The sequence below is a fragment of the Micromonospora sp. NPDC049679 genome (genome assembly GCF_040659735.1).
In the GTDB taxonomy this organism is placed as follows: Bacteria; Actinomycetota; Actinomycetes; order Mycobacteriales; family Micromonosporaceae; genus Micromonospora_I.
On the sequence record NZ_JBFANZ010000008.1, the window covers coordinates 56,473 to 158,963 of the forward strand.

The 102,491-nt window shown below is 71.0% G+C and carries 90 protein-coding genes and 3 pseudogenes (1 of these 93 running past the window's edge); 56 read left to right on the plus strand and 37 right to left on the minus strand.

Annotated features, from left to right (window positions below; translation table 11 throughout):
• The 3 genes from recA to rny form a co-directional block, all read left to right on the plus strand.
• A protein-coding gene (recA, locus tag AB0J06_RS07715; protein ID WP_357425805.1) for a recombinase RecA crosses the window boundary here: on the plus strand, window positions 1-469 show its 3' portion. Its footprint begins 578 nt before the window's first position; 469 of the gene's 1,047 nt are visible here — the last part of the coding sequence; its start codon lies beyond the left edge, outside the window; the stop codon is at window positions 467-469.
• A gap of 27 nt (window positions 470-496) precedes the next feature.
• Window positions 497-1,186, plus strand: a complete 690-nt coding sequence (locus AB0J06_RS07720; RefSeq protein WP_357425807.1) for a regulatory protein RecX — start codon at window positions 497-499, stop codon at window positions 1,184-1,186.
• 620 nt (window positions 1,187-1,806) lie between these two features.
• Window positions 1,807-3,585, plus strand: a complete 1,779-nt coding sequence (gene rny / locus AB0J06_RS07725) for a ribonuclease Y (protein WP_357425809.1) — start codon at window positions 1,807-1,809, stop codon at window positions 3,583-3,585.
• 112 nt (window positions 3,586-3,697) lie between these two features.
• Here rny and AB0J06_RS07730 read toward each other — a convergent pair whose 3' ends face one another.
• The 4 genes from AB0J06_RS07730 to AB0J06_RS07745 all read right to left on the minus strand — a co-directional run bounded on the left by AB0J06_RS07730 (window position 3,698) and on the right by AB0J06_RS07745 (window position 7,269).
• Window positions 3,698-4,570 (minus strand): amino acid ABC transporter permease, encoded by an 873-nt coding sequence (locus AB0J06_RS07730; protein ID WP_357425811.1) that lies wholly within the window; start codon window positions 4,568-4,570, stop codon window positions 3,698-3,700.
• 214 nt (window positions 4,571-4,784) lie between these two features.
• Complete coding sequence (locus AB0J06_RS07735; protein WP_357425813.1) at window positions 4,785-5,441, minus strand: amino acid ABC transporter permease; 657 nt, start codon at window positions 5,439-5,441, stop codon at window positions 4,785-4,787.
• A 77-nt stretch (window positions 5,442-5,518) separates the two neighbouring features.
• On the minus strand, window positions 5,519-6,454 hold the full coding sequence (locus tag AB0J06_RS07740) for a glutamate ABC transporter substrate-binding protein (RefSeq protein WP_357425815.1): 936 nt from the start codon (window positions 6,452-6,454) through the stop codon (window positions 5,519-5,521).
• A gap of 62 nt (window positions 6,455-6,516) precedes the next feature.
• On the minus strand, window positions 6,517-7,269 hold the full coding sequence (locus AB0J06_RS07745) for an amino acid ABC transporter ATP-binding protein (protein WP_357425817.1): 753 nt from the start codon (window positions 7,267-7,269) through the stop codon (window positions 6,517-6,519).
• A 148-nt stretch (window positions 7,270-7,417) separates the two neighbouring features.
• On the opposite strand from AB0J06_RS07745, the gene AB0J06_RS07750 reads away from it, so the two are divergent.
• The gene (locus tag AB0J06_RS07750) at window positions 7,418-7,918 is read left to right on the plus strand and encodes a hypothetical protein (RefSeq protein ID WP_357425819.1); all 501 of its coding nucleotides are present in this window, start codon (window positions 7,418-7,420) and stop codon (window positions 7,916-7,918) included.
• On the opposite strand, the gene AB0J06_RS07755 is transcribed toward AB0J06_RS07750, so the two are convergent.
• Complete coding sequence (locus tag AB0J06_RS07755; RefSeq protein WP_357425821.1) at window positions 7,867-8,127, minus strand: DUF2277 domain-containing protein; 261 nt, start codon at window positions 8,125-8,127, stop codon at window positions 7,867-7,869. The two genes, AB0J06_RS07750 and AB0J06_RS07755, sit on opposite strands and share 52 nt — an antisense overlap.
• 46 nt (window positions 8,128-8,173) lie before the next feature.
• Between AB0J06_RS07755 and miaB the strand changes: the two genes are divergently transcribed.
• A complete protein-coding gene (miaB, locus tag AB0J06_RS07760) occupies window positions 8,174-9,667 on the plus strand; it encodes a tRNA (N6-isopentenyl adenosine(37)-C2)-methylthiotransferase MiaB (protein WP_357425823.1) in 1,494 nt (497 codons plus the stop codon).
• 62 nt (window positions 9,668-9,729) lie between these two features.
• Here miaB and AB0J06_RS07765 read toward each other — a convergent pair whose 3' ends face one another.
• On the minus strand, window positions 9,730-10,938 hold the full coding sequence (locus AB0J06_RS07765) for a DUF349 domain-containing protein (RefSeq protein WP_357425825.1): 1,209 nt from the start codon (window positions 10,936-10,938) through the stop codon (window positions 9,730-9,732).
• 244 nt (window positions 10,939-11,182) lie between these two features.
• On the opposite strand from AB0J06_RS07765, the gene AB0J06_RS07770 reads away from it, so the two are divergent.
• The 3 genes from AB0J06_RS07770 to dapF are packed head-to-tail and all read left to right on the plus strand — an operon-like array spanning window position 11,183 to window position 13,685.
• Window positions 11,183-11,929, plus strand: coding sequence for a hypothetical protein (locus AB0J06_RS07770; protein ID WP_357425980.1), 747 nt, complete (start codon window positions 11,183-11,185; stop codon window positions 11,927-11,929).
• Complete coding sequence (miaA, locus tag AB0J06_RS07775; RefSeq protein ID WP_357425827.1) at window positions 11,926-12,831, plus strand: tRNA (adenosine(37)-N6)-dimethylallyltransferase MiaA; 906 nt, start codon at window positions 11,926-11,928, stop codon at window positions 12,829-12,831. The genes AB0J06_RS07770 and miaA overlap by 4 nt, the downstream gene beginning before the upstream one ends.
• Before the next feature lie 8 nt (window positions 12,832-12,839).
• Window positions 12,840-13,685, plus strand: coding sequence for a diaminopimelate epimerase (gene dapF / locus AB0J06_RS07780; RefSeq protein ID WP_357425829.1), 846 nt, complete (start codon window positions 12,840-12,842; stop codon window positions 13,683-13,685).
• Between the two features lie 254 nt (window positions 13,686-13,939).
• Here dapF and AB0J06_RS07785 read toward each other — a convergent pair.
• A pseudogene (locus AB0J06_RS07785) lies at window positions 13,940-15,325 on the minus strand (NAD-dependent malic enzyme); the annotation flags it as partial.
• Between the two features lie 256 nt (window positions 15,326-15,581).
• Here AB0J06_RS07785 and hflX point away from each other — a divergent pair.
• Window positions 15,582-16,958: a GTPase HflX gene (hflX, locus tag AB0J06_RS07790; protein ID WP_357425982.1), complete on the plus strand. Its 1,377-nt coding sequence runs from the start codon at window positions 15,582-15,584 to the stop codon at window positions 16,956-16,958.
• Window positions 16,959-17,026: 68 nt separating this feature from the next.
• A complete protein-coding gene (locus tag AB0J06_RS07795) occupies window positions 17,027-18,760 on the plus strand; it encodes a hypothetical protein (RefSeq protein ID WP_357425831.1) in 1,734 nt (577 codons plus the stop codon).
• A 73-nt stretch (window positions 18,761-18,833) separates the two neighbouring features.
• Here the strand turns inward: AB0J06_RS07795 and lexA are convergent, their stop codons facing one another.
• Window positions 18,834-19,634, minus strand: coding sequence for a transcriptional repressor LexA (lexA, locus tag AB0J06_RS07800; RefSeq protein ID WP_357425833.1), 801 nt, complete (start codon window positions 19,632-19,634; stop codon window positions 18,834-18,836).
• Between the two features lie 648 nt (window positions 19,635-20,282).
• Between lexA and nrdR the strand changes: the two genes are divergently transcribed.
• The 4 genes from nrdR to AB0J06_RS07820 all read left to right on the plus strand — a co-directional run bounded on the left by nrdR (window position 20,283) and on the right by AB0J06_RS07820 (window position 26,160).
• A complete protein-coding gene (gene nrdR / locus AB0J06_RS07805) occupies window positions 20,283-20,795 on the plus strand; it encodes a transcriptional regulator NrdR (RefSeq protein ID WP_357425835.1) in 513 nt (170 codons plus the stop codon).
• Between the two features lie 71 nt (window positions 20,796-20,866).
• On the plus strand, window positions 20,867-23,710 hold the full coding sequence (locus AB0J06_RS07810) for a vitamin B12-dependent ribonucleotide reductase (protein ID WP_357425837.1): 2,844 nt from the start codon (window positions 20,867-20,869) through the stop codon (window positions 23,708-23,710).
• Between the two features lie 785 nt (window positions 23,711-24,495).
• On the plus strand, window positions 24,496-25,350 hold the full coding sequence (locus AB0J06_RS07815) for a sulfotransferase (protein ID WP_357425839.1): 855 nt from the start codon (window positions 24,496-24,498) through the stop codon (window positions 25,348-25,350).
• Between the two features lie 246 nt (window positions 25,351-25,596).
• Window positions 25,597-26,160, plus strand: a complete 564-nt coding sequence (locus AB0J06_RS07820; RefSeq protein WP_357425841.1) for a dihydrofolate reductase family protein — start codon at window positions 25,597-25,599, stop codon at window positions 26,158-26,160.
• Between the two features lie 429 nt (window positions 26,161-26,589).
• Here AB0J06_RS07820 and AB0J06_RS07825 read toward each other — a convergent pair whose 3' ends face one another.
• Entirely contained in the window at window positions 26,590-27,384 is a 795-nt protein-coding gene (locus AB0J06_RS07825; protein ID WP_357425844.1) for a protein phosphatase 2C domain-containing protein, read from the minus strand.
• A gap of 116 nt (window positions 27,385-27,500) precedes the next feature.
• On the opposite strand from AB0J06_RS07825, the gene AB0J06_RS07830 reads away from it, so the two are divergent.
• Both AB0J06_RS07830 and AB0J06_RS07835 read left to right on the plus strand, forming a co-directional pair.
• A complete protein-coding gene (locus AB0J06_RS07830) occupies window positions 27,501-28,217 on the plus strand; it encodes a TMEM175 family protein (RefSeq protein ID WP_357425846.1) in 717 nt (238 codons plus the stop codon).
• A gap of 90 nt (window positions 28,218-28,307) precedes the next feature.
• A pseudogene (locus AB0J06_RS07835) lies at window positions 28,308-28,391 on the plus strand (CBS domain-containing protein); the annotation flags it as partial.
• A 58-nt stretch (window positions 28,392-28,449) separates the two neighbouring features.
• Here the strand turns inward: AB0J06_RS07835 and AB0J06_RS07840 are convergent.
• From AB0J06_RS07840 to AB0J06_RS07865, 6 genes are all read right to left on the minus strand, one after another.
• The gene (locus AB0J06_RS07840; RefSeq protein ID WP_357425848.1) at window positions 28,450-29,067 is read right to left on the minus strand and encodes a GNAT family N-acetyltransferase; all 618 of its coding nucleotides are present in this window, start codon (window positions 29,065-29,067) and stop codon (window positions 28,450-28,452) included.
• 573 nt (window positions 29,068-29,640) lie between these two features.
• Window positions 29,641-30,243, minus strand: coding sequence for a class I SAM-dependent methyltransferase (locus AB0J06_RS07845; protein WP_357425850.1), 603 nt, complete (start codon window positions 30,241-30,243; stop codon window positions 29,641-29,643).
• A gap of 377 nt (window positions 30,244-30,620) precedes the next feature.
• Window positions 30,621-31,199, minus strand: a complete 579-nt coding sequence (locus tag AB0J06_RS07850) for an alpha/beta fold hydrolase (protein WP_357425852.1) — start codon at window positions 31,197-31,199, stop codon at window positions 30,621-30,623.
• 828 nt (window positions 31,200-32,027) lie between these two features.
• The gene (locus AB0J06_RS07855) at window positions 32,028-33,170 is read right to left on the minus strand and encodes a DUF6596 domain-containing protein (RefSeq protein WP_357425854.1); all 1,143 of its coding nucleotides are present in this window, start codon (window positions 33,168-33,170) and stop codon (window positions 32,028-32,030) included.
• A gap of 4 nt (window positions 33,171-33,174) precedes the next feature.
• On the minus strand, window positions 33,175-33,582 hold the full coding sequence (locus AB0J06_RS07860; RefSeq protein ID WP_357425856.1) for a YciI family protein: 408 nt from the start codon (window positions 33,580-33,582) through the stop codon (window positions 33,175-33,177).
• Window positions 33,583-33,849: 267 nt separating this feature from the next.
• The gene (locus AB0J06_RS07865) at window positions 33,850-35,046 is read right to left on the minus strand and encodes an erythromycin esterase family protein (protein ID WP_357425858.1); all 1,197 of its coding nucleotides are present in this window, start codon (window positions 35,044-35,046) and stop codon (window positions 33,850-33,852) included.
• A 58-nt stretch (window positions 35,047-35,104) separates the two neighbouring features.
• On the opposite strand from AB0J06_RS07865, the gene AB0J06_RS07870 reads away from it, so the two are divergent.
• The gene (locus tag AB0J06_RS07870; protein ID WP_357425860.1) at window positions 35,105-35,872 is read left to right on the plus strand and encodes a TioE family transcriptional regulator; all 768 of its coding nucleotides are present in this window, start codon (window positions 35,105-35,107) and stop codon (window positions 35,870-35,872) included.
• Window positions 35,873-35,980: 108 nt separating this feature from the next.
• Here AB0J06_RS07870 and AB0J06_RS07875 read toward each other — a convergent pair whose 3' ends face one another.
• The 3 genes from AB0J06_RS07875 to AB0J06_RS07885 all read right to left on the minus strand — a co-directional run bounded on the left by AB0J06_RS07875 (window position 35,981) and on the right by AB0J06_RS07885 (window position 38,590).
• Window positions 35,981-36,274 carry a hypothetical protein gene (locus tag AB0J06_RS07875; RefSeq protein ID WP_357425862.1) on the minus strand — a complete coding sequence of 98 codons (294 nt, stop codon included), beginning with the start codon at window positions 36,272-36,274 and terminating at the stop codon, window positions 35,981-35,983.
• A gap of 146 nt (window positions 36,275-36,420) precedes the next feature.
• A complete protein-coding gene (locus tag AB0J06_RS07880) occupies window positions 36,421-37,011 on the minus strand; it encodes a DinB family protein (protein ID WP_357425864.1) in 591 nt (196 codons plus the stop codon).
• A gap of 295 nt (window positions 37,012-37,306) precedes the next feature.
• On the minus strand, window positions 37,307-38,590 hold the full coding sequence (locus tag AB0J06_RS07885) for an MFS transporter (protein ID WP_357425866.1): 1,284 nt from the start codon (window positions 38,588-38,590) through the stop codon (window positions 37,307-37,309).
• Between the two features lie 183 nt (window positions 38,591-38,773).
• Between AB0J06_RS07885 and AB0J06_RS07890 the strand changes: the two genes are divergently transcribed.
• The 3 genes from AB0J06_RS07890 to AB0J06_RS07900 all read left to right on the plus strand — a co-directional run bounded on the left by AB0J06_RS07890 (window position 38,774) and on the right by AB0J06_RS07900 (window position 42,298).
• Complete coding sequence (locus AB0J06_RS07890) at window positions 38,774-39,673, plus strand: DUF3626 domain-containing protein (RefSeq protein ID WP_357425868.1); 900 nt, start codon at window positions 38,774-38,776, stop codon at window positions 39,671-39,673.
• A 92-nt stretch (window positions 39,674-39,765) separates the two neighbouring features.
• Window positions 39,766-40,665 carry a pentapeptide repeat-containing protein gene (locus AB0J06_RS07895; protein WP_357425870.1) on the plus strand — a complete coding sequence of 300 codons (900 nt, stop codon included), beginning with the start codon at window positions 39,766-39,768 and terminating at the stop codon, window positions 40,663-40,665.
• A 151-nt stretch (window positions 40,666-40,816) separates the two neighbouring features.
• A complete protein-coding gene (locus AB0J06_RS07900; RefSeq protein ID WP_357425872.1) occupies window positions 40,817-42,298 on the plus strand; it encodes a hypothetical protein in 1,482 nt (493 codons plus the stop codon).
• A gap of 100 nt (window positions 42,299-42,398) precedes the next feature.
• Here the strand turns inward: AB0J06_RS07900 and AB0J06_RS07905 are convergent, their stop codons facing one another.
• Window positions 42,399-43,433 (minus strand): SAM-dependent methyltransferase, encoded by a 1,035-nt coding sequence (locus AB0J06_RS07905; RefSeq protein ID WP_357425874.1) that lies wholly within the window; start codon window positions 43,431-43,433, stop codon window positions 42,399-42,401.
• A 71-nt stretch (window positions 43,434-43,504) separates the two neighbouring features.
• Here AB0J06_RS07905 and AB0J06_RS07910 point away from each other — a divergent pair, with 71 nt between their 5' ends.
• From AB0J06_RS07910 to AB0J06_RS07920, 3 genes are all read left to right on the plus strand, one after another.
• Entirely contained in the window at window positions 43,505-43,768 is a 264-nt protein-coding gene (locus AB0J06_RS07910) for a DUF5522 domain-containing protein (RefSeq protein ID WP_357425876.1), read from the plus strand.
• Entirely contained in the window at window positions 43,756-44,949 is a 1,194-nt protein-coding gene (gene lhgO, locus AB0J06_RS07915; RefSeq protein WP_357425878.1) for an L-2-hydroxyglutarate oxidase, read from the plus strand. The genes AB0J06_RS07910 and lhgO overlap by 13 nt, the downstream gene beginning before the upstream one ends.
• Before the next feature lie 108 nt (window positions 44,950-45,057).
• Window positions 45,058-45,603, plus strand: a complete 546-nt coding sequence (locus tag AB0J06_RS07920; RefSeq protein ID WP_357425880.1) for a hypothetical protein — start codon at window positions 45,058-45,060, stop codon at window positions 45,601-45,603.
• Between the two features lie 74 nt (window positions 45,604-45,677).
• On the opposite strand, the gene AB0J06_RS07925 is transcribed toward AB0J06_RS07920, so the two are convergent.
• A complete protein-coding gene (locus tag AB0J06_RS07925) occupies window positions 45,678-46,376 on the minus strand; it encodes a metal-dependent transcriptional regulator (RefSeq protein WP_357425883.1) in 699 nt (232 codons plus the stop codon).
• Between the two features lie 116 nt (window positions 46,377-46,492).
• Here AB0J06_RS07925 and AB0J06_RS07930 point away from each other — a divergent pair, with 116 nt between their 5' ends.
• The 3 genes from AB0J06_RS07930 (at window position 46,493) to AB0J06_RS07940 (ending at window position 51,162) form a co-directional block, all read left to right on the plus strand.
• Window positions 46,493-47,344, plus strand: coding sequence for a sulfurtransferase (locus tag AB0J06_RS07930; protein ID WP_357425985.1), 852 nt, complete (start codon window positions 46,493-46,495; stop codon window positions 47,342-47,344).
• 65 nt (window positions 47,345-47,409) lie between these two features.
• A complete protein-coding gene (locus tag AB0J06_RS07935) occupies window positions 47,410-48,591 on the plus strand; it encodes an acetoin utilization protein AcuC (RefSeq protein ID WP_357425885.1) in 1,182 nt (393 codons plus the stop codon).
• Window positions 48,592-48,597: 6 nt separating this feature from the next.
• The gene (locus tag AB0J06_RS07940; protein ID WP_357425887.1) at window positions 48,598-51,162 is read left to right on the plus strand and encodes a GNAT family N-acetyltransferase; all 2,565 of its coding nucleotides are present in this window, start codon (window positions 48,598-48,600) and stop codon (window positions 51,160-51,162) included.
• 43 nt (window positions 51,163-51,205) lie between these two features.
• On the opposite strand, the gene sigB is transcribed toward AB0J06_RS07940, so the two are convergent.
• Entirely contained in the window at window positions 51,206-52,201 is a 996-nt protein-coding gene (gene sigB, locus AB0J06_RS07945; protein ID WP_357425889.1) for an RNA polymerase sigma factor SigB, read from the minus strand.
• A 278-nt stretch (window positions 52,202-52,479) separates the two neighbouring features.
• On the opposite strand from sigB, the gene AB0J06_RS07950 reads away from it, so the two are divergent.
• Window positions 52,480-53,268 carry a sporulation protein gene (locus AB0J06_RS07950; RefSeq protein WP_357425891.1) on the plus strand — a complete coding sequence of 263 codons (789 nt, stop codon included), beginning with the start codon at window positions 52,480-52,482 and terminating at the stop codon, window positions 53,266-53,268.
• A 53-nt stretch (window positions 53,269-53,321) separates the two neighbouring features.
• On the opposite strand, the gene dtd is transcribed toward AB0J06_RS07950, so the two are convergent.
• Complete coding sequence (gene dtd, locus AB0J06_RS07955) at window positions 53,322-53,762, minus strand: D-aminoacyl-tRNA deacylase (protein WP_357425893.1); 441 nt, start codon at window positions 53,760-53,762, stop codon at window positions 53,322-53,324.
• 31 nt (window positions 53,763-53,793) lie between these two features.
• Complete coding sequence (locus AB0J06_RS07960; protein WP_357425895.1) at window positions 53,794-55,317, minus strand: methyltransferase; 1,524 nt, start codon at window positions 55,315-55,317, stop codon at window positions 53,794-53,796.
• A gap of 246 nt (window positions 55,318-55,563) precedes the next feature.
• Here AB0J06_RS07960 and AB0J06_RS07965 point away from each other — a divergent pair, with 246 nt between their 5' ends.
• The 4 genes from AB0J06_RS07965 (at window position 55,564) to AB0J06_RS07980 (ending at window position 59,963) form a co-directional block, all read left to right on the plus strand.
• The gene (locus AB0J06_RS07965; protein WP_357425897.1) at window positions 55,564-56,421 is read left to right on the plus strand and encodes a DUF1684 domain-containing protein; all 858 of its coding nucleotides are present in this window, start codon (window positions 55,564-55,566) and stop codon (window positions 56,419-56,421) included.
• Window positions 56,422-56,640: 219 nt separating this feature from the next.
• Window positions 56,641-58,710 carry a hypothetical protein gene (locus AB0J06_RS07970; RefSeq protein WP_357425899.1) on the plus strand — a complete coding sequence of 690 codons (2,070 nt, stop codon included), beginning with the start codon at window positions 56,641-56,643 and terminating at the stop codon, window positions 58,708-58,710.
• A 130-nt stretch (window positions 58,711-58,840) separates the two neighbouring features.
• Complete coding sequence (locus AB0J06_RS07975) at window positions 58,841-59,416, plus strand: HhH-GPD-type base excision DNA repair protein (RefSeq protein WP_357425901.1); 576 nt, start codon at window positions 58,841-58,843, stop codon at window positions 59,414-59,416.
• A 193-nt stretch (window positions 59,417-59,609) separates the two neighbouring features.
• Entirely contained in the window at window positions 59,610-59,963 is a 354-nt protein-coding gene (locus AB0J06_RS07980; RefSeq protein ID WP_357425903.1) for a DUF3099 domain-containing protein, read from the plus strand.
• A gap of 25 nt (window positions 59,964-59,988) precedes the next feature.
• On the opposite strand, the gene AB0J06_RS07985 is transcribed toward AB0J06_RS07980, so the two are convergent.
• A complete protein-coding gene (locus tag AB0J06_RS07985; RefSeq protein ID WP_357425905.1) occupies window positions 59,989-60,924 on the minus strand; it encodes a PfkB family carbohydrate kinase in 936 nt (311 codons plus the stop codon).
• 7 nt (window positions 60,925-60,931) lie between these two features.
• Window positions 60,932-61,831, minus strand: a complete 900-nt coding sequence (locus tag AB0J06_RS07990) for a pseudouridine-5'-phosphate glycosidase (RefSeq protein ID WP_357425987.1) — start codon at window positions 61,829-61,831, stop codon at window positions 60,932-60,934.
• 130 nt (window positions 61,832-61,961) lie between these two features.
• Here AB0J06_RS07990 and AB0J06_RS07995 point away from each other — a divergent pair, with 130 nt between their 5' ends.
• The 3 genes from AB0J06_RS07995 to AB0J06_RS08005 all read left to right on the plus strand — a co-directional run bounded on the left by AB0J06_RS07995 (window position 61,962) and on the right by AB0J06_RS08005 (window position 64,831).
• On the plus strand, window positions 61,962-62,180 hold the full coding sequence (locus tag AB0J06_RS07995; RefSeq protein ID WP_357425907.1) for a DUF3039 domain-containing protein: 219 nt from the start codon (window positions 61,962-61,964) through the stop codon (window positions 62,178-62,180).
• Between the two features lie 36 nt (window positions 62,181-62,216).
• Entirely contained in the window at window positions 62,217-62,939 is a 723-nt protein-coding gene (locus AB0J06_RS08000) for a trimeric intracellular cation channel family protein (protein WP_357425909.1), read from the plus strand.
• 170 nt (window positions 62,940-63,109) lie between these two features.
• Entirely contained in the window at window positions 63,110-64,831 is a 1,722-nt protein-coding gene (locus tag AB0J06_RS08005; RefSeq protein WP_357425911.1) for a DEAD/DEAH box helicase, read from the plus strand.
• Window positions 64,832-64,964: 133 nt separating this feature from the next.
• Here AB0J06_RS08005 and AB0J06_RS08010 read toward each other — a convergent pair whose 3' ends face one another.
• Both AB0J06_RS08010 and AB0J06_RS08015 read right to left on the minus strand, forming a co-directional pair.
• Window positions 64,965-65,195: a hypothetical protein gene (locus AB0J06_RS08010; protein ID WP_357425913.1), complete on the minus strand. Its 231-nt coding sequence runs from the start codon at window positions 65,193-65,195 to the stop codon at window positions 64,965-64,967.
• Window positions 65,196-65,439: 244 nt separating this feature from the next.
• Entirely contained in the window at window positions 65,440-67,023 is a 1,584-nt protein-coding gene (locus AB0J06_RS08015; RefSeq protein WP_357425915.1) for an RNA polymerase sigma factor, read from the minus strand.
• A gap of 344 nt (window positions 67,024-67,367) precedes the next feature.
• Here AB0J06_RS08015 and AB0J06_RS08020 point away from each other — a divergent pair, with 344 nt between their 5' ends.
• Complete coding sequence (locus AB0J06_RS08020; RefSeq protein ID WP_357425917.1) at window positions 67,368-68,192, plus strand: inositol monophosphatase family protein; 825 nt, start codon at window positions 67,368-67,370, stop codon at window positions 68,190-68,192.
• A 67-nt stretch (window positions 68,193-68,259) separates the two neighbouring features.
• Here AB0J06_RS08020 and AB0J06_RS08025 read toward each other — a convergent pair whose 3' ends face one another.
• Window positions 68,260-68,784, minus strand: coding sequence for a LytR C-terminal domain-containing protein (locus tag AB0J06_RS08025; protein WP_357425989.1), 525 nt, complete (start codon window positions 68,782-68,784; stop codon window positions 68,260-68,262).
• A 439-nt stretch (window positions 68,785-69,223) separates the two neighbouring features.
• Between AB0J06_RS08025 and AB0J06_RS08030 the strand changes: the two genes are divergently transcribed.
• Window positions 69,224-69,520 carry a DUF4193 domain-containing protein gene (locus AB0J06_RS08030; RefSeq protein WP_073835372.1) on the plus strand — a complete coding sequence of 99 codons (297 nt, stop codon included), beginning with the start codon at window positions 69,224-69,226 and terminating at the stop codon, window positions 69,518-69,520.
• Window positions 69,521-69,672: 152 nt separating this feature from the next.
• Entirely contained in the window at window positions 69,673-70,548 is an 876-nt protein-coding gene (locus tag AB0J06_RS08035; protein ID WP_357425919.1) for a hypothetical protein, read from the plus strand.
• A gap of 10 nt (window positions 70,549-70,558) precedes the next feature.
• Here AB0J06_RS08035 and AB0J06_RS08040 read toward each other — a convergent pair whose 3' ends face one another.
• Window positions 70,559-71,071 (minus strand): DUF3093 domain-containing protein, encoded by a 513-nt coding sequence (locus tag AB0J06_RS08040; protein WP_357425921.1) that lies wholly within the window; start codon window positions 71,069-71,071, stop codon window positions 70,559-70,561.
• A gap of 104 nt (window positions 71,072-71,175) precedes the next feature.
• Between AB0J06_RS08040 and dut the strand changes: the two genes are divergently transcribed.
• The 4 genes and pseudogenes from dut to AB0J06_RS08060 all read left to right on the plus strand — a co-directional run bounded on the left by dut (window position 71,176) and on the right by AB0J06_RS08060 (window position 73,836).
• A complete protein-coding gene (gene dut, locus AB0J06_RS08045; RefSeq protein ID WP_357425923.1) occupies window positions 71,176-71,673 on the plus strand; it encodes a dUTP diphosphatase in 498 nt (165 codons plus the stop codon).
• Window positions 71,670-72,338, plus strand: a pseudogene (locus tag AB0J06_RS08050) (DUF3710 domain-containing protein); the annotation flags it as partial. The gene dut and the pseudogene AB0J06_RS08050, both read left to right, overlap by 4 nt.
• A gap of 330 nt (window positions 72,339-72,668) precedes the next feature.
• Window positions 72,669-73,049, plus strand: coding sequence for an OB-fold nucleic acid binding domain-containing protein (locus AB0J06_RS08055; RefSeq protein ID WP_357425991.1), 381 nt, complete (start codon window positions 72,669-72,671; stop codon window positions 73,047-73,049).
• Window positions 73,050-73,125: 76 nt separating this feature from the next.
• A complete protein-coding gene (locus tag AB0J06_RS08060; protein WP_357425925.1) occupies window positions 73,126-73,836 on the plus strand; it encodes a DUF3159 domain-containing protein in 711 nt (236 codons plus the stop codon).
• A gap of 13 nt (window positions 73,837-73,849) precedes the next feature.
• Here AB0J06_RS08060 and AB0J06_RS08065 read toward each other — a convergent pair whose 3' ends face one another.
• Both AB0J06_RS08065 and AB0J06_RS08070 read right to left on the minus strand, forming a co-directional pair.
• Entirely contained in the window at window positions 73,850-74,551 is a 702-nt protein-coding gene (locus tag AB0J06_RS08065; RefSeq protein ID WP_357425993.1) for a TrkA family potassium uptake protein, read from the minus strand.
• A complete protein-coding gene (locus AB0J06_RS08070; RefSeq protein ID WP_357425927.1) occupies window positions 74,548-75,213 on the minus strand; it encodes a TrkA family potassium uptake protein in 666 nt (221 codons plus the stop codon). The genes AB0J06_RS08065 and AB0J06_RS08070 overlap by 4 nt, the downstream gene beginning before the upstream one ends.
• A 161-nt stretch (window positions 75,214-75,374) precedes the next feature.
• On the opposite strand from AB0J06_RS08070, the gene AB0J06_RS08075 reads away from it, so the two are divergent.
• The 9 genes from AB0J06_RS08075 to AB0J06_RS08115 all read left to right on the plus strand — a co-directional run bounded on the left by AB0J06_RS08075 (window position 75,375) and on the right by AB0J06_RS08115 (window position 87,913).
• A complete protein-coding gene (locus tag AB0J06_RS08075) occupies window positions 75,375-77,423 on the plus strand; it encodes an APC family permease (RefSeq protein ID WP_357425929.1) in 2,049 nt (682 codons plus the stop codon).
• Entirely contained in the window at window positions 77,420-78,649 is a 1,230-nt protein-coding gene (locus AB0J06_RS08080) for a TRAM domain-containing protein (RefSeq protein WP_357425931.1), read from the plus strand. Before AB0J06_RS08075 ends, AB0J06_RS08080 begins: the two co-directional genes overlap by 4 nt.
• Window positions 78,650-78,836: 187 nt before the next feature.
• On the plus strand, window positions 78,837-80,000 hold the full coding sequence (locus AB0J06_RS08085; RefSeq protein ID WP_357425933.1) for an anhydro-N-acetylmuramic acid kinase: 1,164 nt from the start codon (window positions 78,837-78,839) through the stop codon (window positions 79,998-80,000).
• A gap of 96 nt (window positions 80,001-80,096) precedes the next feature.
• Complete coding sequence (locus AB0J06_RS08090; protein WP_357425935.1) at window positions 80,097-81,380, plus strand: ABC transporter substrate-binding protein; 1,284 nt, start codon at window positions 80,097-80,099, stop codon at window positions 81,378-81,380.
• A 37-nt stretch (window positions 81,381-81,417) separates the two neighbouring features.
• Window positions 81,418-82,311 (plus strand): sugar ABC transporter permease, encoded by an 894-nt coding sequence (locus AB0J06_RS08095; RefSeq protein ID WP_357425937.1) that lies wholly within the window; start codon window positions 81,418-81,420, stop codon window positions 82,309-82,311.
• Window positions 82,308-83,195, plus strand: coding sequence for a carbohydrate ABC transporter permease (locus AB0J06_RS08100; protein ID WP_357425940.1), 888 nt, complete (start codon window positions 82,308-82,310; stop codon window positions 83,193-83,195). The genes AB0J06_RS08095 and AB0J06_RS08100 overlap by 4 nt, the downstream gene beginning before the upstream one ends.
• Before the next feature lie 9 nt (window positions 83,196-83,204).
• Window positions 83,205-84,371 (plus strand): ABC transporter ATP-binding protein, encoded by a 1,167-nt coding sequence (locus tag AB0J06_RS08105; RefSeq protein WP_357425942.1) that lies wholly within the window; start codon window positions 83,205-83,207, stop codon window positions 84,369-84,371.
• A 130-nt stretch (window positions 84,372-84,501) separates the two neighbouring features.
• Window positions 84,502-86,472, plus strand: a complete 1,971-nt coding sequence (gene dxs / locus AB0J06_RS08110) for a 1-deoxy-D-xylulose-5-phosphate synthase (protein WP_357425944.1) — start codon at window positions 84,502-84,504, stop codon at window positions 86,470-86,472.
• A gap of 112 nt (window positions 86,473-86,584) precedes the next feature.
• Window positions 86,585-87,913, plus strand: coding sequence for a PQQ-binding-like beta-propeller repeat protein (locus tag AB0J06_RS08115; RefSeq protein WP_357425946.1), 1,329 nt, complete (start codon window positions 86,585-86,587; stop codon window positions 87,911-87,913).
• On the opposite strand, the gene AB0J06_RS08120 is transcribed toward AB0J06_RS08115, so the two are convergent.
• Window positions 87,914-89,107, minus strand: a complete 1,194-nt coding sequence (locus AB0J06_RS08120) for a C39 family peptidase (RefSeq protein ID WP_357425948.1) — start codon at window positions 89,105-89,107, stop codon at window positions 87,914-87,916.
• A 168-nt stretch (window positions 89,108-89,275) separates the two neighbouring features.
• Here AB0J06_RS08120 and AB0J06_RS08125 point away from each other — a divergent pair, with 168 nt between their 5' ends.
• On the plus strand, window positions 89,276-89,962 hold the full coding sequence (locus AB0J06_RS08125; RefSeq protein WP_357425950.1) for a response regulator transcription factor: 687 nt from the start codon (window positions 89,276-89,278) through the stop codon (window positions 89,960-89,962).
• Entirely contained in the window at window positions 89,959-91,164 is a 1,206-nt protein-coding gene (locus AB0J06_RS08130) for a HAMP domain-containing sensor histidine kinase (protein ID WP_357425953.1), read from the plus strand. Before AB0J06_RS08125 ends, AB0J06_RS08130 begins: the two co-directional genes overlap by 4 nt.
• Before the next feature lie 172 nt (window positions 91,165-91,336).
• Here the strand turns inward: AB0J06_RS08130 and AB0J06_RS08135 are convergent, their stop codons facing one another.
• Window positions 91,337-92,284, minus strand: a complete 948-nt coding sequence (locus AB0J06_RS08135; protein WP_357425955.1) for a DUF2637 domain-containing protein — start codon at window positions 92,282-92,284, stop codon at window positions 91,337-91,339.
• 282 nt (window positions 92,285-92,566) lie between these two features.
• Here AB0J06_RS08135 and AB0J06_RS08140 point away from each other — a divergent pair, with 282 nt between their 5' ends.
• Window positions 92,567-92,950, plus strand: coding sequence for a VOC family protein (locus AB0J06_RS08140; protein WP_357425957.1), 384 nt, complete (start codon window positions 92,567-92,569; stop codon window positions 92,948-92,950).
• A gap of 127 nt (window positions 92,951-93,077) precedes the next feature.
• Here the strand turns inward: AB0J06_RS08140 and AB0J06_RS08145 are convergent, their stop codons facing one another.
• From AB0J06_RS08145 to AB0J06_RS08155, 3 genes are all read right to left on the minus strand, one after another.
• Window positions 93,078-93,818 (minus strand): hypothetical protein, encoded by a 741-nt coding sequence (locus AB0J06_RS08145; protein ID WP_357425959.1) that lies wholly within the window; start codon window positions 93,816-93,818, stop codon window positions 93,078-93,080.
• 115 nt (window positions 93,819-93,933) lie between these two features.
• Window positions 93,934-96,003 (minus strand): 3-hydroxyacyl-CoA dehydrogenase NAD-binding domain-containing protein, encoded by a 2,070-nt coding sequence (locus AB0J06_RS08150; protein WP_357425961.1) that lies wholly within the window; start codon window positions 96,001-96,003, stop codon window positions 93,934-93,936.
• Window positions 96,000-97,196 (minus strand): thiolase family protein, encoded by a 1,197-nt coding sequence (locus AB0J06_RS08155; protein ID WP_357425963.1) that lies wholly within the window; start codon window positions 97,194-97,196, stop codon window positions 96,000-96,002. The genes AB0J06_RS08150 and AB0J06_RS08155 overlap by 4 nt, the downstream gene beginning before the upstream one ends.
• 218 nt (window positions 97,197-97,414) lie before the next feature.
• Here AB0J06_RS08155 and galE point away from each other — a divergent pair, with 218 nt between their 5' ends.
• Window positions 97,415-98,437 (plus strand): UDP-glucose 4-epimerase GalE, encoded by a 1,023-nt coding sequence (gene galE / locus AB0J06_RS08160; RefSeq protein ID WP_357425965.1) that lies wholly within the window; start codon window positions 97,415-97,417, stop codon window positions 98,435-98,437.
• An 8-nt stretch (window positions 98,438-98,445) separates the two neighbouring features.
• Here the strand turns inward: galE and AB0J06_RS08165 are convergent, their stop codons facing one another.
• On the minus strand, window positions 98,446-99,765 hold the full coding sequence (locus tag AB0J06_RS08165) for a ribonuclease D (protein WP_357425967.1): 1,320 nt from the start codon (window positions 99,763-99,765) through the stop codon (window positions 98,446-98,448).
• A 263-nt stretch (window positions 99,766-100,028) separates the two neighbouring features.
• Here AB0J06_RS08165 and AB0J06_RS08170 point away from each other — a divergent pair, with 263 nt between their 5' ends.
• Together AB0J06_RS08170 and AB0J06_RS08175 are read left to right on the plus strand one after the other, a co-directional pair.
• On the plus strand, window positions 100,029-101,333 hold the full coding sequence (locus AB0J06_RS08170; RefSeq protein ID WP_357425970.1) for a trypsin-like peptidase domain-containing protein: 1,305 nt from the start codon (window positions 100,029-100,031) through the stop codon (window positions 101,331-101,333).
• 103 nt (window positions 101,334-101,436) lie between these two features.
• Window positions 101,437-102,354, plus strand: a complete 918-nt coding sequence (locus AB0J06_RS08175) for a hypothetical protein (RefSeq protein ID WP_357425972.1) — start codon at window positions 101,437-101,439, stop codon at window positions 102,352-102,354.
• Window positions 102,355-102,491: the final 137 nt, after the last annotated feature.

The window sequence follows — 102,491 nt, forward strand, 5'->3', positions numbered from 1 at the left end:
CAACCAGCTGCGCGAGAAGATCGGCGTCATGTTCGGCAGCCCGGAGACGACGACCGGTGGTCGGGCGCTGAAGTTCTACGCCTCGGTCCGGCTCGACGTGCGCCGCATCGAGAGCCTCAAGGACGGCACCGACGTCGTCGGTAACCGAACCCGCGTGAAGGTCGTGAAGAACAAGGTCGCGGCCCCGTTCAAGCAGGCCGAGTTCGACATCATGTACGGCAAGGGCATCTCCCGCGAGGGCTCCCTGATCGATGTCGGTGTCGAGCAGAGCATCATCCGCAAGTCCGGCGCCTGGTACACGTACGACGGTGACCAGTTGGGCCAGGGCAAGGAGAAGGCGCGCGAGTTCCTGAAGGAAAACCCCGACGTGGCCGCCGAGATCGAGAAGAAGATCCTCGAGAAGCTCGGTGTCGGGTCGGGTGCGACCGACGCGGCCGGCGGGCCGGAGCTGCCGCCGGTGGACTTCTGACGGTCGCGGAGTCGCGGAGTGTGATCGATGGCGGGACGACGGGGAGCGCGGTCGGGGCGGGGCTGGGATGCCGCCCCGGCTCGCGCCGGTACGTCCCGACGCGGACGGGCATCGCGCCCGTCGGAGTCGGACGACGAGGCGGCCGATTCCGGCGCCCGTGAGCCGCGGCCGGAGCAGCCCCGCGACGAGTCGGAGCTGGCGCGGGAGATCTGTCTGCGTCAGCTCGCGGTCCGACCGCGCACCCGCGCCGAGCTGGCGACCGCGCTGGCCCGGCGCGGGATCTCCGAGGAGGTCGCCGCAGGGGTGCTCGACCGTTACGACGAGGTCGGCATGATCGACGACGCGGCGTTCGCGCGGGCCTGGGTGGCGACCCGGCATCACGGTCGCGGCCTCGCCCGCCGGGCGCTCGCCAACGAGCTGCGGCAGCGGGGCGTCGACGCCGACACGGCCGTCGAGGCGCTCGACGAGATCGACGAGACCACCGAGGCGGCGACGGCGCGCGCCCTGGTCGACCGCAAGCTCAGAACGGCCACCGGCGCTCCCGACGCGGTGTTTCGCCGGCTGGTCGGCATGCTCGCACGCAAGGGCTACCCGCCGGGACTGGCGATCCGGGCGGTGAAGGACGCCCTGGCGGCGCAGAGCGCCGAGGCGGCCGAGTTCGCCGAGCACATCGACCCCGACGCGCTGGCCGACGCCGCCGACGAGACCAGGAGCTAGCCGGAAGACGCGCGAACGTTGCCGGACGGCGGGGCCGCGCCGGGTAACGTCGCGTTGGTGGAGGCGGCGGCGCGGCTCCTGGCCGATGAGCCCCCACAACGGCGCCACAAGGGCGGGCGGCGCCGCCGGTGCGCGGGTCCATGGAAGCGTTCCAGAACACGTCAGGATTGCGCTAAGGCGGGTGAGCTGGGGATGCGTGTTCTGATGCCGATCGTCCCGACTACCGCCGGATCATGGGTCCTTGACCGAACGGCCCCGCGCGACCTAGCCTCGCGTTACAACGAGAGTGTCCGACCACTGCAGGCCAAACGCACAACATAGATCGCGTAACAGTACGGCAACGGTTTGGTGCAGCTCAGCGGCCAGATAGGTCGTTACCGGACAGGCCGGTCCCGGAAACGACATCACATATCCGCCGGCACCGTCGGTCTGCTCGTACGCCGACAATGGAGTGCGTCGACAACGGTGACAGACCGTCAGCCGCCTCGGTCGGGCGTCTCAACAGCCGCAAGGTGTGCAGCAGGAGGGCAGAACTCTCCGGCGTCAGACGGTGGAGAGGAGGCGGCCATGACCGAGAGTCGAGAGTTCATCACCGGGCTCAGCCGCTGCGGAGCAGCGGCATGACCGGGCTCGAGTGGACTCTGATCGGCGCGATCGCCGGTCTCGCGGCTCTCGTACTGGTCGCTCTGGTGCTCGGTGGTCGGGCGCTGCGCCGGATCGGAACGGCCCGACCGGCGGCCGCCCCCGAGGAGGACCCGGCCTTCGTCGCGGCCAAGAACCGACAGGAGCAGTCACTCGCCGCGCTACGCACGGCGGCCGACGACGCCTCGTCCGCGATCGAGCAGGCGAAGGCGGCCGCCGCGGCGGCCCGCACCGACGCGGCAGCGGCCAAGGCGGAGGCGAGCGCCGCCCGCGCCGAGGCCCGCCGCGTGCTCGACGCGTCCCGCGCCGAGGCCGACACGGTCCTCGAACGGGCCCACCGGCAGGCCGAGTCCGAAGCCGAGCAGGTGCGCGCGGCGGCCCGCCGCAGCGGCGAGCGGGAGATCGCGCTGCTCTCCGCCACCGCGAAGGAGCAGGTCGCCGAGGTCGAGCGACGCGCCCAGCGGATGGACGAGCGGGAGCGGCAGCACACCGAAGAAGTGGAGCGGTTCGCGGCGCGCGAGCGGCGGCTGACCGCGGCGGCGGCCGCGCTGACGGAGCGGGAAAACGCGCTCGTCACGCGTGAGGCCGCGATCGCCGAGGCGGAGGAGCGGCGCAAGCGTGAGCTGGAGCGGATCGCCGGGTTGACCGCGGAGGCGGCGCGCGCGGAGCTCATCGATGCGATCGAGACGCAGGCGAAGCGCGAGGCGGCGCTTCTCGTCCGTGACATTGAGGCCGACGCGCGCAACACCGCCGACCAGCGGGCCCGGCACATCGTGGTCGACGCCATCCAGCGGGTGGCGAGCGAGCAGACCGCGGAGAGCGTGGTCAGCGTGCTGCACCTGCCCGGAGACGAGATGAAGGGCCGGATCATCGGCCGCGAGGGACGCAATATCCGCGCCTTCGAGTCGGTCACCGGGGTCAACCTGATCATCGACGACACTCCGGAGGCCGTGCTCCTCTCCTGCTTCGACCCGGTACGGCGGGAAATCGGCCGCCTCACCCTCGAAAAGCTGGTACTGGACGGGCGGATCCACCCGCACCGCATCGAAGAGGTCTTCGAGACGGCCAAACACGAGGTCGAGCGGCTCTGCTACCGCGCCGCGGAGGACGCGCTGGTGGACGTCGGGATCACCGATGTCCACCCCGAGCTGGTCACCCTGCTCGGGCGGCTGCGCTACCGCACCTCGTACGGGCAGAACGTGCTCAAACACCTCGTAGAGACCGCCCACATCGCCGGAATGATGGCGGCCGAGCTGCGGCTGGATGTCCCGACGATCAAGCGCTGTGCGTTCCTGCACGACATCGGCAAGGCGCTCACCCACGAGGTGGAGGGGAGCCACGCGCTGATCGGCGCGGACCTGGCCCGCAAATACGGCGAGTCCGAGGATGTCGTGCACGCGATCGAAGCGCATCACAACGAGGTCGCACCGCAGACGATCGAAGCCGTGCTCACCCAGGCGTCGGACGCCTGTTCGGGCGGCCGGCCGGGCGCCCGCCGGGAGAGCCTCGAGGCGTACGTGAAGCGGCTGGAGCGCATCGAGGAGATCGCCGGCGGCAAGTCCGGCGTGGAGAAGGTCTTCGCCATGCAGGCCGGGCGCGAGATCCGGGTGATGGTCAAGCCCGACGACGTCGACGACATCGGTGCGGCGGTGCTGGCGCGTGACGTGGCCAAGCAGATCGAGGAGGAGCTGACCTACCCCGGCCAGATCCGGGTGACGGTGGTCCGCGAATCCCGGGTCACCGAGATCGCCCGCTGAGCCCGCGCCCGCGACACCCGTCAAACGGTCAAGGGATCCGCGGCACGGACACGGGTGTGTCGTGCTGCGGATCCCTTGATCAGGCTGGTGCCGCTGGTTGGGCGGCGCGGGGTCAGATCGCGCTGCGGCCGGCGTCGCCGAAATCGTTCGTCGGCAGCACCGCGGCCGAGGTCTTGCGGGCCCGACCCATCCGCTTCTGCAGCCACCAGGCGACCACCGAGAGCAGGCCGCAGGTGGCGATGTAGATGACGGCGACGATCAGGTACGTCGGCACGTACGGCAGCCCGAACGCCAGGCGGCCGCCGATCTGTTTGCCGACGAAGAGCAGTTCCGGATAGGTGATGATGAAGCCGAGCGCGGTGTCCTTGAGCAGTACCACCAGCTGGCTCACGATCGCCGGCAGCATCGCGCGCACCGCCTGGGGCAGCAGGATGAGCCGGATCACCTGGTTCTTCCGCATGCCGATCGCGTACGCGCCCTCGGACTGGCCGCGCGGCACCGCGTCGATGCCGGCGCGGATGATCTCGGCCAGCACCGAGCCGTTGTAGAGGGTGAGACCGATGACCAGCGCCCACAGCTTGTCGATCGACCAGCCGTACTGCAGCGGCACGTAGTAGCCGAAGAAGATCAGGATCAGCAGCGGGATGGCCCGGAAGAGCTCGACCACGAAGGTGGCCGGGGCCCGCACGATCCACCGGTCGCTGAGCCGCGCCGCGGCGAAGAGCGCGCCGAAGAGCAGCGCGAGCACCGTCGCGATGCCGGCCGCCTTCAGCGTGGCCAGGTAGCCGGCGAGCAGCTCACGCTGGATCGCCGCGTACTGGAACTGCTCCCACTTGCGGGCCTCGAACTGGCCGGTCTGCCAGAGTCGGTAGATTGCCCACGCGATGAGCCCGACGATCGCGGCGATCGAGACGACCCCGATGATCGCGTTGCGCCGGCGCGCCCGGGGGCCGGGCAGGTCGTAGAGGACTGACGCCTGAGTCACTGGGCTGCCTTCCGTTCGCGACCGCGGGACTCCCTGCGCTCACTCCTCGCGCTCACCGCGTTGCCCTTCGTTCGCGCTGCGGGGCTCGCAAGCTCACTCCTCGCGCTCACCGCGTTGCCCTTCGCTCGCGCTGCGGGGCTCGCAAGCTCACTCCTCGCGCTCACCGCGTTGCCCTTCGTTCGCGCTGCGGGGCTCGCAAGCTCACTCCTCGCGCTCACCGTGCCACCGCCAACTTGCGCTCCAGGAACCGCTGCAGACCGACCAGCGGAAGAATCAGGATGAGGAAGCCGATCGTGATCCAGAGCAGCACCGCGAACTGCGGCTCGCCCCGTTCGGACATGTACGCCGGGATGGCACCCGCCTCCAGCACGGAGAAGCCGGCAGCGATCGTGGTGTTCTTCAGCATCGCGATGAACACGCTCATCATCGGCGGCACCATCGCGCGCAGCGCCTGGGGCAGCACGATCGAGCCGAGAACCTGCAGGAACGTCATGCCCAGCGCGCGGGCCGCCTCGGCCTGGCCGGTCGCGACGGTGTTGATGCCGGACCGGACCACCTCGCAGACGAACGCCGAGGTGTAGATGGTCAACGCGAGGAACGCGGCCGGAAGGTAGTCGATATTGACATCGAGCTTCGGGACCGCGAAGACGAGGAAGGCGAACACCAGCGTGAGCGGGGTGTTGCGCACCACGTTGACGTAGGTCGCGCCGAAGGCGCGCATCGTCGGCACCGGTGAGACCCGCATCGCCCCGAGCAGCGTGCCGAGGACGAGGCTGCCGACGGCGGCGACCAGGAAGAGCTTGACGGTGTTGGTGAACCCCTCGACATAGAGGCTCCAGTTGTCCGTCAGTACTCGAAAGAACTCGGCCATTCCTCGCTCTCACTTCTCGCCGCGTGCGCCGGGCGGGGGTGTTCCTGCCCGGCGCACGCGATCAGGTCACCGCTCGATCAGTACCGCTCGAGCGCCGGCGGCGAGGCCGGCGACCCCGACTTGCCCAGCGTGCCGTCGTAGATCTTCTGCCAGGTGCCGTCGGCGAACGACGCGGCGAGCTGCGCGTTGACGTAGTCACGCAGCGCCTTGTCGTCCTTGGGCAGGCCGATGCCGTACTTCTCGGTGCTGAACGGCTTGCCGACGACCTTCAGGTCGGTGCTGTTCTGCGCGGCGTAGCCCTTGAGGATCGCGTCGTCGGTGGTGACGGCGTCGACCTTCTTGTCGAGCAGCTGCGACACGCACTCCGAGTAGGTGGCGAACTCGACGATGTTGTTCGCCTCGGTCAGGCCCTCGTCGCGCACCCGCTGGATCGGGGTGGAGCCCTTCGCGGAGCAGACCTTCTTGCCCTTGAGGGTCTCCTTGCCGGTGATCGCCGACTCGTCCTTGCGGACCAGCAGGTCCTGACCGGCGACGAAGTACGGGCCGGCGAAGGAGATGTCGTTCTTACGCTTGTCGGTGATCGAGTAGGTGCCGACGTAGTAGTTGATCTCGCCGCCCTTGATCGCCGTCTCGCGGTTGGCGGACGGGATCTCCTTGTACTCGATCTTCGCCGGGTCGACGCCGAGCTTGCTGGCGATGAGCTGCGCGATCTCGATGTCGAAGCCGCACCGCTTGCCCTGGGCGTCCTTGTAGCCCAGGTTCGGCTGGTCGAACTTCACGCCGATGACGACCTTGCCGGCGCTCTTGATCTTGTCGTAGGTCGGGCTGCCGGTCAGGTCGACGCTGCTCGCCGGCGTGAACGTGGCACCCGAACTCTGGCAGGTGTCGCCGTTCGCCGCGCCGGAACCGTTGCCGGCGTCGCTGGGGGCCGGCGTGCCCTCCTTGCCGCAGGCGGCGGCGGTCAGGGCGAGCGTCGCCATCAGGGTGGCGGCGGCCACGCGTGTGATCCGCATGTGTATCTCCTTCATCGATGGAGGCGCCGCGACGGCGGCGTGCTCCTGGGGGACGCCCGGTGCTAGTGCGTCAGGATCTTCGACAGGAAGTCCTTGGCCCGGTCGCTGCGCGGGTTTTCGAAGAACTCCGTCGGGGGAGCATCTTCGATCAGTTGGCCGTCGGCCATGAAGATGACGCGATTGGCGGCGTGTCGGGCGAAGCCCATCTCGTGCGTCACCACGACCATCGTCATGCCCTCGCGGGCCAGCGACGTCATCACGTCGAGCACCTCGCCGACCATCTCCGGGTCGAGCGCGCTGGTCGGCTCGTCGAAGAGCATCGCCTTCGGCTGCATGGCCAGGGCCCGCGCGATCGCGGCGCGCTGCTGCTGGCCGCCGGAGAGCTGCGCGGGGTACTTCTCCGCCTGGCTGGCGATTCCGACCCGGTCGAGCAGCTGCATCGCCCGCTCCCGGACCACCGCCGGCTTCTCTTTGCGGACCTTGACGGGCCCGATCGTCACGTTCTCGAGGATCGACTTGTGCGCGAAGAGGTTGAAGGACTGGAACACCATCCCGACCTCGCTGCGCAGGCGCGCCAGCGCCCGCCCCTCGGCCGGCAGCGGCTGGCCGTCGAACACGATCGTGCCGGAGTTGATCGGCTCCAAGCGGTTGATCGCCCGGCAGAGGGTGGACTTGCCGGACCCGGAGGGACCGATCACGACCACGACCTCGCCCCGCTCGATGGAAAGATCAACGTCTTTCAGCACGTGCAACGGGCCGAACCACTTGTTGACCCCGTCGAGCACGATGAGCGGCCCACCCGTCGTCACCGTCATCCACCGTCCCTGTCGTGCGAATTGGTCGAGGTCGTCTCGCATCTGCTCCGCCACTTTAGGCGGGCGGTGATACGAGATTGCAACTCTGATGGTCACGGAGAGGTAACACACGCCTCGTGCGGCCCGCGAGCCGGTCACCATGGGTTGTATGCCGACATTCACCGCCCCCGCGGCCCTGTGGAACTGGACGATCGAGGTGCCCGTCACCGAGACGGAGGTCCACCGGGCCTTGGTGGCGGTGCTCGGCCGTCCCGTGCTGCCCCTCTCGGGCGCCGACCCGGACCTCCTCCCGTCCGAGGCCGTGTTCTGCGACGTGTGGCAGCGGCCGGGTGACTTCCCGACCTCGGTCGACTGCTACCGGGCCCCCGTTCAACCCGCCGAGACGATGGTGGTCGCCGCCTTCGCCGGCCAGATCGGCGAGCGCTGCCTCGTACCGGACGACACCGTCAATCCGGGACGATTCCTCCTGGTCAACCCGGACGGCACCGTCCGGCCGGTGCATCTCGACGTCGAGGACACCGACGACGGCGAGGTGTTGAGCAACCTGCGCCTCTGCACCGCTTCCGACCCGTGGTGCCGGGAATGGGAGCAGTGCGCTCAGTCGCGCTGGGCGCCCGACTCGGTCGTCCCGGCGCCGGCCGCCGCCTGACGTCCACCCCGCACGACAAGCTGGTCGAGCAGGGTCCGGGTCGCGTCGGCGACGGCGGCCACGGCCGTCTGGAACGCCTCGGCGTTATGGGCGGCCGGGGCGCGGAAGCCGGAGATCTTCCGCACATACTGCAACGCGGCGGCCTCGATCTGCTCCGGCGTGACACTGTCGACGTACGGCTCGCGCAACGTCATGATGCTGCGGCACATGGCTCCTCCAGCTCCTCGGGATGGCCCGGATACTCTGGTGACAATCATGACTACCGCAGCCGAGAGCAGCCTGTCCCGCACCTACCAGGTGCGCACCTACGGCTGCCAGATGAACGTGCACGACTCCGAGCGGATCTCCGGCCTGCTGGAGCAGGCGGGCTACGTACGCGCGGCCACCTCCGATGATCCGGACGTGGTGGTCTTCAACACCTGCGCCGTACGCGAGAACGCCGACAACCGCCTCTACGGCAACCTCGGGCACCTGCGGCCGGTGAAGGACAAGCACCCGGGCATGCAGATCGCGGTCGGCGGCTGCCTGGCCCAGAAGGACCGCGGCGAGATCGTCCGCAAGGCGCCCTGGGTGGACGTGGTCTTCGGCACCCACAACATCGGGTCGCTGCCGGCACTGCTGGAACGCGCCCGGCACAACGCCGCCGCCGAGGTGGAGATCCTCGAATCGCTGGAGGTCTTCCCGTCGACGCTGCCGACCCGCCGCGAGTCGACGTACGCCGGCTGGGTGTCGATCTCGGTCGGCTGCAACAACACCTGCACCTTCTGCATCGTGCCGTCGCTGCGCGGCACGGAGAAGGACCGCCGTCCGGGCGACATTCTCGCCGAGGTGCGCGCGCTGGTCGCCGAGGGCGTCCTGGAGGTGACGCTGCTCGGGCAGAACGTCAACTCGTACGGCGTCGAGTTCGGCGACCGGCTGGCGTTCGGCAAGCTGCTGCGCGCGTGCGGTGACGTGGAGGGGCTGGAACGGGTCCGCTTCACCAGCCCGCACCCCAGGGACTTCACCGAGGACGTGATCGCCGCGATGGCCGAGACCCCCAACGTCTGCCACTCGCTGCACATGCCGCTGCAGTCCGGCTCCGACGACGTGCTGCGGGCGATGCGCCGCTCCTACCGCGCCGACCGCTACCTCGGGATCATCGAGAAGGTCCGGGCCGCCATGCCGGACGCCGCGATCACCACCGACATCATCGTCGGCTTCCCCGGCGAGACGGAGGCGGACTTCGTCCGCACCCTCGACGTCGTGCGGGAGGCGCGCTTCTCCTCCGCGTTCACCTTCCAGTACTCCAAGCGCCCCGGCACGCCGGCCGCCACGATGGACGGCCAGCTTCCCAAGCAGGTCGTGCAGGAGCGGTACGAGCGGCTGATCGCCACGGTCGAGGAGATCAGCTGGGCGGAGAACAAGAAGCTCGTCGGGGAGACCGTGGAGGTGCTGGTCGCCCTCGGGGAGGGGCGCAAGGACCAGCGCACCGGCCGGATGTCGGGGCGTGCCCGCGACGGACGGCTGGTCCACTTCGACGCCGGATCCTACGACGGAGAGGTCCGGCCGGGCGACATCGTGCACGCCACCGTCACCTACGCCGCCCCGCACCACCTCAACGCCGACGACGAGCCGGTCTCGCACCGCCGGACGCGCGCCGGCGACGCCTACGAGGCGGGAGTCGCTCCGCGTACGCCCGGGGTGCTGCTCGGGCTGCCCACGCTCGGCGCGCCGCCGGCCGCGCCCGCGTCGGCCTGCGGCTGCGACTGACGCGACCACGACGACAAGGGCCCCTGCTCCACGCGGAGCAGGGGCCCAATCTGTCGTGCCAGCTAGCTGGCCTGCTCGGCGAGCTGCAGGAACTGCCGCTTGGAAGCGAGTGCCTGCTCGGCCTCGCGGATCCGCTTGGCGTCGCCGGCCGCCTGCGCCCGTGCCAGCCGCTGTTCGGCCTCGGCGACCTGCTCGCGCATCTGCACGAGGAGCGGGTTGGCGGAGGGCTCGGTGCGCCGCCAGGCGGAGTCCATCGCCTGACGCAGCTTCTCTTCCACCGCGCGGAACCGCCGGTCGAGGGTGGTCGCCGCCTCCCGGGGCACCCGACCCGCGTCGTGCCACTGCCCCTGGATCTCGCGGAACTTCGCCTGCGCGCCCCGCGGGTCGGTGTCGACGTCGAGCGCCTCCGCCTCGGCGAGCAGCGCCTGCTTGCGGTCCAGGTTGCCCTTCTGTTCGGCGTCCCGCGCCGAGAAGACCTCGCTGCGCCGGGAGAAGAACGCGTCCTGGGCGGCGCGGAACCGTTCCCAGAGCTTCTGCTCGGCCTCCTTGGAGGCGCGCGGCGCGACCTTCCACTCGCCCATCAGGTCCTTGAGCCGGTTGGCCGTGGCCGCCCAGTCGGTCGAGTCGGCCAGCGCCTCGGCCTCCTTGACCAGGTCCTCCTTGGCGCCCTGGGCCTGCTTGCGCTGCGCGTCGAGAGTCGCGAAGTGGGCACCGCGCCGGCGGGTGAAGCCGTCGCGGGCGGCGGCGAACCGCTTCCACAGCTCACCGTCGGCCTTCTTCTCGACTCCGCGGATGGTCTTCCACTCGTCGAGGATCTCTTTCAGCCGGTCGCCCGCGGTCTTCCAGCCGGTCGACTCGGCCGCCAGCTTCTCGGCCTCCTCGACCAGCGCCGTCTTGCGCGCCAGGGCCTCGGTGCGGGCGGCCTCCTTGGCCGCCTTGGCCTCGCCGGCCTTCTCCTCGGCCACGGCGGTGAGCTTGTCGAGCCGCGCGGCGAGCATGTCGATGTCGCCGACCACGTGCGCCTCGGCCAGTGACGACCGCAGCCGGCGGATGGTCGACAGCGAGTGCGCCGCGTCCGCCGCGCCGGAGTTGAGGCGCGCCTCGGTGAGGTTGACCTCGGTGACCAGGTCGGCGAAGCGGCGGGCGAAGTGCGCCAAGCCCTCCTCCGGCGCCCCTGCCTGCCAGGAACCGACCACGCGCTCGCCCTCGGCCGTCTTGACGTAGACCGTGCCGTCCGCGTCGACCCGCCCGAAGGCTGTCCAGTCGCTCATGTGCTCATCCTCGTTCTCCCGGCGCCGCCGGACGGGGGTCCCCCGGCGAGCGCCGCCACAGCGCAGAAGTTTCTCCCGGCATTGTCACAGGTCCCACCCGGTCCGCGTCGAGCGCCTATCGCCGACCGTGACCATACGGTGTCCTTGGGACGCGGGACCTGAGGTGGCAGCGGGTGTAAAGTCCCCTGCCGGCTACCGTGGGGCCGTGCCTCTGGTCGCCGCCGCAGTCTGCCCGCATCCGCCCATGATCGTGCCGGAGCTCGCGGCCGGCGCCGCCGCCGAGTTCGACGAGCTTCGAGCCGCCTGTGACGCCGCGCTGGCGCGGCTGGCCGACTCCCGCGCCCGCACCCTCGTCGTGATCGGCGTCGACGAGCGCGAGCACGAATACACGTTTCCCTTCCGCGGCTCCCTCCGCCCGTGGGGACTGCCGCTCGACGTGCACCTCGGGCCGCCGTCGGCGGGCCCGCCGACCGAGCCGCTCCCGCTCAGCCTGACCATCGGCGCCTGGCTGGTGGGGCGCGGATTCACACCCGCCCAGCCGGTCACCTACCGGATGGCGACGGTTCGCCGCGACGCAGCGCCCGCGGACTGCGCCGAATTCGGTCGGCAGCTCGACGCCGACGAGCCCTGGGCGCTGCTCGTGATGGGTGACGGGTCCGCCTGCCGCGGAGAAAAATCACCGGGGTACGACGACCCGCGCGCGCAGCCGTACGACGACGGGGTTGCCGCAGCCCTCGCCTGCGCGGACGCCGCCGCCCTGCGCGACCTGGACCTCCGTCTCTCGGCGGAGCTGATGGTGGCCGGCCGCGCGCCGTGGCAGGTGCTCGCCGGCGCGGCGGAGGCGGCCGGCGGCGAGTGGCGCGGCGCGCTCTCCTATCACGCCGCGCCCTACGGGGTGGCCTACTTCGTCGCGAGCTGGAGCAGGATCCCGGAGAGCGCGAGGAGTGAGCTTGCGAGCCCCGCAGTCGCGAACGGAAGGCAGGCACAGTGACGGTCATCGCGGTCGTCGGCCCGACCGCCGCCGGCAAGTCGGCGCTGAGCATCGCGCTCGCGCACGCCCTCGACGGCGAGGTGGTGAACGCCGACTCGATGCAGCTCTACCAGGGGATGGACATCGGCACGGCGAAGCTGACCCCGGACGAGCGCGAAGGGGTGCCGCACCACCTGCTCGACATCTGGCCGGTGACCGAACCGGCCAGCGTGGCGGAGTACCAGCGGCTGGCGCGCGCCGCGATCGACGGCATTCGGGCCCGTGGCCGGGTGCCGCTGCTGGTCGGCGGCTCCGGTCTCTACGTCCGGGCGGTGCTGGAGGAGTTCGAGTTCCCCGGCACCGATCCGGTGCTGCGGGCCCGGCTGGAGGCCGAACTCGCGGCGGTCGGTCCGGCGCCGCTGCACGCCCGGCTCCGCGAGGCCGACCCGGCCGCCGCGGCGAGCATCCTGCCCGGTAACGGGCGGCGCATCGTCCGTGCCCTCGAAGTGATCGAGCTGACCGGCGCGCCCTTCGCCGCCTCGCTGCCGGCTCCCCGGCCGTACTACGACGCGGTGCAGATCGGCGTCGACCTCGCCACCGACCTCCTCGACGAGCGGATCGCGACCCGGGTCGACCGGATGTGGGCGGCGGGGCTGGTCGCGGAGGTGCGGGAGCTGACCGGAGCGGGGCTGCGCGAGGGGCGTACGGCCAGCCGCGCCCTCGGCTACCAGCAGGTGCTCCGCTGTCTCGACGGAAGTTGGTCGGAGGAGGAGGCACGCGCCGAGACCGTCCGCGCCACCCGCCGGTTCGTCCGCCGCCAGCGCTCCTGGTTCCGCCGCGACCCCCGCATCGTCTGGCTCGACTCCGCCGCCACCGACTTCGTCGGGGCCGCCCTGCGGGCCTGCGCCGGCACTCGGGAATGATGGGTGACGTGCAGTTCATCAAAGGCCATGGCACCGGCAACGACTTCGTGATCCTGCCCGACCCGGCGGGTGAGCTCCCGCTGACCCCGTCGCTCGTGGCGGCGCTCTGCGACCGGCGGCGCGGGATCGGCGCGGACGGCGTGCTGCGGGTCGTCCGGGCGGCGGACCATCCCGACGCGACCGGTTACGCGGGCGAGGCCGAGTGGTTCATGGACTACTGGAACGCCGACGGGTCGTTCGCCGAGATGTGCGGCAACGGGGTGCGGGTCTTCACCCGCTACCTGGACTCGATCGGGGTGCGCGGGACGGCTGAAGGGTTGCCGGTCGCCACCCGGGCCGGCGTCGTGCGCGCGCTGGTCGGGCCGGAGTCCATCTCCGTCGACATGGGCAAACTTCGGGTGTACGACACGAGCACCGCGACCATCGGCGGTCTGACGATCCCCGGCGTGGCGGTCGACTGCGGCAACCCGCATCTGGTGTGCGCCCTGCCGGCCGGCCTCGACCTGGACGGCCTGGATCTGACCCGCTCGCCCGGATTCGACCCGACGCTCTTCCCGGCCGGCGTCAACGTCGAGTTCGTCGCACCGGCCGACGCGGTCGACGGCGTCGACCTGCACGTGCGGATGCGGGTCTACGAGCGCGGGTCGGCGGAGACGCTCTCCTGTGGCACCGGGACATGCGCGGTGGCGGCGGTCGCGCTCCGCGACGCCGGCCTCGACGGGGGAGTGGTGGCGGTCGACGTGCCCGGTGGGCGGCTGACCGTCACCCTCGACGCCGAGAGCTGTTGGCTCGCCGGTCCGGCCGTGCTGGTGGCGTACGGCGAGGTCGACATCGCCACGCTGCAGTCCCACTGACGCGTCTGCGCCAATCACTGACCTGCGCGCCGATCAAGGACCTCCGCGTCGATCAAGGACGTATTCGCGTGCAACGATCTTCAATCGTGTGAATACGTCCTTGATCGACGGGTAAGTCCTTGATCGACGGGCGGAGGTCAGGAGTCGGTGCGCAGCGTCTGCTCGCCCAGGGCCAGCAGCGCCGCGGACTCCTCGACGGCCATGGCGGGCTCGTCGGCGACCGAAGCGCTCACCGGCGCCTGCGCGGCGGAGGTCTGGGCGGCGGCGCGCACGGCGGCGGCGACCGCCGGAGCCACCCGGGGGTCGAAGACGCTCGGCACGATGACGGTCGGGTTGATCTTTTCCTGGCCGACGACGTCGGCGATGGCCCGGGCCGCCGCGAGCGCCATCTCCTCGGTGAACTCCTCCGCGTGCGCGTCGAGCATGCCGCGGAACACGCCGGGGAAGGCGAGCACGTTGTTGATCTGGTTCGGCTGGTCGGAGCGGCCGGTGGCGACGACGGCGGCGTGCTTGCGCGCCTCGCGCGGATCGACCTCGGGGTCGGGGTTGGCGAGCGCGAAGACGATCGACTTCTCGCCCATCGTCGCGATGTCGTCCCCGGTGAGCAGGTTGGGGGCGCTCACCCCGATGAAGACGTCCGCGCCGCGCACCGCGCCGCGCAGGTCGCCGGCGTACTCGCCCTTGTTGGTGTGCTCGGCCAGCCACCGCCAGTCGGGGTTGAGGTCGGGGAGGCCGCGGTGCAGGGCGCCGGGCCGGTCGTACGCGATGATGTCGCCCACGCCCTGCCGCAGCAGCAGCTTCATGATCGCGGTGCCGGCGGCGCCGGCGCCGGAGACGACGACCCGGACGTCCTCGAGGCGCTTGCCCACGACGCGCAGCGCGTTCGTCAGGGCGGCGAGCACGCAGATCGCCGTGCCGTGCTGGTCGTCGTGGAAGACCGGGATGTCCAGCGCGTCGCGGAGCCGCGCCTCGATCTCGAAGCAGCGCGGCGCGGCGATGTCCTCCAGGTTGATTCCCCCGTACGCGGGGGCGATCGCCTTGACGATCGCGACGATCTCGTCCGGGTCCTGCGTGTCCAGCACGACGGGCCAGGCGTCCACCCCGCCGAAGCGCTTGAACAGCGCGGCCTTCCCCTCCATGACGGGCAGGGCGGCGGCGGGGCCGATGTTGCCCAGGCCGAGCACGGCGGAGCCGTCGGTGACCACCGCGACGGTGTTGCGCTTGATGGTCAGTCGCCGGGCGTCGGCGGGGTTCTCCGCGATGGCGAGGCAGACCCGGGCCACGCCCGGGGTGTACGCCCGGGACAGTTCGTCGCGGGTACGCAGCGCGACCTTCGAGTTGACCTCGATCTTGCCGCCGAGGTGCAGCAGGAACGTCCGGTCGGACACCTTGCGCACCTCGACGCCGTCGAGGGCCTCGAGCGCCTTGACGACCTGGTCGGCGTGGCCGGAGTCGGCGGTGTCGCAGGTGAGGTCGACGATCACGCTGACCGGGTCGGAGTCGACCACGTCCAGGGCCGTGACGATGGCGCCGGCCTCGCCGACGCAGGTGGTCAGCCGCCCGATCGCGGACGCGTCGGCGGTGATGCTGATCCGAACGGTGATCGAGAATCCGGCGCTCGGCAGGCGGGTGGTCGCCACGGGGTCCCTCCGGTTGTGGTGGCCGCGGCCGCTCGGCCGCTGCCTGGCAATTCTTACGCGTCCGTCCGCGGCGACGTCCGCGCCCCGGTTACCGGTGAGTCACCTCATCCCGGCGTGTCGCTGACCACGATTTGTGGATGCGCCGAACGGCCGGGCGTGTCACGATCGAAGTCGGAGGAGGAAGCTTTTGCATACAAATCGGACCAACGACTCGCCGATCAGTTTCCCGGATCGCGTTGACGAGGTCGAAGCCACCATGGGCGAGCTCGAACTGCAGGACCGCAACTCGCTCCGGCGGGTCGCGGGGCTCTCCACGGAGCTGACCGACGTCACCGAGGTCGAATACCGGCAACTGCGGCTCGAGCGGGTCGTTCTCGTCGGCGTCTGGGACGGCAGCGTCACCGACGCGGAGAACTCGATGACCGAGCTCGCCGCGCTCGCCGAGACGGCCGGGTCGCAGGTGCTCGAAGGGCTGATCCAGCGTCGCGGCCGGCCGGATCCCTCCACCTACATCGGGCGGGGCAAGGTCCAGGAGTTGAGCGACGTGGTCCTCTCCAGCGGTGCGGACACGGTGATTTGCGACGGTGAGCTCTCCCCGTCGCAACTGCGCAACCTGGAGCAGGCCGTCAACGTCAAGGTCATCGACCGGACCGCCCTGATCCTCGACATCTTCGCCCAGCACGCGAAGAGCAAGGAAGGTAAGGCGCAGGTCGAGCTCGCCCAGCTGGAATACCTCGTGCCGCGACTGCGCGGTTGGGGTGAGGCGCTCTCCCGCCAGGCCGGCGGTAGTGCCCGCGTCGGTGGCGCGGGCGGCGGGGTGGGTCTGCGTGGTCCCGGTGAGACCAAGCTGGAGACCGATCGGCGGCGGATCCGCACCCGGATCTCCCGGTTGCGCCGCGAGATCAAGGGCATGCGCACCGTGCGCCAGACCAAGCGTTCACGCCGGGCCCGCAACGCCGTGCCGGCCGTCGCGATCGCCGGGTACACCAACGCCGGCAAGTCCAGCCTGCTCAACCGGTTGACCGGCGCCGGCGTGCTGGTCAAGGACGCGCTCTTCGCCACCCTCGACCCGACCACCCGTCGGGCGCACGCCGCCGACGGCCGGGTCTACACCCTGTCGGACACGGTCGGCTTCGTCCGGCACCTGCCCCACCAGATCGTCGAGGCGTTCCGCTCGACGCTGGAGGAGGTGGCCGACGCCGACGTGGTCGTGCACGTGGTCGACGGCGCCCACGCCGATCCGGAGGAGCAGGTTCGCGCGGTGCGTGAGGTGCTCGCCGAGGTCGGCGCCGACCGGCTGCCGGAGCTGCTGGTGGTCAACAAGATCGACGCGGCCGACGAGGAGACGCTGCTTCGGCTCAAGCGGATCTGGCCGGAAGCGATCTTCGTCTCGGCCTGGGCCGATCGAGGGCTCGACGGTCTGCGCTCGGCGATCGAGGCGCGGCTGCCGCGGCCGGCCGTCGAGGTGCGGGTGACCCTGCCGTACGACCGGGGTGATCTCGTTTCCGAGGTGCACCGCCGCGGCGAGGTGCTGCGCAGCACGCACACCGAGGTGGGCACGCAGCTGCACGTACGGGTCGACGAAGGGCTGGCCGCCGAGCTCGCGCGCCACGGGATCACCGAAAGGCCGTGAGTCGATCACGCTGAGTGATTGATCACGGCGTTCCGCGGCAGACGCGCCGAGCATGCGACACTGATCGGATGCGGCGTGTTCTGTCCCCGACCATGGTTGCCCTCGGCCTGGTCGCCCTGATCGTGGGCGGCGGCCCGGCCCGTGCCGCACCGGCGCCGGCACCGTCCGGGGCCGGTGGCCAGGTCGCCGTGGGCAAGAAGGCCTGCACGGCCAAGGACCAGCGGCTACGTGAGCTTTCCGGGATGATCGCGACGGCCAAGGGCTACATCGTGATCAACGACAGCACGGACGATCCCGGAAAAAAACCGGTCTTCTTCCTCGACAAAACGTGCAGGGTCGTCGACACCGTGTCGTTCCCGACCGAGCCGCGCGACCCCGAGGATCTCGCTCTCTCGCCCGACGGCAAGACGGTCTGGATCGGCGACATCGGCGACAACGCCACGGCCACCGAGCGGCGGACCAGGGTGGCGCTCTGGAGCATGCCGGTGGACGGCTCCACGAAGCCGGTCCTGCACCGGGTCAGCTATCCGCAGAACAAGCCGCACGACGCCGAGGCGCTGCTCATCGCCGACGACGGCTCGCCGATCATCATCACGAAGACCGGCGGCAAGGCGGAGATCTTCCGCCCGTCCGCACCGCTGAAGAAGAACAACGAGACGCCGGTGCCGTTGCAGCAGGTCGGCGAGATCACACTCCCGAAGACCAGCACAACCGTCCTCCTCGGCGCGGCCGGCCGCCTCACCGTGACGGGCGCGGCGCGCTCGCCCGACGGGGCGCGGGTCGCGCTGCGCACGTACGCCGACGCCTTCGAGTGGGACGTCGCCGGCGGTGACATCGTCAAGGCGCTGACCACGGGCAAGCCGCGGGTCACCGCGCTGGGCGACGAGTTCGGCGAGGCGATCGCCTACACGCCGGACGGCAAGACGTTCGTCACCGTCTCCGACCTCGGGTCCCAAAGCGAGGACTCCCAGGTCGTCATCCAGAGCTATACCCCCGCGACAACTCTCGCCCAGCCGGCCGCGGACGCCGCGGCCGGGAAGGCCGACGGCCAGTCGTGGACGGACAAACTCACGCTCCAGGACATCAACTACCTGGTCGGCGCGGTCGGCGTCATCGGCGCCATCCTGGTCGGGGTCGGCATCTTCGGGATCGTCAGAGCGCGGCGTACCCCGCGCAAGGATCCGGCGGGCGCTGACGGCGACAGTGGCGGCAAGGGCGCACGCAGCGCTCCGAGCGCCGGGGTCGCGGCTGTGCGTGCCCCGGGGCAGCAGGGCAGTCGTGAGCCGGGGCCGGACGCGGACGCATTCGAGCCGGCGGGCCAGCGACCCCGTCCCTCCGCCGGCGTGTACGGAGGCGGCGCGAAGCCGGTCAACCCGGCCGCCGGGGTCTACGGTGGCGCCGCCGCGGCACCCAGGCCCGGTGGTGGGGTCTACGGCGGTGCTGCTGCGGCGCCCAGGCCCGGCGGCGGCGTCTACGGCGGCGCTGCCGCACCCAACGGCGCTGGCGCGGGAGCGCTCAACGGCGCTGGCCCGGCGAGGTCCGGGGGCGTCTACGGCGCCGCTCCGTCCGGTCGCCGGCCGGGCCCCGCTGCCGGCGGCTACGGCGCGGAGCCGGTGAGCGGGGGCTACGGCCGCGACGATCGTCCCGACGAGGACCACCGTCGTGGCGGTCGCGGTGCTGGCTATCCCCCCCATGGCCGTGGCGACGAGGACGACTACGACGGCAATCGCGCCGGGACGTACGGGCAGCAGCCGCCGGGGCGGCGCGGCGGCTACCCGGACAACGGCGACGGCTACCGCTGACCGGATCAAAAAAGTGCCCCCGCTCGTCCACGTCGGGACCAGCGGGGGCGGCTAGACAGGGAGATCGCGCCGCTCAGATGCGGCGGAGCACCGCGACAACCCGGCCCATGATGGTCGCGTCGTCGCCCGCGATCGGGTCGAAGGCCGGGTTGGCGGGCATCAGCCAGACATGCCCGTCGCGTCGGCGGTACGTCTTCACCGTCGCCTCACCATCGAGCATCGCCGCGACGATGTCGCCCGAGTCGGCGGTCGGCTGTTGGCGCACGACGACCCAGTCGCGGTCGCAGATCGCCGCCTCCAGCATCGAGTCGCCCTTTACCTGCAGCATGAAGACATCGCCCTCGCCGACCAGCTCACGCGGGAGCGGGAAGACGTCTTCGACGGCCTGCTCGGCGAGGATCGGGCCACCGGCGGCGATCCGCCCGAGCATCGGCACGTAGGCGGGCGTCGGACGCTGGGCCCGCATCGTCTCGTCGTCGATCAGGTCGCTCGGGGGGCGGACGTCGACGGCGCGGGGCCGGTTGGGGTCGCGCCGCAGGAAACCCTTCCGCTCCAGCTCCTTGAGCTGGTAGGCGACGCTCGACGGGGAGACCAGGCCCACCGCCTCGCCGATCTCCCGCACGCTCGGCGGGTATCCGTAACGCTCCACCCAGTCCCGGATGAACTCCAGGATGCGGCGCTGGCGGGCGGTCAGGTCCACGGCGACGGGGTCGGGGAAGGAACTGACCACCGGAGTGACGGCCCGCAGTTGGGGCTCCCCGCTGCGCGCGCGGGTCGCGCTCCGCCGCCGACTGGCCGTGGCCGCCGGTGCGGTGGCCTTGGCGGCGGTCTTCTCCGGGTGCTGTTGCCGGCTCGTCCGGTCGTCGGTCGACACGTCCGTCCTCCCTGATCGGCGGTGAGTGCCTTGGCGGCTCGTGGTGCGTCCGTGTTGCTGACGTCGGGTTTGCCGCGAAGGCGACCGACGTCGGTGCTCAAGACCGTATCGGTGCGATCGGCCAGTTTCAAACATCTGTACGACGTGGGTGCGGCGTGTCGTTCGCGGAAACCGCCTCTCCGCACCCCGGTTCTGCTACACAATCGTACGCATGTTCTATCGCTGCGATCGGGGACGGCGCTGACACTTTCGGATTAGTCCGCCAGGCCACGGGGGGCGGAGCCGTTGGTCACAATCGGGCGGATCGCGGATGGCCGTGAGCGCGGAGCCGGCACCATCTATCCCGGCCCCGCGATGACGTTCCCCGCGCACCGGTAACCCGGCAAGGGGCATCGCTGTTACGAAGATGAACTCGCGCCACGACACGCGCGTCAACTTGACCCCGGCTCGTGGGCGGCATAGCGTCAACCCCAACATCTAGTAGTTACAAGGGCGTAAGTCGTCCACAGGTTGGGGTCACCGCCCCGCACCGCTTCTGCCGTGACACACAGCGGCGGCCGCCTCCGGCGGTCGACCGTTGCGGTGTCGCGTGTCTCGCATCGGTGGCGTGGGCGCGGTCACGCCACGTTGATCGGAAGGAGGCCCGGCATGCGGTGCCCATACTGCCGTCACGCCGACTCGCGCGTCGTGGATTCGCGCGAAGCCGACGACGGTCAGCTGATCCGCCGGCGCCGGTCCTGCCCCGAGTGTGGCAAGCGGTTCACCACCGTCGAGGAGGCCGTCCTCGCCGTGGTGAAACGCAGCGGGGTGACCGAGCCGTTCAGCCGGACGAAGATCATCGATGGAGTGCGCAAGGCATGCCAAGGGCGGCCGGTCGACGACGACGCGATCGCCCTGCTCGCCCAGAAGGTCGAGGAGACCGTCCGGGCCAAGGGCGCGGCGGAGATCCCCAGCCACGACGTGGGGCTCGCGATTCTCGGGCCGCTGCGGGAGCTGGATGAGGTGGTCTACCTCCGCTTCGCCAGCGTCTACCGCTCGTTCGACTCGCTCGGCGACTTCGAGCGGGAGATCGAGGCGCTGCGGGCCGCTGCGGCCGCCCGGCTGCAGCAGGGCGGGACGCAGCCGCCGGCAGCCGAGCCGGCCGCCGGCCGTACCAACTGAAGCTTGTGAATTTTTCGGATCGTGATGGAAGCGCGGCGGCTGCCGCGCGAATGCCTGAGGGGGCGGATGAGATGGCGGGGGAAGGTGTGACCGCGAGCAAGGGACGGGTACGCGCCGGGGGTGCGGCCGGGCTGAAGGTCGAGCGGGTCTGGACGACCGAGGGCGTCCACCCGTACGACGAGGTGGCCTGGGAGCGGCGCGACGTCGTCATGACGAACTGGCGTGACGGCTCGATCAACTTCGAGCAGCGCGGCGTGGAGTATCCGGACTTCTGGAGCGTCAACGCGGCGAACATCGTCACCACCAAGTACTTCCGGGGCGCCGTCGGCACCTCGGAGCGCGAGTGGTCGCTCAAGCAGCTGATCAACCGCGTGGTGAAGACCTACCGGGCCGCGGGGGAGCAGCACGGCTACTTCGCCACCTCGACCGACGCGGAGATCTTCGAGCACGAGCTGACCTGGATGCTGCTGCACCAGGTGTTCAGCTTCAACTCGCCGGTCTGGTTCAACGTGGGCACGGCGTCGCCGCAGCAGGTGAGCGCCTGCTTCATCCTCTCGGTCGACGACTCGATGGACTCGATCCTCGACTGGTACAAGGAGGAGGGGCTGATCTTCAAGGGGGGCTCCGGCTCCGGCGTCAACCTGTCCCGGATCCGCTCCTCCCGGGAGCTGCTCTCCAGCGGTGGCACCGCCTCCGGCCCGGTCAGCTTCATGCGCGGCGCCGACGCGTCCGCCGGCACCATCAAGTCCGGCGGGGCGACCCGGCGGGCGGCGAAGATGGTCATTCTCGACGTCGACCACCCCGACATCGAAGAGTTCGTGATCACGAAGGCGCGCGAGGAGAACAAGATCCGCGCCCTGCGGGACGCGGGCTTCGACATGGACCTGGGCGGCTCCGACATCGTCAGCGTCCAGTACCAGAACGCCAACAACTCGGTGCGCGTCTCGGACGAGTTCATGCGTGCCGTCGATGACGAGGGCTCGTTCGCGCTGCGCGGCCGGCTCGACGGCGCCGTGATCGACACCGTCGACGCCAAGGGGCTGTTCCGGACCATCGCCCAGGCGGCGTGGGAGTGCGCCGACCCGGGCCTGCAGTACGACGACACGATCAACGACTGGCACACCTGCCCGGAGACCGGGCGGATCACCGCGTCGAACCCGTGCTCGGAATACCTGCACCTGGACAACTCCTCGTGCAACCTGGCCTCGCTCAACCTCATGAAGTTCCTCCGCGCCGACGGTGGCTTCGAGGTGGAGAAGTTCGTCAGGTCGGTGGAGTTCGTCATCACCGCGATGGACATCTCGATCTGCTTCGCCGACTTCCCGACCGAGAAGATCGGCGAGACCACCCGCGCCTACCGGCAGCTCGGCATCGGCTACGCCAACCTCGGCGCGCTGCTGATGGCCACCGGCCTGCCCTACGACTCGGACGGCGGACGCTCGGTGGCCGCGGCGATCACCTCGCTGATGACCGGCACCGCCTACCGCCGCTCAGCGGAGCTGGCCGGGATCGTCGGCGCCTACGACGGGTACGCCCGTAACGCCGAGCCGCACAAGCGGGTCATGCGCAAGCACGCGGCGGCCAACGACGAGATCAAGTCGTCCAACCCCACCGCCACCGCGATCGTCCGCGAGGCGACCAAGCAGTGGACGCAGGGCAACAAGATCGGCGAGAAGTCGGGCTGGCGTAACTCGCAGGCCGCGGTGCTCGCGCCGACCGGAACCATCGGCCTGATGATGGACTGCGACACCACCGGCGTCGAGCCCGACCTGGCGCTCGTCAAGTTCAAGAAGCTGGTCGGCGGCGGCTCGATGCAGATCGTCAACCAGACCGTTCCGCGCGCCCTGCGCAGCCTCGGCTACCCCGAGGAGCAGGTCGAGGCGATCGTCGAGCACATCGCGGACCACGGCCACGTCATCGACGCCCCCGGCCTGAAGCCGGAGCACTACCCGGTCTTCGACTGCGCCATGGGCGAGCGCTCCATCGCGCCGATGGGTCACGTCCGGATGATGGCCGCCGTGCAGCCGTTCATCTCCGGCGCCATCTCCAAGACGGTCAACATGCCGGAAGCGGCGACCGTCGAGGACGTCGAGAAGATCTACTTCGAGGGCTGGAAGCTCGGCCTGAAGGCCCTGGCGATCTACCGCGACAACTGCAAGGTGGGTCAGCCGCTGTCGGTGGCGAAGCCGAACAAGGCAGTGGTGAAGGCCGAGCCGGAGAAGGCGGTCGAGAAGGTCGTCGAATACCGGCCCGTGCGCAAGCGGCTGCCGAAGAAGCGTCCGTCGGAGACGGTCTCCTTCTCGGTCGGCGGCGCCGAGGGCTACCTGACCGCCTCGTCCTACCCGGACGACGGCCTCGGCGAGGTCTTCCTCAAGATGTCGAAGCAGGGCTCGACGCTCGCCGGTGTGATGGACGCGTTCTCCGTCGCCATCTCGATCGGTCTCCAGTACGGCGTGCCGCTGGAGACGTACGTCAGCAAGTTCATCAACATGCGCTTCGAGCCGGCCGGCATGACCGACGACCCGGACATCCGCATGGCCGCCTCGGTGATGGACTACATCTTCCGGCGGCTGGCCCTGGACTTCCTGCCGTACGAGCGGCGGGCGGAGCTGGGGATCTTCACGGCGAAGGAGCGGTCCGCGCAGTTGCGGGCCGAGGCCGAGGCCGAGGCCGCGATCGACCTGACCGAGATGGCCGCCTCGGCGCCCATCGAGGCGAAGGTGGAGGACGTCGAGGAGACGCCGCCGCCCGTCGCGACCCCGACGCAGCGGGTCGGCTCGTCGACCGAACTGCTCGAGGCCGTGATCGGCAAGGCCGCCGACGCGCCGCTCTGCTTCACCTGCGGCACGAAGATGCGCCCCGCCGGCAGCTGCTACGTCTGCGAGGGCTGCGGCTCGACCTCCGGCTGCAGCTGAACTTGGGAAGTTACCGCATGTCTCCCGTGAGGACTTCGCAGCGGTAGCCCGGCGTTGACGAATCCCAAGTGGAGTAACTAGAACGGATGCCTCTCACCCGATCCTGGGTGGGAGGCATCCGTTCTTTAGGGACGGGTACTTACTGGGGAGGGGTGGTGCGGACGTGTCGGTGGTCGTCATCCCACCCCCGTCCCGTCGATAGCAACCTCCTGGAGCGGATGCTCGGCGAGCCACCACTGCGCTGTACGCCAGCCGCGGCTGAACCCCGTGGACATCCCCTTCTGCCGCCGACAACGCGCGCCGAATGGCTCCGCCACCATCGCGCTTCTGCAGGTCAGTGCCTCATCGCAGTAGCCGGTCACCGAGTGCAGCGGGCAGCGAGTTCGACAAGATCTCGTATGCGCCGGACATCGATCCTGCGGAAAGTCTCTAAGTAGCTGCGATGCGCGCGCCCGGCAGCGTCACGAGGGGCTGCGGTGATCGGTGTCCGGACATGCCGAGATCAGTGCATCAGTGTGTGGGGGATGCGGCGCGTTGGGAAGCGTGGATAATTCGTTGCTCGCTTGTTGGAGGCGGCCGTCCGGCAGGCACTCGGCGCGGCGGGTGCGGGTCCGGCCCGTAGCAGCGTGTGAAGGAGATAAATGGCTTGCACAGGCGCAGGGCTGAGAATTTGACTCCTCGCCATGCCTTTCCCCTCACCGATCTTCGTTGCGGGTACGGGTCGTTCGGGAACGTCACGGATCGCCGACATCATCGGCGAACATCCGCTGATCCATCGGATTCCCATGGAGACCCGGTTTCTCATCGACCCGGGTGGCCTGCGGGACCTGGTCGACGCGCTCACCGATCGATACGACCCCACCGTCGGTGAGGACGCCCTGCACCGGCTGAGCGACTTCCTCACCGTACGAGTGCCCGGCCGGCGCGACGATCGCGGCAAAACCGTTCCCGAGCTGGTCGGCGAGCGGCGCTACCGGGACGCGGTGCAACAGCTCTGGCCGCAGTTGATCGCGTACACATACGACGAACCTGCGCCCGCGGAAGGCTTCGGGAACGCCGACCGGCCTGCTGGGCCGTTCGAGCCGCTGAGCCGTCGGCGGGTACTTCCCAGGTATTTCAGCGACCGGGGCGAACTGCTCGGAATTTTGCGGGGCCTGATCGACACCATGTTCGGCGGAGCAGCCGCCGACGCGGGCAAGCCGACCTGGTGCGAGAAGACACCGTTCAACCTGCTGTGCATGGAGTTCCTCTGGGAACTGGTCCCCGAAGCGACCATCGTGCACATCAAGCGTCACCCGGTCTCAGTGCTCGCATCCCACCTGGCCCAGCCATGGGCACCGCCCACCGTCGACGGCGCGCTCGCCTACCTCAAGCCGGTCTACCACCGATGGCTCACCTGGACGAACACGGTCGACCTGACGGGCAGGCGATACATCGAGGTGAAAGCAGAAGATCTCGCAGCCGACTGGCCCGGGCAGCGCCGCGCCCTGTTCGAACGGCTCTACGTCGACGACTTCGCCACCCCTTCAACGTTTCAGTCGCACAAGCTGACGAACCGCAACGACCAATTCGACGACGAAACCCGCGAGTTCATCGAAGAATCACTCGGCAAGGTCATCCCGGCCATGGGATATGAGTGACGCCTCTGGCCCTCCACCTTGACGACGCCGCGTCGCGCCCCTCGAACGCCCGGTAAACGCTGCTTCAGCCGAACCGCATCGCAGACCACTCGTTCCTAACTTTCCGGCCGTCTTTTGAGCCCGCGCTGATGGGCGGGTGCACGCTTCTGCCGCGATCCGTGCGCGGCCAACTACTGCGCGGTGACTACGTTCTGGATAATGGGATGGGAGCGGGAGATTCTGCGGTCTCGATCGAGAGGTAGAGGCATGGCAAAGCTGATCTACGTGACGAACGTGTCGCTTGACGGCTACATCGAGGACGAACGCGGCGCCTTCGACTGGTTCCCACCCGACGACGAGGTATTCGCGTTCACCACCGACCTCCTGCGGTCCGTGGGCACGTTCCTCTACGGGCGGCGACTGTACGAAATGATGGCCGTCTGGGAGACCGACACCGCTCTGGCCGCACAGTCCGACCTTACGGCCGACTTCGCGCGCGCCTGGCAGGCGGCGAGCAAAGTCGTCTACTCCGTGACCCTGCCCGCGGTGTCAACTGCCGACACCCGACTCGAACGCCGTTTCGACCCCGCCGCGGTACACGAACTGAAGGCCACGGCCAGCAGCGATCTCACCGTAGGAGGTGCCAACCTCGCGACGCAGGCTTTCAAGGCCGGGCTGGTCGACGAATGTCAGCTGTTCGTCTGGCCCGTGGTCGTCGGCGGGGGCAAGCCAGGGCTGCCGACCGGCATGCGCACCGACCTTGAGCTCCTCGATGAGCGCCGATTCCGAAACGGCGTCGTACACCTCCGCTACCGCCCTCTCGGGCAGTGAACGACAGCCCTGTCCGATCGCCGGCGGCGCTTGCATGACAGGCGGAGCGCTGACGACTGATTCCGCCGGATGAGGTCGCCCATCACGAACTCGGGGTTGCGCCAAGTCGCAGTGTGCGGAGACGTCAACCGCCGCGTCGGGACGACGGTGGCGACAGCGAACCTCAGTCCGGGGAACGCCCGAGAACTACCCCCTTCGTCTATCCGTCTGGCATGCCAGCCGCACGCTGGTCGACCGCTCCCGACGCAACCGCTCATCGGCATGACCGTGCCGCCTCGGTCACGCCAGCGACGACTCGACGGCGGCGCCTCGCATCCGCTTCTGCTGACGAGCGGATGTGCGCTACTAGGCGGTCGACCGCTGCCCCAGGGTGGCCGGCGGCAGTAAGTCATACCACGCAGGCGGCCGGGCACGCTCCGCTGGCGACGGTCAGGCCTCGCCGAGGTCGGTGCAGTGTGCGATCGTCGCATCGTCCGCCGCCACCGCGTGGCGCGCCTCCGCCTGCCGGACACGATGGACGATTTCGGCGGGTCCGCTCGACGCTAGGACGGCCATGACCCCTGGCCAGTCGGCGAGCCGGAACCGGTCAACGATGCGGCTGGCTCCATTGCTGAGCAGGACGGCACCGGTCAGCTCGGAGATCGGACAGCTTCCGGTGATCGCCTCGTCTGCCGCCCGCGGGTCGTCCTTGGCCAGCCAGAAGCCGCCCGGCTGGTTCCGGTTGGCGCGCAGTTCTCGGAGGACTCGGTGGTACTCGTCGCTACCCTCGGCAGCGGCCTCGAGCGCGGATCGGTACGACCGGCTGATGATCACCTCCCGGGGATCGGAGACGACGAGCGGCGCACCGTCTGCTCTGTCGAGCACGAGGACCGAGTCACCGAGCACCAGGTGCTCGATGAGGCCGTCGGACCGGCGCAGGATGGCTACGGTCGCGGACGGACTGATGGGGTCGGCGACGTCGCAGGTGTCCCGGTGATCGTCCGTCACCTGCTCGATGGCCTCGGCGAGCAGCGCCGAAAGGCTGCGGTCCCGCACGAGTGACAAGAGGTTGAGGAGGCTGCCTCCCAGGCGGCTGGCATACCAGGCCACGCCGTGTCGGCAGATCGATTCGGTGCCGGAGATGCCGGCGCCGTCGCTCAGCACCGCTGCCGTCGGTACGGCGCCGGTGAAGTCCTCGTTCGCGTGGCCAGTCCGTGCCGCAGCGCTCGTCATCGTCACCCGCATGTGCTGCCGCCGTCCACGGGATGCTCCCCACGCGGGTGACCTCGCGGGCGGACCGGTCCACCGACCGCCACGGCGGCACCGCTCGGCGGCCCGGGTTCCCGACGTTGGATCACCGCATGAAGTCGCCGACGGTGGGTATGCGTCCGCCGATGGACAGCGACCGGGATCAGCGGGACGCTGAGGACGTCGAGGACTCCGGCCTGCGCTCGGACACCGTCCGGGCGATCGGGTTCAGCGATGCCGTCTTCGCCATCATCATCACGCTGCTCGTGCTCGACCTGCGCACTCCGGAGGTACCGCCGGGTGGGCTGCTGCACGCGCTGCTCACCCGCTGGCCGGTCTACCTGGCCTACCTCACGTCGTACCTCTACGTCGCGGTGAACTGGCTGAACCACAAGAGCACCTTCCACCGGATCCGCTACACCGACCGCGGGCTGCACTGGGCGAATCTGGGCGTGTTGTTCGGCGTGGCCCTGCTGCCGTTCGTCACCGCGGTGGTCTCCCAGTCGGTGGAGGTGGGCGACCGGTTCGACGAGAGCGTCGCGGTGGCGTTGTACGGGCTGGTCGGGGTGATCCTCTCGGCGGCCTGGCTCTGCCTCTACCACTACCTCAGCCGGCACCGCGAGCTACTGCAACGGCACGTCACGCCCCGGTTCTTCGCCGTCGAGCGGCTCCGGGCACTGCTCGGGATCATGGCGTACGCCGCCGCCGGCGTGGCCGGCTGGCTGGTCAGCGTGCCGGCGGCGCTGGTCGTCCTGCTCCTGCTCCCGCTCTTCTACGGCCTGTCCAGCAACGGCTTCTACGACCTGCGGCGCAGGCTGCGCCACCGCTGATTCCGGCCACGCTACCCCGACCGGGGTGGCGGGTAGACCGCCGCGCCGACACCGAGAGGGGAGCACCATGACAACGGTCGGAGAGCTCATGACGGCGACGACACGCTCACCACCGCAGCGCGGGAGATGCGCGACAGCGCGATCGGCGACATGGTGGTGACCGACGGCGACAGCTGGACACGTGAGACTCGTTCAGTGGCTGCTCTCCACCCCGTGCCCACGAATTCCTGCCTCAGCAAGCGCCACGACACGCCTCCCACATCCCGCGGGTCATCTCGTACTCGATCTCACCCAAGTCCGCTCCCGGCAGCGGGTCATCCCAGCGCGGAAAGTACGTGCGCACGTACCGCATGCCGATGGCCTCCATCACGCCCCGAGACCCGGCGTTCACGGCCATGGTCTGCGCGATCACCCGGCTCTGCCCGACGGTGTCGAAGGCATGCCGCAGCAGGGCGCGGGATGCCTCGCTGGCCAAGCCTTTCCGCCAGTACCGACGGTCGAGGCGGTAACCGAGGTCTGTGACGGTGGGGTCGTCAGGTTGGTCGGGGCCGTGCGCTGGCGGAAGCATCATGAGCCCAACGAACTCGCCCTCGTCCTCACGTGCCGGCGGCGTCGAGCCACGCGCACCGCCATCAGACCCGAACGCCATCCAGTAGCCCAAGCCGACCACCTTGCCTGCCAAGGCCATCCTCTGCGCATGGGATGCGACCACCTCGTCCCTGGATCGCGCCCGGCCGCTGATGTAGCGAAGCACCTCCGGATCCGAGTCGAGCTGGATTTCCAGATCGAGGTGCCGGTCGGCAAGTGGAACCAGCAACAGACGGTCAGTGCGCAAGGTCGGTTGCGGCATGCGGCCACGTTCGCATGATCGTGCCAGTGGTGCGATCCGATTTTTCCCCAGGTCACACGCACTCATCTAATGGGTTCTGTCAGCCTGCTGGCTGCGGGATGGCTCCGGTAGCGGCTGGCGGGTCAGCACTCCACTCATCAGGCCTTCGAGGTCTTGCGGCAGACCGTGCGCCGCGGGTCGTGAGGAGGCTGGACAGCTGATGGGATGACGTGCCCCGTTTCTGTGCGGTGAGACGCCAAAGCCGCGAACCTGCAGCAACAGCGTGCGCGCAGGGCAGCTGCGCCAGCCAGACGCCGTCCAAGCCGTTTATGCGGCCATCGTGACCACCCACGTCGGCTGATCGCGGGGCTCAACGCCGAGGTCGAGCAGCACGGGCAGGTGGTAATCGACCATTCTGGCCGGCACCGGGACGCTGACTACTACCTGAGCCAGCCCGGCCTCGGGTGGTCCTCGGCGCCCGGATCCTCGCCGAGTTCAGTCCACCTCTTGGCATCGAAAGACATGGGATGTCTGCCGCGAAGCGAGCGGTCGTGCCGATGAGCGAGCACGGAGGCTCGCCGACTCAGCTCACCCTTAGCTCGCGATTGCCGCGATGGCGGCGTGCGGTCGGTGAGTGCCTTCGCTGGGCCGCTGCAGGCGCTCAACTTCCGTGAAGCCGGCTCGCGTCAGTCGCTCGGAGATCTCGTCAACGGGCCAGCGATAGGCGGTCACGACTTTGTGGTCGAAGGCGGCGACCTCGTCACCGTCGAAGAGACCAAGCACTAACGTTCCGGCCGGGCATATCGCTCGCCGGAACTGAGCGAGCACGCTGTCGAGATTTTGCGGCGGTAGATGGATCAACGAGTACCAGGCCAGGATGCCGGCGATGGAGTGGTTGGCAACGTCGAGGTTTTCTATCGACCCGATTTGGTACCTACCGCTCGGGTGGGCCGCCTGCGCATGCGCGATGAACTCGGGGACCATGTCGATTCCCATTGCGTCGACGCCCAGCGATCGAAGGTAACCGGTGATATGGCCAGGCCCGCAGCCCAGATCGAGCACCGTGCCAGGTCGGCTCGCCAGATGTCGCCCGATGAAGGCGAGGTCGTCGGCGTGTACCTGCTGGCTTGTACCGAACAGTCCGATGTAGAGCGCTGCGACGGACGCATATGCCTGCCGGACCTGTTCCATGTTCACTGCCCGACTATATGAGCTCTCGGATTGGGCAGAGCAGGCCCGAGACCAGCGCGGGGAAGCCCGTCGATTCGTGCGGTGCCCGCATCCGGCGATCCGAGCACAAGGTCAAATGCGTACTTCTGCCCCTGACAGCGCGTCCGAGACGACCGGATCTGCCGATGACAGTGCATCCGATCTTGCGGATGAAAGGGTGAGCCGGTGCAGCTTGAGAGCTGATTCGGGATGATCCGTGCCGCGAGGTTGACCGCGTTTCGTGGAACTTCGGTGGCGGCCCGCTGGTGTCAGGCATCGTTGATGGCGGCAGCAGGCTGACCTCGTGTGTAGGCACCCGAGCGCCGAGGCCGTGACTGTTGATCAGAAGGGCTGTGGGCTCTTGGCTATCCCTGGGTGACGGGTCCGAGGTCGTCAGAACTGATCGTCTTCGCCACCTCGCTCAGGTCATTGTCCAGCTGGTGATCGCGGCCGGGCAGCCGGTGCAGCTGTGCCTGCGGGATGGCACGGGCGTACAGGTCGGCATGCGACGGTAGGGCAGTCTCGTCCTGGAGTCCATGGAACACATACACCGGCACGCCTTGCGGCAGCCTCGCGCCGAGGTCGTGCGGCAGCTCGAACTCGTCGCCGGGCCAGCCGCCCACACCGAGGAACGGAGCGGCGATCAGCACGATCGCCCTGAGCTCCGGCTCCGGTGGCCGCTCGGCGAGCGCGTTGATGAGGATCGTCCCGCCCACCGAATGGCCGGCCACGACCGCGCCGTCGTCCAAGGCCGTCATCTCACGCCGGATGGCCGCGCTCCACCTGGCGTAGCTCGGGTCGTCCTCGTCGGGCATGCGCGGGTAGCGGACCTCGTACCCGTCCCCGAGCTCCCGCCTCAGACTGTCGAACAGCTTGTCGTCCCATTCGTCGTGCGCGCCCGCGCCGCCGCCCTGGATGAACAGGATCTGCCGGGTCCCTGCCATGACGATCCACCTTCGCGCCCTCGTGACGATCCAGTTCGATGCCCGCTGTCAGCCCGTGCGAAGCCCCGGCGAGCTACCGGGTACGTTCCAGCCGCGCCCACCCTATGCACACAAGGTCCCGCTCCTGCCGCACTCGGGCGCCGTTGATGCCCTCATCGTGCCTGACGGGTCCGACAGTCTTGCGGACTTCGTCCTCGATGTGGGCCTGGGCGGCCAGCGCGGAGTCGGCGTGGTTGACCCCTCAGCCGTGGCGTCGTCCATCGGGATCATCTTGCTGTGGCGACGTCAATTGTCCATCGGCGATTCTCTCCGAGCGCAGGTTCGATCCGCAATTGGGACGACCGGATTTGCCGCTGACAGCGCGTCCGAGACGACCGGATCTGCCGATGTCAGTGCATCGCTGTTCGAGGGCCGCTGGCTTCGCTGGCGGCCCTCGGGGGTGCCCCGCAGCCCTCTGGCGAAGGGGCTCGGCGTGGATCCGGAGCTTCTTCGAAACCCTGCGGCGCCAACATCGGCGACCCTCGGAGAGGAACACGGACATCGCGTCCTGCAGGTGCGCGGCAACGGCGGCGAGGTCGTCCTCGTCCCACTGCCGCCCTCCGTGGCAGGGCCGTGGATCGTGCGGTCGACGCCGTTTCGATGGCCCGGTCCTGCGCGACACCCTCGGCGCGCGGATGGGTCGGCATGCCGCAACTCCCGGCTCAAGCACCTCGCCGCCAGCGCCGGGATCCGGATGCCGAGGGGCCGACAACTACATCAAACGCCCTATCGTTCATGGTGGGGACCCGCGGGCGGTCCGGGGGAGGCAAGCGCCCGTGACGCGATCCGTCAGCGACCTCGGCGGGCGTTGAGGCGGGCGGCCTGGCGGGTCAGGTGGTCGCGCTCGGCGAGGTTGGGTGCCTTTTGGGCCGCCTCGGCGTACAGCCGTGCCGCCGTGGCCAGATCGCCGTCGCGTTCGTGCAGGTGGGCCGCCACCGCCGCGTGGCGGGGCAGTGAGTCGTCCAGCGCCGCGAGCGCCGCCAGCCCGGCGCGCGCTCCGTCGGCCTCGCCGACGGCCACCGCGCGGTTGAGCCGGACGACCGGGCTGGCGGTCAGGCGCGCGAGCTCGTCGTACCACTCGACGATCTGCACCCAGTCGGTCTCCTCGGTGGTGGGCGCGTCAGCGTGGAGTGCCGCGATGGCGGCCTGGGCCTGGAACTCGCCCAGCCGGTCGCGGGCGAGGGCCGCCTGCAGGATCTCGACGCCCTCGGCGATCGACTCGGTGTCCCATCGGCCGCGGTCCTGCTCGGCGAGCGGCACCAGGCTCCCGTCGGGAGCGGTCCGGGTGGCGCGCCGGGCGTGGTGCAGCAGCATGAGGGCGAGCAGCCCCGCCACCTCGGGGTGGTCGATCGCGGCCGCGAGCTGCCGGGTGAGCCGGATGGCCTCGGCGGCGAGGTCGACGTCGCCGGAGTAGCCCTCATTGAAGACCAGGTAGAGGACGCGCAGCACGGTGGCGACGTCGCCGGGCTGGTCGAACCGCACGCCGGAGACGGTGCGCTTGGCCCGGCTGATGCGCTGCGCCATGGTCGCCTCGGGCACCAGGTAGGCCTGGGCGATCTGGCGGGTGGTCAGCCCGCCGACGGCGCGCAGCGTGAGCGCGACCGCGGACGACGGCGTCAGCGACGGGTGGGCGCACAGGAAGTAGAGCTGGAGCGTGTCGTCCACCGGGGGCACGGGCCCGGGCGCCGGCTCCTCGTCGACGAGGTCACGCCGGCGGCGGGCGGCGTCCGCCCGGGTCGCGTCGAGGAACCGGCGCCAAGCGACGGTGACCAGCCAGCTCTTCGGGTCCCGCGGCGGGTCGGCCGGCCAGACGCGGAGCGCCTCGATCAGCGCGTCCTGCACGGCGTCCTCGGCCGCCGCGAAGTCGGCTCCGCGGCGGACGAGGATGCCGAGCACGCTCGGCGGGAGGCTCCGGAGCAGGGCCTCGTCCATCAGGTCACTCCATGATGGTGGGTGGCGCGGTCAGGAAGGGGCGCACCTCGAGCCACTCGTGGATCGGCTTGCCGCCCGCCCCGGGGGCCGCCGACAGTTCCCCGGCCAGCTCGACGGCGCGCTCGTAGCTGTCGACGTCGATCACCATCCAGCCGGCGATGAGGTCCTTGGTCTCGGCGAACGGGCCGTCGGTGATCGGCGGGCGCCCCTCACCGTCGTACCGGACGAACGTCCCCTCGGGGGCGAGCGCCTGGCCGTCGACGAACTCGCCGGTCTTCTCGAGCCGGGCCGCGAAGTCGTTCATGTACTGCACGTGCGCCGAGATCTCCTCCGGCGTCCACTGGTCCATGGGCACGTCGTTGACTGGAGCCGGCGCGCCGCGGTAGTGCTTGAGCAGCAGGTACTTCGCCATCGTGGTTCTCCTCGATCCTGGTGCGACCCATTCTGGTCACGGTTCACCCCAGGGACGGAGCCGGTCACCAGTTCTCGACATCGCCGTCCAGATCTTTTGGCTCTCGTAGATGAGCCTCGGCAGCCTGCCGCTGACGGTCAGATCGGGCGGAGGCCGCCGGTCACTGGGCTACCGCGCGATATCACTGAGATCGCAGATCGTAGAGATCGCCGACAGGCGTCGCGACGATCACGCTGCCGGTGGTCGCCGCGCTGAACGCTGAGGGAGCTAGCTCCGCCGGGCGTCCTTGACGAACACGATGCCGTCATTGCTCGCCAGGCGGGCCGGGTCCAGCGGGGAGTAGCCGAACCAGGGGGACACGCGGGGAGCGGGCGTCACGTCGCCGAGGATGGCGGCCAGTCGGCGGGCGTCAACGACGTATCGGTCCTCCGGGAGCGCGTACAGGATCCCTTCGATGGTGTCCGGGGGTGGGGTCTCCACACCGTGGTGGCGGATCGTGCCGAGGGCCGTGGCCATGAAGGCGTACGCCTCGCCCAGTTGGGCGCTGACGATCGCCCCGGCGCTCCACCATGCCACCGGCCCCTCCCACATCTGCATCCTGCTCTTGTCCCGCTGGAGATGCGCGTTGTGGGCGTACACCAGCGCCGGGCCCCGCTCGGCGATGGCGAGCAGGTTGGCGGCCATCATCGTCGCCCGCGCGCCCAGCAGCCGCGCCATGCGGCTCGGTGACGTGTCCGCCATCCAGAAGTGGTACCGCAGCAGCCCGGCGGCGGTACGCCCGTACATGCGTGCCCGGTCCCAGTCGTCCCGCAGCGACGTCGTGATCAGGTGTGGCGTCTGCGTGTCAAGCAGGGCCACCAGGTCGTCGGCGAGCAGCCGCAGCTGTTTGGCCTCGGGCGTCTGCCCCACGGACTGGGACGGGTCCATCATGGCGGCGGAATTGGTCCATCGGTCGTCGGCGCCGAGCAGGCGGTGGAGCGTTTCGGCGGTGCAGGGAAGCAGGTCGGCGTCAACCCAGGTGCTGAGGTAGGCGTGGAGTGCGGTGAGGGCCTGTCGGGGGCTCGCGGCGCCGGTGATCTCCAGTGGGCCGTCGAAACCGGCGAAGCGCAGCCGCTCTGACACGGGCCGGCCCTCGTTGTAGGCGCGCATCCAGCGCACAAGCTCGCGGTTGGCCGCGGACGCGCCGAAGCCGTGGCTGAAGCCGCGTGCCATGACCTCGTCGAGGGTGCCCGTGCCCGAGGTGACGTAGTCGTCCACGACCCGGCCCATCATGCAGTCGCTCTCGATCGTGATCGTCCGGTAGCCCTCGTGCTCGACGAGTTGCCGGAAGAGATCGTTTCGCAGGTCGAGCAGAACGTCCTCGCCATGGGTGGGCTCACCCAAGCCAAGCAGCCGCGGTCGGGTCGGGAGCAAGCCCATGACGGTGGCAGCGTCGACGACATGGGCGGCGTCTTTGATAGTCATACCCTCAACGGTATCGTTGAACCAACGGTTGAAACTTATCCTCGATGTTGGCAGGACAGTGAGGCAAAACCCTCAAGACAGTGGGTGGCTCAGGCCGGTTGACCTGGCGCGCGCGCACGGTCTGTCCACGCAGGCGATCAGGAACTACGAGGCGGCCGGGATCCTTCCGGGCGCCGAACGCACTCCGCATGGCTACCGCACCTACACGCCGCTGCACGCGCAAGCGCTGCGCGCGTTCCTCGCCCTCGTGCCCGGACACGGTCACCAGGCGGCCACGTTGATCATGCAGGCGATCAACCGGGGCGCGACTGAGGACGCGCTCCGGCTCATCGACGAAAGTCACGCCCAGCTTCTCGATGACCGCCGCACCCTCCAGGCCGTCGAAGCCGCGCTTCACGAGCTCAGTCCCGTACCGCAAGAACGCGGCGACACGTTCGTCGGTCCTCTGGCGAGAAGGCTCGGCATCCGCCCAGCCACCCTGCGCAAATGGGAACGCGCCGGCTTGGTCCAACCGCGCCGCGACCCGCAAACGGGCTACCGGGTCTACAGCGCGGCCGACGTGCGCGACGCCCTACTCATCCACCAGCTCAGACGAGGCGGCTACCTGCTGGCGCAGATCGGCCCGCTGATCGCCCAAGTCCGCTCCGCCGGAGGCATCGCACCCCTTGAATCGATGCTGCGAGACTGGCATGCCCGCCTCTCGGCCCGCAGCCGCGCCATGCTCACCGGTGCCGCCGCACTCGACGCCTATTTCGGCTACCGACCGACCCCGACCGCGGGCGGCCCGAGTGCCGCACCAGCACCGCCAGGCGGCCGCGACTGGTGAGCGCTCAGGGGCGGTCGCTACGTCGATGTAACCGACGGCGGTCGGACCGCGACGTGCGCCTACGAGCTGGTTCGTCGACGCGCCTGCCGCATCACAGCAGTCGAACCTTCAGCTGAGACCGCCGTGGGCGGCCCACAGCGCGCCGGCGCGGCTGGCAGCTTTGGCGACTAGGGTCACCAGCTCGGGCCTGTCGGGCACGGGGAACGAGACGTAGCTGCCGCGGCCACCGCCGGTCGGCCGGCCGTAGGCCTTCGCCGCGAGGCGCCCGTCGGGAAGGAGCCGGACGTTGAGTGTGGTGAGCGTGAACTCCTCACCGCGTCGAGTGTCGGTCCAGCGGAGCCCCTCCGGAATCGTGACGTTGATAGCCAGGGCGCTCACATCGGGGGCCACGTCGCTGCTCATGGACGCATGTTCTCACGCGAATCGACGTCCGCTGATAGCCGCGACCCGCGCGTTACGGAGTGTTGACCCGGCTGTGGCACTGGGCGTCCGGTCCTGCTGAAGAGCGGATGCTGAACTCACCGACTGTACCGACGGGGACGGGGCGGCTATCCGAAGCGGTCAGCCAGCTTCGTCAGCTTGGTGACATACGCCGGCCAGTCATAGTCGTGGGGGATGTTGGTGTTCTCCCGCTGCCAGCCGATCGATCCGTCGTGCTGCTCGCGCATCAGGTCGGCGTGCCCGGCGTGACGGGCGAGGTCGCAGGTGACGTGGATGATGATCCTGTGCAGCGTCACGGCCTGTCCACCCGGCCGCCACCACGACACCTGCCCCGGCGCGTCGAGCGGTAGCTGTTCGATCGTCTGATCCGCGAACACCCCGACACGGCGGTACAGGTCGATCAGCCCATCCTTCGTCTCGTCCTCCTGCGCGTACCAGTCTGCCTGCGGGTCCTCCTCGAACGCCTGCATGGGGACCAGTTCCTCAGGCGTCGGGAATTCGCGCCCGAATGTGGGCCCGAAGTAGCCGGCTTCGACGTTGAGGCAATGTTTGATGACGCCCAGCAGGTTGTTGCCGGTCGCGGTGCGGGGCCGTCTGGCCTCGCGTTCGCTGAGCCCGTCGAGCTTCCAGATCAGGTCTTCGCGAGTCGCCTGGAGGTAGTGGTGCAGGGCAGCCTTCGCATCGCCCAAGTCAGCCATGCCCGCCAGTCTTCCTCATGCGCCGAGCCATCGTGCACGGTGTCGTTTGCAAGATCAGCGCCCGGCTGGAGCGGTCGGAATTCTGATCTGCCGCGATCCGTGCGCGGTCAACCACTGCACCGTGAATATGTCCTGCATGATGGGCTCGGGAGCGGGAGATTTCGCGATCTCGAGGAGACAATCGCGAGACGGGAAAGATCCCCCAACGCCCCAGGAACAGCTGACCACATGCCGATGGCGCGCAAGGGGAGTCGGACATTGTCCGGCTCCCCGTTGCGCTGTCCGGGCACGAGGTTCAGGGGACCGCCGGCATGTCCCGCATCGTGCGAAGTGGCGAGAAGACGACGAACAAGGCGGCACTCCACGTGCCGAGAACAAAGATCCACAATGCTGCCCGCAAGCCCAGCTGGGATCCGAGTGCGCCGCCGAACAGGGCACCGAGCGGGATCACCCCGTAACAGATCCACAGGAACGACGCGTTGACCCGTCCGAGGAGATCGGGTGGCGTGATGCGCTGCCGGTACGACATCGACGCGACGTTGTACAGGACAACGTTGCCGGAGAACGCGGCGAGGCCGACGCCGTAGAGCAACACGCCCCAGCCGGGCTGCGCCAAGGGCATGAGCAGGTAGAGCGGCCCGGGCGCCACCATCGCCACCCAGATCACCCTGGCGGTGCCGATCGAGTTGGACAGGCGGTTCGCGACGGCGCCGACCGCCAGACCGCCGATGGCGCTGACGGAGAAGACGAGGCCGACCATCAGGGGCGAGGCATGCAGCTCCCGCAGCATGAAGGTGACCTCGATGGAGCCCGATGCCATGACGAAGAAATTCGACGTCGTGGTGCAGGCCAGGATCTTCACGAGGATCGGCTGGCTGCGGATGAAGGCGAGCCCGTCGGTCATCTCGACTCGTAGCGGGACCCGCTCACCGTCCGCCGGCGGCGTTCCCCGCTCGGCCGGTGCCTCCCGGATCAGCCAGAGCGTCACCGCGCTGACGAGGAAGGCGAATCCGTTGCTGACGAATGTCCGGGTGGCGCCGACGAGTCCGATCAGGAGGCCGCTGACCGTCGGACCGACGAGTTCGGCGAAATCCTGACTCATCACGAGCTTCGCGTTGCCGTCGACGAGCTGATGAGGCTCCACCAGTCGCGGAAGCGTGCTCTTGTAGGCCACGGTGAACAGGACGGTGAGGACACCGGAGAGCCCGACGACGACGTACAGGAACCACAGCGTCAGCTCCCACACGAGCGCGACCAGCGGTAGCGACACCATGAGCGCCATCCGGCCCAGATCACAGATGATCATCAGCTTTCGTTGGTCGACCCGATCGGCAAGAATCCCGGCGGGCAGGGAGAACAGCAGATACGGAAGCCATGCCAGGGATGTCAGCAGGGAGATCTGGAAGACGCTGGCATCGAGGTCATTGGCGGCAAGGAGTGGGACGGCGATGCTGGAAATCCGTGTGCCCAGCTCGCTGACGGTCTGACCACTCCAGAGCAGCAAGAAGTTTCTGCTGCGCCATAGCGACCGGCGCTCAGCTATCTCGATTCCCGACGGCCCTGTCAGTTGCTGCGTCACTGATGCTGCCAATCTGTGCGGGAATCATCTGCCGACCGCGGGCGGCCGCGGCAGACTACCGTCGACCTCGGTCGCTCGACACCGCGTTTACACCACCGCGTACGGCGCCAACCGCGGTTGGAGTGCCAACGATCGCGACAAAACCTCGTGTGCCGAGGGGGCCGCTTCGGGGACACTGCTCCGGTGAGCGCGGACAATTCCCGGTCGCCGCAGGAGCGGGCCCTCTGCCATGTGGCGGCGCTGTCGTCGGGAGCGGCCGTCGACTCGACGCTGCGGGTGACCCTGAACTTCCACCCGGACCGCCTCGTGCGCGAGCGGCCGATCCTGCTCGGACTCGCCGAGGACGGCGTGTACCACTCGCAGTTCGTGACCGGGGCCAGCAACGGTGGCCTGACCGCCTATCCCGGCGGGGACCGGTGGCGCTGGGAGAGCCGGATCTTCGGTGGCGCGTACGACGATGCCCTCGACCACGAGCGGCCCGTCTACGGCGCGTTGAACTTCCGGCGTAACCCTGTCGGCGGGGCGCCGCGGTTCGGTTCCGCGCACTTCCGGCTGACCGCCGACACGCTCGCGCGCGCCACGTTCTGCTACCCGGACAGCGTCTTCGAGCCGTCAGCGTTCGGTGTCGCGGCCGGCATGTCGCTGATCGAACTGGCCGACGCCGACGACCGCGACGCCCTCGACGACTACATCGAGGCGCAGGTGCACGGGTCCGTCCGGTTGCACCGGCACGTGGAGGCGTTGGTGCTCGACCCGAGCTACCGTGGCACCGCGGTCGAAGCCGCCGCCGTCGGCCTGCCGTGCCCGGTCGAATGGCACCCCGGTTTCCGGCTCAGCGTGGCGGAGCTTCGGTGTCACCCGGACTATCGCGGCCAGGAGTACGTCGACCTGGGCGCCGAGATCGCGGTCGATGGGCACCTCGACCCCCGCATCATCGGGGACGCCGCGCTTACGGGTCGTTTCGACCAGCAGGCGCTCAAGCGCGTCTGGCACTACCTCGCACGGTTCGGGGCGCCCGCCGCGGCCGGTTCTCCTGACAATGAGGGAAGGCAGCCGCACACTCTGGTCCCACCCATGAGCTGAGGAATCGTCCGTCACTACCCTTAGTCCGCGACACCCGGCTCCGCGTAGCGCCGGGGGAGTGGACCGCCTACCGACCCGCGAAGGGATGGCCGATGTCCGATCGAGCCGGCGAACCCGCGAGCATTGTCGACGGGCGGGACGACCTGCGGGCAGACTGCGGCAGCTGCGCCGGGTTGTGTTGCGTTGCCCCGGCTTTCTCGGCCTCGGCCGACTTCGCAGTGGACAAGCCGGCCGGGCAGGCGTGCCCGAACCTGTTCGCGGATTTCCGCTGCGGCATCCACGACAGCGTCCGCGAGCGGGGCTTTCCGGGCTGCGCCGTGTTCGACTGCTTCGGCGCTGGTCAGCACGTCACTCAGATGACCTTCGGTGGACGGGACTGGCGACAGACCCCGACGATCGCGACGTCCATGTTCACCGTGTTCACGGTGATGCGCCAGCTCCGGGAGATGCTCTGGTATCTGATCGAGGCACTGACGCTCCTGCCGGCCGGCCCGTTGCGCGAAGAGGTCGACGGCGCCCGGGAGCGCACCGTACGACTGACCGACACTGGCGCGGACGAGCTCGCTCGCTTCGACGCCACCGCGTATCGGCAGGAGGTCGGCCTGCTGCTGGCGCGGGTCAGCGAGGTGGTGCGCGCCGAGGTCCGTGACCGTGCGCGCGACCGCAGGGGTGCCGACCTGATCGGGGCGAACCTGCGGGGGGTGGACCTGCACGGCGCCAGCCTGCGCGGCGCCTACCTGCTGGGGGCGGATCTGCGGGGCGCGGATCTGCGCAGGACGGATCTCCTCGGGGCCGATCTCCGGGCCGCCGACGTGCGGGGAACGAACCTTGGCACGACTATGTTCCTCACCCAACCCCAGCTCGAGGCGGCCAAGGGGGACGCGGCGACGACGGTCCCGCCGTCGCTTACCCGTCCCGCGCACTGGCCCGCCTCGGTCACGCGCGCCGCGCCCTCAACCGCGGCCCGGCCGCGCGGGCGACGCCGCCGCTAGCCGCTCGGCACGGGCGGCGGGCCGCCGATCGGGTCTCGTCCTCGGCGGGGCCGAACGGGATATTCCAGGCGCATTTCTGAGCACGACGGTACGGACCTCAAGGTGGGTTCTCCTTCGCCGATGGAAGGGGTAACCGGACCTTGGAGGCTCGTTGCGCATCCGTCGGCTCACCGTGGCGCTGGTTGCCGCCCCGCTGACTGTGACCCTGCTCGCCGCGTGCGCTCCGGTGCCGCGCCCAGCCGTCATCACCGCAGCCGCAGTCATCGCGCCATCGGCGGGGCTGCGTACGGCGGAGGCGGCGCCGATGTCGACGGTCGAGAGCGTCGGGCGGGCCATCGTCGCGAACGTCACCGTGCCGGCCACCGGGGTCGGCCGGGTGAGCCGGGTCGACGCGACGAGCGCCGTCGAGTGGCTGGGGACCTATCTCGCGCAGGCGCACGGCGACCCGAGATGGCTTTGCGCGACGGAGACCACGGCGAGTCCCAGCAAGCGCTACGCGACGACGGCGCTGTTGCGGCGCTTCGGCGCGAAGGACGGCGAACGAGTGCGGCGCGGGCTCGAACCGCGGCTCACGGAGAAGGCCGAGCGGGACTGCGGCGGTGTGGACTGGGTCGCGCCCGGTGTGGCGGTCGGGCCGCAGCAGTTGACGCTGGAGGGCGGGCGGGGCGGTGATGACCTGCGCGTCGTCTACCAGGGGCGGTTCGGCTATCGGCTCGTCGCGAAAGGGGGGTGGGAGCAGCCGTGGGGCGGCGACTACCGCGCCACGTACGGCCTGGTGCAGCACGGCAAGGAATGGCGGCTCAACTCGGTGCCCGCGTGGTGGCACTCGGTTGGCCCGGCCTGGCCGGACCCGCTGCCGCTGCCTGCGGCGTTTGCCGAGAAGGCCACGGCGCCGGCCCTGCCGGGCGCGGACGGGGCGAGTCTGACGGCGGTACGGGCGGCGGTTCGCGACACGCTCGCCACCCCGGCCGCGACCTGGCGCTACAGCGAAGGCGTCGAGCAGCAGGGGGCGTTGTCCACGTCTTGGGCCATCGGATCGGTGTCCTTCGCGCGGGGCGACGCGCTGATCCAGCACGAGAGCCGGGGAACGCGGCTCTACCTCGACGATGGACGTACGGATCTGACGCGGCTGAAGAAGCCGGTGACGCCGGTGCCCGGGGAGTCGATGCCGCCGTCGCCGCAGTGGCGGTCAACGGACCCGACGAAGCGGGCGTTGCTCTTGCCCAGCGTCGACGACGCGTCGCCCTTCGTCAACCTGGCGGTGGCCGGGCTCGCCGACGCCGCCGCGAACACGAGCTGCGCGCCCGGGGCGGTCGAGGTTCGCGCCGACCGGTGCTACACGGTCCGCGTGCCGGTGAGCGCGGCCGCCTACGGCGACGGAATAACGGCGCGCTTCGGCTGGGGCCATCTGGCACTGGGCCATGTCTGGATCACCATGGACCTGGGTACGGATGGGGCTGGACGCCTCGTCTACCTGCATCGGAGGCTCGCCGTGTCGAGCATGGGGCAGGAGTCGTCGCGCGTCGAGGTGACCGGCACGCTGACCGGTTTCACCGACCAGCGTCCGGTCGAGCCGCCCCGCCCCGCCGCGCAGCTGGTCGCGCGGGACGGCACGTTCTTCCACACCGACTGACGCCGCCCTGTTCGATCAGGGAAAGGCGCGTCGATCAAGGACGTATTCACACGATTGGAGATCACAAAGCGTGAATACGTCCTTGATCGACGGGGAGCGATCAGGGGCGGCGGGCGACGATCAGGTCCCGGACGATCGCCTGATCCACCCGGTGCCGGAAGTCCGCGTACCCCTCGCCCTCCACCACCTCCAGCCCCGCGTCCGCGAGTATCCCGACCAACTCCGGCCGCCGGCCGACCATGGTGTTCCAGGAGATGCCGAGGGCGCCGCCGGGCCGGATCAGCTCGGCCCAGACCGGGACCGCCTCGGCGAGCAACGCCGTCGGGGTACGGGACAACTGCCCCTGCTGGCCCCGGCTGGCGTGCTGCACCCCGTACGGCGCGTCGGTCACCACGACGTCGAAGCTGCCCGGCTTGAAGAACTCCAGGCTGCGCCGGGTGTCGGCGTGGATCACCGAGATGTCGATGACCTCCCCGGCCTGGTACTCCTCCTTCGTCGCGCCGAGCACCACGTGCAACCGGCGACCCACCTGCGACTTGTTCCGTCGGATCGCCGCGACCTCGGCCTTGTGCTTGAGCCGCTTGTTCTTCAGCCAGGTACGGATGAACGTCGAGTAGATGTCGAAGTCCTTGCCGTCGCTGTCCAGGCCGGCCGCGTCATAGCCGTACATCATGGCCTGGTTCAGCGTGGTGCCGCGCCCGCAGAGCGGGTCGATGACGCGCAGCCGCCGCTCGGTCATCTCCCGTCCGACGTCCGTCGCGAGCACGGTGGCGTTCAGCAGCAGCTTGGTGAACTGTTCGTTGGTCTTGCCGACGTACTTCTGGATGGTGAGCAGGTCGCTGTCGAACCGGTCCATCGGGCGCAGGATCAGCGGGCGCAGCAGCTCGCCCTCCCGCGCGTAGAGGGCGTAGAGGGAGGAGAGGTTCGAGAGCAGCGCGATGTCGCGCTCGTCGAGCCGGTCGGCCCGGAACGTCACGTACGGCACCCCGCCGAGCGTCTCCTCGGCGATGTCGCCGATCCGGCCGTCCAGCCCCTGCCGGTTGAAGACGGTGAGTTCGCTCATGGTCAGCCGCACCGACGTCTCGGCGTAGACCCGGTTGGCGGACGGAAGAATGAGCAGGGCGTAATCGGTCACGGCACCTGATCTTACGGATCATGCGTGCGACGCCGCCGGGCATCCGGAGCGGGCTGGGTAGGCTCTGGCCGATGAGCGCGGAGGAGGGGCGGCGCCGGCCGCTGGCGGCACGGCCGTTGAGCGAGCCGCATCCCGCCCGACTCGCCCCCGACCATCCGCGCCGGGCGGAGATCCTCGCCGCGCACGAGCGTGCGCTCGCCGCCGGGCAGAGCGGTTATCCGGACCCGCGGACCGGCCTCTTCGTCCTCACCGCCGCCTTCCTGGCCCGGCGCGGCACCTGCTGCGGCCGCGGCTGCCGGCACTGCCCGTACGTCGACGATCCATGGCCGGCGTGACCCGGTACGTCGTGGTCGGCGCCGGCATCGTGGGGCTGTCGACCGCGCGGCGGATCCTGTCGGAGCAGCCGGACGCCCAGGTCACGGTGCTGGAGAAGGAGTCCGCTCCGGCGCGGCACCAGACCGGGCACAACTCCGGCGTGATCCACGCCGGCGTCTACTACCGCCCCGGCAGCCTGAAGGCACGGCTGTGCCGCGCCGGCCGCAGCTCGATGGTGCGGTTCTGCGCCGAGAACGGGATCCCCGTGCAGGTGACCGGGAAGCTCATCGTCGCCACTGACGACGCCGAACTGCCCCGGTTGCGGGCCCTGCATGAGCGGGCGGTCGCCAACGGCCTGCGGGTGCGCATGATCACGCCGGCGGAGGCGCGCGAGCACGAGCCGCACGTGCGGTGCCGGGCCGCGCTGCACGTCGCGTCGACCGGCATCACCGACTTCGGTGAGGTCTGCCGCACGCTGGCCGCGCTCATCGGCCGGGCCGGCGGAGAGCTGCGGTTCGGCGCGCGGGTCACCGGCATCGCGGTGCGCGGCGGGGAGCAGGTGGTCCGCACCACCACCGGCGAGCTGCACGCCGATGTGCTGGTCAACTGCGCCGGACTGCACGCCGACCGGGTGGCGCGGCTGGCCGGCGTGACCCCGCCAGCGCGGATCATCCCGTTCCGCGGGGAGTACTACGAGCTCCGCCCGCAGCGGCGGGAGCTGGTCCGGGGGCTGATCTATCCGGTGCCCGATCCGCGCTTTCCGTTCCTCGGCGTGCACCTGACCCGGATGGTCGACGGCAGCGTGCACGCCGGGCCCAACGCCGTGCTCGCGCTCGCCCGCGAGGGCTATTCGTGGGGGCGGATCGACCTGCGCGACGTCGCGGACCTCGCCGCGTATCCGGGGTTGTGGCGGCTGGCGCGTCGGCATCTGGGGTACGGGCTGACCGAGGTGCGCCGTTCGCTCTCGCTGCGCCGCTTCGCGCAGAGTCTCGCCCGACTCGTGCCCGCGATCACCGAGGCGGATCTGATCCGGGCCGGAGCAGGCGTCCGCGCCCAGGCGATCGCCCCCGACGGGGCGCTCGTCGACGACTTCCTGATCGTCAACCGGGCGCGGCAGGTGCACGTGCTGAATGCGCCGTCACCAGCTGCCACCAGCGCATTCGAGATCGCGAAGCACATTGTGGCCCGATTGCCCCGATAGCCGTGCTCTCCGCGTCAACGGCGGGGTTTCGCTGCCCGCGGAGAGGCCGTACGGTGTCCGACGAACTATCCGCCGCTTTCGACTTCCGGCCGTATCGGGGAGGACACTGTGCGCACCCGGCTGTGGGCGATCGGCGTCGGATCGCTGCTGCTCACCGGCTGTGGCGCCGAGGCGGAGGCGAAGCCGCACCGCCCTGCCCCGATCGTCGACGACGTGCCGGCGTCGGCCGCCGGCGGGGCGTGCTACCTGCTCGACTTCGGGATGATCGAGCAGACGACGGGCAGCCGGTTCGAGGTCTCCGTGGCCACCCAGCAGGAGCAGACCTTCACCTGCCTGGCGCGGGGCAAGACCGAGGCCCGTCCCGACCTCGTCCTCTCCGTCACGGCCACCTCGGCCGACGCGGCGATCTTCAAGGACGAGGTGGTCCCGCGCGGTGCGCAGCAGGTGAAGGGGCTCGGAAAAGCCGCCTACCGGGTGGTCGTGCCCGCGGTCAAGGGCCAGGGGCCGGGCGTCGAGGTGGGCTGGCTGACCGGTGACGACCGTCTGATGAGCCTGCGCTACACCCTCGCGCAGGGACAGGACCAGACGTCGGCCGCGGAGCTCACCCCGAAGCTGGTCACGCTGGCGGAGCAGATCGACTACGCCGGCATGTGACCGGGCTCAACGCCCGGTGACACCTCGTGGTGAGGTCCCGGCGTGAGGTCCCGGCCGTGCGCGGTGCCCGTGTTTCAGTGCCCGGCGACGAAGACCCGCGAGGCGACCTCGCGCGGCAGCCGGATCTTGTCGCCGGAACGGTCGATCGTCACTCCGTCGCGCTCCTGCGCCACCGTCACCGTGGCCCCCGGGTCGATCCCGGCGGCGTGCAGTTGGCGCAGCACGTCGGCGTTGGTCTGCACGCTCTCGCAGATCCGGCGCACCACGACCGGCCCGGAAAGGCCGGGGAAGGCCAGATTGCGTTCGCCTTCCATGGCCGCCGCGGCTCCCTCGGAGGTGGGCAGCTCAGAGGTGCCGAGCGCCTCCAGACCGGGGATCGGGTTGCCGTAGGGGGAGCGGGTGGGGCGGTTGAGCAGCTCGTAGACCTTTTTCTCCACGGCGTCGCTCATCACGTGCTCCCACCGGCACGCCTCCTCGTGAGCCTCTTCGTACGGCATCCCGATGACGTTGACCAGCAGCAGCTCGGCGAGGCGGTGCTTGCGCATGACGGACACGGCGTGCGCGCGGCCGAGGGCGGTGAGTCGGAGGTGACGGTCGTCCTCGACGGTGAGCAGACCATCGCGCTCCATCCGCCCGACCGTCTGGCTGACCGTCGGCCCGCTCTGGTGCAGCCGCTCCGCGATGCGCGCGCGCAGCGGCGGCACACCTTCCTCTTCGAGCTCGAGGACGGTGCGCAGGTACATCTCGGTGGTGTCTACAAGGTCATGCTTCACGTTGTGCTGGCCTCCCGGTGACCGATCCTACCTTGATGCGAGGAGAGACAGCCGTCGACGAATCGCCGGAGATCTCCTTTGCGGAGGCGCGCGCAGCATGGTGTTCACTGGACTTCGTGCCCGTACCCGATGATCTGATCGTCGATGTCGCCGCCCTCGCCGCGGAGCTGCGGTCCGCGGCCCCGCCCACCCTGCTCGACGTGCGCTGGCGGCTCGCCGGCCCGCCGGGGCGGGGCGACTACGCCGCGGGGCACCTGCCCACCGCGGTCTTCATCGACCTCGACGCCGACTTGTCCGGCCCGCCGGGGCCCGGCGGCCGCCATCCGCTGCCCGACCCGGCGCGACTGCAGGCGGCGCTCCGCGCGGCCGGGGTGCGGACGGGCCACCCGGTCGTGGTCTACGACGGCGGTGACGGCCTGGCCGCGGCGCGCGTCTGGTGGACGCTGCGCTGGGCCGGGCACGACGCGGTACGGCTCCTCGACGGCGGCTACCCCGCCTGGGTCGCCGCCGGCGAAGCGGTGACGACCGAGGTGCCCACGCCGCCGACCGGCGACATCGCCGTGCGTCCCGGCGGTCTTCCCGTGCTCGACGCCGAGGGCGCGGCCCGGCTCGCCGCCGGCGAGGGGGTGCTGGTCGACGTGCGGGCGGCGCCCCGCTACCGGGGGGAGACCGAACCCATCGATCCGGTCGCCGGCCACATCCCCGGCGCGGTCAACCTGCCCATCACCGAGCAGATCGACGCCGACGGCCGGTTCCGCGGCGCGGACCAGCTGCGGTCACGGTTCGCGGAGGTCGGTGTCGACGATCGGGTACGCGTCGGCGCGTACTGCGGTTCCGGTGTCACCGCCGCGCAGGCGGTCCTGGCGCTGCACCTCGCCGGCCGCCCGGACGCCGCCCTCTATGTCGGCTCCTGGAGCGACTGGATCACCGACCCCGCCCGGCCCGTCGCCACCTACCCGCCGCGCTGACCGCGCCGAACCCGCCCGCCGCCACGGTGATCGCCGCCCCCGGGCAACCGTGCGACGATGGCGCCATGTCGGAGGGCACGGTGGTGGTGTGGGACGAGTCGCTGCTCGGGTACGACATGGGGGAGCACCCCATGGACCCGGTGCGCGTGGAGCTGACCATCGCGCTCGCCCGCGAGCTCGGCGTCCTCGACCGGCCCGGCGTGCGGGTCGTCGCCCCGACCCCCGCTGACGACGCCGCGCTCACCCGCGTGCACCGCCCGGACTACCTCGACGCGGTGCGGGCCGCCCCGCACGACCCGTTCTTCTCCGGGTACGGCCTCGGCACCCCGGACAATCCCGTCTTCGAGGGGATGCACGAGGCGAGCGCGCTGATCGCCGGCGCCTCCCTGGCGGCGGTGGAGGCGGTATGGCGCGGCGAGGCGCGGCGCGCGGTCAGCGTGGCCGGCGGGCTGCATCACGCCATGGCCGGACGGGCCGCCGGCTTCTGTGTCTACAACGACCCGGCGGTGGCCATCGCCCGCCTGCTCGACCTCGGCGCGGAGCGGGTCGCGTACGTCGACGTCGACGTGCACCACGGCGACGGCGTGCAGGAGATCTTCTACAACGAGCCCCGGGTGCTCACCGTCAGCCTGCACGAGACCCCGCTGACGCTCTTTCCGGGCACCGGCTTCCCCGAGGAGACCGGCGGCCCGGGAGCCGAGGGGACCGCGGTCAACCTGCCGCTGCCGCCCGGCACCGGCGACGCCGGTTGGCTGCGGGCCTTCCACGCGGTGGTGCCCGCCCTGCTGCGCGCGTTCCGGCCGCAGATCCTGATCACCCAGTGCGGTGCCGACAGCCACCGACTCGACCCCCTCGCCGACCTGCGGCTCTCCGTCGACGGTCAGCGCGCCACCTACCTGGCGCTGCGGTCGCTCGCCGACGAACTCTGCGACGGGCGGTGGGTGTCCACCGGCGGAGGCGGGTACGCGCTGGTGGAGGTGGTGCCGCGGGCGTGGACGCACCTGCTCGCCGCGGCGACGGGCGACCCGCTCGACCCGGCCACGCTCACCCCGCCCACCTGGCGCAAGCTCGCACAGATCCGTCGCCCCGGTCATGACGTGCCGCTGCGGATGACCGACGACGTGGACGTCTCGTTTCAACCCTGGCAGCCGGACGGGGCGGCCGACGCGACCGACCGGGCGATCATGGCCACCCGCCGCGCCGTCTTCCCGCTGCACGGGCTCGACCCACACGACCCGAGGGACTGATCACCGGTGACCAGACGGGACCGTTCCGCCGACGTCCTGCTCAGTGACGGCACGACCGTCCACTTGCGGCAGATCCGGCCGGAGGACGCGCAGGGGATCGTGGCGATGCACGCCCGCTTCTCCGAGCGCACCCGCTACCTGCGCTACTTCTCGCCGTACCCGCGCATCCCGGAACGCGACCTGCAGCACTTCGTCACCGTGGACCACCACGACCGGGAGGCGTTCGTGGTCCTCGCCGGCGACCGGATCTGCGCGGTCGGCCGCTTCGACCGGCTCGGGCCGCAGGCGACCGACGCCGAGGCGGCGTTCGTCGTCGAGGACGCGCACCAGGGGCGCGGCATCGGCTCCGTGCTGCTCGAGCATCTCGCGGCGGCCGCGCGTGACGAGGGGATCGTCCGGTTCGTCGCCGAGGTGCTCCCCGCCAACGCGCCGATGCTGCGGGTCTTCGCCGACGCCGGCTACCAGATCCGGCGGCAGTACGCCGACGGCGTGGTGCACCTCAGCTTCCCGATCGCGCCGACCGAGCAGTCCCTGGAGGTGCAGTGGCGGCGGGAACACCGCACCGAGGCCGCCTCGATCGCTCGGCTGCTGTCGCCACGTGGCGTCGCCGTGTACGGAGCGAGCGCGACCGGCCAGGGAGTCGGCGCGGCGCTCCTCGGGCACCTGCGTGACGGCGGCTTCACCGGCCAGGTCGTCCCGATCCATCCGACCGCGTCGCAGATCGCCGGCCTGCCCGCCTACCGCCGGGCCGCCGACGCCGCAGTCCCCGTCGACCTGGCGGTCGTCGCCGTCCAGCCGGACGCCGTACCCGGCGTGGTGGCCGACGCGGGCGCGGCCGGCACGCACGGCGTCGTGGTCGTCTCCGCCGGGTTCGCCGAGACGGGGGAGTCCGGCGCGGCCGCCCAGGAGGAGCTGATCCGGGCGGCGCGCGACGCCGGCATGCGTGTCGTCGGCCCCAACTGCCTGGGCATCGCCAACACCGACGAGCGGGTACGGCTGAACGCGACGCTCGCCCCGCGCCTGCCGGTCGCCGGCCGGGTCGGGTTCTTCAGCCAGTCCGGCGCCCTCGGTGTGGCGCTGCTCGCCGAGGCGGACCGGCGCGGGCTGGGCCTGTCGAGCTTCGTCTCGGCGGGTAACCGGGCCGACGTCTCCGGCAACGACCTGCTGCAGTACTGGCAGGACGATCCCGGCACGGACGTGATCCTGCTCTATCTGGAGACCTTCGGAAATCCGCGCAAATTCGCCCGGCTGGCCCGACGGATCGGACGCACCAAGCCCGTCGTCACGGTCGCCTCGCCGGTGCGGGCCGCCGGCGCGTTGCCCGGCGTGCCCGGGGTGGCCGGCCCGGACGCCGCCGGCGTGACCGCGCTCTTCGCCCGCGCCGGCGTGATCCGGGTCGATACCGTGCCCGAACTCTTCGACGTCGGAGTGCTGCTGGCCAACCAGCCGTTGCCGGCCGGCGACCGGGTCGGGATCGTCGGCAACTCCTCGGCGCTGGTGCGGCTCGCCAGCACCGCCTGCGAGGCGCAGGGGCTCACCGTCGCGGCCGGCTATCCGCGCGACGTGGGGCCGCAGTCCGGCGCGAACGAGTTCGCCGACGCGCTGGCCGAGGCCGCCATCGACGATTCCGTCGACGCGCTCGTGGTGGTCTTCGCGCCGCCGCTGCCGGGCCAGCACGTCGACGAGGACGCCGATTTCGCCTCCGCGCTGGGCAGTGTGGCGCTCGCCGGGGACAAGCCGACGGTCGCCACCTTCCTCGCCGGGCGGCTGCCGGCCGGGGTGCCGTCGTATCCGTCGGTGGAGGAAGCGGTCCGGGCGCTGGCTCGGGTGGCGGTGTACGCGGAGTGGCTCCGGCGGCCCCCGGGCGTGCTGCCGGAACTCTCCGGTGTGGACCCCGACGTGGTCCGGCTCGCGCCGGTCGACGGGGCGCCCGAGCGGCTGCTCGAGGCGTACGGCATCGAGGTCGTCCCGGCCGAGGTCGCCGACTCCGCCGAGGCCGCCGTCGCCGCGGCCCGACGGCTCGGCTACCCCGTCGCGTTGAAGGCGGCCGTGGAGGGGCTCCGGCATCGTCTCGACCTCGGCGCGGTGCGGCTGGATCTGCCGTCCGACGCGGCGGTCGAGCGGGCCTACGGCGAGATGGCGGGTGCTTTCGGCGGCGCCGTGCTCGTCCAGCCGATGGTCGAACCGGGCGTCGCGTGTGTCGTGGAGATGGTCGAGGATCCGACGTTCGGCCCGGTGGTCGGGTTCGGGCTCGGTGGGGTGGCGATGGATCTGCTGGGCGACCGGGCGTGGCGGGCGGCGCCGCTGACCGACAGTGACGCGATGGCGCTGATCGGCGAGCCGCGGGCGGCGCCGCTGCTGCACGGCTACCGGGGGGCGGGGGCGGTCGACCGGGACGCGCTGGCCGATCTGCTGCTGCGGGTGGGACGGCTGGTCGACGAGCATCCGCAGGTGCGGGCGCTGCGGCTCAATCCGGTGCTGGTCCGCTCGACGGGGCTCTCGGTGCTGCACGCAGGCGTCCACGTCGGGGCCGACGTGCCGCGCCCCGACACGGGTCCCCGCCGGTTGTGACGACGAAGGGCCCCTCACCGGAGAGGGGCCCTTCGTCGCGGTGTCAGCAGGCGTACGCCTCCAGGCGCTGCGCCCGCTCCGGGTCGCGGAGCTTGAGCAACGTCACCTTCTCGATCTGGCGGATCCGCTCGCGGGAGAGCCCGAACTCGCGCCCCACCTCGTCGAGCGTGCGCTGCCGGCCGTCGTCGAGGCCGAACCGGAGCCGGATCACCGCCTGCTCGCGCTGCGACAGCGTGGCCAGCACGATCTCCACCTCGTTGCGGAGGTGACCCTGCGACGCCGCGTCCGCCGGCTCCTGCCGCGGGTCGACGGCGGCGACGAAGTCGCCGAGCGCGCTTTCGCCGTCCTCGCCGACCGCCTGGTCGAGGCTGACCGGCTCCCGGTCGAAGGAGATCAGCTCGATCACCTGGAACTCGGGCACCCCCATCGCGGTGGCGACCTCGGCGACGGTGGGTTCGCGGCCCAGGGTGGCGGCGAGGTCGCGGCGCGCCCGCACCATCCGGTTGACCTGCTCGACCATGTGCACCGGGATGCGGATGGTGCGGGCCTGGTCGGCCATGGCGCGGGTGATGGCCTGGCGGATCCACCAGGTGGCGTAGGTGGAGAACTTGTAGCCCTTGGCGTAGTCGAACTTCTCGACGGCGCGGATCAGGCCGAGGTTGCCTTCCTGGATGAGGTCGAGGAACGCCATGCCGCGTCCGGTGTAGCGCTTGGCGATGCTCACCACCAGCCGCAGGTTGGCCTCCAGCAACTGGTCCTTCGCGGCGCGTCCCTCGGCGACCACGATCCGCAGGTCTGACCGGAGCTGCGCCGACAGCGACGCGTCGCCGTCGAGCTTTTCCTCCGCGAAGAGGCCCGCCTCGATCCGCTTGGAGAGCTCCACCTCCTGGACGGCGGTGAGCAGCTTGGTCCGGCCGATGCCGTTCAGGTACGCCCGGACGAGGTCGGCGGAGATCCCCCGCTCATCGGTGGCGTCGAGGTCGGTCACACCCTCGCGCTCGATGGCGGTGGCGGTCGGGTCGAGCTCGTTCTTCGTCATCTGCGGAACCACCTTCAGTCGCCTCCCCGCGTCGACAAGTGGCGCGTGCGCCGGCAGCCGAGTGGTGCCGGTGAGAGACAGCTTGGACGGTCGGGCGTGAAGCGGGAGTGAGGAGAACGAACAGATGGCGTGAATCAGGGAGCTCACAGCGGGGAGGTTTGACCACTTTGGTCGGATGCGTGTTTTAGGTCCCCATGTGGCGCGCGCCACTTCTTTGCCATCGCTGGTTACCGTGCCCGCCAGCGGCCATCCGAGCCGCCGGAGGAAAGGCGGGGACCGTGGTCTTCAAGCGGATGATGCAGGCGCTGGGTGTGGGCGGCCCCTCGGTCGAGACCGTGTTGGCCAACCCCGACGCGCGTCCCGGCGGACACCTGGAGGGCCAGGTGCACGTCGTCGGCGGAGACCACCCCGTGGAGATCGAGTACGTCGCGCTCGGGTTGGTCACCCGGGTCGAGGTCGAGAGCGGCGACAGCGAGTACGACACCACGCAGGAGTTCGGGCGGCAGCGGCTCACCAGTCCGTTCCGACTGGAGAGCGGAGCGCGGCACGACATCCCGTTCCGCTTCGAGGTGCCGTTCGAGACCCCGATCACCGATCTCTACGGCCAGCACCTGCGCGGGATGACGATGGGGCTCCGGACGGAGCTGGAGGTGGCCCGCGCCGTCGACAAGAGCGACCTCGACGCGGTGGCGGTGCACCCGGTCCCCGCGCAGGAGCGGATCCTGGACGCGCTGGTACGGCTCGGTTTCCGCTTCACCCGCGCCGACGTGGAACGCGGCCGCATCCACGGGGTGCAGCAGACGCTCCCGTTCTACCAGGAGATCGAGTTCTACCCGGCGCCCCAGTACGCACGGGCGATCAACCAGCTGGAGCTGACCTTCGTCGGCACCCCGCAGCAGCTCCAGGTGGTGCTCGAGATCGACAAGCGGGGCGGGCTGCTGACCGAGGGACGCGACGCGTTCGGCCGGTTCACGGTGGACTACGCGGAGGCCGAGCGGACGGACTGGACCGCGCAGCTCGACGGCTGGCTGCGCCAGTCGGTCCAGAAGCGCGGCCTCTTCCTCTGACCGCTCGGGCGGCACCGGCACCGGGGCCGGGAGGGGCGGGCGCGGATCGACGGTCAGAGGTCGAGCAGAATGGTCTGTGGGCCGACGTTGACGCTCTCGACCAGCATGTGGGTGCGGAAGCGACCGGTCCGGACCTGCGCGCCCCGGCCGCGCAGCGCCGCGACGAACTCCTGCACCAGTGGCTCCGCGACCTCCGCGGGGGCAGCCGCCCCCCAGCTCGGGCGGCGGCCCTTGCGCGCGTCGCCGTAGAGCGTGAACTGGCTCACCACCAGCAGTGGCGCGTCGAGGTCGGCGGCCGACCGCTCGCCGCCGGCGGCGTCCGGCGCGGGATAGATGCGCAGCTCGTGCACCTTGCGGGCCATCATCGCGGCGGTCTGCGCGGTGTCCGAGTGGGTCACCCCGAGCAGCACCAGCAGGCCGTCGTCGATCGCCCCGACCACCTCGCCGTCGACGGTCACGCTCGCCCGGCTGACCGTCTGCACCACCGCCCGCATGGCGGTCAGCTTCGCATGCCCGCTGCCCGCGTCAGACGGGCAGGATCACGCCCCGCTCGACGAGGTGGCCGATGATCGGTCCGGCCGCCTCGGCCAGCTCCGCCTCTGCCACGTCGTGCGCGACGGCGAGCACCGCGATCTGGTCACGCAGCGGCACCTGGCCGTCGCAGCCGCCGACGAGGGCGAGCACCAGCGGGTCGATCTCCTCGGTCCAGCGCAGCCCCTGCGGCAGGGCGAGCACCTGCCGGTCCACCGCCCAGCCCTCGTCGCCCATCGTCGCCTCCTGGCGCAGCTGCAGCCCTTCGGCGGCGCGGTAGCGGGCGGCGAGCAACGTGTCCGTGTCGCGTACCCGGAGCCAGTCCTGGCGGTCGAACCAGGCCGCCACCTGCGCGCCGAGCGGCGGCTCCACCGCCTGCCGCAGGTCCTCCACCCGGACGACCGGATCGTCGTGGCCGCTGCGGCGCAGTGTGATCAACCCGAAGCCGACCGCCTCCACCTTGTGCGCGTCGAACCAGTCCAGCCAGGCGGCCGCCCGCTGCGGATCCGCCGCCTCGCTGGCGTCGGCGAGCCAGAGGTTCACGTATCCGACCGGGTCGGAGACCTCCCGCTGGATCACCCAGGCGTCCAGGCCGGTGCCGGCGAACCAGCCCGCGACCCGGTCTCCCCAGTCCTCGCCCGCGATGTGCACCCAGTTCGCCAGGTACTGCATCACGCCGCCCTCGGTGAGCAGCCCGGGGGCCGCCGCGGCCAGTTCCGCGCACACCCCGTCGCCGGCCCGTCCCGAGTCGCGGTAGGTGTGTGTGGCGGTGCCGGGGCCGACCACGAAGGGCGGGTTGCTGACCACCAGGTCGAAGCGGCGGCCGGCCACCGGAGCGATGAGGTCGCCCTGGAGCAGCTCCCACTGCTGGCCGTTGAGCGCGGCCGTCGTGGCCGCGAAGCGCAGCGCCCGCACGGAGAGATCCGTCGCGGTCACCGAACGGGCGTGCGTGGCGAGGTGCAGCGACTGCACGCCGCAGCCGGTGCCGAGATCGAGGGCGCTGCCGACGGGGCGGCGGATGGCGGCCCCGGCGAGGGTGGTGGACGCGCCGCCGACGCCGAGCACGTGGTCGGCGGGGAGCGGTTGGCCGGAACGGGCGGTGGCGGGCACGTCGGAGAGGACCCACCAGCTCTCCCCGTACGGCTCCAGGTCGATGCCCTGCCGCAGCCCGGGGATCCCGTCCGGAGCGGCGAGGGCCCGCTCGACCAGCCCGGCGGCCCGGGCGTCCGCGAGCGGCAGCGGGGCCAGCGCCGCGGCGACCGCCTCCTCCGGCTCGGTCTGGCCGCAGACGAACAGCCGGATCAGCGTGCCGAGCCGGTCGCGCTCCTCGGTCATCCGCAGCGCCATCCGGAAGTCGTTGCGTCCGACCCCGGCGGTCGCCTCCGGGCCGAGCCGCGCCGCGATGCCGTTGGCGGTGTAGCCCGCGCTGAGCAGGGACTCCCGGAGTTGGTCGACGCCGGTCGGGGAGAGCAGGCCGGGGAACGAAGCATGCGTGTCGGGTTCAGCCACGAGTGCCATCCTGCCGGCTCCGTCGGGACCGGCGGGGGCAACCCCCGAATCCGCCCGGACTCTGCCCGAAGCCGCCCGGAACGCGCCAGGTCCGCGCTTGTCCGGGTATTTTCTCCCGCCGTCGCGGCCGCGCATCGCCACGATCACCCGCGGGTACGGCGAGCGGGTGTCATCGTACGAATTGTCGGACGACCGGCGACCGTACTCCCGCCGTGCGGCGCCGACCCTGGCGCGAGCGACGAAGGGAGCACCGTGATGACGACGATCGAACGCGACACCCTGGTCAACGAATGGGTGGCGTGGCGGGTGCAGCGCGCGGACGAGTTGCGCGAACCGCACGGATGGCTGAGCGTGACCGCGCTGCACTGGCTGACCGGGGAGTTGAGCGCGTACTGGGGGATGCCGGGGCGGTGGAACGGCCGTCCGGCCGGGGTGACGGTCAAGGCCAGCCCCGACGAGGGCCTGGTGCTGCACGGCAGGCAGGTGCTGGGAACGGTCCTCGTGGAGGTGGCGGATGGGGCGCCGCCCGCGCGGGCGACGTTCGCCGACAAGATCATCGAGATCATGCAGCGCAACGGGCGGTACGCGATCCGGCTGCGGGACCCCCGGGCGGTGAGCCGCACATGGTTCGCCGGGGTGCCGGCGTACGACCCGAGCCCGGAATGGATCGTCGAGGGGTGGTTCCAGCGCTACGACCAGCCCCGCACGGTCGTGCTCGGCTCGGTGATCGACGGGCTGACCCATCGGCAGCGCGCGTGTGGAGTGGTGCGCTTCAACGCGCGTGGTGAGGACCATGCGCTGACCGCGTTCGGCCGGGCCGACGGCGGCCTGTGGTTGCCGTTCCGGGACGCGACGAGCGGGGTGACGACGTACGCGGCGGCGCGTTCCCTCTCCGTCGGTCAGCCGGCGGAGGACGGGCGGCTGATCCTCGACTTCAACCGGGCGACGAACCCGCCGTGCGCGTTCATCCGCTTCGCGACCTGTGCGTTGCCGCCCCCGGAGAACACGCTGGCGCTCGCGGTGGAAGCCGGCGAGAAGTCGCCGCAGCAGGTGGTCGGCGGGACCGCGGAGACGGTGACGCGGGAGACTGCCGCCGGCCGGCACCGCCGCTGACCGCTCGTGCCTCCCCGGCCAGGTCGCCTAGGGACTGCCCCCCTGGCGCAGCCGACGCTCGGCTGGGTGGTCCGTGCGGGTACGACCAACGTGCTGCGCCACAGCGAGGCGACCACCTGGGCGATCTCGCTGCCGTACGGCCGTGGGGAGGTTTAGGTGGCGACGCCGGTGGCACTTCGCAGGTGGCGGCGAGGACGAGGAGCGGGCGGGGGAGACGGCATGATCGAGCCCATCAGCCCCGAGCCGGTGCGGACGTGGGAGGCCGGGTACACGCCCGCGTATGTTTCCAACGGCCTCGTCGGGCTGCGCGTCTGCCCCGTGCCCCTGCTGGCCGGCGTGGCCACCGTCAACGGATTCGTCGGGATGGAGCCGCACACCGGCGTGGAGGGCTACGCCCAGGCCCCCTACCCGCTCGCCGGCAACCTGCGGATCGGTGACGCGTCGCTGGCGCAGTCCCCGGATCGGGCGGTGCTGCGCGAGCAGCGCTACGACTTCTCCTGCGGCGAGCTGCACACCATCTTCGACTTCCACGGCGACGGGGCGCGCGCCGAGGTGAGGAGCGTCATCTTCTGCAGCCGCACCCGCCCCACCATCGCCGTGCAGGAGCTCGAGCTCCGGGTGGACCGGGACTGCGAACTGGAGCTCGCGGTCGGACTGGAGCCGGAGGGCACCCTCGGCAAGTGGCTTGAGCCGCCGCGCTGTCCACCCGACCACGCCGCCGCCGTCGACTGCGTGACGATGTGGGGCAGCCACGGAGACATGGGTTCCCTCGGGCTCGCCTACGGCACCGATTTCAGCGGCACGGACCAGGTGCGCCGCAGACTGAGCGAGCGGGCGGGGGGCGCCTCGTTCACCACGTACTCGTGGCGGGCGCAGGCGGGGGCGCGCTACCGCCTGCGCCATTTCACCAGCATGGTCTCCGACGCGTTCCATGAGCGTCCGATCCACGAGGCGGCCCGGCTGCTCACCGCCGCGGTCACGCGCGGCTGCGACGCGCTGCGGGTCGACAACCGCGAGGCCTGGACGGAGCTGTGGCGGGGGCGGCCGACTCTGATCGGCGCTCCGCCGCGCTGGCAACTGATGGTCGACGCCGCCTACTTCTACCTGCACAGCTCCGTGCACCGTTCGTCGCCGAGCAGCACGGCCCTGTTCGGGCTCTCCTCCTGGCCCGACTACCACTACTACCGCGGCCATGTCATGTGGGACGTTCCCGTGTTCGCCGTGCCGACCCTGCTGTTCACCTACCCCGAGGCCGCCCGCTCCGTCATGACCTACCGCCACTCCCGCCTCTCCGGCGCCACGGCCAACGCCGACGCCCGCGGCTACACGGGGGCCCAGTACCCGTGGGAGAGCAGTCCGCGGTGGGGCCAGGAGGCCGCTCCGGTGGAGGTGCCGCATTCGTACACCGAAGAGCACGTCAGCATGGATGTCGCGCTCGAGTTCGCCAACTACGTGCACGCGACCGGTGACTGGGGGTTCGCCGCCGACTACGCCTGGCCGGTGATGTCATCGGTCGCCCGATGGCTGGAGAGCAGAGTCGAGCGCACGGAGCACGGCTACGAGCTCCGCGGGGTCACCGGCATCGCGGAGACGCAGCACACGGTCAACAACAACGCGTTCGTCAACTACTCCGCGGCGCTCGCCCTGCGGAAGACGGCGGCGCTCGGCCGCGCGGTCGGCAAGACGGTCGACGAGCACTGGGAGACGATCGCCAACGGCCTCGTGTTCCCCATCAATCCGGAAACCGGGGTCATCCACAACCACGACAACCACGATCCGTTCGAGGAGAAGGGTGAGACGCCGGAAGGCGCCGCCGTGCTCTTTCCGCTCGGGTACCCGATCGATCCGGAAACCGAGCGTCAGACGCTGGAATTCCACCTGCGCTCGGCCGACCGGTACGTGGGATCGCCGATGCTCTCGCCGATGCTCGGCGTCTACGCGGCGTGGCTCGGCGACCGCGACCGGGCCTTCGACCTGTTCGAGCGGGGTTACGCCGAGTTCGTCGTCGCGCCCTTCGACATGCCGACCGAATTCAGCCCGGCGCGGCACCCCGAGAAACCCCGCGCGGTCCCCTTCACCGCCAACCTGGGCGGCCTGCTGGCGTCCTGCCTCTACGGGCTCACCGGCCTGAAATTGAACGACGGCGACCCGACCACGTGGTGCGAACGGCCCATCATGATGCCGTGCGCCGGCGAGGTCATCCACGTCGAACGGCTCTGGGTCCGCGGACGGCCCGCCTCACTCACCGCCACCGACGGCGCCGACCGCGCCGAGCTCGTCTACCACTAGCGCGTCCCGGCGTTCCGACGCCCGCGTGCCGGCCCGGTGCCCACGAAGATCCACGCCGGCATCCGCCCGGTGCCGGCGCACCGTACGGGGTGCCGCGCGGTCGGGGGGAACGACAGGCAGGATGGAGGCCATGACGCTCTCCCTGCCCATCGAAGCCGAGGCCAACGCGCTGCTCGGACGCCATCCGCTGTCGCTGTTGATCGGGATGGTGCTGGACCAGCAGATTCCGCTCGAGAAGGCGTTCTCCTCGCCGTACCACCTCGCGCAGCGGCTCGGTCACGAGCCGGACGCGCACGAGCTCGCCAACTGCGACCCGGAGGCGCTCACCGCGATCTTCAGTGAGCGGCCGGCGCTGCACCGCTTCCCGCGGTCGATGGCGGCGCGGGTGCAGGAGGTCTGCCGGATGCTGGTGGAGCGCTACGACGGGGAGGCGAGCCGGCTCTGGTCGGAGGCGGAGAACGGCAAGGAGCTGGTGAAGCGCATCAGTGAGCTGCCGGGCTTCGGCAAGCAGAAGTCGCAGATCTTCGCCGCGCTGCTGGGCAAGCAGTTCGGCGTGCGGCCATCGGGGTGGCAGGAGGCCGCCGGTGTGTACGGCGAGCCGGGAGCGTACCGGTCGGTGGCCGACATCACGGATCAGGATTCGCTGGTCAAGGTCCGCACGTACAAGCAGCAGATGAAGGCGGCCGCGAAGGCGTCGGAGAGCTGACTCAGGCCGCCGTGGGGCGTTGAGCCAGTGCGCCGAGGGCGCGTCGGACGTCCGCCAGGGAGACGGTCGCGGCCCTCGTGAAACTGCCTGATCGCGTCGTCTCGAACGCGGCGGGACCGGAAACGATTTCACGGCTGATCTGGGTGTTCCGTCGGGGGAGTGCGAGGATGGACGGCAGCCGAGGAGGACCGTCGTGAAGCGACAGGCACACCAGCCGACCCTGATCACCGACGCCGCCCGCAGCCAGGACGAGCAGCTGCGCAGTCGTCAGGTGCGCTACATCGTGATGATGTCGATCCGGGCGGCCTGCCTGATCGTGGGGGCGATCCTGGTCTCCGTCAACGCGCCCCTGCTCTGGCTCTGGCTCCCGCTCTGCGCGGTCGGGATGATCCTGATCCCGTGGCTGGCGGTCATGCTCGCCAACGACGGGCCGCCCAAGGAGAAGCACCGGCTGTCCCGGACGCACCGGCAGGGCGCCGCCCCCATGGCGCTGCCCAGCCAGCCCACCGGCCGTGCGCCGGGTCGCACCATCGACCCGGAGCCGTGAGACGCGCGGTCCCGACCCGAAGCGGCTAGCGGGGCGTGGGGCGCGCGCCCATGGTCGAGACCGCGACCGCGCCGAGTTCCCCGGCCCGCCGCAGCGCCTCCACCGGCTCCGCGCCGGCGATCCAGGCCGCCAGCAGGCCGGCCGCGAAGGCGTCTCCCGCGCCGGTCGCGTCGACCACCGGCACCCGCCGCGCCGGCAACTCGGTCACCACGCCGGTCGGCTCGGCCCAGACCGCCCCGTCGCCGGCCCGCTTCACCACCACGTGCCGGGCCACCCCGCGTAGCGCGCGGGCCCGCCGCACGGCCGCGCTGGGCCCGTCGGCGAGGAGCGCGGTGCCGGTCAGTGCGGCCGCCTCGTCGGTGTTGGCGATCAGGAGGTCGACTCCCCGTACCCATTGCAGGAACGTGGCGGCCCCGACCTGCCGCAGCGGCTCCGCCGAGGCCGCGTCGACGCTGGTGGTGAGTCCGTGCCGGCGGGCGGCGGCGAGCGCGTGCCGCCCGGCGGCCCGGGACGCCCGGTCCAGCAGCGTGTAGCCGGAGAGGTGCAGGTGGGCGGCGTCCGGCGTGGCGGCGAGCGCGCGGTCCACGTCCGCCGGCTCCAGTTTCAGGTTCGCGCCGCGGTCCGTGATCATGGACCGGTCGCCGTCGTGGGCGAGCACGATCACCGTCCCGGTCGGCGCGTCCGGGCAGCGGCGCACGGCGCAGTCCACGCCCGCGTCGGTCAACTCGGCGATCCGCGCCTGCCCCGCCTCGTCCGCGCCGATCGCCGCGACGAGCGTCACCTCACGGCCCTGCCAGCCGAGCCACGCCGCCGTGTTGGCGGCTTGGCCGCCGCCGGTCAGCCGGACGTCGGCGCGGGTGTCGGAGCCGGGCGAGAGCGTCCCGGCGAGCACGGCGAGGACGTCGGTGACCACGTCACCGACGACCACGATCCGCTGCCGGGGCGGCTCCTCCTCGTGCATCGCGCGGTCAGGCCGCGGCGGCGACGGCGATCCGTCCGGCCAGCTCCGCGTTGCGCAGGATGATCCGGACGTTCACCGCGAGGCTGCGGCCCTCGGTCGCCGAGTGGAAGTGGGCGAGCAGGAACGGCGTCACAGCCTTGCCCGTCACGCCATCCCGAGCCAGCATCGCCAGCCCGTCGGCGAGCGTCCGGTCGTGCAGCGCCGGGTCGAGCTGCTCGTCGGCCGGGAGGGGGTTCGCCACCACCAGGCCGCCGCGGAGCACGCCCTGCTCCCGCCGTGCGCGCAGCGCGGTCGCCACCTGTTCGGGCGAGTCGAGGGACCAGTCGAGGTCGAAGCCGCCGTCGGTGATGAAGAAGCCCGGGAAGCGGCGGGTGCGGTAGCCCACCACCGCCACCCCGAGGGTCTCCAGCCGCTCCAGCGTGGCGCCCACGTCGAGGATCGACTTCACGCCGGCGCACACGACCGCGATCGGCGTCCGGGCCAGGGTGATCAGGTCCGCGGACTCGTCGAAGCTCTGCGCCGCCTCCCGGTGCACCCCGCCGAGCCCGCCGGTGGCGAACACGCCGATCCCGGCGGCGGCGGCGACGGCGCTGGTCGCCGCGACGGTGGTCGCGCCGTCGACGCCGGCGGCAGCCGCGACGGCGAGGTCGCGGACGGAGAGTTTGGCCACCCCGTCGGCGGAGGCGAGCCGGGTGAGTTCGGTGTCGTCGAGACCGACGATGAGACGTCCACCGACCATGCCGATGGTCGCGGGCACCGCGCCGGTCGCGCGGACCGCCGCCTCGATCTCGCGGGCGACGCGCAGGTTGTCGGGACGGGGCAGTCCGTGCGACACGATGGTGCTTTCCAGCGCGACGATCGGCCGCCCGTCGCGGCGGGCGTCGGCGACCTCGGCGCCGTACTGGATGCGGTGGTCGGCGGCGGCCGGCAGGGGGGACTCGTTCACGATCATTACCGTACGGGTTCGCGCCGACCCGTCCTGCGGTGGACCACCGTCGGTGAAGCTGCCAGACTGGAAGGCTGGAGGTGTTACCGACGTGAGCACAGAGGTCCTGGAGCGTCCGGAGCTGAAGGACGCCGATACCGGTCCAGAGATGTTCCACTACGTCCGCAAAGAGAAGATCGCCGAGAGCGCGGTCATGGGGAATTACGTCGTCGCCCTCTGCGGCGAGCAGTTCCCCGTCACCAAGGCGGCCAAGCCGGGCTCGCCGGTCTGCCCGGCCTGCAAGGAGATCTACGAGTCCATGCGCGGCTGAGCCTCTGCCCCGCGCCGCGGCGCGTAGCCTGCGGCGGTGAGCACCTCCACCGCCCTGCTGACCGCTGATCTGGTCGGGGTTGCCGTCTTCGCGGCCTCCGGCGCGTCCGCCGCGGTGGTCAAACGGCTCGACCTGTTCGGCGTCGTCTTCGTCGGCTTCGTCGCGGCGCTCGGCGGCGGGATCCTGCGCGATCTCGTCATCGGGGAGGTGCCGCCGTTGGCCTTCGCCGACTGGCGTTACGCCGCCGCCGCCGCGCTCGCGTCGACCGCCGTCTTCTGGCTGCACCCGCAGCTGGCCCGGCTGCGCCGTACCGTGCTCGTACTCGACGCCGCCGGTCTCGGCCTCTTCACCGTCACCGGGACGCTCAAGGCGCTCGGCGCCGGCGTGCCCCCGCTCGGCACCTGCGTCATCGGCATGCTCACCGCGATCGGCGGTGGGCTCGGCCGGGACCTGCTCACCGGCGAGATCCCGGTCGTGCTGCGTCGCGAGATCTACGCGGTGGCCGCGCTCGCCGGCTCGGTCGCGGTGGTCGCGCTGGAATTCACCGGGTACGCCGGGCCGGTGTCGTTGGCGGCCGCCGTGCTGCTCGTCTTCGGGGTGCGGGTGGTCGCCCTGCAACGGAAGTGGTCGGCGCCGGTCGCGATGGAGCGGGGGCTGCGCCGCCGACTGACCGAGGACCGTGCCCACGAGGGCGGCTCGTCCGGGGGTTATCGCCGCGGCGACGACGGTGCGACCGGTCCCGGAGCGGGCCAGGTGTGAGCAGGCGCTCGCGCGGTGTTGCGGGGGTCCGACGGTCCGGCGCGGCTATGCTGAGACGGCCTTCGCGCGCCATCGGTCGCGGGGGCGTTTTCATGGGCTGCGGCTGACCGTCCCGCGTCGTCGTTGAGCAGAATGTCCGCCCCCGTGGTGGTCGGAAGGAGCGTCTCGGTTTGGGTGCCCAACTGCCGGCAATCGACACCTTCCCGCCGCTGCGCGCCTGGCAGCGCAAGGCGCTGGTCGAATACCTGCGGCGGCGCTCCGAGGATTTCATGGCGGTCGCGACCCCCGGCGCGGGTAAGACCACGTTCGCCCTGCGCATCGCCGCCGAGCTGCTCGCCGACGGCACCGTCGAGGCGCTCACCGTGGTCGCACCGACCGAGCACCTGAAGACCCAGTGGGCCCAGGCCGCGGCGCGGATCGGCATCCAGCTCGACTCGGGCTTCCGCAACGCCGACGTGCACTCCTCGGCCGACTTCCACGGCGCCGTCGTCACCTACGCCCAGGTCGGCGTGGCCCCGCAGGTGCACCGTCGGCGCACGATGACGCGGCGCACCATGGTCATCCTCGACGAGGTGCACCACGCCGGTGACTCCCGCTCGTGGGGGGACGGCGTCAAGGCCGCGTTCGAGCCGGCCGTGCGCCGGCTGATGCTCACCGGTACGCCGTTCCGCTCCGACGACAATCCCATCCCGTTCGTCACGTACGAGCGCGGCGGCGACGGGCTGCAGCGCTCCCGCGCCGACTCGATCTACGGGTACGCCGACGCGCTACGCGAGGGCGTCGTCCGTCCCGTCATCTTCCTCGCCTACTCCGGCGAGACCCGTTGGCGCACCAGCGCCGGCGACGAGCTCGCCGCCCGGTTGGGTGAGCCGATGACGCAGGACGTCGTCGCGCAGGCCTGGCGTACCGCCCTCGACCCCGCCGGCGACTGGATGCCGCAGGTGTTGCGCGCGGCGGACGCCCGGCTGCAGCACCTGCGCACGGGCGGCATGGCCGACGCCGGGGGCCTGATCATCGCCACCGACCAGCAGGCGGCGCGGGCGTACGGCCGGCTCGTCGAGCGGATCACCGGGGAGAAGGCCGTGGTGGTCCTCTCCGACGATGACGGCGCCTCCGCGCGGATCGCCGAATTCGCCGCCTCCAACCAGCGTTGGCTCGTTGCGGTCCGGATGGTTTCCGAAGGGGTCGACATCCCGCGCCTGGCGGTCGGCGTCTACGCGACGAGCGCCTCCACGCCCCTCTACTTCGCGCAGGCGATCGGGCGTTTCGTCCGGGCCCGGCGGCCGGGGGAGACCGCGACGGTCTTCGTGCCGAGCGTGCCCCACCTGCTCGGTCTCGCCAGCGAGATGGAGGCGGAGCGGGACCACGTGCTCGGCGCGCCGAAGCAGCGCGACGGCTTCGACGACGACCTGCTGGAGCGGGCGCAGCGCAACGAGAAGGCCAGCGGCGAGCTGGAGAAGCGTTTCGAGGCGCTCTCCGCCACGGCCGAACTCGACCAGGTGATCTTCGACGGCGCGACCTTCGGCACGGCCGCGCAGTCGGGCACGCCCGAGGAGGAGGAGTATCTCGGGTTGCCGGGGCTGCTCACCGCCGACCAGGTTGCCGTCCTGCTCAACAAGCGTCAGGCCGAGCAGTTGGCCGCTCAGCGCCGCCGTCGCAGCGAAACGCCGACGTCCGCCCCGACGCAGCCGGCCGGCCCACGTACGGCGGCAGAGCGCCGTATCGTGCTGCGCCGTCAGCTCAACGCGCTGGTGGCGGCGCACCACCACCGCACCGGCCTGCCGCACGGAAAGATCCACGCGGAGCTGCGCCGGCTGTGTGGTGGTCCGCCGAGCGCCCAGGCCACGATCGAGCAGCTCGAAGAACGTATCGCGACCGTTCAGACGTTCTGACCGTCCCCCGCCCCGCCCGACCGCGCCGCCGGCGACCGCCCTCGCTCCGGGCGTTCGGTGCGGCAACGACGAAGCCGGCCGGCGGCGTCCCCCGCAGGGGAACGCCGCCGGCCGGCTATGTCGATGGAACTGTTTAATTTGCCATCAGATCGGCGCCACGCCAGGTGAACTCCGGGTCGGCCTTGAACTGCACCGCGATCTTCACGAGATCGTTGGCGTACTTGTTCGCGTGGTGTCCACAGAACACCAGCTCACTGCCACCCGCCAGTGTCACCCGCAGCTTGCCGGCCGCGTTGCACCGGTCGCACCGTTCATCGGCAGCTAGGGAAGCCGCCGTTGCCGGCGGCGTGAGGGTCGGGGTCATCGCCTTCCTCCTCTGGTCGTCACCGATGAACACACTCGTCGGTCGTTGCTCACCCATCGTCCAACACCCGTGAAGGGTGCTGCCTTCCCAATGTGCCCTCGGGGGACCGAGGTCACACGTGGTAGGGACAGTGTGCCGTGCACCAAGGGTGCCACGTCAACGATCACAACTGCACATCCGCCGGATCAGTTCGCGGTGATCTACATGTGGTGATCAAAGCGACACGTTCGGTTGACGAAATGGATTAGTCCAAGTAGTCGCGGAGCACCTGGGAGCGCGACGGGTGTCGCAACTTTGACATCGTCTTCGATTCGATCTGCCGGATCCGCTCGCGCGTCACGCCGTAAACCTGGCCGATCTCGTCCAGCGTGCGCGGCTGCCCGTCGGTCAGGCCGAAACGCAGCCGTACGACGCCGGCCTCCCGCTCGGAAAGCGTCTGGAGCACCTGCTGGAGCTGGTCCTGCAGCAGCGAGAAGCTGACCGCGTCGACCGCGACGACGGCCTCCGAGTCTTCGATGAAGTCGCCGAGTTGGCTGTCACCTTCGTCGCCGATGGTCTGGTCGAGCGAGATGGGCTCCCGGGCGTACTGCTGGATCTCCAGCACCTTCTCGGGTGTGATGTCCATCTCCTTCGCCAGCTCCTCCGGGGTGGGCTCGCGGCCCAGGTCCTGGAGCAGCTCGCGCTGGATGCGGCCGAGCTTGTTGATGACCTCGACCATGTGCACCGGGATGCGGATGGTGCGGGCCTGGTCGGCCATGGCGCGGGTGATGGCCTGGCGGATCCACCAGGTGGCGTAGGTGGAGAACTTGTAGCCCTTGGTGTAGTCGAACTTCTCGACGGCGCGGATCAGGCCGAGGTTGCCCTCCTGGATGAGGTCGAGGAAGGCCATGCCGCGTCCGGTGTAGCGCTTGGCCAGCGACACCACCAGGCGAAGGTTGGCCTCGAGCAGGTGGTTCTTGGCGCGCTCGCCGTCGCGGGTGATCCAACCCAGGTCGCGGACCATCTCCCGGACGAGCTTCTGCTCACCCTCCTCCGAGATGCGCAGCCGCTCGGCCGCGTAGAGCCCGGCCTCGATCCGCTTGGCGAGCTCGACCTCCTGCTCCGCGTTCAGCAGCGGAACCTTGCCGATCTGCTTGAGGTAGGCGCGGACCGAGTCGGCCGACGCGGTCAGTTCGGCGTCCCGACGGGCCTGCTTGAGCGCCTCCGACTCCTCGTCGTCCCACTCGAAGTCGTTGCTGTCGCTCGTCGCGTCGGCCTCGGCCGCCTTGGCCAGCTCCACCGGCTCCTCGACCACGACGTCCGCGATCGCTGCGGCGAGCTCCGCCGGGTCGATCTCGCCCTCGGCGCCTTCCTCGGCCTTGCCCTTGGGGGCCTTCGCCGCTCCGGCCTTCGTGGCGCGGGCGGCCTTGGCCGGGCCCTTCGCGGGTGCCTCGCTGCCGTCGCCGCCCACGCCGGTCGTCGTGGCCTTGCGGGGGGCTGCCTTCTTGGCCGGCACCGCCGCGGTCTCGTCCGTGGCGGGGGTTGACTGCTTGGGGGCGGGCGCCGGCTTCTTCGTGGTCTTGGCGGTGGTGGCTTTGGACGCCGGCGTCGCGGAACGCGCGGCCGCGACGCGGCGGCGCGTGCTCGCCGATCCGTCGATGACCACGGTGACGCCGGCCTCCGCGAGGGCGCGAAGGATCTTCTTAGCCTGGGCCGGGGTCACCTCAGCGGACTCGACAGAGCTTGCGACCTCGGCCGACGTGAGCTGTCCACCAGCGCGCTCGGCGTGGGCGATCAGGGCGTCAGTGAGGGAGCGTACGTCGGCGCCGGTGTGGCGGAGTTCTGTCACGAATGACCTTCCGGAGGCGAAGAGCGAGCACGGCCGGACCGGCCACCGCAGCGCGGAGCGACGTGCCGGTGTGAATTGGGCCCCCGTGTCTCGGACCAACCGGGTTGTCGGCGATCCGTGGCGCAAGGGTAGGCGTGAATTGTAACGCCGTCTGCGGCGATCATCCTGCGTCGCACGCCGTAGGTGACGGCTGGGGCCCACCGAGCGGGAACGAACCTGAACTTTGAAAGGATATAACCGCTGCCAGGTGGGGGAGGGGCGTACCGTCCGGCCGGCTGAGGCCGACGGTTCGACGCGCCGGAAAACCGGGCGGTCCGGGGCGGAAAGGGGACGTGGAGCCACGCATGGACGAGATGAGGCCGACACCCGAGGAACTGCTGAAGATCGCGGCGGAGGTGGCACAGGCCGCGGCCGTGACGGCGCGCCGGATGCGCGCCGACGGGGTCACCGGCGTCGACACCAAGAGCACCAGCACGGACGTGGTCACCGCCGCGGACCGCGCCGTGGAACGCCAGGTCGTCGCCGCGTTGCGCGCGTTGCGGCCGGAGGACACCGTGCTGGGTGAGGAGTACGGGGACACGCGCGGCGCGCGACCGGCCGGGCCGGGAGCGGTGCGGTGGATCCTCGACCCGATCGACGGCACCGTGAACTACCTCTACGGCCTGCCGGAGTACGCCGTCTCCCTCGCGGCGGAGGTCGACGGCGTGGTCGTGGCGGGCGTGGTGCGCAACGCCGCGACGGGAGACGAGTGGCGGGCGGTCCGGGGCGGTGGGGCCTACCGCGAAGGGCGGCGGTTGACGGGCTCCACGCAGACGGATCTCGCGCAGGCGCTGGTCGCCACCGGCTTCGGCTACGACCCGGCCCGTCGGATCCACCAGGCCGCGGTGCTGGCCGGGCTGATCGCGCGGGTACGCGACATCCGCCGATTCGGAGCGGCCGCCCTCGACCTGTGCCGGGCGGCCGAGGGGAGCGTCGACGCCTACTACGAAAAGGGACTCAACCCGTGGGACCACGCGGCGGGTGGGCTCATCGCCGCGGAGGCGGGGCTCCGGGTCGCCGGGCTGGCCGGCGCCCCGGCCGGACCCGACCTCGTCATCGCCGCCCCGCCGACGCTCTTCGGAGCGCTGCACGAGCATCTGGTGCGGCTGGACGCGACCGGCGGACCGTAGCGGACCAGCCCTGAAACGGCTCCGGCCCCGCCCCCCTGGTGAGGTGGCGGGGCCGGAGCGGAACGGTCTAGCTCTGCTCGTCGGCGGCGCAGGTCTGCGCCGGGAGCTCCGGCTTGCCGCCGAGTTCGACCAGCGACTGGTTGACCTCGGTGAGCGTGGCCAGCTGTTGGAACGCGCTCCCGATCACCACGTCGACCAGGTCGTCCTGGCGCTTCGGGTCGTATTCCAAGGTCGCCTGGTCCAGGAAGTAGGCCCGCATCAGATGCGCTGAGCCGACGGCCTTGGGGCCGTAGCGCAGGACGGCCACCCCGTCGATGCCCTTCTTCTGCGGGTCGTTCGCTTCCTTCAGCACCTGAAACTTCCGGTTCTTGAAGTCAGTGCCGACCTTGGTCGCCAGGCCCGGCGTGTCCGTCGCGTTGTAGACGTTGATGCGCACGTCTTTCGGCTCCCGCAACCGGATGTTGGCCAGCGCGTACCCGTCCGGGCAGCTCCTCGCGGAGGTCGCCTCGGTCTGCGTGTCGCGCACGAGCGCGACCACGACGAAGACCAGAGCGAACAGGACCATCGCGCCGACAACGACGAGTGCTCGCACTCGCGCAAAGCTCATGGAATGGCTCCCGTGCAGGTGTGGTGGCTGGTGCCGGACCAAAAGGGTAATGTCGTCCGCCCCCGTGGCTACCGAGTATGCCGCTGAGGTTAGCGGTTCTCCCTCCGCTGTGCGGAAAGAGTGCGGCGACCCGGCGCGGCGACGGTAATCGGGGGACTCCTACCCCTATCTTCGTGTCGCCTGAGTCACATTGGGAACAACTTGGCGCGCGCGGGCGTACATGCCTCACGCAAGGGCGGTATACATGCCTCGCGTAAAGGGGGGTAAGGTACCGCGCTCGCCGGGGGAGTTTCCTGCGGGCGCCGCGTTCCGGGACGAGATGTCTGGTTCGTGGTGCGGATTCGAACGATGGCGCGCAGGGAACCAAAACAGCGTCTTCCGGCGTTAAACCGGGAGCGACTTATCGATACGGGAGAGTGAACCGATGGCCACCGACTACGACGCACCGCGTCGCGACGAGGTCGACCTCGGCGAGGACAGCCTGGAAGAACTCAAGGCACGGCGCGTCGACTCGCAGTCGGGCGCCGTGGACGTCGACGAGGCCGAGGTTGCCGAGAGCTTCGAGCTTCCCGGTGCTGACCTGGCCGACGAGGAACTCACGGTCAAGGTGCTGCCGATGCAGCAGGACGAGTTCCGTTGCGCGCGCTGCTTCCTCGTCCACCACCGCAGCCAGCTCGCGGTGGAGCGCAACGGGGAGCTGATCTGCCGAGAGTGCGCCTGAGCACTGCGGGCTGATCTTTAGCGCGGGGGGCGGAAACAAGGGGGGCGGCGGCCTCGGTGTGGAGGTCGCCGTCGGCTCGACATGCGCCCGTGGCGGGAAGCTGCTTCACTCGATCACGGCAGGCGCATCGCATACGTGTTCGGGGGCAGCGCATGACCCGCTTCGACCAGTCGCCGGAGAGTCCGGCCTCCGGCGTGCCGTCGCCGGCCGGCAGCGGGCCGGCCCCGCATGACGACCCGCCGACGGCGGAGCTTGTCGGCACGGACGACGAGCTCGGCCGCACCGTTGTCGAGTTGACCCGCGACGACATCGAGCCGGCGCAGCGCAAGCGGCTGCTCGGCCGGCTCATCGGCCAGATCCGTGGCCGCGGGATAGCGGACCTGTTCAAGCCCAAGGCGGCCCTCCGTTGGATGACGGAGGTGGTCAGCGAAATCGCGCCGCACATCCCGGTCCGGGATCTCGCGACGCTCCGCCGGCACCACGACGGGCTCGAAGGCGACGCTCTCGCCGAGCGGCTCGTCCGCAACGCCGCGCGGGCCACCGCGGGGATCGGCGCCGCCGGTGGCGGGGTGGCGGCCGTGGAGTGGGCCGCGACGCCCACCCTCTTGTCAGCGCCCGTGCTGCTGGCGGCCGAGACGGTCGCGGTGGTCTCAATCGAGTTGAAGCTCATCGGTGAGTTGCACGAGGTGTACGGCGTGCCGGTGCCGGGAGCGGGCGCCCAACGGGCCGTGCCGCTGCTCCAGTCCTGGGCGAGCCAGCGCGGGGTCAACCCGATGCTTCCCGGCGTGGGCGTGGGCGCCGTGCTCGGCACCACCGCCCGCAAGGAGTTGCGTGACATGTTGCTGCGTCGGTTCGGGCGCAATCTGACCACGCTCGGTCCGTTCCTGACGGGCGCGGCGGTGGCCAGCTATCTCAACCGGCGGGCCACCCGGGGCCTCGGCGACCGGATCCGCGACGACCTGCGGACGCAGCGTACGGCGATCGGCGGGCGACGGCCGCGCGGCGGACCTCCGGTGATCGAAGGCTGACGCCGGCGGCTCAGTCCGATACGTCCTGGCCGGGCGGAGCCGGTGTGGCGGCGAGGATCGCCGTCGCCAGTCGCACCGGATGCCGGGAACTGATCACCCAGTACGGCGTCGGATCGTCCGGGTCGTTCAGCACCAGCTGGACGGCGCCTCCGATCCAGGGCCGCTGCACCACGAAGGCGAGCGGATCCGCGCCCACGCCCAGCACCTCCCGCCGTCCCGACACGTCGAGGGGGATCGCGTCGGCGACGAACCGCGTCGGCAGCCGGGCGTCATCCACCTCGAGCTGGTCGCCGACGACGGCGATCCTGATCCGCCCGAGTCGCCAGAGCGCGACGCAGGTCAGCGGCAGGAAGAGCGCGAAGGGCAGCCAGGCCCGGACGCCGGGAGCGCCCATCCAGACCTCCGCGGCGAGCAGGGCGGCGAGGCCGAGCGCGCAGAGCCATAGCCACCAGGGCAGGGTGAGCCGCTCGGCGTAACGGTCGTCGACCGCGGGCGGCGCGACATCGGAATGCGGTGGTGCCACGTTGTGTGAGGGTACGGCGCGCGACGGCGCCGGCACACGGCAGGATGGGGGGCGCATCCGCACGAGACCCCTGCGCCCGTCGCCGCGAAGGAAAGAGTGAGATCGTGACCCACCCTGTGCCCGTACCCGTGCGGCAGCTCGACCCGGATCTGCCGCTGCCGGCGTACGCCCATCCGGGGGACGCCGGCGCCGATCTGATCGCCGCCGAGGACGTCGAGTTGACGCCCGGCGCCCGTTCGCTGGTGCGCACGGGCCTGACGATCGCGCTGCCGGAGGGATTCGTCGGACTGGTGCACCCGCGTTCCGGGCTCGCATCCCGGCTGGGTGTGACGGTGCTCAACGCGCCCGGTACGGTCGACGCCGGTTACCGGGGGGAGATCCTGGTCAACCTCGTCAACCACGATCCGCTCCGCTCGGCGAAGATATCCCGTGGCGACCGGATCGCGCAGCTTGTCGTGCAGCGGGTGGAACGGGCACACTTCCACCTCGTCGACGAGCTGCCCGATTCCAGCCGCGGGATCGGCGGGCACGGTTCGACCGGCGGGCACGTGGGTCTGGTGACCCCGGTCGCGACCGAGGACGACGGAAGGGTGGGACATTGATCTTCTCGCGAGGACGCGGGGCCGGACGGCACGCCCGTAAGGAGCAGGCCGGTCGGACGGGTCGGGAAGTCGAGCCGCGCGAGGACGGTTCCGACGCGGACGCGCCGGCACGCGGCCCGTACGACGTCGCCGAGGCGCCCTCCGGGGTGGAGCGACTGGATCTGGGCAGCCTGCAGATTCCCGCGGTCGGGGGCGTCGAGGTGCGGGTGCAGGCCGACCCGGACGGCACCATCCAGCAGGTCGTGCTCGTGCACGGCGACAGCGCACTTCAGCTGGGGGTCTTCGCGGCGCCGCGCACCGAGGGCATCTGGGACGACATCCGCGAGGAGATCCGCACGTCGCTGGTGAGCGAGGGCGCGACCGTCGACGAAACCGAGGGCGACTACGGCCCCGAGCTGCGGGCGCGGGTGCGCACCGACGATGGCCTGACCGATCTGCGCTTCGTCGGGGTGGACGGTCCGCGCTGGATGGTCCGGGCGGTCTACCAGGGCGCCGCGGCGAATGAGCCGACCAGTGCCGGACCGCTGGCCGAGGTGCTGGACGGTCTGGTCGTGGATCGTGGCCAGGAGGCCAAGCCGGTGCGCGAGCCGCTGCCGCTGCGTCTGCCCCGCGAGATCGCCGAGCAGGCGGAGCAGGCCGGCGACGGCCCGGACGCCCCGCAACCGGTGGTCCCGGAGGCCTCCGGCGCGTCGCACGCCGGGGCGGCCCCGCTCAACGGCGCGGACCCGTACGAGACCCCGCACCGGCGTAAGCCCTCGCCGAGGCCCCGCCCGTCGGCCTGACCCGTACGCGAAGGGCCCCTTCTCCTCGCTTGCCGTGGCGGAATGGGCCCTTTCGCGTATCCCGCAGGGGTCGCGGCGGCCGGCCCGGCGGCGGTGGGGGACGCGGGCCGGGCGGGCGTACCCTGACGGGGCGGCCCGCAGCGACGCGGTGGCGCGCTGGCGTCCGATGCCGGTTCCCACGGGGCGGCGTTGGAGAAGGGTGACATCCGGGTGATGGCGACCGACGAGAAACGTCCGTCCCTGCGCCGACTGTTGCAGCGGCTGACGGCGAGCGAGGCGGAGCTCGATGCTGCGGAGCTGCAGCGGGAGAGCGCCGAGCAGGGTTGCACGCTGGCCGACCAGTGCCGGCGTGGCCAGATGGTGGCCGTCTCCGGCCGACTGCGCACCGTCGTCTACACCCCGCGCACCAACCTGCCGACGCTGGAGGCCGACCTCTACGACGGCAGCGACGTCGTCACCCTCGTGTGGCTCGGGCGGCGGCACATCGCCGGCATCGAGCCCGGCCGACAGTTGACCGCGCGTGGTCGCGTGGCGGTGCGCGATGACCGTAAGGTCATCTACAACCCGTACTACGAGCTGGAAGCGCCGCGCTGAATGTGGGGTCCCGCTCCGGACCGCGCCGCCGTCGTGCGGCTCCGACGGGCGTAGTGCCGAGCGAAAGACGGTTCCGATGAGCAGTGGACAGCAGCGTACGGCTCCGGTCGACGCCGGTCCGGAGGGCGACGAGCAGCTCCCGAGCATGGCCGAGCAGGTCGCCGAGCAGCTCGGCGGCGTGCGCGGGCTGGTCGAGTCGAGCATCCCGGTCGTGGTGTTCGTGCTGGTCAACGTGATCGCCGAGCTGCGCCCCGCGGTGGTCGCGGCGGTAGGCACGGGGCTGGCGATCGCCGTCGTGCGGCTGATCCAGCGCCGTCCGATCCGGCACGCGCTCAACGGACTCTTCGGGGTCGGGATCGGCGCGTGGCTCGCCTGGCGCAGTGGTGACGCGAAGGACTTCTACCTGCCCGGCATCCTGTACGGCATTGTCTACGGCCTCGGACTGTTCGGGTCGGTCGCGATCCGGCAGCCGCTGGTGGGCTGGATCTGGTCGATGATCGTCGCCGGCGGTCGCTCGGAGTGGCGCACCGACCCCGTCCTGATTCGCACCTTCAACCGGCTGACCGTGCTGTGGGGCGTGGTGTACCTGGCGAAGGTGGGCGTGCAGGCGGCGCTCTACCTCGCCGACATGGACACCGCGCTGGGGATCGCCCGGCTCGTGCTCGGATATCCGCCGTACGCGCTGCTGCTGGCGATCACGGTGTGGACGGTCCGGCGGGTGACCCGCGCGCGGGAGGCCACGTCGGCCGGAGCGGGTGCGCCCGCCGGCGCGATCGCCGACCGCTGAGCGACGCGGAGCGTCAGCTGGCGTGGCCGGCCCGGGTCCGCTGAACGCTGTCCGCGCCGAGGATGACCGTGCGTACGTCGTCCTCCACCTCGGCCGTGCATACGAAGATCAGCTCGTCGCCGGACTCGAGCGGGTCGTCCGGGGTCGGGGTCAGCACCCGCTTGCCGCGTACGATCGCCACCAGCGCGGAGTCACGGGGGAGCGGTACGGTGCGGACGGCGTGACCGACATAGGGCGCCTGGCGGGGCAGCGTGATCTCCACCAGGTTGGCCTCGCCCTGCCGGAAGGTCATCAGCCGGACCAGGTCACCGACGCTGACCGCCTCCTCGACCAGTGCGGCCATCACCCGCGGCTTGCTGACCGCGACGTCGACGCCCCACTGTTCCGTGAAGAGCCATTCGTTCTCGGCCCGGTTGACCCGCGCGACCACCCGGGGAACGCTGAACTCGGTCTTGGCCAGCAGTGACACGACCAGATTGACCTTGTCGTCACCGGTGGCGGCCACCACGACCTCGCAGTTGGCGACGTCGGCCTCTTCGAGGCTGGCCAGCTCGCACGCGTCGGCGAGCACCCATTCCGCGGCCGGCACCCGGTCCGGCCGCAGCATCTTGGGCTGCCGCTCGATGAGCATCACCTGGTGGCCGTTCTCGATCAACTCCTGGGCGATGGACCGTCCGACGTTGCCCGCGCCCGCGATGGCGATCCGCATGGTCAGTGGGCTCCTTCCGGCGGATTGGCCGCCACCGTGGTCACGGACGGGGCGATGTCGTCGGTGACCAGCATGAAGACCTGGTCACCCTCCTGGAGCACGGTGGACGCGGTGGGCAGCGTGCCGATGCCGAAACGCATCAGGTAGGCCGTGCGGGTGCCGCTGGTCTCCTCCAGCGCGCGCAGCGGCCGGCCGATCCAGTCCTTGTGCACCGGCACCTCGATGATGGAGACGGTGCTGGTCGGGTCGCGGAAGGTCTCCACGTGTCCCTCAGGGACCAGGTGGCGGTACATCCGGTCAGCGGTCCAGCGCACCGTGGCGACGGTGGGGATGCCGAGTCGTTCGTAGACCTCGGCGCGCTTCTGGTCGTAGATCCGGGCCGCGACGCGGGAGACGCCGAACGTCTCGCGGGCCAGGCGGGCCGAGATGATGTTGGAATTGTCGCCACTGGAGACGGCGGCGAAGGCGTCGGCCCGCTCGATGCCGGCCTGCCGCAGCACCGCGCCGTCGTAGCCGGTCCCGGTGACCGTGATGCCCTGGAAGTCGGCGCTCAGCCGCCGGAAGGCGTCAGCGTCCTGGTCGATGACGGCGACGGAGTGGCCGCGGGCCTCCAGGTTGTGGGCCAGCGTCGAACCCACGCGCCCGCATCCCATGATCACGACGTGCACCGTGGTTCCTCCCGGAGCGGCACCCGAGTGCGCGCCCACAGCGGACGCGCGCACCGCCAGCCTGCCACGAGGCCGACTGCCGGTGCCGTCCGACGGTACCCCGCGGCGCGCCAGGCGGCACCGGCGGCGGGTCGTGTCGCCCGGCCGTACTCTTACCCCTTGTGGCCAGACCCACCTCACTGATGAAGCGGCTGCTCCTGGGCCGTCCTTTCCGCTCCGACAGCCTCCAGCACACGCTGCTGCCCAAGCGGATCGCGCTCCCCGTCTTCGCCTCCGACGCACTCTCGAGCGTGGCGTACGCGCCCGACGAGATCCTGCTGACGCTGTCGATCGCCGGAGCCTCCGCATACTTCTTCTCTCCGTGGGTCGCCCTCGCGGTGGTCGTCGTGATGCTCACCGTGGTCGCGAGCTACCGGCAGAACGTGCACGCCTACCCCTCCGGGGGCGGCGACTACGAGGTGGCCACGGTCAACCTCGGGCCGAAGTTCGGCGTCGCCGTGGCGAGCGCCCTCATGGTCGACTACGTGCTGACCGTCGCGGTCTCGGTCTCCTCCGGCGTGGCCAACCTCGGCTCCGTGGTGCCGTTCGTGGCGACCCACAAGGTGTTGATCGCGGTCGCCGCGGTGGCGCTGCTGACCGCGGTCAATCTGCGTGGCCTGCGGGAGTCGGGGAACGCGTTCGCGATCCCGACGTACGGCTTCATGATCGTCATCGTCGGCATGATCCTCACCGGCCTGGTACGGATCTTCGTGCTCGGTCACGACCTCCGCGCGCCCAGCGCCGACCTGGTCATCCGGGCCGAGCACAGCGTCACCGGAGCGGCGCTCGCGTTCCTGCTGCTGCGCACCTTCTCCTCCGGCTGCGCGGCGCTCACCGGTGTGGAGGCGATCTCCAACGGCGTCCCCGCGTTCAAGCCGCCGAAGAGCCGCAACGCGGCGAGCACGCTGTTGCTGCTCGGCGTGATCGCGATCACCATGCTGGTCGGCATCATCTGGCTGGCCCGCCTGACCCACCTGCAGTTCGTGGAGGACCCGGTCCAGCAGATCGTGTCCGGGCCCGCCGGCTACGTCCAGAAGACGGTGACCACCCAGCTCGGCGAGGCGGTCTTCGGCTCCGGCTCGGTGATGCTCTACATCGTCGCCGGGATGACCGCGCTGATCCTCTTCCTGGCGGCCAACACCGCCTTCAACGGCTTCCCGGTGCTCGGCTCGATCCTCGCCCAGGACCGCTACCTGCCGCGCCAGCTGCACACCCGCGGTGACCGGCTCGCCTTTTCCAACGGCATCGTGCTGCTGGCGCTCGCCGCGATGCTGCTGATCGTGTCGTTCCAGGCCGAGGTGACCCGGCTGATCCAGCTCTACATCGTGGGTGTGTTCGTCTCGTTCACGCTGTCGCAGGCCGGGATGATCCGGCACTGGAACCGGCTGCTGCGCACGGAGCGTGATCCGGAGGCGCGTCGCCGGATGCACCGCTCCCGCGGTATCAATACCTTCGGCATGGGGTTGACCGGCGCGGTGCTGATCATCGTGCTGATCACCAAGTTCCTGCTCGGCGCGTGGATCGCGATCGTCGCGATGGGCGTGATCTACCTGCTCATGCTCGGCATCCGGCGGCACTACGACACCGTCGCCGAGGAGCTGGAGCCGGCCGAGGGGCGACCGGTGCTGCCCGCCCGCAACCACGCGATCGTGCTGGTCAGCAAGGTGCACCGGCCCACCCTGCGGGCGGTCGCCTACGCCCAGGCGACCCGGCCGGACACCATCACCGCGGTGACCGTGAACGTCGACGACAAGGACACCCGCGCGGTGCAGTCCGAGTGGGAACGGCGGCAGGTTCCCGTACCGTTGACCGTGGTCGACTCGCCGTACCGGGAGATCACCCGGCCGATCATCGACTACGTGGCGTCCGTCCGTCGGGAGTCGCCGCGCGACGTGGTCACCATCTTCATCCCCGAGTACGTGCTCGGCCGCTGGTGGGAGAACCTGCTGCACAACCAGAGCGCGCTGCGCCTCAAGGGCCGGCTGCTCTTCGAGCCCGGAGTCATGGTGACCAGCGTGCCCTGGCAACTCGCCTCTTCGACCAACAAGGACCTGGACCGCTTCGACGAGACGCTCAGCCGCGGCCCGCTGCGCGGTCCGCGCGCGGGTCGCGGCCCCGCCGGCCCGGCCGCCCCGCCGGTCGACGACGACGTCATGGCACCCCGGTCATGACCGCCCCGACGCTGGACGAGGGGGAGCGGGTCGAGCTGACCGTCGGCGCGGTGGCGCACGGCGGCCACTGCGTCGCCCGGCACGAGGGACAGGTGGTTTTCGTCCGGCACGCGCTCCCCGGTGAGCGGGTGGTGGCCGAGATCACCGAGCTGCACCGCGGTTACCTGCGGGCCGACGCGGTGACCGTGCTCGACGCGTCGCCGGACCGGGTCACGGCGCCCTGCCCGTACGCCCGGCCGGGTGCCTGCGGCGGCTGCGACCTGCAGCACGTCGCGCCCGCCGCCCAGCTGGCCTGGAAGACCGCCGTCGTCCGGGAGCAGCTGGAACGGCTGGCCGGGCTCGCCCCGACCGAGGTCGACGCGCTCGCGCTCCGCGTCGACCCGCTCCCCGGCGGGCCGCTGGGCTGGCGTTCGCGCGTGCGCTACGCCGTCGACGCCGCCGACCGGGCCGGGCTGCTGAAGCACCGCTCGCACGAGGTGGTGCCGATCGACCGCTGCCTGATCGCCCACCCGGCGATCCAGGAGCTGCCGGTCCTGCCGCCCAGCGGCCGGCGCTGGCCGGAGGCGGACGCCGTCGAGACCATCGCCTCGTCGGACGGGGACGTGACCGTCCGGGGCGTCTCCGGGGGGACGGCGACCTTCGTCGAGGGGCCGGACGAGGTGCGCGAACGCGCCGCCGGCCGGGGCTGGACGCTGCCGGCTGAGGCGTTCTGGCAGGTGCACCCGGCGGCGCCGGACACCCTCGTCGGCGCCGTGCTGGAGCTGCTGGAGCCGCGCGAAGGGGAGTCGGCCTGGGACCTCTACGGGGGCGCCGGCCTTTTCGCGGCCGCGCTCGCCGGCCGGGTCGGGCCGGCGGGGCGGGTGACGATGGTCGAGTCCGCGCCGCTCGGCGTCGCCGCGGCCCGCACCAGCCTGCGCGATCTTCCGCAGGTCGAGGTGGTGTCCGCGCGGGTGGAGACCGCGCTGGAGCGGCGGCGGATCACCGGGCCGGTCGATCTGGTGGTGCTGGATCCGCCGCGCAGCGGCGCCGGGGCCCGGGTCGTCGGGTCGCTGGTCGGCTCGGGCGCGCGCGCCGTCGCGTACGTGGCCTGCGATCCCGCGGCGTTCGCCCGGGACGTGCGCACGTTCCGGGAGGGCGGTTGGCGGCTGGAGGCGCTCCGCGGTTACGACTGCTTCCCGATGACCCAACACGTGGAGTGCGTCGGTCTGCTGCTCCCACCGGTCTGATCCTTTTCCGGCACACGGCCGGCTTATTGAGTGCGGCGACTGTGATTCGCGAGGCGCATCCCGATGCGTCTGGCGAATCAGGGAAAACCGCGGACATGCTGCGGTCAGGCCTCGGAGCGCCGCAGCGGTACCCGGCCTGCCAATCCATTTCCCGCCACGGGCGCACGGGATCACTAGTGTGACCGGGGTGCGGATCATCGGGCTGATGTCGGGCACCTCCCACGACGGCGTGGACATCGCGGCCGCGGCGTTCGACCGCGACGGCGACGACCTGCGGCTCACCCCGCTGGGCGCCCGGAGCCTGCCGTACGACGACGAGCTGCAGGGCGCGATCGCCGGCGTGCTGCCGCCGGGCGGCACGACGATCGAGCAGGTCTGCCGTCTCGACACCCTGCTCGGGAAGCGCTTCGCGGACGCCGCGGCGGCCGGCGTCGAACTGGCCGGCCACGCCGATCTGATCGTGTCGCACGGGCAGACCGTCTTCCACTGGATCTCCGGCGGGCAGGCGCTCGGCACGCTGCAACTCGGCGCGCCCGCCTGGATCGCCGCGCGGACCGGCGTACCCGTCCTGTCGGACCTGCGCGGCGCGGACATCGCGGCGGGCGGCCAGGGCGCACCGCTGGTCCCGGTCTTCGACGCGCTGCTGCTCGCGGAGAGTGGCGCGGCGCGCGCGGCGCTCAACCTCGGCGGCATCGCCAACCTCACCGTGGTCGCGCCGGACGCGGCGCCGGTCGGGTACGACATCGGCCCCGCGAATGCCCTGCTCGACGCGGCGACCCGACGGTTCTACGACGAACCGTGCGATGTGGACGGTCGGCACGCGGCGCGCGGACGGGTGCACGAGGACCTGCTGCGCCTGCTCCTCGCCGAGCCCTTCTACGCCCGGCCCGCTCCCAAGTCCACCGGGAAGGAACTCTTCCACGGCGGCTATCTGACCGCCCGGCTCGCCGAGCTGCACCCGGCGCCGCCGCCGGACGACGTGCTCGCCACGCTGACCGAGCTGACCGCGCTGATCGTCGCGGCCGAGTGCGACCGGCACGACATCGGCGAGGTGATCGCGGCCGGCGGTGGCGTGCGCAACCCGGTGCTGATGGCGCGCCTGCGGGAGTTCGGCGGGGCGCGCTGGCGGCTGCGGACCAGCGACGAGCTGGGCGTGCCGGTCCAGGCGAAGGAGGCGTACGCGTTCGCCCTGCTGGGCTGGCTCTCCTGGCACGGGCTGCCGGGCGCGCTCCCCTCGGTGACCGGGGCGCGGGCGGCCGCCGTACTCGGATCGTGGACTCCCGGCGCGGCCCCGCTGCGGCTGCCGCCCCCGGCGGTGACGCCGCCGCGGCGGCTGCGCGTCCGTGCTTGACGGTCACAGATGCATTTCCATGCGTTGACACCACCCGCCAATAGGGACATGGTTCGCAGGTAGCTGTGAGCCGTCACACACCTATTGGGAGGGTGTATGCCATACAGCCGTCGGGGCGTGCTGGCCCTGGGCATGACCGCAGCCCTGTTCGCGCTTCCCGCGTGCTCCAGCGGCGCCAACTCCAACGGAGGCGGCAGCGGGAACGACAAAGAGGTCGAGGTCTTCTCCTGGTGGGTCGGAGCCGGCGAGAAAGAGGGCCTCGAGGCCATGATCGCCGACTTCACGAAGAAGAACTCCGACATCAAGTTCAACAACGCCGGGGTCGCCGGTGGCGCCGGCACGAACGCCAAGACCGTCCTCGCCACCCGCCTGCAGGCGAAGAACCCGCCGGACTCCTACCAGGTGCACGCCGGCAAGGAGTTGGCCAGTGACATCGAGGCCGGCTACGTCGAGGACCTGACCTACCTCTACGAGCGCGAGGGGTGGAAGGAGAAGTTCCCGAAGGGTCTCGTCGAGGCGATCACGGTCGGCGGGAAGCTCTACTCGGTGCCGGTGAACATCCACCGCAGCAACCTGCTCTGGTTCAACCCCGCCACCCTGCAGAAGGCGGGCATCGCCGCGCCGCCGAAGACCTGGGCGGAGTTCCTCACCCAGGCGGCCACGCTGAAGTCGAAGAACGTCACGGCGCTCTCGATCGGCCCCGGCTGGACGCAGAAGCACCTGCTGGAGAACGTGCTCCTCGGCGAGCTCGGCGCGGACATGTACACCGGGCTCTGGGACGGGTCGGTGGACTGGAAGTCGCCGAAGGTGATCGCGGCGCTCAGCACGTACACCAAGGTGCTCGGCTTCTCCGACCTCAAGTCGGCCGCCGCCGACTGGCAGCCCGCGCTGGACAAGGTCGTCGACGGCTCCGCCGCCTACAACGTGATGGGGGACTGGGCCGACGGCTACCTCAAGGGCGCCAAGGCGCTGAAGTTCAAGACCGGGTACGACGTGGTCGCCACCCCCGGTTCCACCGGCGTCTACAACTTCCTCTCCGACTCGTTCACCCTCCCGGTCGGCGCGCCGCACAAGGGCGCGGCCGAGAAGTGGCTGGTCGAATGCGGCTCGACCGAGGGGCAGGATCTGTTCAACCCGCAGAAGGGATCGGTTCCGGCGCGGATCGACGCGGACAAGTCGAAGTACACCGACTACCTCGCGGCGGCCCTGGCCGAGTGGCAGAACCCGCAGACGAAGATCGTCGGGTCGCTCGCCCACGGCGTGGTGGCCAACAACGCCTGGAACGGCGAGATCGACACCGCGTTGCAGATCTTCGTGCAGGACACCAACGTGGGGAAGTTCGCCGACGCGGTGGCAAAGGCGTACCAGGCCAACAAGTGATCGGGCTGCCACCGACTCGAAGGTATGTGGAGGCGATGTGAAGCGACGGCTTCGGGCCTGGGGACCCGGGCTTCTGCTGGTGTCGCCGTCGCTGCTCGCGCTCGGCGTCTTCGTCTACGTCTTCCTCGGCTGGAACATCCGGGTCTCGTTCACGAGTTGGCGCGGGCAGAAGCCGGTCTACGACTGGGTCGGCGCGCGCAACTACACGGAACTGTTCGGCAACGAGCGCTTTCAGATCGACGTCCGCAACCTCGCCGTCTTCACGCTGGTCTTCATCGGCGGTTCGCTGGCCCTGGGGTTCTGCATGGCGCTGCTGCTGGAGAAGGGCGTACGCGGGGAGAACTTCTTCCGCAGCGTCTTCCTCTTCCCCATGGCCATCTCGTTCATCGCAACCGCGATCATCTGGCGGTGGCTGCTCAACAACGGCTCCGGTTCCTCGACCGCCGGGCTCAACCGGCTCTTCGCCAACCTCGGGCTCGAGTTCCTCCGCAGCGACTGGCACAAGACCCCTTCGACCTGGGCGATCGCCGCCATCGCCCTGCCGGCCGGCTGGGCCCTCTCCGGCTACGTGATGGCGCTCTTCCTCGCCGGCATGCGCGCCGTGCCGGAGGAGTTGCGCGAGGCCGCCCGGGTCGACGGGGCCACCGAGCCGCGGGTCTTCTGGCACGTGGTGCGGCCGCTGCTGCTGCCCGTGCTGATGAGCGCGGTGGTGATCCTGGCGCACATCTCGATGAAGACCTTCGACCTCTTCTACGCGATCGACCAGGGCAATCTGCGGATCGACACCCCCGCCCTCTACATGTGGTTCACCACGTTCCAACCGGGCTTCTACGCCCGCGGCGCGACCATCGCCACCCTGCTGCTCTTCGGGATCGCGGTCGTCATCGTGCCGTACATCTGGTACTCGATCCGTTCGGAGCGTCGTCAATGAGCGTGACCACGGACCGGGTCGTCGTCGACGAGGCGGTGGGCGCCCCGGCACGGCGGCGACGACCCCGCTGGGCGCCCTACCTCACCACCGCCCGCTACCTGGCGCTCTTTCTGCTGGCCTGCTTCTTCCTGATGCCGGTCTACGCGCTGATCATCACCGCGCTGAAGGAGCCGGCCCAGGTCAGCGTCGTACGGATGTGGGAGCTGCCGACGGCGCTGTCGCTGGAGAACTTCCGCATCGTCTGGCCGGACCTGCAGGAGGGCTTCGTCAACAGCACACTGCTGGCGATCCCGGCCAGCCTGATCTCGTCGATGCTCGGCGCGGCCAACGGCTTCGTGCTGGCCAAGTGGCGCTTTCCCGGCGCCGACTTCGCCTTTCCGCTGATCCTCTTCGGCATGTTCATCCCCTACCAGGCGATCCTCATCCCGATGTACGACACGATGCAGCGCGCCGGGTTGGTGGGCGGCCTCGACGGGCTCATCCTGGTGCACGTCATCTACGGGCTGCCGATCACCACGCTGATCTTCCGCAGCTACTTCGCCAGCATCTCGGACGAGGTGATCGAGGCGGCCAAGGTCGACGGCGCCGGGATGCTGCGCACGTTCCTCTTCGTCGCCCTGCCGATCGCCCCGCCGGCCTTCGCCGTCTCGATGATCTGGCAGTTCACCTCGGCGTGGAACGACTTCCTCTTCGGCGTGCTGCTCGCCAGCCGCGAGTACTGGCCGATCACGGTGGCGCTCAACAACATCGCCGGCGGGCAGACCGTGCCGTTCAACCAGGCGATGGCGAGCGCGCTGCTGGCCAGCGTGCCGACGCTGCTGGTCTACGTCGTACTGGGCCGGTTCTTCATGCGTGGCTTGATGGCCGGCGCGCTCAAGGGTTAAGGAGTTCGCGTGATCGAGTCGGGCAGCGTCGCCGGCATCCGGCTGGAGAAGGTGACCAAGCGCTACCGGGGCGGCGTGGTGGCGGTCCGCGACGTCGACCTGACCGTCGAGCCGGGCGAGTTCATGGTGCTGGTCGGCCCCTCCGGCTGCGGCAAGTCGACCCTCCTGCGCATGATCGCCGGGTTGGAGGAGGTCTCCAGCGGACAGGTCCTCATCGGCGGCAGGGACGTCACCGATGAACTGCCGCAGCAGCGGGACGTCGCGATGGTTTTCCAGAGTTACGCGCTCTACCCGCGGATGACCGTCAAACGCAACATGGCCTTCGGCCTGCGGATGCGGCGTACGGCCAGGGTCGAGCGGGAGCGGCGGGTGAGCGAGGTCGCGGAGATCCTCGGCCTGGAGCACCTGCTCGACCGGCGGCCCGCCGCCCTCTCGGGGGGCCAGCGGCAGCGCGTGGCGATGGGGCGGGCGATCGTCCGCGAGCCGCAGGCGTTCCTGATGGACGAGCCGCTCTCCAATCTCGACGCCAAGCTGCGGGTGACGATGCGGTCGCAGTTGTCGATGCTGCACCAGCGGCTCGGCACGACGACCGTCTACGTCACGCACGACCAGGTGGAGGCGATGACCCTGGGGCAGCGGGTGGCGGTGCTGCGCGACGGTGTGCTGCAGCAGTGCGACACCCCGCAGAGCCTCTTCCACCGGCCGGTCAACCTCTTCGTGGCGGCGTTTATCGGGTCGCCGTCGATGAACTTCGTCCGGGCGGTCGTCTCCGGTGGCGTGGTCTCGTTCGCCGGTGTCCGGGTGTCACTGCCGGCGGGCTCGCCGCTCGCCGGCGCCGACCGTGCGGTCATCCTCGGCATCCGGCCGACCGGCTTCTCCGCGCAGAGCGGTGAGGGGTGGCCGACGCTGACGATCGTCCCGGCGATCATCGAGGAGTTGGGGGACGAGCGTTTCGTGATTTTCGAACTCGACGCCCCGCGGGTGGACACCGACGAGACGCGCGCCGCGGTCGACGCGCAGAGCGCCGACGACGCGCTGCTCCTCCCCGACGAGCGGGCCCGGTTCACCGTACGGCTGCCGTCCGAGGTGCCGGTGAGCGCGGGGGAGCCGCTGGAACTGGCGATCAACCCCGACCGCCTCTACTTCTTCGACCCGGAGACCGGGGCGTCATTGTGAGGGAATCTCGCACCCCGTCGGTCGCCTCGACGGTCCCGATAGACTCGGCGGTCATGAGCGAGCGTAGCGAGCGAATCGGCCAGCTCAACACCGCAGAGCGGGCCGTCACGACGGGCAGCGAGGTGGCCGCATGAGTCTGGATGAGGGTTCGGCCACCGAAGGTCGACTGCTGGCCACGGTGCGTGGTCCGCAGGACGTCAAGCGGATGTCCGCGGAGGAGCTGGACCAGCTCGCGGCCGAGATCCGCGATTTCCTGGTGGCGAAGGTCTCCCGCACCGGTGGACACCTCGGACCCAATCTCGGCGTCGTCGAGCTCACGCTCGCCATGCACCGCGTCTTCGACTCACCCAAAGACCGCTTCCTGTTCGATACCGGGCACCAGGCGTACGTGCACAAGATCGTGACCGGTCGGCAGGAGGGGTTCGACCAGCTCCGCCAGCGCGGTGGCCTGTCGGGCTACCCGAGCCAGGCCGAGAGCGAGCACGACCTGATCGAAAACTCCCACGCCTCCACCGCGCTCTCCTACGCGGACGGGCTGGCCAAGGCCTTCGCGCTGCGGGGCGAGGCGCGCAACGTCGTGGCGCTCGTCGGTGACGGGGCACTGACCGGCGGCATGTGCTGGGAGGCGCTGAACAACATCGCCGGCGCCCGCAACCCGCTGGTGATCGTGGTCAACGACAACGGCCGCTCCTACGCGCCGACCATCGGCGGCTTCGCCGACCACCTCTCGACGCTGCGGCTCAACCCGGGATACGAGAAGGTGCTCGACCTGGTCAAGGAGTCGCTCGGCTCGACGCCGCTGGTGGGCAAGCCCATGTACGAGGTGCTGCACGCGGTCAAGAAGGGGATCAAGGACGCGGTCGCGCCGCAGACCATGTTCGAGGACCTCGGTCTCAAGTACGTGGGCCCGATCGACGGCCACGACATCGCCGCGGTCGAGTCGGCGCTGCGCCGGGCCAAGGGCTACGGCGGGCCCGTGATCGTGCACGCGGTGACCCGCAAGGGCTACGGCTACCGCCCGGCCGAGGAGGACGAGGCCGACTGCCTGCACGGCCCGGGCAGCGCGTTCGACGTCGAGACGGGCAAACTGCTCGCCGCCCCCTCCGTGAAGTGGACCCACGTCTTCGCCGACGAGCTGGTCGCGATCGCCGACGAGCGCCCCGACGTGGTGGGGATCACGGCCGCGATGGCCGAGCCCACCGGCATCGCGTCGCTGGCCCGCAAGTATCCCGAGCGGGTCTACGACGTCGGCATCGCCGAGCAGCACGCGGCGACGTCGGCGGCCGGGCTGGCGCTCGGTGGCCTGCATCCGGTGGTCGCCGTCTACGCGACCTTCCTCAACCGCGCCTTCGACCAGGTGCTGCTCGATGTGGCGATGCACAAGCTGCCGGTGACCTTCGTGCTGGACCGCGCCGGCATCACCGGGCCGGACGGGCCGAGCCACTACGGCATCTGGGACATGGCGGTCTTCGGGGCCGTCCCCGGGCTGCGCATCGCCGCGCCGCGCGACGCGGCCACGCTCCGCGAGGAGCTGCGCGAGGCGGTCGCGGTCGACGACGGGCCGACCATCGTGCGCTTCCCGACCGGTTCGGTCGCCGCCGACCTGCCCGCGCTGCGCCGGGTCGGCCCGGTGGACGTGCTGGCTGAGTCGCCCCGCAAGGATGTGCTGCTGGTCGCCGTCGGTGCCTTCGCCCAGCTCGGTGTCGAAGTGGCCAGCCGTGTCGCGGAACAGGGCTACGGGGTGACGGTGGTCGACCCGCGCTGGGTGCGGCCGGTCGCGGACGAGCTTGTCACGCTCGCCGCCGAGCACCGCCTGGTGGTCACCGTCGAGGACGGCGTACGCACCGGTGGCGTCGGCGACGCGGTGGCGAAGGCGCTGCGCGACGCCGACGTCCAGATGCCGCTGCGCGACCTCGGCGTGCCCGCGCAGTGGCATCCGCACGGCACCCGCGCGCAGATCCTCGCCGATCTGCGGCTCACCGCGCAGGACGTGGCGCGCGACATCACCGGCTGGGTCTCCGGGCTGGACGAGTCGATGGATCCGGTGACCGTGCCGGCCAGCGGCGGCAACGGAGCCCGGGGCCGCAACGCCCGGCGCTGATCCCGCCGGGGCGGGCGGGCGGCATCCGGCGGGGAAGTCCTTGATGGACCGATGATGGGGCGTAGCGAGCTTTCCGCCGCCATCACGGGCTTCTGGGTATCGGGAGGAAACGGTGAGCCTCATCGAGCTCGGCGAGGTGGGGCACACCCCGGAGGCGGTCACGCCGCCGAGCCGGCCGCCGCACCCCTCGCGACGGCGCTGGATCACCGCCGGTGCGCTGCTGACGCTCCTGCTCACGGGGATGGGTGGCGGGGCTCCGTCACCCCGCCCGATGCCGGAGGCGACGATCCCGGCGCAGCTCGGGGCGGTCGTCTTCGCCGAGGGCGACCGGTTGTTCGTGATCGACCCGCCCGCTCGATCGGCCGAGTCGTTCATCGCCGCCTACCGGTTGCCGGCCGCCGAGCCGCTCTGGCGGGTGCCGGTGCCGGTAGGCCGTCCCGGATGGACGGCACAGCTGCTGCAGCACCGGCTCGCGGGGGAGACGCTCGTCGTCAGCGCCGTGTCGGAGTCGCTGCCGAACCAAGCGGACCAGGTCGCGGGGCTGGACGCGCGAACGGGTCGGCTGCTGTGGCATCACCCCGGTCGCCTCATGGACGTCACCGCGCAGGACTCGGTCCTGTTGGTGCTCGCTGAGCGCGACGCCACCCGGACCGGGCCGACCGTGGCGGCTCTGGCGCCCGAGTCCGGCGCCCTGCGCTGGTCCCTTGCGCTGCCCCCCGACGGAGAGTTCGTCCACGACTTCGACAGCGCCCAGCCGCGATCCCTGGTTGCCGTCCGGGGATCCGGGCAGACGCAGGTGCGCGACCTGGAGAGCGGGAAAGTCGTCCAGGAGGCGCGGCTGCCGATCGAGGCGCGCCCGGACGGACCGCCCATGCAGGTCATCGCCGGCCTCCTGCTGGAGTTCGACGACGGCCGGCGAACGCTCGCGGCGTACGGGCTGGACCGGCTGGACCGACGCTGGGTGATCCCGCTGACGTCCGTCGACAGGCCGTTCACGTCCTCGTGCGGAGACTCCCTCTGCGTCTGGAGCCACAACACGGGCGTTCGGGTGGTGGATCCGCGCGACGGCCGTACGAGGTGGTCCGACCCGCTCTGGATCGACGTGGAGCAGGTCGGCCGCCACATGGTGGCCAGCCCGTTCCGCACGACCTTCGGGGAAGCGGGGATGCTCGTCGTGCTCGATCCGGCGACGGGGCGCCGAATCGGCACCTTCGACGCCTGGTCGCGGGTGGGGCCGCCGCGGGCGGATGGGCGGTTGCTGGCCATCCGCAGGGACAGCGGCACCGGCCGTACGGAGGTGGCGCTCCTCGACCCGGCGACGCTGACCGTACGGCCGGTCGCGATGCTCGACAGGATCTCCGGGCAGTGCGACGGCGTACCGGGAATCATGTTCTGCCGCCGCCTCGACTCCTCCGTCGGGGTCTGGCGGCTGCCCGAGTAGTTACCAGTTGGCCTGCGGCGGAGACGGCGGCAGTGGCACGGCGGCCGGTCGGATCACGTAGACCAGACCGCGACTGGAATCCAGCCACGCCGTCTCGAACGCGGCCCGCGGCACCGGTCTGCGGACCGCGTCGTTGGTCGGCGCCGCCGGATCGTGCAGCACCGGGTCGCCCGACGCGGTGAACCCGACGAGCACCATGACGTGTCCGGCGGTGTCGTAGTCCAGGCCGGTGATCTGATCCTTGGTGTACGACGCAGACACGATCAACGGAATGCCGGCGGCGATGAAGAGCTCCGCCTCGGCAAGCGAACGTAACCGGGTGACGAAGCCGTCCAGCCCGTAGCGGCCGGCGTAGGCGGTGTTGAACGGCCAGTTGCCGGTGCCGCCGTAGGCGTGGTCGTAGCAGTGACGGGCGGCGTGGTCGACCCACGGGTCCGCGTGGTCCGGGCCGACCCAGGCGTAGTCGCCCGGTGTCGGGCCGACGCCCCAGAAGGCCAGCACCATCGACGTGGAGGTCGGGCTGCACCAGGACTCCCCGCCGTCCCCCCACTCCGGATGGTGCCCCGCGTGGGTCTTCTGGGAATAGCGGGGGACGTCGAGGATCGCGCCCCGGGCCGTCTGCGGGGCGCTCGGCAGCGTGGCCACTGGGCCGGGTAGCCGGGAGGCGACCGCGCCCGCCGAGCGCAACACCGGCGTCAGAAGGGTGCCGGCCGGCCGGAGCAGGGTCACCCGCAGCTGCCAGGCGGTGAGCGGCCGGTCGGCGGCGGTGATCAGGATGTCCGCGGCGACGGAGCCGTCCGGACCGGACTGGGCCGGCACGGAACTGCGGGAGATGCCGGCTTCCTCCGCCGTCCACCGGGCGAGGACGAACCAGGGAGTCGTCGCCCCCTGCGGCGTGGTGCCGCGCAGCTCGACCTGGATCCAGCAGCCCGGCGGCGTATCCGCGGTCCAGGACGGGATGATCTCCGTCGCGGCGAACCCGGGGGAGACGGGCGGTGAGGTCCACATGCCGAAGTCGTACGTCGCGGTGACCCGGCTGTGCGGGTCGGTCTCGTCGCGCACCGCCAGCGGCGTGGCGAGAACGAGGGTGTCCCCGGAAACCGCCACGCCGTCCCCGGTGCCGGCGCCGAACTGCGTCGCGGTGCGGAAACCGCGATAGGCGATGTCGCGGACGAGAACGGCGTTGGCCTGCACCGTCGGCTCCTTCCACGATGGTGAAAAGGGTGACGCGAAGCATGACGTACCAGACGATTCTTTGCAACGCCCCGGCCGCGGGCGACAGTTTGCCGGCCGCCGATAGGTTGCTTCACGCCGGTTTAACATCCATCGGCGCAGGGTGGGACGTTGGCGGAAGGAGACCCGGTGCGGGTGCTGGTGGTCGAGGACGAGCGCAATCTCGCGGACGCGATCGCGCGCGGCCTGCGGCGTCAGGGCATGGCGGTGGACGTCGCGTACGACGGGTCCGCCGGCCACGAGATGGCCTTCGTGACCCGCTACGACGTGGTGGTCCTCGACCGCGACCTGCCCGGTGTGCACGGCGACCAGATCTGCGCCGACCTGGTGAGCTCCGGCGCGCTCACCCGGGTGCTCATGCTGACCGCGAGCGGCGCCGTCGCCGATCGTGTCGAGGGGCTGCAACTCGGCGCCGACGACTACCTCCCCAAGCCGTTCGCCTTCGACGAGCTCGTGGCCCGCGTCCAGGCGCTCGGCCGGCGGGCCACGCCCGCGGCGCCTCCCGTGCTCACCGTCGCCGATCTGGTCGTCGACCCGGCCAAGCGGGTCGCCACCCGATCCGGAGCGCCGATCGACCTCACCCGCAAGGAGTTCGGCGTGCTGGAAGAGCTGCTCAAGGCGCGTGGCGGCGTCGTCTCCAGCGAGGAACTCCTCGAGCGCGTCTGGGACGCCAACACCGACCCGTTCACCACCACGGTCCGGGTGACCGTGATGACACTGCGGAAGAAGCTCGGTGACCCCCCGCTGATCGAGACCGTGGTCGGCGTCGGCTACCGCGTCCCCGACCCCTACCGGCCCGGGCAGGTGGCCCCGTGACCGTCTACCCGACCCGCCGGCGACCCCGGCTGCGACCCACGCTGCGGCTGCGGCTCACCCTGCTCAACGGGGTGCTCCTGGTCGGCGCCGGTGCCGTCCTGGTGCTGCTCGCCTGGCTGCTCGTCGACAGCGCGCTGCGGCCCGCCGACGAACTGCGCCCCGGCACCACCGTCGTGCTCGCCGACGGCAGCGCGCTGGACGCCCGGCAGTGGCAGAACCAGGTCGTCGATGCCGCCTCCCGCGAACTGCTCGTCAAGGGTCTCGCCGCCCTCGTCGCGATCAGCGTCGTCGGGGTGGCCGGCGCGTACGCGGTCGCCGGACGGGCGCTGCGTCCGCTGCACCAGGTCACCGCCACCGCCCAGCGGCTGGGGGAGGAGACCCTCGACCAGCGCATCCGCTACGCCGGCGCGGACGACGAGGTGGCCGAGCTCGCCGGCACCTTCGACGCGATGCTGGACCGGATCGGCGCGGCGTTCGACGCGCAGAAACGCTTCGTCGCCAACGCCTCGCACGAGCTGCGGACGCCGCTCGCCGTCATGCGGACCGAGATCGACGTGACGATGGCCGACGACGAGGCCGACGTGGGCGAATACCGCCGGATGGCGACCGTCGTACGCGACGCCTCCGAACGCGCCAACAACCTCGTCGACGCGTTGCTGGTGCTCGCCCGCAGCGAGGCGCAGTCCGGGCGGCGGCTGGTGCGCAAGGCCCAGACCGACCTGGCGGACGGGGTGTGCGCGGCCCTCTCGGCGGTGAAGCGCGAGACCGAGCGCCTCAAGCTGGACGTGACCACGGCGCTGGAGCCGGCGCCCGTGGTCGGCGACCCCGGCCTGCTGGAACGGCTCGCCGGCAACCTGATCGAGAACGCGGTCCGCTACAACCACCTGCACGGGCGGCTCTGGGCGCGGACCGGCGCCGACGGGGGACAGGTGTGGCTGGTCGTCGGCAACACGGGCTTCGAGGTGGAGCAGGCCGACGTCCCCGGCCTCTTCGAGCCCTTCCGGCGCGGCGGCCGGGAGCGCACCGGAGCGCGCGGGTCGGGGCTGGGACTCTCGATCGTCCGGGCGGTCTGCGACGCGCACGGCGGCACCGTGAGCGCGGTCGCGCAGCCCGGTGGCGGCCTGGAGGTGACCGTGACCCTGCCGGCCGCGGACACCACCCCGATCGTCGCCGCATCGGCCACGGTGACCCCCACCCCCTGACCCACCCCACCCCCTGACCCCCCCCGCGCCCCCGCCCCGTCGATCAAGGACGTATGCGCATGGTTTGATCTCTGAACGTGTGAATACGTCCTTGATCGACGGGAAAGTCCTTGGTCGGCGGAGCCGGCGGCCTCGACGAGGAGAGGGGCGATGAGGAGCTATGACGCCGCCGTCAGGCAGCGAGTTCCAACTCCCGCGCCTGCCGCCGGACGGCACGCAGCCGGGCGATGGTGATGCCCAGCTCCTGCGCCACGTCCGCCTCGGTCAGCTGCGGCCGGTCGGCCTCGATCGCGGCGGCCATCGCGACGGTCTCGGCAACCGGGCGGCGGGGACGGCCGCTCCTCGCGGTCGTACCGCCGGGTGTCGCGGTGGTGGCACCGGACGGTCTCCGTGTCGCTCGCCCGCTCGCCTTCGTGCCCCCTGCGGCCGTCGCGCCGGCCTTCGTGCCCGCTGAGCGGGTGGCGCCGCCACCGCCCCCGGACCCGGACAGGGCGCCCTCGGTAGCCGGCTCGGTTCGGTCGGCCGTGTCGACCCACGGCTCGTCGGGGTGCGCCACCCGCTCTCCGTCCCGCCCGGACCGCCCGGAGCCGGCTTCCGCCCGACGTCGCGCGCCGCGGCCGTTGCTCGCCGCTACCCCTGCTGGCTCCGACGGCCCGCCCGTCGTATCCGATCCATTGTCGACGGCACCGGGCCTCCGGGCAGCGGTTCCGTCCCCCGGCGCGGCGTCGGCCGCCGAGATCCGTCCGCCGAGTTCGACCAGGCAGATGCTCGCGACCACGATCAGGCCGTCGACCGACAAGGGCAGCAGGTACGGGGAGGCACCGGTCTCGCCGTACCGCGCGGCCACCCCCACCATGTGCCAGTAGGAGACCCAGGCGGCGATCCCGGCGATGGTGGCGGTGGCCGCGAAGCGGGCGAATGCCAGATCCCGCCGGTGCACCGGAACCCGCGAGATCAGCTCGACCGTCAGGAGCAGGGCGAGCGGTGGCCATGCGGCGATCGCCTGACTGATCGGATTCTGCTGGGCGTGCAGCACGTTGGCGACCACCGATGCGGCGACCCCGAGGGCGAGGGTCGCGCGAACGGCCCAACGGACGCGGCGAAGCTGAGGGAGGTGCACCGGTTACTCCTTGCCTTGTCGTACGCACGGTCATTCCGGCCTGACGGGCGGTTGCCGATCCTCCTTACGGCGGGGTGTTTCCAGCCGCTGCACCCTACTGGCTCGCCGTGAACATCGATATTGCCTTGCTCACATAACGGGCGGGATGCGACGTTGAACCTGGGCAGCACGACGATGGAGGGGGGTGCGGTCAATGTCTTCTGGTTTGCTTCCGCGCCTCGCTCCGGTCTCCGCTGACCATCCGCTGTCGCGGGGCGCGTCCATCCAATCTGGAGGATCGGCGTGGGTTCCCGCATGAAAAACGTCAGCATCGACTGTGCTGACCCGTACGTCCTGTCCGGCTTCTGGTCGGAGGCGCTCGGTTATCCCCGGCACTCGGACGACCACCCCGGTGACCCCGAGGCGGTGCTGCTCCCGCCGGACGAGGTCGGGCCGGTCGTGCTCTTCCTGCAGGTGCCCGAGCGCAAAACGGTGAAGAACCGGCTCCACCTGGACCTGCAACCGACCGATCGGAGTCGCGACGAAGAGGTCGCGCGGCTGCTTGACCTGGGCGCGACGCAGGTCGCCGATCACCGTAAGCCCGACGGCGCCGGATGGGTGGTGCTCGCCGATCCGGAGGGCAATGAGTTCTGCGTGGAGCGCAGCGTCGCCGAGCGCGCCGCCTGACCCGACATCGCCGTGATCGGCGGACCCGCGCCGTGGCGTGCCGGCAACCCGCCGGGGAAGGCTTCTGATCGCAGCGATGGAATGGGGGGTGCCGGACGCGCCGGCACCCCCCATGTGAAGCCAATGGTCAGGAGCGCTGCTCGACCTCGCTGCGGATCTTCAGGAAGTCCGCCTTCGCCTCCTCGGCGGTCTTGAAGTAGACCCCGACCACGCCGAGGCTGCCGCGGTCCGCCCAGACGCAGACCCCGAGCTTGATGCCGCTGGCCTCGGCGTCGCCGCACTTGGCGTTGCCGCCGAGCGGCCCCGCGTCGACCGCGGTGAAGTTGCTGGTCGTCAGGCCGCCGGAGCTGCCCAGCTCCGAGATGGCGTCGTCGAGCTCTTTCGCCGGGTCGGGGATGAGCCCGGACGCCCCCGCGATCATGACCATGTCCTTCTTGGCCGGGTCGCCGTAGAAGCCACCGATCGTGCTGGTCGCGTCCGGCACGCTCGCCTTCATGCTGGCGACCATCTCGTCGGCCGCCGCCTGGATCTGCGGATCGGTGATCTTGGGCCGTCCGGCGAGGGTCTCCGGTGCGACGAGGCGCGTCTTGGAGGCGTCGACGACGTCCTTCACCTCGTCCTTGGCGGCGAAGTAGACGAGGGTGCCGCCACCCACGCAGAGCAGCGCGAGCACGGCGAGCACGATCAGGATGATCTTGCCAACGTTGGATTTCTTCGGCGGGACCGGAGCGGGCGCGCCCGGGTAGCCGGCCTGGGGCGCGCCGGGGTAGCCGGGCTGCGGCGCGGCGCCGGGCTGCGGGTATCCGGAAGAGGGCTGCGCGGCGGGGTCGGGAGAGCCCGGGGGCGTCGGGAAGGGCGGCTGGGTCACGGTTGCTCCATGGCTAGTGCGGACCGCGTGATCGTAGCTACCAGCAGCAAAGAGGCCGATCTTGCAGTTGTGGACCAGTAACGGAAACCACAACTGCAAGATCGGCCACCATGGGTCAGGCGGGGAGGCTGGCCACCCCGCGCGGCAGGAACCGCTGCCCGGTCACGCGCTCCGAGGTGCCGGTCCGGTCCAGGTACGGCGTCACGCCGCCCAGGTGGAACGGCCACCCGGCGCCGAGGATCATGCACAGGTCGATGTCCTGCGCCTCGGCGACCACGCCCTCGTCGAGCATCAGCCGGATCTCCTGTGCCAGGGCGGCGAGCGCCCGCTCGCGTACCTCGTCGGCGGTCAGCGGCGACGACCCGGCCTGCAGCAGCGCGGCGACCTCGGGGTTCACCTCGTTGTCCACCATGATCGGCTTGCCGGCGTCAGCGATCCGCTTGAGGTTCTCGCTCACCCCGAACCGGTCCGGGAACGCGGCGTGCAGCGTGCCACCCACGTGGTGGGCGACCGCCGGCCCGACGAGCTGGAGCAGCGCCAGGGGGCGCATCGGCAGGCCCAGCGAGTCGAGCGCGGTGTCGGCCACCTGGGGAGGCGTGCCGGCGTCCACCGCGGCGAAGATCTCGCCGAGGAAGCGGGTCAGGAGGCGGTTGACCACGAACGCCGGGGCGTCCTTGACCAGCACGCACGACTTGCGCAGCGACTTGCCGACCGCGAACGCGGTGGCCAGGCTGGCCTCGTCGGTCCGCTCGCCGCGGACGATCTCCAGCAGGGGCAGCACGGCGACCGGGTTGAAGAAGTGGAAACCGACCACCCGCTCCGGGTGCTCCAGGTCGGCGGCCATCGCCGTGACCGAGAGCGAGGAGGTGTTCGTCGCCAGGATGGCCTCGGGCTTCACGATCTTTTCGAGCTCGGCCCAGACCTGCTTCTTGACGTTCAGCTCCTCGAAGACCGCCTCGATGACGAAGTCGGCGTCCGCGAACGCTCCCTTGTCGACCGAGCCGCTGACCAGGCCGTACAGCCGGGCCGCCGTCCCCTTGTCCATGCGGCCCTTGCTGACCGCCTTCTCGATCTCCTTGTGGACGTAGGCGACGCCCTTGTCCACCCGGGACTGGTCCAGGTCGGTCATGACGACCGGCACCTGGAGGCGGCGGGCGAAGAGCAGCGCCAGCTGCGAGGCCATCAGACCGGCGCCGACGATGCCGACCTTCTTGATGTCGCGGGCCAGCGCCGGCGCGGGCGCGCCGGCCGGCCGCTTGGCCCGCCGCTGCACCAGGTCGAACGCGTAGAGGCCGCTGCGCAGCTCCTCGCTCATCACCAGATCGGCGAGGGCCTCGTCCTCGGCGGCGGTGCCCTCCGCGAACGGCGCGTCCTTCGCCAGGCCGAGCAGCTCCAGCGCCTTGTACGCGGACGGGACCGCGCCGTGCAGCCGCTCGTCGAGCTGCTGCTTGGCGAAGAAGAGCACGCCGTCCCACATGTCCTTGTCGACCTCGGGACGGGTCACCGTGACCGTGCCGCGCACGACACCGGCGGCCCACTCCAGCGACCGCTCCAGGAAGTCGGCCGGCTCGAAGAGGACGTCGGCGATGCCCATCTCCGCCGCCTGCTTCGGCTTGAGCATCTTGTTCTGCATCAGCGGGTTCTGGATGATCACCTGGGTGGCCATCGGGATGCCGATCAGGTTGGGCAGCAGCTGCGTGCCGCCCCATCCGGGCACCAGGCCGAGGAAGACCTCGGGGAGCGCGAGCGCGGCCGCCCCGCCGGAGAGCGTCCGGTAGTGGCAGTGCAGCGCCAGCTCCAGGCCGCCGCCCATCGCCGCGCCGTTGACGAACGCGAAGGTCGGCACGGCGCTCTCGCGCAGCCGGGCGAAGACCCGGTGGCCGAGGCGGCCGAGCTCGACCGCTTCCGCCCGGTCGGTCACCATCGGGATGCCGGTCACGTCGGCGCCGACACAGAAGATGTACGGCTTGCCGGTGACCGCGATGAATGCCGGGTCGGCGCCGAGCGCGTCGGTGATCGCGCTGTCCAGGCTGGCCAGGCCGGCCGGACCGAATGAGTTCGGCTTCTTGTGGTCGAAGCCGTTGTCCAGCGTGATCAGCGCGGCCGGGCGGTCCAGTCCGGGCACGGCGACGAGCCGCAGCAGCGCCTTCGTCACGACCTCGTTGGGGTTCTGCGGAGTCGTCACTTGTTCGCACCTTCCCAGGCAGGGTTCTCCCAGATCACGGTGCCGCCCATGCCGATGCCGATGCACATGGCGGTGACGCCGTAGCGCACCTCCGGGTGCTCGGCGAACTGGCGGGACAGCTGGGTCATCAGCCGTACGCCCGAGGAGGCGAGCGGGTGACCGATGGCGATGGCGCCACCCCACTGGTTGACCCGCGGGTCGTCGTCGGCGATCCCGAAGTGGTCGAGGAAGGCGAGCACCTGCACGGCGAACGCCTCGTTGAGCTCGAACAGCCCGATGTCGTCGATGGTCAGGCCGGCGATGCGCAGCGCCTTCTCGGTCGACGGGATCGGACCGATGCCCATGACCTCGGGCTCGACGCCGACGAAGCCGTACGACACCAGCCGCATGCCGATCGGCAGCCCCAGCTCGCGGGCGACGTCCTCGGCGGCGAGCAGGCTGGCGGTCGCGCCGTCGTTGAGGCCGGCGGCGTTGCCCGCGGTCACCTTGCCGTGCGGACGGAACGGGGTCTTCAGGGTGGCGAGCTTCTCCAGGGACGTTTCGCGGGGCGCCTCGTCCGTGGTGGCCAGGCCCCAGCCGGTCTCCGGGTCGCGGACCGCCACGGGCACCATGTCGTCCTGCAGCTTGCCGTTGGCGTACGCCTTGGCGGTCTTCTGCTGCGACGCGAGCGCGAAGGCGTCGGTGCGCGCCTTGGTGATGTGCGGGACCCGGTCGTGCAGGTTCTCCGCCGTCGAACCCATCACCAGCGCGGACGGGTCGACCAGCTTCTCGGTGAGGATGCGCGGGTTGGGGTCCACGCCCTCGCCCATCGGGTGGCGGCCCATGTGCTCGACGCCGCCGGCGATGGCCACGTCGTAGGCGCCCATGGCGATGCCGCCGGCGACCGAGGTGACGGCCGTCATGGCGCCGGCGCACATCCGGTCGATCGAGTAGCCGGGCACGGTCTTGGGGAGCCCGGAGAGGAGGGCGGCGGTCCGGCCGATGGTGAGGCCCTGGTCGCCGATCTGGGTGGTGGCGGCGATGGCCACCTCGTCAACCCGCTCCGGCGGCAGCTGCGGGTTGCGACGCAGCAGTTCGCGGATGCAGCGGATGACCAGGTCGTCGGCGCGGGTGTTGGCGTACATGCCACCCGCTTTGCCGAACGGGGTGCGGACGCCGTCGACGAAGACGACATCCCGGACTTCACGGGGCACTGTTGAGCCTCCTTTTCGACCATCATTCGGCCTTCGCGCCGCCAGGCACTACGGACCGGATGAAGGTCGCCGACATGGGCGGGTCCTTCGGATGCTACTCGCCGGTAACTAGCGCGCGGCAGCCGCTCCGCTGTGGTGCGGACCACATCCGGGGGCGCGGGTCCGGGATCCGCGTCCGGTACCTTCGTCGCGAGTGTTCGGGCGACGCGGAGGTTGGCGTGAAGGTTTTGATCGCGGGCGGCGCAGGCTTCATCGGGAGCACCATCGCGTCCGCCTGCCTGGACGACGGCATCGTCCCGGTCGTGCTCGACAACCTGAGCACCGGGCGGGTCGAGTTCACCCGCGACCGCATCTTCTACCAGGGTGACATCGCCGACGGGCAGCTGATCGACCGGATCTTCGCCGAGCACCCCGACATCGAGGCCATCGTGCACGCGGCCGCGCTGATCGTCGTGCCCGAGTCTGTCGCGCAGCCGCTGCGCTACTACCGGGAGAACGTGGCGAAGTCGCTCGACTTCATCGAGCACGTCGTGCGCAACGGCTGCCACCGCTACCTGTTCAGCTCCTCGGCCGCGATCTACCGGCCCGGCGACGACTTCTCCGTCGACGAGACGTCGCCGGTCGAGCCGACGAGCCCGTACGCCCGGACGAAGGCCGTCATGGAATGGGTGATGGAGGACGCGGCCGCGGCCACCCCGCTGCGGGCCCTGTCGCTGCGTTACTTCAATCCCATCGGCGCCGACCCCGCGCTCCGCACCGGCCTGCAGCTGCGTAACCCCAGCCACCTGCTGGGCAAGTTGCTCACCGCCGCGGAGAGCGGCGAGGAATTCGCGATCACCGGCGCCGACTGGCCGACCCGCGACGGTTCCGGCATCCGCGACTACATCCACGTGTGGGATCTCGCCCGGGCCCACGTGCAGGCGCTGCGCCGCTTCGACGCGATCCTGCCCGAGGACGGGGCCCGGTCGTACGAGGTGATCAACCTCGGCACCGGCAACGGCACCACGGTGCGCGAGTTCGTAACTGCGTTCCAGTCGCTCTCCGACCGGCCGGTCCGGGTGACCGAGCACCCGCGGCGGCCCGGTGACAGCGCCGGCTCCTACACCCGCAGTTCCCGCTCCCGGGAGCTGCTGGACTGGACACCCGAGCTGACGGTCGAGGAGGGCATCCGCCACTCGCTGCAGTGGTGGGCCCGACGCGACGAGGTGCTCGGCGCGGACGCTGTCGGCGCCCGCGCCTGACCCGTCTCCTACTCCTTGGCGCTCAGCGCCGCCGTCAGCTCCTCCACGATCAGCCCCACCTGCCACGCCCGCGCCCCGTAGCCGCGCAGCGTGGCCGAGACCGTGTCCACCGTGATCTCCTCCGGCGGGGTCCAGGCCAGGCGTCGTACCGAATCCGGGGTGATCAGGTTCTCCGGCGGTAGGACGTGCGCCGCGGCGATGCGGGTGACCACCTCGCGGCAGCGGGCGAGCCGTCCGGCCGCCGCCGGGTCCCGTTCGGCCCAGCGGTGCGGCGGCGGTGGGCCCTCGACGGGCGGGGTCACCGGCAGCGCGTCGTCGGGCAGATCCCGGGCCTCTGCGAGCGCGTCGAGCCAGGTCCGGGCCAACCGACGTACGGAACGGCCGCCGAACCCGGGCAGGGTCAGCAGCGTGCGCTCGTCGCGCGGGTCGAGCTCGGCGGCCGCGATGATGGCCGCGTCCGGGAGAACCCGACCGGGCGCCGAGTCGCGGCGCGCCGCGATCGTGTCGCGCGCGTGCCAGATCGCCCGGACCCGCGCCTGTGCCCGCGCCCCTCGGATGCGATGCATGCCCGAGGTGCGCCGCCACGGTTCGGCGCGCTGCCGGGGCGGCTGTCCGCCCCACAGGATCAAGGCGGCGAACTCCTCGGCCGCCCACCCCTGCTTGCCCTGCCGCTCCAGCTCGACGGCGAGCGAATCGCGCAGGTCCGTCAGGAGCTCCACGTCGAGCGCCGCGTAGGTCAGCCACGACTCGGGCAGCGGACGGGTGGACCAGTCGGCGGCGGAGTGGTGCTTCTCCAGGGTGAAACCGAGTAGTTGTTCGGTCAGCGCGGCCAGGCCGACCCGCTCGAACCCGGCCAACCGGGCGGCCAGCTCGGTGTCAAATAGCCGACGCGGACGCAGGCCGATCTCCGCCAGACACTGCAGGTCCTGGCTGGCCGCGTGCAGCACCCACTCGGCGTCCGCGATCGCCTCGTCGAGGGAGCTCAGGTCGTTGAGGGGCAGTGGGTCGATCAGCGTGGTGCCCGCGCCCTCGCGCCGCAGCTGCACGAGGTAGGCGCGCTGGCTGTAGCGGTAGCCGGAGGCACGCTCGGCGTCGATCGCGACCGCGCCGGTGCCGGCGCCGAAGCGGGCGACGACGTCGGCCAGGCCGGCCGGCGTCTCCACCGGGGCGGGGGTGCCTTCACGCGGGGCGATCAGCGGTACGGGACCGGCGGGCGTCGGGGCGGGCCCCACGACGTCGGACGCCGACCCGGCGGCCGGCGGAGAGTGCGGCTCGTCCCCTGCATGACGTTGCGCGGCCCGACGGCGCAGGGGTGGTTCGTCGGTCACGTCGCAAACCCTAGTGCGGCAGCGGGTCGAGCGGGCACAGCTGGGGTCCGGCGCGCCGGACCGGAACCGCCCGATGCACGCAGCGTGAGGCCCACGACGCAGGCGGGACAACGGGGAAGACAAACCCCTTTCCTGCAGGTACGGTCCACCCTGCCGATCAGTACTCTGGGTTGTCCGCAGGTGCGAGTGTGTACGGGGCCGTGTGCGCGGTCCGGTCGCCGCGCGACGATCGGCAGTGGAGCCTCAGGGGAGGGCGTCGATACATGAGCAGTGGCTACGACCCGCGTGTGGCGCAGTCCGGCGCGGAGCCGGACGGGTCGCGGCACGCGGCGGACGACGCCTCGCCCGTGTCGCCTTCGGCGGCACCGCAGGCGCAACCCGGTCCGGTCGCGGCCACTCCCGCCTTCCCGTCGCCGTCGCACCCCGGCGCGTCCCCCGTGAGTGCTGTCCCGGCCTCCGGCCCGGATGAGCCGATGCAGGGGCGCCCCGGCCCGATGCCGCCGCGGATGGAGCCGCCGCAGACGGCGGTCGCGCCGTTCCCCGCCCCGCCGCAGCCGGCCCCGCCGTTCGGCACCACCCCGCAGTTCCTCGCTCCGCCGACGAGCGCGCCGGCATCGGTGCCGCCCGCGCCGGTGACCGGCGAAGCACACCCGGGCCTCGCGGCCGCTCCGGCTTCCGGCGGCGCCTGGGAGCCGTCGGTCGGCTATCCCCGCCCGTACACCCCGCCCCCGCCCCAGGTGGAGCCCCTCCACGCCGCGACCGGCGCCACCGGCGCGGTCGCCGCCAAGCGGCGGCTGGCCTGGCCGGGCGTCACCGCGCTGCTGCTGGTCGTCGCGCTCGGCGGTGTCGCCGGGTTCCAGGCCCACCAGATCGACCGGCTGAGCGACCGGCTCAGCGCCGCCGACCGCCGCGTGGCGGAGGCGCAGGCCGCCGACGACACGCGCCTGGACGCGGTCGAGGGGCGGGCGACGCAGCTGGAGAAGCAGGCCGGCGACGTCTTCAACCCTGAGGCGATCTCCACCGCCGTGCTGCCCAGCGTGTTCCGGGTCAGCGCCGGCCAGTTCACGGGCACGGCGTTCGCCGTGGGCAAGCCGGCCACCGGCGGCGGCACGAACCTGTTCACCAACTTCCACGTGGTCGAATCCGTGTGGAACGGCGGTGGCCGCGAGGTCTTCATCGAGCGTCGCGATCAGCGTTTCCCCGCGACCATCGTGAAGGTCGACAAGGTCAACGACGTCGCTCAGCTCAAGGCGGACGGCAAGTTCACCGGGCTGGTCACGGCGGGCGAGCCGGTGAAGTCCGGTCAGCAGATCGTCGTGGTGGGAGCCCCGCTCGGGCTCGAGGACACCGTCACGACCGGCGTGGTGAGCGCATTCCGCAAGTCGCCGGACGGCTCGGGGACGACGATCCAGTTCGACGCCCCGATCAACCCCGGCAACTCGGGCGGACCGGTGATCAACGGGGCCAAGCAGGTGGTGGGCATCGCCACCGCCAAGGCACGCGACGCCGAGGGCATCGGCCTGGCTGTGCCGATCAAAACGGCCTGCGACGAGTTCAAGGTCTGCTGAGCTCCGCTCGTCAGTCCGTCGTTCTTTAGTCCGTCGTTCTTCTCCCTTGCCGCACCCTTCCGCGCCCGAGACGTCTCCCGGTGCGCCTGTTCATGGAGGAAACATGTCCCACCCTTCGCACGCCCCGGACGGATCGTCCGTCCCGCCCGGCGGGTCCGAGCCGGTGACGCAGCCGCTGTCGAGCGGCGGGGAGCAGGCGTACACCCTGCCCGATCCCGGTTACTCCCCGGCGGCGCACGCTCCGGCCCCGCAGCCGCCGGCGGCGACCTCCGCCCCGCAGCCGCCGGCCGCCCGTCCCGCACCGGGGTACGCGCCGGATTCGGCGCCCGCCTCCGCCGGCACGCCGCACCCGGCGCTGCTGAACCCGACCATGGCGATGCCGTCGGCCCACACCCCGCCGCAGGCGCCGCCCGGAGCCGGGTTCGCCGACGCGGGCGCGCCGGCGTCCGCGCCGCCGCTCGCTGGACAGGTTTCCGGGCCGCCGGTCTCGGGGATGCCGGCGCCGCAGCCGTACCCGGGCGCCCCGATGTCCGCCCCGCCGTACGGTCAGCCGATGGCCGGTGCGCCGCTGTCGGGCGTGCCCTACGGCGCGCCGGCGCCCGTCGGCCCCGGCAAGAGCAAGGGCAAGAGCACGCTCGTGCTGGCGCTCGTGGCAGTGCTTCTGTTCGTGATCGGCGGCGTGATGACCGGGCTCTTCGTCGCCAAGTCCGGTGAGCTGACCAAGACCGAGAAGCAGTTGAGCGCCCAGGTGGCCGACCGGGACGCCAAGATCGACGCCAACACCAAGGAAATCGACGGGCTCAAGCGTGACCTGCAGGGTGCGCGGGACGATCTCGACGACGTCAAGCAGGACCTCACCGGCACGCAGAACGACCGTGACGAGCAGGCCCGACAGAAGGAGGTCATCGGCAAGTGCCTTGACCTGCTGGGCAAGGCACTGTCGGCGAAGAGTCAGTCGGCCTTCGAGAAGGCGGCCAAGGAGGCCGACAAGGTTTGCGCGGAAGCGGAGAAGTACCAGTAACGCCGGGGATCAAGGCCAACTGCGTCGATCAAGGGCGTCTTCACACGATCAGAGATCAAACCGTGTGAAGAGCTGGTCATCCTCGTGCTCACCGCCGTGTTTGCCGCCACCCGCGCCCAGACCCGGACACTCCGCGG

Excerpts from the sequence above, each read along its gene's own strand:
- sigB (WP_357425889.1), bottom strand. The coding sequence starts at position 52,201 with ATGACGAAGAACGAGCTCGACCCGACCGCCACCGCCATCGAGCGCGAG.
- AB0J06_RS07795 (WP_357425831.1), top strand. The coding sequence starts at position 17,027 with ATGCGGCGTGTTCTGTCCCCGACCATGGTTGCCCTCGGCCTGGTCGCC.
- AB0J06_RS07985 (WP_357425905.1), bottom strand. The coding sequence starts at position 60,924 with ATGCACGAGGAGGAGCCGCCCCGGCAGCGGATCGTGGTCGTCGGTGAC.
- AB0J06_RS07965 (WP_357425897.1), top strand. The coding sequence starts at position 55,564 with ATGACGACGATCGAACGCGACACCCTGGTCAACGAATGGGTGGCGTGG.
- AB0J06_RS08060 (WP_357425925.1), top strand. The coding sequence starts at position 73,126 with ATGAGCAGTGGACAGCAGCGTACGGCTCCGGTCGACGCCGGTCCGGAG.
- AB0J06_RS07765 (WP_357425825.1), bottom strand. The coding sequence starts at position 10,938 with ATGAGCGACTGGACAGCCTTCGGGCGGGTCGACGCGGACGGCACGGTC.
- AB0J06_RS08020 (WP_357425917.1), top strand. The coding sequence starts at position 67,368 with ATGGACGAGATGAGGCCGACACCCGAGGAACTGCTGAAGATCGCGGCG.
- AB0J06_RS07855 (WP_357425854.1), bottom strand. The coding sequence starts at position 33,170 with ATGGACGAGGCCCTGCTCCGGAGCCTCCCGCCGAGCGTGCTCGGCATC.
- AB0J06_RS07840 (WP_357425848.1), bottom strand. The coding sequence starts at position 29,067 with ATGCCGCAACCGACCTTGCGCACTGACCGTCTGTTGCTGGTTCCACTT.
- AB0J06_RS07745 (WP_357425817.1), bottom strand. The coding sequence starts at position 7,269 with ATGACGGTGACGACGGGTGGGCCGCTCATCGTGCTCGACGGGGTCAAC.
- miaB (WP_357425823.1), top strand. The coding sequence starts at position 8,174 with ATGACTACCGCAGCCGAGAGCAGCCTGTCCCGCACCTACCAGGTGCGC.
- AB0J06_RS07770 (WP_357425980.1), top strand. The coding sequence starts at position 11,183 with ATGATCGTGCCGGAGCTCGCGGCCGGCGCCGCCGCCGAGTTCGACGAG.
- nrdR (WP_357425835.1), top strand. The coding sequence starts at position 20,283 with ATGCGGTGCCCATACTGCCGTCACGCCGACTCGCGCGTCGTGGATTCG.
- AB0J06_RS08035 (WP_357425919.1), top strand. The coding sequence starts at position 69,673 with ATGACCCGCTTCGACCAGTCGCCGGAGAGTCCGGCCTCCGGCGTGCCG.
- AB0J06_RS07880 (WP_357425864.1), bottom strand. The coding sequence starts at position 37,011 with ATGGCTGACTTGGGCGATGCGAAGGCTGCCCTGCACCACTACCTCCAG.
- AB0J06_RS08010 (WP_357425913.1), bottom strand. The coding sequence starts at position 65,195 with ATGACCCCGACCCTCACGCCGCCGGCAACGGCGGCTTCCCTAGCTGCC.
- rny (WP_357425809.1), top strand. The coding sequence starts at position 1,807 with ATGACCGGGCTCGAGTGGACTCTGATCGGCGCGATCGCCGGTCTCGCG.
- AB0J06_RS07970 (WP_357425899.1), top strand. The coding sequence starts at position 56,641 with ATGATCGAGCCCATCAGCCCCGAGCCGGTGCGGACGTGGGAGGCCGGG.
- AB0J06_RS07825 (WP_357425844.1), bottom strand. The coding sequence starts at position 27,384 with ATGCGGGTGACGATGACGAGCGCTGCGGCACGGACTGGCCACGCGAAC.
- AB0J06_RS08175 (WP_357425972.1), top strand. The coding sequence starts at position 101,437 with ATGTCCCACCCTTCGCACGCCCCGGACGGATCGTCCGTCCCGCCCGGC.
- AB0J06_RS07820 (WP_357425841.1), top strand. The coding sequence starts at position 25,597 with ATGGCAAAGCTGATCTACGTGACGAACGTGTCGCTTGACGGCTACATC.
- dtd (WP_357425893.1), bottom strand. The coding sequence starts at position 53,762 with ATGCGGGCGGTGGTGCAGACGGTCAGCCGGGCGAGCGTGACCGTCGAC.
- AB0J06_RS07815 (WP_357425839.1), top strand. The coding sequence starts at position 24,496 with ATGGAGACCCGGTTTCTCATCGACCCGGGTGGCCTGCGGGACCTGGTC.
- AB0J06_RS07755 (WP_357425821.1), bottom strand. The coding sequence starts at position 8,127 with ATGTGCCGCAGCATCATGACGTTGCGCGAGCCGTACGTCGACAGTGTC.
- AB0J06_RS08055 (WP_357425991.1), top strand. The coding sequence starts at position 72,669 with ATGGCGACCGACGAGAAACGTCCGTCCCTGCGCCGACTGTTGCAGCGG.
- AB0J06_RS07720 (WP_357425807.1), top strand. The coding sequence starts at position 497 with ATGGCGGGACGACGGGGAGCGCGGTCGGGGCGGGGCTGGGATGCCGCC.
- AB0J06_RS07750 (WP_357425819.1), top strand. The coding sequence starts at position 7,418 with ATGCCGACATTCACCGCCCCCGCGGCCCTGTGGAACTGGACGATCGAG.
- AB0J06_RS07865 (WP_357425858.1), bottom strand. The coding sequence starts at position 35,046 with ATGACTATCAAAGACGCCGCCCATGTCGTCGACGCTGCCACCGTCATG.
- AB0J06_RS08170 (WP_357425970.1), top strand. The coding sequence starts at position 100,029 with ATGAGCAGTGGCTACGACCCGCGTGTGGCGCAGTCCGGCGCGGAGCCG.
- AB0J06_RS07910 (WP_357425876.1), top strand. The coding sequence starts at position 43,505 with ATGAGCGCGGAGGAGGGGCGGCGCCGGCCGCTGGCGGCACGGCCGTTG.
- AB0J06_RS07875 (WP_357425862.1), bottom strand. The coding sequence starts at position 36,274 with ATGAGCAGCGACGTGGCCCCCGATGTGAGCGCCCTGGCTATCAACGTC.
- AB0J06_RS07960 (WP_357425895.1), bottom strand. The coding sequence starts at position 55,317 with ATGGCACTCGTGGCTGAACCCGACACGCATGCTTCGTTCCCCGGCCTG.
- hflX (WP_357425982.1), top strand. The coding sequence starts at position 15,582 with ATGGGCGAGCTCGAACTGCAGGACCGCAACTCGCTCCGGCGGGTCGCG.
- AB0J06_RS07895 (WP_357425870.1), top strand. The coding sequence starts at position 39,766 with ATGTCCGATCGAGCCGGCGAACCCGCGAGCATTGTCGACGGGCGGGAC.
- AB0J06_RS08080 (WP_357425931.1), top strand. The coding sequence starts at position 77,420 with ATGACCGCCCCGACGCTGGACGAGGGGGAGCGGGTCGAGCTGACCGTC.
- AB0J06_RS07975 (WP_357425901.1), top strand. The coding sequence starts at position 58,841 with ATGACGCTCTCCCTGCCCATCGAAGCCGAGGCCAACGCGCTGCTCGGA.
- lhgO (WP_357425878.1), top strand. The coding sequence starts at position 43,756 with ATGGCCGGCGTGACCCGGTACGTCGTGGTCGGCGCCGGCATCGTGGGG.
- AB0J06_RS08030 (WP_073835372.1), top strand. The coding sequence starts at position 69,224 with ATGGCCACCGACTACGACGCACCGCGTCGCGACGAGGTCGACCTCGGC.
- AB0J06_RS07740 (WP_357425815.1), bottom strand. The coding sequence starts at position 6,454 with ATGCGGATCACACGCGTGGCCGCCGCCACCCTGATGGCGACGCTCGCC.
- AB0J06_RS07830 (WP_357425846.1), top strand. The coding sequence starts at position 27,501 with ATGAAGTCGCCGACGGTGGGTATGCGTCCGCCGATGGACAGCGACCGG.
- AB0J06_RS07810 (WP_357425837.1), top strand. The coding sequence starts at position 20,867 with ATGGCGGGGGAAGGTGTGACCGCGAGCAAGGGACGGGTACGCGCCGGG.
- dxs (WP_357425944.1), top strand. The coding sequence starts at position 84,502 with ATGAGTCTGGATGAGGGTTCGGCCACCGAAGGTCGACTGCTGGCCACG.
- AB0J06_RS08090 (WP_357425935.1), top strand. The coding sequence starts at position 80,097 with ATGCCATACAGCCGTCGGGGCGTGCTGGCCCTGGGCATGACCGCAGCC.
- AB0J06_RS07735 (WP_357425813.1), bottom strand. The coding sequence starts at position 5,441 with ATGGCCGAGTTCTTTCGAGTACTGACGGACAACTGGAGCCTCTATGTC.
- AB0J06_RS07935 (WP_357425885.1), top strand. The coding sequence starts at position 47,410 with ATGTCGGAGGGCACGGTGGTGGTGTGGGACGAGTCGCTGCTCGGGTAC.
- AB0J06_RS07850 (WP_357425852.1), bottom strand. The coding sequence starts at position 31,199 with ATGGCAGGGACCCGGCAGATCCTGTTCATCCAGGGCGGCGGCGCGGGC.
- AB0J06_RS08100 (WP_357425940.1), top strand. The coding sequence starts at position 82,308 with ATGAGCGTGACCACGGACCGGGTCGTCGTCGACGAGGCGGTGGGCGCC.
- AB0J06_RS07860 (WP_357425856.1), bottom strand. The coding sequence starts at position 33,582 with ATGGCGAAGTACCTGCTGCTCAAGCACTACCGCGGCGCGCCGGCTCCA.